The sequence below is a fragment of the Enterobacter sp. Li2LvB3 genome (genome assembly GCF_056156645.1).
This window is the reverse complement of the sequence record NZ_JBSICG010000013.1, coordinates 57,672-142,588: the sequence shown is the minus strand read 5'-3', so window position 1 is coordinate 142,588 and position 84,917 is coordinate 57,672. Positions and strand designations below refer to the sequence as shown.

General features: G+C 53.1%; 80 protein-coding genes, 1 other RNA gene and 1 other annotated feature (1 of these 82 only partly in view). Of the genes, 38 read left to right on the top strand and 43 right to left on the bottom strand.

What is annotated here, in order from left to right:
• The 5 genes from ACS603_RS12815 to ACS603_RS12795 all read left to right on the top strand — a co-directional run.
• On the top strand, nt 1–521 hold a 521-nt coding region (locus ACS603_RS12815), incomplete at its 5' end, for a hypothetical protein (protein ID WP_474944381.1).
• Between the two features lie 75 nt (nt 522–596).
• Nucleotides 597–962: a hypothetical protein gene (locus tag ACS603_RS12810; protein ID WP_315688039.1), complete on the top strand. Its 366-nt coding sequence runs from the start codon at nt 597–599 to the stop codon at nt 960–962.
• A gap of 312 nt (nt 963–1,274) precedes the next feature.
• Entirely contained in the window at nt 1,275–2,129 is an 855-nt protein-coding gene (locus ACS603_RS12805; RefSeq protein WP_315688038.1) for a hypothetical protein, read from the top strand.
• A 152-nt stretch (nt 2,130–2,281) separates the two neighbouring features.
• Nucleotides 2,282–3,196 (top strand): SPFH domain-containing protein, encoded by a 915-nt coding sequence (locus ACS603_RS12800; RefSeq protein ID WP_182059882.1) that lies wholly within the window; start codon nt 2,282–2,284, stop codon nt 3,194–3,196.
• Nucleotides 3,193–3,645: an NfeD family protein gene (locus ACS603_RS12795; RefSeq protein ID WP_315688037.1), complete on the top strand. Its 453-nt coding sequence runs from the start codon at nt 3,193–3,195 to the stop codon at nt 3,643–3,645. The genes ACS603_RS12800 and ACS603_RS12795 overlap by 4 nt, the downstream gene beginning before the upstream one ends.
• Here ACS603_RS12795 and cueR read toward each other — a convergent pair.
• The gene (gene cueR, locus ACS603_RS12790) at nt 3,642–4,052 is read right to left on the bottom strand and encodes a Cu(I)-responsive transcriptional regulator (RefSeq protein ID WP_182059880.1); all 411 of its coding nucleotides are present in this window, start codon (nt 4,050–4,052) and stop codon (nt 3,642–3,644) included. The two genes, ACS603_RS12795 and cueR, sit on opposite strands and share 4 nt — an antisense overlap.
• Before the next feature lie 108 nt (nt 4,053–4,160).
• Here cueR and copA point away from each other — a divergent pair, with 108 nt between their 5' ends.
• From copA to ybaK, 3 genes are all read left to right on the top strand, one after another.
• On the top strand, nt 4,161–6,659 hold the full coding sequence (gene copA, locus ACS603_RS12785) for a copper-exporting P-type ATPase CopA (RefSeq protein ID WP_315688036.1): 2,499 nt from the start codon (nt 4,161–4,163) through the stop codon (nt 6,657–6,659).
• A 50-nt stretch (nt 6,660–6,709) separates the two neighbouring features.
• Nucleotides 6,710–7,504: a TraB/GumN family protein gene (locus ACS603_RS12780; protein WP_182059878.1), complete on the top strand. Its 795-nt coding sequence runs from the start codon at nt 6,710–6,712 to the stop codon at nt 7,502–7,504.
• Between the two features lie 199 nt (nt 7,505–7,703).
• Complete coding sequence (ybaK, locus tag ACS603_RS12775; RefSeq protein WP_014069174.1) at nt 7,704–8,183, top strand: Cys-tRNA(Pro)/Cys-tRNA(Cys) deacylase YbaK; 480 nt, start codon at nt 7,704–7,706, stop codon at nt 8,181–8,183.
• Nucleotides 8,184–8,276: 93 nt separating this feature from the next.
• Here ybaK and ushA read toward each other — a convergent pair whose 3' ends face one another.
• Nucleotides 8,277–9,929, bottom strand: a complete 1,653-nt coding sequence (gene ushA, locus ACS603_RS12770; protein WP_182059876.1) for a bifunctional UDP-sugar hydrolase/5'-nucleotidase UshA — start codon at nt 9,927–9,929, stop codon at nt 8,277–8,279.
• Between the two features lie 169 nt (nt 9,930–10,098).
• Here ushA and ACS603_RS12765 point away from each other — a divergent pair, with 169 nt between their 5' ends.
• Together ACS603_RS12765 and ybaL are read left to right on the top strand one after the other, a co-directional pair.
• A complete protein-coding gene (locus tag ACS603_RS12765; RefSeq protein WP_474944380.1) occupies nt 10,099–11,319 on the top strand; it encodes an MFS transporter in 1,221 nt (406 codons plus the stop codon).
• Between the two features lie 232 nt (nt 11,320–11,551).
• Entirely contained in the window at nt 11,552–13,228 is a 1,677-nt protein-coding gene (ybaL, locus tag ACS603_RS12760) for a YbaL family putative K(+) efflux transporter (RefSeq protein ID WP_474944379.1), read from the top strand.
• A gap of 62 nt (nt 13,229–13,290) precedes the next feature.
• Here the strand turns inward: ybaL and ACS603_RS12755 are convergent, their stop codons facing one another.
• From ACS603_RS12755 to ACS603_RS12715, 9 genes are all read right to left on the bottom strand, one after another.
• Nucleotides 13,291–14,595 (bottom strand): inosine/guanosine kinase, encoded by a 1,305-nt coding sequence (locus tag ACS603_RS12755; protein ID WP_474944378.1) that lies wholly within the window; start codon nt 14,593–14,595, stop codon nt 13,291–13,293.
• A 62-nt stretch (nt 14,596–14,657) separates the two neighbouring features.
• The gene (gene hemH, locus ACS603_RS12750) at nt 14,658–15,620 is read right to left on the bottom strand and encodes a ferrochelatase (protein WP_182059871.1); all 963 of its coding nucleotides are present in this window, start codon (nt 15,618–15,620) and stop codon (nt 14,658–14,660) included.
• 124 nt (nt 15,621–15,744) lie between these two features.
• Nucleotides 15,745–16,389, bottom strand: a complete 645-nt coding sequence (gene adk / locus ACS603_RS12745) for an adenylate kinase (RefSeq protein WP_182059870.1) — start codon at nt 16,387–16,389, stop codon at nt 15,745–15,747.
• Nucleotides 16,390–16,584: 195 nt separating this feature from the next.
• The gene (gene htpG, locus ACS603_RS12740) at nt 16,585–18,459 is read right to left on the bottom strand and encodes a molecular chaperone HtpG (RefSeq protein ID WP_182059869.1); all 1,875 of its coding nucleotides are present in this window, start codon (nt 18,457–18,459) and stop codon (nt 16,585–16,587) included.
• A gap of 110 nt (nt 18,460–18,569) precedes the next feature.
• Nucleotides 18,570–19,175 (bottom strand): recombination mediator RecR, encoded by a 606-nt coding sequence (gene recR, locus ACS603_RS12735; RefSeq protein ID WP_315688033.1) that lies wholly within the window; start codon nt 19,173–19,175, stop codon nt 18,570–18,572.
• A complete protein-coding gene (locus tag ACS603_RS12730) occupies nt 19,175–19,507 on the bottom strand; it encodes a YbaB/EbfC family nucleoid-associated protein (RefSeq protein WP_010428194.1) in 333 nt (110 codons plus the stop codon). Before ACS603_RS12730 ends, recR begins: the two co-directional genes overlap by 1 nt.
• A gap of 54 nt (nt 19,508–19,561) precedes the next feature.
• Nucleotides 19,562–21,490, bottom strand: coding sequence for a DNA polymerase III subunit gamma/tau (gene dnaX / locus ACS603_RS12725; protein WP_474944377.1), 1,929 nt, complete (start codon nt 21,488–21,490; stop codon nt 19,562–19,564).
• Nucleotides 20,168–20,232: a sequence feature (DnaX frameshifting element), on the bottom strand. Its footprint overlaps the gene before it by 65 nt.
• An 88-nt stretch (nt 21,491–21,578) precedes the next feature.
• Entirely contained in the window at nt 21,579–22,130 is a 552-nt protein-coding gene (apt, locus tag ACS603_RS12720) for an adenine phosphoribosyltransferase (RefSeq protein WP_446492314.1), read from the bottom strand.
• A gap of 153 nt (nt 22,131–22,283) precedes the next feature.
• Nucleotides 22,284–22,661, bottom strand: coding sequence for a DUF454 family protein (locus ACS603_RS12715; protein WP_014069164.1), 378 nt, complete (start codon nt 22,659–22,661; stop codon nt 22,284–22,286).
• 50 nt (nt 22,662–22,711) lie between these two features.
• On the opposite strand from ACS603_RS12715, the gene priC reads away from it, so the two are divergent.
• Entirely contained in the window at nt 22,712–23,239 is a 528-nt protein-coding gene (gene priC / locus ACS603_RS12710; protein ID WP_474944376.1) for a primosomal replication protein N'', read from the top strand.
• 12 nt (nt 23,240–23,251) lie between these two features.
• Entirely contained in the window at nt 23,252–23,437 is a 186-nt protein-coding gene (gene rsmS / locus ACS603_RS12705) for a pleiotropic regulatory protein RsmS (RefSeq protein WP_182059864.1), read from the top strand.
• A 1-nt stretch (nt 23,438) separates the two neighbouring features.
• On the opposite strand, the gene mscK is transcribed toward rsmS, so the two are convergent.
• Nucleotides 23,439–26,786, bottom strand: a complete 3,348-nt coding sequence (gene mscK, locus ACS603_RS12700) for a mechanosensitive channel MscK (protein WP_474944382.1) — start codon at nt 26,784–26,786, stop codon at nt 23,439–23,441.
• Between the two features lie 114 nt (nt 26,787–26,900).
• Nucleotides 26,901–27,554: a multidrug efflux transporter transcriptional repressor AcrR gene (gene acrR / locus ACS603_RS12695; RefSeq protein ID WP_474944375.1), complete on the bottom strand. Its 654-nt coding sequence runs from the start codon at nt 27,552–27,554 to the stop codon at nt 26,901–26,903.
• Nucleotides 27,555–27,695: 141 nt separating this feature from the next.
• Between acrR and acrA the strand changes: the two genes are divergently transcribed.
• From acrA to ACS603_RS12665, 6 genes are all read left to right on the top strand, one after another.
• Nucleotides 27,696–28,889, top strand: a complete 1,194-nt coding sequence (gene acrA, locus ACS603_RS12690; RefSeq protein WP_182059862.1) for a multidrug efflux RND transporter periplasmic adaptor subunit AcrA — start codon at nt 27,696–27,698, stop codon at nt 28,887–28,889.
• A gap of 22 nt (nt 28,890–28,911) precedes the next feature.
• Nucleotides 28,912–32,058 carry a multidrug efflux RND transporter permease subunit AcrB gene (gene acrB / locus ACS603_RS12685; protein ID WP_182059861.1) on the top strand — a complete coding sequence of 1,049 codons (3,147 nt, stop codon included), beginning with the start codon at nt 28,912–28,914 and terminating at the stop codon, nt 32,056–32,058.
• Nucleotides 32,059–32,571: 513 nt separating this feature from the next.
• Nucleotides 32,572–32,946, top strand: a complete 375-nt coding sequence (gene tomB / locus ACS603_RS12680; RefSeq protein WP_008499288.1) for an Hha toxicity modulator TomB — start codon at nt 32,572–32,574, stop codon at nt 32,944–32,946.
• Nucleotides 32,947–32,973: 27 nt separating this feature from the next.
• Complete coding sequence (locus tag ACS603_RS12675) at nt 32,974–33,192, top strand: HHA domain-containing protein (RefSeq protein ID WP_182059860.1); 219 nt, start codon at nt 32,974–32,976, stop codon at nt 33,190–33,192.
• 210 nt (nt 33,193–33,402) lie between these two features.
• Nucleotides 33,403–33,954 (top strand): maltose O-acetyltransferase, encoded by a 552-nt coding sequence (gene maa, locus ACS603_RS12670; protein ID WP_182059859.1) that lies wholly within the window; start codon nt 33,403–33,405, stop codon nt 33,952–33,954.
• 116 nt (nt 33,955–34,070) lie between these two features.
• Entirely contained in the window at nt 34,071–34,538 is a 468-nt protein-coding gene (locus ACS603_RS12665; RefSeq protein ID WP_182059858.1) for a YlaC family protein, read from the top strand.
• Here the strand turns inward: ACS603_RS12665 and pdxR are convergent.
• A complete protein-coding gene (pdxR, locus tag ACS603_RS12660) occupies nt 34,510–35,970 on the bottom strand; it encodes a MocR-like pyridoxine biosynthesis transcription factor PdxR (protein WP_182059857.1) in 1,461 nt (486 codons plus the stop codon). The genes ACS603_RS12665 and pdxR overlap by 29 nt on opposite strands.
• A 99-nt stretch (nt 35,971–36,069) precedes the next feature.
• On the opposite strand from pdxR, the gene ACS603_RS12655 reads away from it, so the two are divergent.
• Nucleotides 36,070–36,780 (top strand): GNAT family N-acetyltransferase, encoded by a 711-nt coding sequence (locus ACS603_RS12655; protein ID WP_182059856.1) that lies wholly within the window; start codon nt 36,070–36,072, stop codon nt 36,778–36,780.
• Here the strand turns inward: ACS603_RS12655 and ykgO are convergent.
• Together ykgO and ACS603_RS12645 are read right to left on the bottom strand one after the other, a co-directional pair.
• Entirely contained in the window at nt 36,777–36,917 is a 141-nt protein-coding gene (ykgO, locus tag ACS603_RS12650) for a type B 50S ribosomal protein L36 (protein ID WP_006818844.1), read from the bottom strand. The genes ACS603_RS12655 and ykgO overlap by 4 nt on opposite strands.
• A gap of 2 nt (nt 36,918–36,919) precedes the next feature.
• Nucleotides 36,920–37,180, bottom strand: coding sequence for a type B 50S ribosomal protein L31 (locus ACS603_RS12645; RefSeq protein ID WP_182059855.1), 261 nt, complete (start codon nt 37,178–37,180; stop codon nt 36,920–36,922).
• A 232-nt stretch (nt 37,181–37,412) separates the two neighbouring features.
• Here ACS603_RS12645 and ACS603_RS12640 point away from each other — a divergent pair, with 232 nt between their 5' ends.
• Nucleotides 37,413–38,972: an EAL domain-containing protein gene (locus ACS603_RS12640; RefSeq protein WP_474944374.1), complete on the top strand. Its 1,560-nt coding sequence runs from the start codon at nt 37,413–37,415 to the stop codon at nt 38,970–38,972.
• A gap of 10 nt (nt 38,973–38,982) precedes the next feature.
• Here the strand turns inward: ACS603_RS12640 and ACS603_RS12635 are convergent, their stop codons facing one another.
• Nucleotides 38,983–39,255 carry a metal/formaldehyde-sensitive transcriptional repressor gene (locus tag ACS603_RS12635; protein WP_182059853.1) on the bottom strand — a complete coding sequence of 91 codons (273 nt, stop codon included), beginning with the start codon at nt 39,253–39,255 and terminating at the stop codon, nt 38,983–38,985.
• A gap of 133 nt (nt 39,256–39,388) precedes the next feature.
• Here ACS603_RS12635 and ACS603_RS12630 point away from each other — a divergent pair, with 133 nt between their 5' ends.
• Nucleotides 39,389–40,237 (top strand): nickel/cobalt efflux protein RcnA, encoded by an 849-nt coding sequence (locus ACS603_RS12630; RefSeq protein WP_474944373.1) that lies wholly within the window; start codon nt 39,389–39,391, stop codon nt 40,235–40,237.
• Between the two features lie 36 nt (nt 40,238–40,273).
• On the opposite strand, the gene ACS603_RS12625 is transcribed toward ACS603_RS12630, so the two are convergent.
• The 3 genes from ACS603_RS12625 to yczE all read right to left on the bottom strand — a co-directional run bounded on the left by ACS603_RS12625 (nt 40,274) and on the right by yczE (nt 45,229).
• Entirely contained in the window at nt 40,274–43,366 is a 3,093-nt protein-coding gene (locus tag ACS603_RS12625; RefSeq protein ID WP_474944372.1) for a beta-galactosidase, read from the bottom strand.
• Nucleotides 43,367–43,469: 103 nt separating this feature from the next.
• Complete coding sequence (locus tag ACS603_RS12620; RefSeq protein ID WP_182059850.1) at nt 43,470–44,540, bottom strand: LacI family DNA-binding transcriptional regulator; 1,071 nt, start codon at nt 44,538–44,540, stop codon at nt 43,470–43,472.
• Between the two features lie 77 nt (nt 44,541–44,617).
• Nucleotides 44,618–45,229: a membrane protein YczE gene (yczE, locus tag ACS603_RS12615; protein WP_182059849.1), complete on the bottom strand. Its 612-nt coding sequence runs from the start codon at nt 45,227–45,229 to the stop codon at nt 44,618–44,620.
• Nucleotides 45,230–45,315: 86 nt separating this feature from the next.
• Between yczE and yczR the strand changes: the two genes are divergently transcribed.
• A complete protein-coding gene (gene yczR / locus ACS603_RS12610; protein ID WP_474944371.1) occupies nt 45,316–46,740 on the top strand; it encodes a MocR-like transcription factor YczR in 1,425 nt (474 codons plus the stop codon).
• Nucleotides 46,741–46,885: 145 nt separating this feature from the next.
• Here yczR and ACS603_RS12605 read toward each other — a convergent pair whose 3' ends face one another.
• The 3 genes from ACS603_RS12605 to ffs form a co-directional block, all read right to left on the bottom strand.
• Nucleotides 46,886–47,101, bottom strand: a complete 216-nt coding sequence (locus tag ACS603_RS12605; protein ID WP_014069144.1) for a hypothetical protein — start codon at nt 47,099–47,101, stop codon at nt 46,886–46,888.
• Nucleotides 47,098–47,349 carry a hypothetical protein gene (locus ACS603_RS12600; RefSeq protein WP_014069143.1) on the bottom strand — a complete coding sequence of 84 codons (252 nt, stop codon included), beginning with the start codon at nt 47,347–47,349 and terminating at the stop codon, nt 47,098–47,100. The genes ACS603_RS12605 and ACS603_RS12600 overlap by 4 nt, the downstream gene beginning before the upstream one ends.
• 278 nt (nt 47,350–47,627) lie before the next feature.
• An RNA gene (gene ffs, locus ACS603_RS12595) (signal recognition particle sRNA small type) lies at nt 47,628–47,724 on the bottom strand.
• Between the two features lie 233 nt (nt 47,725–47,957).
• On the opposite strand from ffs, the gene ACS603_RS12590 reads away from it, so the two are divergent.
• Complete coding sequence (locus ACS603_RS12590) at nt 47,958–48,365, top strand: dTDP-glucose pyrophosphorylase (protein WP_182059847.1); 408 nt, start codon at nt 47,958–47,960, stop codon at nt 48,363–48,365.
• Between the two features lie 72 nt (nt 48,366–48,437).
• Nucleotides 48,438–48,773, top strand: coding sequence for an MGMT family protein (locus ACS603_RS12585; protein WP_182059846.1), 336 nt, complete (start codon nt 48,438–48,440; stop codon nt 48,771–48,773).
• A 38-nt stretch (nt 48,774–48,811) separates the two neighbouring features.
• Here ACS603_RS12585 and ACS603_RS12580 read toward each other — a convergent pair whose 3' ends face one another.
• Entirely contained in the window at nt 48,812–49,339 is a 528-nt protein-coding gene (locus tag ACS603_RS12580) for a YbaY family lipoprotein (protein WP_182059845.1), read from the bottom strand.
• Between the two features lie 204 nt (nt 49,340–49,543).
• Here ACS603_RS12580 and tesB point away from each other — a divergent pair, with 204 nt between their 5' ends.
• Nucleotides 49,544–50,404, top strand: coding sequence for an acyl-CoA thioesterase II (tesB, locus tag ACS603_RS12575; RefSeq protein WP_182059844.1), 861 nt, complete (start codon nt 49,544–49,546; stop codon nt 50,402–50,404).
• An 84-nt stretch (nt 50,405–50,488) separates the two neighbouring features.
• Here the strand turns inward: tesB and amtB are convergent, their stop codons facing one another.
• From amtB to ACS603_RS12550, 5 genes are all read right to left on the bottom strand, one after another.
• Complete coding sequence (gene amtB, locus ACS603_RS12570) at nt 50,489–51,775, bottom strand: ammonium transporter AmtB (RefSeq protein WP_182059843.1); 1,287 nt, start codon at nt 51,773–51,775, stop codon at nt 50,489–50,491.
• A gap of 35 nt (nt 51,776–51,810) precedes the next feature.
• A complete protein-coding gene (gene glnK, locus ACS603_RS12565; RefSeq protein WP_008503304.1) occupies nt 51,811–52,149 on the bottom strand; it encodes a P-II family nitrogen regulator in 339 nt (112 codons plus the stop codon).
• 222 nt (nt 52,150–52,371) lie between these two features.
• Nucleotides 52,372–54,153, bottom strand: coding sequence for a SmdB family multidrug efflux ABC transporter permease/ATP-binding protein (locus ACS603_RS12560; RefSeq protein ID WP_182059842.1), 1,782 nt, complete (start codon nt 54,151–54,153; stop codon nt 52,372–52,374).
• Complete coding sequence (locus ACS603_RS12555; protein ID WP_474944370.1) at nt 54,146–55,918, bottom strand: SmdA family multidrug ABC transporter permease/ATP-binding protein; 1,773 nt, start codon at nt 55,916–55,918, stop codon at nt 54,146–54,148. Before ACS603_RS12555 ends, ACS603_RS12560 begins: the two co-directional genes overlap by 8 nt.
• Before the next feature lie 51 nt (nt 55,919–55,969).
• A complete protein-coding gene (locus tag ACS603_RS12550; protein ID WP_182059840.1) occupies nt 55,970–56,428 on the bottom strand; it encodes an Lrp/AsnC family transcriptional regulator in 459 nt (152 codons plus the stop codon).
• A 115-nt stretch (nt 56,429–56,543) separates the two neighbouring features.
• On the opposite strand from ACS603_RS12550, the gene ACS603_RS12545 reads away from it, so the two are divergent.
• Entirely contained in the window at nt 56,544–57,590 is a 1,047-nt protein-coding gene (locus ACS603_RS12545; protein ID WP_182059839.1) for a PLP-dependent cysteine synthase family protein, read from the top strand.
• 41 nt (nt 57,591–57,631) lie between these two features.
• On the opposite strand, the gene cof is transcribed toward ACS603_RS12545, so the two are convergent.
• On the bottom strand, nt 57,632–58,450 hold the full coding sequence (cof, locus tag ACS603_RS12540) for an HMP-PP phosphatase (protein WP_315688020.1): 819 nt from the start codon (nt 58,448–58,450) through the stop codon (nt 57,632–57,634).
• Between the two features lie 102 nt (nt 58,451–58,552).
• On the opposite strand from cof, the gene ACS603_RS12535 reads away from it, so the two are divergent.
• Nucleotides 58,553–60,253, top strand: a complete 1,701-nt coding sequence (locus ACS603_RS12535; protein WP_182059837.1) for an SgrR family transcriptional regulator — start codon at nt 58,553–58,555, stop codon at nt 60,251–60,253.
• 66 nt (nt 60,254–60,319) lie between these two features.
• Entirely contained in the window at nt 60,320–61,015 is a 696-nt protein-coding gene (queC, locus tag ACS603_RS12530; RefSeq protein WP_182059836.1) for a 7-cyano-7-deazaguanine synthase QueC, read from the top strand.
• A gap of 1 nt (nt 61,016) precedes the next feature.
• On the opposite strand, the gene ACS603_RS12525 is transcribed toward queC, so the two are convergent.
• The 11 genes from ACS603_RS12525 to bolA form a co-directional block, all read right to left on the bottom strand.
• Nucleotides 61,017–61,346, bottom strand: a complete 330-nt coding sequence (locus tag ACS603_RS12525; protein WP_182059835.1) for a helix-turn-helix domain-containing transcriptional regulator — start codon at nt 61,344–61,346, stop codon at nt 61,017–61,019.
• Nucleotides 61,333–61,608 carry a type II toxin-antitoxin system RelE/ParE family toxin gene (locus tag ACS603_RS12520; RefSeq protein WP_474944369.1) on the bottom strand — a complete coding sequence of 92 codons (276 nt, stop codon included), beginning with the start codon at nt 61,606–61,608 and terminating at the stop codon, nt 61,333–61,335. The genes ACS603_RS12525 and ACS603_RS12520 overlap by 14 nt, the downstream gene beginning before the upstream one ends.
• 121 nt (nt 61,609–61,729) lie before the next feature.
• Nucleotides 61,730–62,128, bottom strand: a complete 399-nt coding sequence (locus ACS603_RS12515) for a YbgC/FadM family acyl-CoA thioesterase (protein WP_474944368.1) — start codon at nt 62,126–62,128, stop codon at nt 61,730–61,732.
• A gap of 99 nt (nt 62,129–62,227) precedes the next feature.
• Nucleotides 62,228–62,614, bottom strand: coding sequence for a helix-hairpin-helix domain-containing protein (locus ACS603_RS12510; RefSeq protein WP_182059834.1), 387 nt, complete (start codon nt 62,612–62,614; stop codon nt 62,228–62,230).
• Between the two features lie 148 nt (nt 62,615–62,762).
• Nucleotides 62,763–64,634, bottom strand: coding sequence for a peptidylprolyl isomerase (gene ppiD, locus ACS603_RS12505; protein WP_446492289.1), 1,872 nt, complete (start codon nt 64,632–64,634; stop codon nt 62,763–62,765).
• A 212-nt stretch (nt 64,635–64,846) separates the two neighbouring features.
• Nucleotides 64,847–65,119 (bottom strand): nucleoid-associated protein HU-beta, encoded by a 273-nt coding sequence (gene hupB, locus ACS603_RS12500; RefSeq protein WP_002444653.1) that lies wholly within the window; start codon nt 65,117–65,119, stop codon nt 64,847–64,849.
• Between the two features lie 210 nt (nt 65,120–65,329).
• Entirely contained in the window at nt 65,330–67,684 is a 2,355-nt protein-coding gene (gene lon / locus ACS603_RS12495) for an endopeptidase La (RefSeq protein ID WP_014069127.1), read from the bottom strand.
• Between the two features lie 183 nt (nt 67,685–67,867).
• Entirely contained in the window at nt 67,868–69,142 is a 1,275-nt protein-coding gene (gene clpX, locus ACS603_RS12490; protein ID WP_010428107.1) for an ATP-dependent protease ATP-binding subunit ClpX, read from the bottom strand.
• Between the two features lie 127 nt (nt 69,143–69,269).
• Nucleotides 69,270–69,893, bottom strand: a complete 624-nt coding sequence (clpP, locus tag ACS603_RS12485; protein WP_014069126.1) for an ATP-dependent Clp endopeptidase proteolytic subunit ClpP — start codon at nt 69,891–69,893, stop codon at nt 69,270–69,272.
• Between the two features lie 260 nt (nt 69,894–70,153).
• On the bottom strand, nt 70,154–71,452 hold the full coding sequence (gene tig, locus ACS603_RS12480) for a trigger factor (protein ID WP_315688013.1): 1,299 nt from the start codon (nt 71,450–71,452) through the stop codon (nt 70,154–70,156).
• A gap of 332 nt (nt 71,453–71,784) precedes the next feature.
• The gene (gene bolA, locus ACS603_RS12475; RefSeq protein ID WP_041162004.1) at nt 71,785–72,102 is read right to left on the bottom strand and encodes a transcriptional regulator BolA; all 318 of its coding nucleotides are present in this window, start codon (nt 72,100–72,102) and stop codon (nt 71,785–71,787) included.
• 305 nt (nt 72,103–72,407) lie between these two features.
• Here bolA and ACS603_RS12470 point away from each other — a divergent pair, with 305 nt between their 5' ends.
• The 8 genes from ACS603_RS12470 (at nt 72,408) to ACS603_RS12435 (ending at nt 81,283) form a co-directional block, all read left to right on the top strand.
• Nucleotides 72,408–72,986 carry a lipoprotein gene (locus tag ACS603_RS12470; RefSeq protein ID WP_182059830.1) on the top strand — a complete coding sequence of 193 codons (579 nt, stop codon included), beginning with the start codon at nt 72,408–72,410 and terminating at the stop codon, nt 72,984–72,986.
• 46 nt (nt 72,987–73,032) lie between these two features.
• Nucleotides 73,033–74,508: a muropeptide MFS transporter AmpG gene (gene ampG / locus ACS603_RS12465; RefSeq protein ID WP_182059829.1), complete on the top strand. Its 1,476-nt coding sequence runs from the start codon at nt 73,033–73,035 to the stop codon at nt 74,506–74,508.
• Nucleotides 74,509–74,987: 479 nt separating this feature from the next.
• Nucleotides 74,988–75,935, top strand: a complete 948-nt coding sequence (gene cyoA, locus ACS603_RS12460; protein WP_182059828.1) for a cytochrome o ubiquinol oxidase subunit II — start codon at nt 74,988–74,990, stop codon at nt 75,933–75,935.
• A gap of 16 nt (nt 75,936–75,951) precedes the next feature.
• Nucleotides 75,952–77,943 carry a cytochrome o ubiquinol oxidase subunit I gene (gene cyoB / locus ACS603_RS12455; protein ID WP_315688011.1) on the top strand — a complete coding sequence of 664 codons (1,992 nt, stop codon included), beginning with the start codon at nt 75,952–75,954 and terminating at the stop codon, nt 77,941–77,943.
• Nucleotides 77,933–78,547 (top strand): cytochrome o ubiquinol oxidase subunit III, encoded by a 615-nt coding sequence (locus ACS603_RS12450; protein ID WP_014069119.1) that lies wholly within the window; start codon nt 77,933–77,935, stop codon nt 78,545–78,547. Before cyoB ends, ACS603_RS12450 begins: the two co-directional genes overlap by 11 nt.
• Nucleotides 78,547–78,873: a cytochrome o ubiquinol oxidase subunit IV gene (locus ACS603_RS12445; protein WP_182059826.1), complete on the top strand. Its 327-nt coding sequence runs from the start codon at nt 78,547–78,549 to the stop codon at nt 78,871–78,873. The genes ACS603_RS12450 and ACS603_RS12445 overlap by 1 nt, the downstream gene beginning before the upstream one ends.
• Before the next feature lie 11 nt (nt 78,874–78,884).
• Complete coding sequence (cyoE, locus tag ACS603_RS12440; protein WP_182059825.1) at nt 78,885–79,772, top strand: heme o synthase; 888 nt, start codon at nt 78,885–78,887, stop codon at nt 79,770–79,772.
• A 149-nt stretch (nt 79,773–79,921) separates the two neighbouring features.
• Complete coding sequence (locus ACS603_RS12435) at nt 79,922–81,283, top strand: MFS transporter (protein WP_315688010.1); 1,362 nt, start codon at nt 79,922–79,924, stop codon at nt 81,281–81,283.
• 32 nt (nt 81,284–81,315) lie between these two features.
• Here the strand turns inward: ACS603_RS12435 and ACS603_RS12430 are convergent, their stop codons facing one another.
• The gene (locus tag ACS603_RS12430) at nt 81,316–81,807 is read right to left on the bottom strand and encodes a YajQ family cyclic di-GMP-binding protein (protein WP_182059823.1); all 492 of its coding nucleotides are present in this window, start codon (nt 81,805–81,807) and stop codon (nt 81,316–81,318) included.
• 124 nt (nt 81,808–81,931) lie between these two features.
• On the opposite strand from ACS603_RS12430, the gene panE reads away from it, so the two are divergent.
• Both panE and yajL read left to right on the top strand, forming a co-directional pair.
• A complete protein-coding gene (gene panE / locus ACS603_RS12425) occupies nt 81,932–82,843 on the top strand; it encodes a 2-dehydropantoate 2-reductase (protein ID WP_182059822.1) in 912 nt (303 codons plus the stop codon).
• A complete protein-coding gene (gene yajL, locus ACS603_RS12420) occupies nt 82,806–83,399 on the top strand; it encodes a protein deglycase YajL (protein ID WP_182059821.1) in 594 nt (197 codons plus the stop codon). Before panE ends, yajL begins: the two co-directional genes overlap by 38 nt.
• A gap of 120 nt (nt 83,400–83,519) precedes the next feature.
• On the opposite strand, the gene thiI is transcribed toward yajL, so the two are convergent.
• On the bottom strand, nt 83,520–84,917 hold the 3' portion of the coding sequence (gene thiI, locus ACS603_RS12415; RefSeq protein WP_182059820.1) for a tRNA uracil 4-sulfurtransferase ThiI. It continues 51 nt past the right edge of the window; only the last 1,398 of its 1,449 coding nucleotides appear in the window; its start codon lies off the right edge, out of view; its stop codon occupies nt 83,520–83,522.

Sequence of the window (84,917 nt, the reverse complement as noted above, 5' to 3'; positions counted from 1 at the left end):
CCGTGAACCCAACGCTTTACCGCCAGGATATTGCTAAAAAACAGGCTGCCCTGATTGCGCCACCGGTCATTACCCCGACAACAAATGGGACCGTCATTCCGGCAACCAGCCTGAAGCCATCCACCAAAGCCCCGGTTACCCCGACAAGTGGCACAAACACCGTAACAACGGTTCAGCATGTAAACACGTACTACGTTGATCAGGCCACGCGTAGCAAAGTGAGCAGTAACTCGGACGCGATTTCTCAAAACAGTCAGAAAATCGATCGTAACGCGAAAGAAATTGAGGACACCCGTGATGAACTGAAACGCGGTCTGAACAACGCGGCGGCCATGTCCAGCCTGCACTATCACTCCGACAACGCATGGGCACTTTCCACCGGTACCGCTAACGGCGACGGAGCAGCACTGGCCGGCGGTATTCAGAAAGGGCTAACCAGCCATGTCGCTGTAAACATGCAGGCGTCAACGTCATTCGACAGCGGCTGGATGGCAGGTGCCGGTATTTCTGGCGATTTCTGATTTCACTCACCATGTCATGTTCAGGTCGTCATAAAAACGACCTGTTAACTTTCTCTTATTAATTAAGGTGTCAGGATGAAATTGAAGATGCTTACCGCGCTGGCATTTGCCGTAGTGAGCCTGAACGGGTTCGCGCAGCGTAATCAGCCCAAGGGGATGATGGCAGTCCCACCGATGGTGCAAAATACACAGGGGCAGTATTCCGTTCTGCCCGCGCTGCAAAAAGCACAGTCAGCGAAGAAAAGAACGGTGAAAGGTTATGGGATAACCGTAGTAATATCAGGTGATTGGGTAACCGTTGACGGTAAACCCGCCGCACTGGATGAAAACAACGCTTCAGCAAAAAGTTATAGCCAGGGTCTGTATAATATTGTTGTTTATAAGAGCGGCAAGGTTGCGCTGCTAAAGCAAGGCGAAGGATTTATTGGTTACCTGAAATAACACGCGTCCCACTCATAAACGTACTGCAATCAAGCCGCCGCTAAGGCGGCTTTTTTGTATCTGATAACAGTCTTAGTTAAGTGTATTTAATGTATTCATCTACTGAGAAGAGAAAAGGACGCAATTCTTAAAAAAAGTAGTCTTCAACATGTCAATCCTGTTTGACATGTTGACATTAAAAAGTAACGTATATCTTCCATTTGTGATCTCGCCATAGTTCCCGCACGCAGAGCTAATAGCCTCAGGCATCGAGTGGTGTTACACTTTTTCGTGTACAAATTGGCACCCTTATAACTATAGGAAGTATGCAGCATGACACATATCTTTTATGAGTTTTCTTCTTTGAAGCCTGGTGTTCCTACTGTAGAAACATTAATGGAAGTCATCAATTCTTCGGAACTCACAAGTTTTGTCATCGGTGCAGAAGTTGTCGATTTCGTCAAAAAGGCGCTCATCGTTAACACCACGATTGGCAGCTTCAGAAACTGCAAATTCGCCTTTAATGATGGTACGCACTTTATTGAGTTTGACGGCAAGGGAAAATCAAAACGTTACGACGAAGTACCGGACTGGTTTGTCTCCCCTGCTGATTTCGCGCGTTCACAGTGGCTCATTAACCACGATCTTGCGGATGTAAAGGCAACCCAGTTTATCGATGTACTGATGTCTTACCCGCTGAAAGAGCGCCGGGCGCACTGTAATCTGCTGTTTGGTCTGGATCTGCACAAGGTCAACGCGGTCCCGGCGACCACGTCAGAGGCTAGCAAGCCTGGTAACAAAAACGGTAAAACAACTAAGCCTCGCGTGACAGATTTGGGTTCATTTGAGCTTTTCTGCCAGTTCTTTGGTCGTATGAAAACAGCCGTATTTGCCGACGAGTTTCCTACTCTGCAAGTGCTGACCGGTATCGAAAACCTGACCAAGGCTCCGCACAACTTAAAGCAGGGGATCAGAACGTGGTTTAAAGCGATCGCAGACGATCTCCCTCCGAATAACAAACGTGTTGAAGCCGGTAACGCAGTTCTCTTCTGTGCCCCTATTCGCGAGCAAATCCAGCAAATTGAAGCCATTGGGCTGGAAAATTACTATCAGGGCTTATCCAAAGCCATCGCCGACGCGGGCGAGCAGTTTATCGCAGACTTTTCATATACCCATCCGGGTGCCTGATCCCTTTGCCCTGCCCATCTGGCAGGGCTCTTTATTACCTCTGATGCGCTTCCCACCTCTTTACAGGGGCGAATTTCTGGCCGATAGCCGATATACTTACGAACAACAAACACACAATTTTTCTCGTCACAGCATTCAAAACAGGAGGTTTTATGCTCATCGTTGTCCCTGTCCTTATTTTCGTCGCACTGGTTATCGTTGGTGCGGGTGTCAAAATTGTCCCGCAGGGGTATCAGTGGACCGTTGAACGATTTGGCCGCTATACCAATACATTGCAGCCTGGCTTGAGCCTTATTGTGCCTTTCATGGACCGAATCGGTCGCAAGATCAACATGATGGAACAGGTGCTGGATATCCCTTCTCAGGAAATTATCTCCAAAGACAACGCCAACGTCACCATTGATGCCGTCTGTTTTATTCAGGTGATTGATGCGCCTAAAGCGGCGTATGAAGTCAGCAATCTCGAACTGGCGATTGTTAATCTGACAATGACTAACATCCGTACCGTGCTTGGTTCGATGGAGCTGGACGAAATGCTCTCCCAGCGTGACAGCATTAATACGCGCCTGCTGCACATTGTGGATGAGGCGACCAATCCGTGGGGGATTAAAGTCACCCGTATTGAGATCCGTGACGTGCGCCCACCGGCGGAACTTATCGCATCGATGAACGCTCAGATGAAGGCCGAGCGTACCAAGCGTGCCTATATCCTCGAGGCCGAAGGCATACGCCAGGCAGAAATCCTGAAAGCTGAAGGGGAAAAACAGTCGCAGATCCTGAAAGCGGAAGGCGATCGCCAGTCTGCGTTCCTCCAGGCTGAGGCGCGTGAACGTTCCGCAGAGGCGGAAGCCCGCGCAACCCAGATGGTGTCCGAAGCCATTGCTGCCGGCGATATCCAGGCCGTTAACTACTTCGTGGCGCAAAAATATACCGATGCACTGAAAGAGATTGGCTCTGCGAATAACAGCAAAGTAGTGATGATGCCGCTGGATGCCAGCAGCCTGATGGGATCTATTGCCGGGATTACCGAACTCATTAAGGATAGCGGAAACGAGCGTAAGAAATGATCGAGCTCATCGTTGCACATCCTCATGCCTTCTGGCTAAGTCTCGGTGGCTTATTGCTGGCAGCCGAGATGCTTGGCGGCAACGGTTACCTGCTCTGGAGCGGTGTCGCTGCCGTGATCACCGGACTGCTGGTCTGGCTGCTTCCGCTGGACTGGGCGTGGCAGGGCGCGCTGTTTGCCGTGCTGACGCTGATTGCGGCCTGGCTGTGGTGGCGCTGGCTGAGCACGCGGGTGAAAGCGCAGGAACCTGCGGACGCCCATCTTAATCAGCGTGGACAGCAGATTGTCGGCAAGCGATTTACGCTGGACACCACGCTGGTGAATGGCCGCGGACACATGCGCGTGGGTGATAGCTCGTGGCCAGTGGTGGCAGATGATGACCTCAGCGCCGGAACGCGGGTTGAGGTCATTGCGGTGGAAGGTATTACCCTGCGCGTAAAAGCTTGTTAGGCATTGGCCTTGCGATGACAGCAGCCGGTAAGATTATCAATAATCGGACACTCGGCGCTGTCGTCTCCCGGACAAGACGCCGCCAGCCCCAGCAGTTGTTCGCGCATGGCCTGTAGTTCAATGATATGGCGCTCAATTTCAGCGACCTTCTCCAGGGTACGTTTTTTGACATCTGCACTGTGGCGTTTCGGATCGTTGAACAGATTTACCAGTTCGCCGCACTCTTCCAGGTTAAAGCCTACCTGCCTTGCCTGACGCAGTAACGTCAGCTCATCAAGATGCCGTTGCGTATAACTGCGGTAGCCGTTTTCGCTGCGCAGTGGCGGTGTTACCAGCCCTTTCTCTTCATAAAAACGAATTGCTTTGCTGGTCAATCCGGTTTTTTTCGCAACATCACTGATATTCACATTTCCCCCTTGACCTTCCCCTTGATGGAAGGTTTAACCTTCATAACAGTTAGCGAAAAGCATTATGAAGGTCAATAACTGACCAGATAATTATACGGGAGTTTTGTTATGTCTCACACCATTGATCTGACTCTGGACGGCCTCTCCTGCGGCCACTGTGTCAAACGCGTTAAAGAAAGCCTGGAACAGCGTCCTGATGTTGAAAGCGCGGACGTGACTATCGATCATGCTGCCGTCACCGGTAGCGCCAGCGCCGATGCGCTGATCGACACTATCAAACAAGCCGGTTACGGAGCGGAGTTAAGCCACCCAAAGGCTAAACCGCTGGCAGAGTCATCACTCCCGTCGGAAGCACTGACAGCGGCCACTCCTGAGCTTCCGGTAGCTGATGATATTGACGACAGCCAACAGCTGCTGATCAACGGCATGAGCTGCGCCAGCTGCGTTTCCCGGGTACAAAATGCATTGCAGGCCGTACCGGGCGTCGCACAGGCACGGGTTAACCTTGCGGAGCGTACTGCGCTGATTATGGGCAGTGCCTCCGCCGCAGATTTAGTGCAGGCCGTCGAAAAAGCAGGTTACGGCGCAGAGGCCATCGAAGATGATGCCAAACGCCGCGAACGCCAGCAGGAAACGGCGGTAGCCACCATGAAACGCTTCCGCTGGCAGGCGATTGTCGCGCTGCTGGTCGGTATTCCGGTAATGGTGTGGGGCATGATCGGTGACAACATGATGGTCACTGACGACAACCGCACGTTATGGCTGGTAATTGGTGTGATTACACTCGGCGTCATGATTTTCGCCGGGGGTCACTTCTATTCGAGCGCCTGGAAGAGCCTGAAAAATCGCACCGCAACGATGGATACGCTTGTCGCACTCGGCACGGGCGCGGCCTGGCTCTATTCGATGAGCGTCAACGTCTGGCCACAGTGGTTCCCGATGGAAGCGCGCCATCTTTATTACGAAGCGAGTGCGATGATTATCGGCCTGATTAACTTAGGCCATATGCTCGAAGCCCGCGCACGCCAGCGTTCCTCTAAAGCGCTGGAAAGACTCCTTGATTTAACGCCGCCAACCGCTCGCGTCGTCACAGACGACGGCGAGAAAAATGTTCCGCTGGCCGAGGTTCAGCCGGGTATGACGCTGCGCCTGACCACCGGTGACCGTGTTCCTGTTGACGGCGAGATCACTCAGGGTGATGCCTGGCTTGATGAAGCCATGCTGACCGGGGAACCTATCCCACAGCAAAAATCCCAGGGAGATGCCGTGCACGCCGGTACGGTGGTGCAGGACGGTAGCGTACTGTTTCGTGCAAGCCGCACAGGTAGCCACACCACGCTGTCGCGTATTATCCGCATGGTGCGTCAGGCTCAGAGCAGTAAGCCGGAGATTGGCCAGCTTGCTGATAAAATCTCCGCCATTTTTGTGCCCGTGGTGGTCTGTATTGCCCTGCTGAGCGCCGCTATCTGGTATTTCTTCGGCCCGGCGCCGCAAATTGTCTACACCCTGGTGATTGCCACCACGGTATTAATCATCGCCTGTCCTTGCGCGCTTGGCCTGGCGACGCCGATGTCGATTATCTCGGGCGTGGGTCGTGCCGCCGAGTTTGGCGTACTGGTCCGTGACGCCGACGCCCTGCAACGCGCCAGCACGCTCGATACGCTGGTATTTGATAAAACCGGTACGCTTACGGAAGGCAAACCGCAGGTGGTCGCGGTGAACACCGCTGGCATCGCAGAAGCCGATGCACTGCGCCTGGCAGCCGCGCTGGAGCAAGGCTCCAGCCATCCTCTGGCTCGCGCCATTATTGATAAAGCGGCGGACGCATCCCTGCCGCAGGTAAGCAACTTCCGCACTCTACGTGGGCTGGGCGTCAGCGGTGAAGCAGAAGGACACGCACTGCTGCTGGGTAACCAGGCGCTGCTGAATGAAAAAGGTATCGATACGTCGGTGCTGGACAGTGAACTACAGGCGCAGGCATCTCAGGGCGCGACACCGGTACTGCTGGCTGTAGACGGCAAAGTGGCGGCCCTGATTGCCGTTCGCGATCCGCTGCGCCAGGACAGCGTGGATGCCCTGAAACGTCTGCACCGCGCGGGCTACCGCCTGGTGATGCTGACCGGGGATAACCCGACAACGGCAAATGCCATTGCCCGCGAAGCCGGTATTGATGAGGTGATTGCCGGGGTACTGCCAGAGGGTAAAGCCGACGCCATCAAAACGCTGCAAAACCAGGGGCGCCAGGTGGCTATGGTCGGGGACGGGATCAACGATGCACCTGCACTGGCCCAGGCCGAAGTGGGGATCGCGATGGGCGGCGGCAGCGATGTTGCCATTGAAACGGCAGCGATCACCCTGATGCGCCACAGTCTGATGGGCGTTGCGGATGCGCTGGCCATTTCAAAAGCCACGTTGCGCAATATGAAGCAGAACCTGTTAGGGGCATTTATCTACAACAGTTTCGGCATTCCGATTGCCGCCGGGATTTTGTGGCCACTGACCGGCACGCTGCTCAACCCGGTAGTCGCAGGCGCAGCAATGGCGCTGTCGTCCATAACCGTGGTCAGTAACGCAAACCGGCTGTTGCGCTTTAAACCGAAAGATTGAACCTTCGGCTCCTACGCGCTAGCATGAACCTTTCCGTTCATGGAGCGCGTATGAGTCTGTTTAATCGTATAAAAACATCGTTTCGCGCCCTGTTCCCTCGCCGTTATGCCTGGCCGGGCATGGATATCTCACTTTCTGGCGGACAACATCTGCACCTGGTTGGCAGCATCCATATGGGAACCTCCGGGATGTCACCTCTCCCGCCTCCCCTGCTCAAACTGCTGCGTAATGCGGATGCCCTGGTTGTCGAAGCGGATATCTCCGGCAGTGAATCTCCTTTTGCCGATCTGGATATCCCGCCTCCGCTCAGCGAACGCCTGGATGACACCCAGCTTGCCGAACTGACGCGCGTGGCTGATGATCTGGGCATATCAATGTCGATGCTGGAAACTCAGCCCCTGTGGCAGATTGCCATGGTGCTTCAGGCGACACAGGCGCAACGTCTGGGATTACGGGGAGAGTATGGTATTGATTATCAGCTCCTTCACGCCGCCCGGGCACGAAACCTGCCGATCATCGAGCTGGAAGGTGCACAAAGCCAGGTTGAGCTGTTACGCCAGCTTCCTGATGATGGCTTACTATTGCTGGATGATACCCTGACCCACTGGCATACCAACGCGCGGTTGCTCCAGGTGATGGTAAGCTGGTGGCTCGAAACGCCGCCCGCAAACGACAAACCAGAATTACCCGCCACGTTCAGCCAGTCGTTGTATGATGTCCTGATGAACGAGCGTAACCGGGCGTGGAAACATACGCTGAATGCGCTGCCAGCCGGGCATTATGTGGTTGCCGTCGGGGCGTTACATTTGTACGGAGAAGGGAATTTGCCGTCACTGCTTAAATAAAAAAATGGCCAATATTTCTATTGGCCCGTCAAAGAGGAATTTCATCGTTTTTATTATGCCGAAGGAGACCTTCGGTTGAGCCGATTGTCGCTCAAAGTGACCATCACTGCCAATACTATTGCGCAAGATGGTGCTATTTTTTAGACAAACGTCAGGCGTATGCTCTTGGCATGAAATGTCTGTCGTAAGAAGGATAGCTATGACTCCCGCCGTTAAATTACTCGAAAAAAACAAAATCTCTTTCAGGATCCACACTTACGATCACGATCCGAATGAAACAAACTTTGGCGATGAAGTGGTGCGTAAGCTGGGGCTGAATGCCGACCAGGTTTACAAAACGCTGCTGGTTGCGGTGAATGGCGATATGAAACACCTTGCGGTGGCGGTAACGCCTGTGGCGGGGCAATTGGATCTGAAAAAAGTCGCCAAAGCGCTGGGCGCGAAAAAAGTCGACATGGCGGATCCAATGGTTGCGCAACGCACTACCGGTTATCTGGTGGGCGGGATCAGCCCACTGGGGCAGAAAAAACGTCTGCCAACGCTGATCGATGCACCTTCCCAGGAATTCGACACCATTTATATTTCAGGCGGCAAGCGCGGGCTGGATATTGAACTGGCGGCAGGCGATCTGGCAAAAATGCTGGACGCGAAATTTGCGGATATTGCGCGTAGGGATTAAAAGAAAAAGCCGGGTGGCGGCTACGCCTTACCCGGCCTACATGTTGCACCCGTAGGCCCGGTAAGCGCAGCGCCACCGGGCAACACAGCCGCACTACTGCCAGCTCACCTCACCTTTCGGCTCATACGCATTCACGTCTATCGGCGAATTCTGCTGAATAAACTGCTTAAGCACTTCCGCATCAATAAAGCCGGTATTCACATAGCCCGGTTTGTTATCGATATGCGGATAGCCATCCCCGCCCGTAGCGTTAAAGCTCAGTGTTGCCATGCGGTACGTTTTAGCAGGGTCAACCGGCTCGCCTTTGATTTTGAGGTCATTGAGCTTACCGTCTTTCGCCACAAAACTGACGTTGGCAAACTGTGGATACGCCCCCGAATCGGGCTTCATCTGCGCCACGGCGGTCAGGTAGTCGATAACCTCTTTACCGCTCATGTCGGCATACACCACCACGTTGCCAAACGGCTGAACCTTCAGCACATCTTTATAGGTGATATTCCCACCCTCAATGGAGTCACGAATACCGCCGCCGCTCATCACGCCGAAGTCTGCACTGGTACGCGCCATTTGCGCTGCCAGCACCAGATGCCCCATATTGGTCTGCACGAAACGGACTTTGCTGCGGTCACCTTCCAGGCGGCCATTAAGCGTGCCTATCTTCACATCCAGTTGCGCTTTGCCTTTATTCTGGAACGGCGTCAGCACGGAGAGCATCTGCTGGTTTTCAGCAATTTCTGGGGTGTAAAGTACGCGCTCACTTTTCCCGTCCGGGTAAGATACTTTCTTCTTCAGGTTGACCGGGATCAGCTGGTAGTGCACCAGTTTCATCTCGCCATTGCGGAACTCAAAGTCCGCACGACCGACGTATTTACCCCACTCGTGAGCCTGAACAATCCAGATACCGTTCTGACGGTCTGGCGCACACGGCGTGCCTGGCACGTAATCCACCTGCTTTTTATTCTCAGACGCCATGCATACCGGATCTTGTGAGTGACCACCCACAATCATTGCCAGAGAGCCCGCAGGCAGGCTGCGCGCCATCTCGACATCACCCGGCGCATTGGAGCCATGCTCGCCATTATCGTAGTGCCCCATATGCGTGGTGGCGATAATCACGTCCGGCTTTTCATTCTGCTGGAGTTCCTGAATCACCAGCTTTGCTTCGTCTGCTGGTTTACGGAACTCGATATCGGTGAAGTATTCCGGGTTGCCGATTTTCGCCGTGTCGTCGGTGGTTAAACCAATAACGGCAATTTTCAGATCCTGACGCTTAAACAGCGCCCAGGGTTTAAACAGGCGTTCGCCGGTGCTTTTCTGATAAATATTGGCAGAGAGGAACGGGAATTTGGCCCATTTTTCCTGCTGGCGCAGAACGGTCAGCGGATTATCAAACTCATGGTTACCCACGGCCATCGCATCATAACCTATTAAATTCATGCCACGGAAATCGGGCTCTGCATCCTGTAAATCAGATTCCGGTACACCGGTATTAATATCCCCGCCCGAGAGCAGCAACACACTGCCCCCTGCTGCGGCTACCTCTTTGCGAATACCATCCACCAGCGTTTTTTGGGCGGAAAGGCCATATTCACCGTATTCGCTGCGCCAGAAATGGCCGTGGTGATCGTTGGTATGCAGAATGGTGATTTTGTAGGTTTTGTCTTTTTCATACGCCTGTGCAGGCAGGCTTGTCAGCCCCCATGCGGCGATCAGCGCCAGCGCCACGCCCCGTTTCATTAACTTCATATATTCTCTCCCTGACCCTTAGACAAACGCAAAAATTACAATGAGTAACAAGAATAAACAAATAAGTTTTCATAATTGCGACTTTCTTCAAATGTCACAGGCGGGTATGTTAGTTGGATAATAATTACACCCTGCATTTCTAATAACAAACGACGTGGTATTCATCTCTATGGCAATCAGTGAATCAACCCAGCCCATTACGGGCTCACCGGCGTCGCCGCCACAATCGCGCACTTCCTTTAAAGTTTTAGGCGCAATCAGTCTTTCTCATCTGCTCAACGATATGATCCAGTCTCTGATTCTGGCGATCTACCCGTTATTGCAGTCTGAGTTTTCATTAACCTTCGTGCAGATCGGGATGATCACCCTGACCTTCCAGCTGGCCTCGTCGCTGCTGCAGCCGGTGGTGGGCTACTGGACGGATAAATATCCGATGCCGTGGTCATTGCCGGTTGGCATGTGCTTTACCTTAAGCGGGCTGGTATTGCTGGCGATGGCGGGCAGCTTTGAAGCGGTGCTGGTTGCCGCAGCGCTCGTCGGCACGGGCTCTTCCATATTCCATCCGGAATCTTCCCGCGTGGCGCGCATGGCCTCTGGCGGGCGTCACGGGCTGGCGCAGTCTCTGTTCCAGGTTGGCGGTAACTTTGGCAGCTCGCTCGGCCCACTGCTGGCAGCGGTGATCATTGCCCCTTACGGCAAAGGCAACGTTGCATGGTTTGTCCTGGCCGCCCTGCTGGCGATTATCGTACTGGCACAGATCAGCCGCTGGTACGCCGCTCAGCACCGGGTGAACAAAGGCAAACCTAAAGTAAAGGTTACCAATCCTCTCCCTCGTAATAAGGTTATTCTGGCAGTTTGCGTGCTTCTGGTGCTGATTTTCTCGAAATACTTCTATATGGCGAGCATCAGCAGCTATTACACCTTTTATCTGATGCAAAAGTTCGGATTATCGGTACAAAACGCGCAATTCCACCTGTTTGCGTTCCTGTTTGCGGTAGCAGCAGGCACGGTAATTGGCGGGCCTGTTGGCGATAAAATTGGGCGTAAATATGTCATTTGGGGCTCTATCCTCGGTGTAGCTCCCTTTACGCTTATTTTACCTTACGCAAGCCTTGAATGGACGGGCATTTTGACCGTCATCATTGGTTTTATTCTGGCATCGGCGTTTTCCGCCATCCTGGTCTACGCTCAGGAGCTCCTTCCAGGGCGTATCGGTATGGTTTCCGGGCTGTTTTTCGGTTTTGCCTTTGGCATGGGTGGCCTTGGTGCCGCTGTATTGGGTATGGTTGCGGACCACACCAGCATCTTCCTGGTCTACGAAATCTGTGCTTTCCTGCCACTTTTGGGGATGTTGACCATATTCCTGCCTGACAATCGTCACAAAGCGTAATTTACTGGCCGTCAAAGTTTTACTTTGGCGGCCAGATCCCCTGATGCCATAAGGCTTTCCTCTTCTTATTCCTGCCGAATTTGTCAAAATCTGCTTTTTTTCATGCTCATTGCTGTTTTATTCAAACTTCAACAATTATTCATAAACATGTCGGTAAAAATTGTCATAAACTGTAACTCGGTTTTTTGGTTTTTCGCCAAAAATGGAACCCCCCACCACGAAAGGAGACGGAATGCATCACGCCACACCGCTAATCACCACCATTGTTGGTGGCCTTGTGCTCGCTTTTATCCTCGGCATGATTGCCAATAAACTGCGTATTTCTCCTCTTGTGGGCTATTTGTTAGCGGGTGTACTGGCGGGTCCATTTACGCCGGGCTTTGTGGCGGATACCAAACTGGCTCCAGAACTGGCGGAATTGGGCGTGATCTTGCTGATGTTCGGTGTCGGTTTGCATTTCTCACTGAAGGATTTGATGGCGGTAAAGTCTATCGCCATACCAGGAGCGATCGCCCAGATAGGGGTGGCGACACTGCTGGGAATGGCGCTTTCGACCTTACTTGGCTGGTCACTGATGACCGGCATCGTGTTTGGGCTGTGTCTTTCTACCGCCAGTACCGTGGTGTTGCTGCGCGCGCTTGAAGAGAGACAGTTAATAGACAGCCAGCGCGGGCAAATCGCGATAGGCTGGCTGATTGTTGAAGACCTGGTGATGGTGCTGACGCTGGTTCTGCTGCCAGCCGTTGCCGGGATGATGGAAAAAGATAACGTCGGCTTTGCGTCTCTGGCACTGGATATGAGTATCACCATCGGTAAAGTTGTGGCGTTTATCGCCATTATGATGCTGGTGGGCCGCCGCCTGGTGCCGTGGATCATGTCCCGCAGCGCCGCGACCGGTTCCCGCGAGCTGTTTACCCTTTCAGTGCTCGCCCTGGCGCTGGGTATCGCCTTTGGCGCCGTGGAGCTGTTTGATGTCTCCTTTGCACTGGGTGCGTTTTTCGCCGGGATGGTGCTGAACGAATCCGAACTGAGCCACCGTGCCGCGCACGACACCCTGCCGCTGCGCGACGCATTCGCCGTACTGTTCTTCGTCTCCGTCGGGATGTTGTTCGACCCGATGATCCTGCTCCAGCAGCCGCTGGCAGTACTGGGCACGCTGGCGATCATCATCTTTGGTAAGTCGGTTGTCGCTTTCTTCCTGGTGCGCATGTTTGGCCACTCGCCACGTACAGCGCTGACCATCGCCGCCAGCCTGGCGCAGATTGGTGAGTTTGCTTTTATCCTCGCAGGGCTGGGGATGGCGCTGAATCTGCTGCCACAAGCCGGGCAGAACCTGGTGCTGGCAGGGGCTATTCTCTCCATCATGCTGAACCCAGTGTTGTTCGCGCTGCTGGAAAAATACCTCGATAAAACCGAAACGCTCGAAGAGCAGACGCTGGAAGAGGCTATCGAAGAAGAGAAACAGATCCCGGTGGATATCTGCAACCATGCGCTACTGGTCGGCTTTGGCCGCGTGGGCAGCCTGTTGGGTGAGAAGCTGATGGCGCAGGGTGTGCCGCTGGTGGTGATTGAATCCTCGAGAACCCGCGTAGATGAGCTGCGCGAGCGCGGTATTCGTGCAGTGCTGGGCAATGCGGCCAATGAAGAGATTATGAATCTTGCGCATCTGGACTGCGCCCGCTGGCTACTGCTGACCATTCCGAACGGCTACGAAGCCGGTGAGATTGTGGCGTCCGCCCGCGAAAAGTGCCCGCATATTGAGATTATCGCCCGCGCCCATTATGACGATGAAGTGGAATACATTACCGAGCGTGGTGCTAATCAGGTGGTGATGGGTGAGCGTGAGATTGCGAATACGATGCTGACGCTGCTGGAGAAACCGCCGGTTGAAGAGTCTGTGACGGGGTAAGTTTTGTGCGGCCTGATGCCCTCACCCTGGCCCTCTCCCACGGGGAGAGGGAATAAACACTTTTATCTGTCCCAGTACGCCTCTTCGAGGCTATCTTCCCGTTCCGGCAGGCCACGCGTTAAGCGCGGGGAGTGCTGGTTCAGTACCTGATAACTCACGCGGTTCGCGTACTTACACACCTGCGCCAGCGAGGAATAGGTCAGCCAGCTGAACTTGTGCTTGCTGGAGTTCGGGACATTGGTTTTGTGGTACGCGTTGGCAGTAATGTCGTGCAGCAGCGCGGCCAGAGCCCCGTCGCCAGCGCCGTTGGTATTCATTATCTTCTCAGGTCCGCCCATATACGGCGCGATGTGCGAGTAAATACGCTGCGGGTTCTGGCAATCTTTATGACGCATAGCGCGGCTAAATTCGTACTGGTTGAATTCGGCAATGGCACCCGGCAGCAGCGGATGCTGAGTTTTGCGTTTGCTCTCTTCTTCGGTGAAGCCCGCCATATATAACCCAACCGGCCCAGCGGTACAAAGCACCAGATCCACCCAGTCCAGCGCTTTATCCGACGCCAGCAGCGGGTCGCTCTCGCCCGTTAACGCTTCCGCTTCTTCTTCGTTCATCGCCAGAATCGAAACGTGCTCTTTCAGGAACGCCTGCCACCACTCAGGATTGTCGGCAATCACGAATTTGGTGCCAAGTGTCAGAACCACCGGCACATTGTATTTCTTCGCGTACTCGATCGCTTTCATGGTGGCTTCCGGCATTGGCTCACCCGGCTTGCAGCGAACCAGATAGGAGGTCAGCACCAGCGCAGATGCACCTGCAATCACCTCTTCCGGGATGCTGTCGGCGCGCAGTTTGTTCATGTGGCCCGGGCTGATGGCAAAGGTACGCTCACCGGAATCGCTGATAAGCGTAAAGCAGCGACCGATTGGCCCGTCGACACCCTGGAGATAGTTCAGATCGGTACGGCTGGAGGTATTGCACAGATAGCGGTAGGCATAGCCGCCAATCTCGATATTGCTGCACATCACGCCCAGCAATACGGAGCGGTCATCGGCCAGCACAGAATAGTTGTGCATGGTGTTACCGATAGTGCCACCGGCAAACTGATGGGAAATCAGGTTTTCACGTACCAGCTCCTGATACAGCGCTTCGGCCATATCGTCTTCAATCACCAGCGAATGCCCGGCGCTCAGACCGTAACGTGCGACAAACGCGTCATCCACTTTCGCTTCAATATCCACCAGAGTCTGATCGATACCGACCACCCATGCAGCGCTGGCTTCGTTTACCGGCTGAATTTGTTGCAGCAGCGGATCGCGGGCATTGACGGGGAAGTAATGTTTGGATTTACGTTTACCGGGAAATTTCATGGTATGAGCTATGCAAAGAATATGGGCCGGGAATGGTAGCACAAACCCGGCCTTAAGCGCGATCAGCGGCTATTTGCCACCAGCGACACCATCATATCGATATGCTCTGAATCGTCGTTAAGTGCAGGAATGTATTCGTATTTCGCTCCGCCCGCTTCAAGGAAAAACTCCCGGTTTTGCACTGCTATCTCTTCCAGCGTTTCCAGGCAGTCTGCCGAGAAGCCCGGCGACATCACCTGAACGTGCTTCACGCCCTTCTCGCCCAGCATTTTAAGCGTTTCATCGGTATACGGCGTGAGCCACGGCTCGCGGCCAAAGCGCGACTGGAAGGTCATCATCACTTTCTCGGGTGGCAATCCGAGCGCTGAAACCAGCTCTCGCGTGGTATCGCGGCAGCGCTGAGGATAATCATCACCTTCGTCGGCATAGCGCTGAGGAATACCGTGATAGGAAAGCAGCAGCACGTCCGGCTCACCGTGTTTTGCAAACGATGCCCGGGCACTGCTTGCCAGCGCTTTAATATAGAGTGCGTTATCAGCGTAATCGCGAATGAATGTGATACCCGGAATACGGCGGCGAGTGGCCAGAATACGCGCCAGTTCATCCCATACCGCGGCAACCGTCGAGCAAGAATATTGCGGGTAAAGCGCCAGCACCACGATATGATCAACGCCCTGTGAAAGCAGTTCATCAACCGCGCTGGCAAGCGAAGGTTTGCCGTAGCTCATCCCCAGTGCCACCGGCATATCCGGCAAACGGGCCGCAAGGGCTTTCTCCTGGCGACGACTGTAGACCATCAGCGGCGAGCCTTCCTCCATCCAGACGGACTGGTAGAGTTTTGCCACACGCGGGGAACGAATCGGCAGAATGGCTCCGCGCAATAGCGGCCACCACAGCAGTCTCGGGGTATCCACAACGCGAGTGTCGCTCAGAAATTGCCGCAGGTAACGTTTTACCGCTTCTGGAGTGGGTGCTTCTGGAGTGCCCAGATTGGCAAGCAGGATGCCGGTTTTCGCCTGACTCATTCACGCCTCTTAACCATTTGAATGGTTGTCAATTGTAGCGGAAATGCGTTTAAACGAAACCCATTGCTGTGATAGATAAAATGAGAATTTTTCTCACCCGGGGATCCGGGTGAGAGAGGTGCGATTAGCCGAGGATTTTTTCCAGCTCTGCACGAACATCAGCAACGGCCTGGGTGCCGTCTACTTTCGCGTATTTGGTGTTACCCGCCTGCGCTTCTTTAGAGTAATAGCCGATCAGTGGCGCGGTCATCTGATGGTATTCCACCAGGCGCTTACGCACGGTCTCTTCCTGATCGTCTTTACGGGTGGTCAGCTCTTCGCCGGTCACGTCGTCTTTACCTTCAACCTTAGGCGGGTTGAATTTGATGTGGTAAACGCGGCCAGAAGCAGCGTGTACGCGACGGCCAATGATACGGTCAACGATCAGCTCGTCCGGCACGTCGAATTCCAGCACGTAGTCTACGTTGATGCCCGCTTCTTTCATGGCATCAGCTTGCGGGATGGTGCGTGGGAAGCCGTCCAGCAGGAAACCGTTACGGCAGTCTTCCTGAGCAATGCGCTCTTTCACCAGAGCAATAACCAGTTCGTCAGTAACCAGTTTGCCTGCGTCCATGATGTCTTTCGCTTGTTTACCCAGCTCGGAGCCAGATTTAACAGCGGCGCGCAGCATGTCACCGGTGGAGATTTGCGGAATACCGTATTTCTCCATGATGAACTGAGCCTGAGTTCCTTTACCCGCGCCCGGAGCGCCAAGCAGAATAATACGCATTGCGAAAATCCCCTCAAAAGTTGGTTCAATTTTTCAAAAGCGCTAAACAATACCACCAGAACGGACGTGGCTCAAGGAAGGCGGGACGGCTGAAACGGTTAATGGGGGAGAATATTTGGGTTAGTGCGATTGATTCCCCCTCACCCTAACCCTCTCCCCTTTGGGGAGAGGGCAGGGTGAGGGGTAGGTGGTCAGTTACGCCAGCAGCAGCGCATTCACACGTTTAATGAAGAGGTTAGGATCTTCCAGCGTACCGCGTTCGGCCAGCAGAGACTGGTCCAGCAGCAGTTCAACCCACTCGGCAAACAGGCTTTCGTCCTGAGTATCTGCCGCGCGTTTTACCAGCGGGTGATCCGGGTTCAGCTCGAAGATATATTTCACTTCAGGCATCGCCTGGCCCGCTGCAGCGAACAGTTTTGCCATCTGGGTGCCCATTTCGTCGGCATCGGTGGTGACAATCGCCGGAGTGTCGGTCAGACGATGCGTGAAACGCACCTCTTTCACACGGTCGCCCAGCAGAGTTTTCACGCGCTCAACGAACGGCTCCAGCGCTTTTTCAGCTTCTTTCGCGGTTTCATCCACTTCATCTGCCAGCTTGTCGATGGATTCATCGGCTTTGGCAACGGACTGGAAGGTTTTGCCGGCGAACTCGGTGAGGTAGTTCATCATCCATTCGTCGATGCGGTCGGAAAGCAGCAGTACTTCGATGCCTTTCTTACGCAGCAGTTCCAGGTGCGGGCTGCTCTTCGCTGCGGCATAGCTGTCGGCAGTGATGTAGTAAATCTTTTCCTGCCCTTCCTTCATGCGTGATACGTACTCTTCCAGCGACACAGTCTGTGCTGAAGAATCAGTATGCGTGGAGGCAAAGCGCAGCAGTTTAGCAATGGCTTCGATATTACCGGAATCTTCCGCCGGGCCTTCTTTCAGCACCAGGCCGAACTGTTTCCAGAAGGTCTGGTATTTTTCAGCATCGTCTTTCGCCAGTTTTTCCAGCATCTGCAATGTGCGTTTGGTCAGCGCGTTACGCAGGTTACGGGTGACGGTGCTGTCCTGCAAGATTTCACGGGAGACGTTCAGCGGCAGATCGTTAGAGTCGATAAGCCCGCGCGTAAAGCGCAGGTAGTTCGGCATGAACTGCTCGGCTTCATCCATGATAAACACGCGCTGGACGTACAGCTTCAGGCCGTGCTTGTGATCGCGGTTCCACATGTCCCACGGAGCCTGCGCCGGGATATACAGCAGGCTGGTGTACTCCTGCTTACCTTCCACACGGTTGTGGCTCCAGGTCAGCGGGTCAGTGAAGTCGTGGGCAATGTGTTTGTAGAATTCGTTGTACTCTTCGTCTTTGATTTCAGACTTGTTGCGCGTCCACAGTGCCTGCGCCTTGTTGATCTTCTCCCAGGAAACTACGGTTTCGCCGTCGTTCTCTTCCTGTTTTTCGATCTCAACCGGCAGCGCGATATGGTCGGAATACTTGCTGATGATCGAACGTACGCGCCAGTCGTTCAGGAAATCGTCTTCGCCTTCACGCAGGTGCAGGGTGATCTCAGTCCCGCGATCCGCTTTGGTGATATCCGCAACGGTGTATTCGCCTTCACCCTGGGATTCCCAGAACACGCCGTTTTCAGCGCTCTCACCCGCAGCACGGGTGCGAACGGTCACTTTGTCCGCCACGATAAATGCAGAGTAGAAGCCCACACCAAACTGACCAATCAGCTGGCTGTCTTTAGCCTGGTCTGAGCCCATGGATTGCAGGAACGCTTTGGTGCCTGATTTAGCGATGGTGCCGAGATGGTCAATGACTTCATCACGGGTCATACCAATGCCGTTATCGGCGATGGTCAGCGTGCGGTTCTCTTGGTTAAAAGAGACACGCACACGAAGATCGCCGTCGCCTTCATACAGATCCGGGTTAGACAGCGCGCGGAAACGCAGCTTATCCGCCGCATCGGAGGCGTTGGAAATCAGCTCACGCAGGAAGATTTCTTTATTGGAATAAAGGGAATGGATCATCAGATGCAGAAGCTGTTTTACTTCTGACTGGAAACCACGGGTTTCTTGTCCTTTCATCTAAGTCGACCTCAACAATGCCATTTAATGGGGTTTTAAAACGTTGAGTGAGAGATGGGGATAAAGGAGAGAGTTTTCAAGCGGAGGCCACGAACGCAGCCTCCGTTTGTTCAGAAAGTAATCTTGTGACGCCCGGCCAGAGAGTGCGACAGCGTGGTGCCGTCGACCATTTCCAGCTCGCCACCAACCGGTACGCCGTGGGCGATACGGCTGGCGTCAACGCCTGCCTCTGCGCACAGCTCGGCGATGTAGTTGGCCGTTGCCTCCCCTTCCACCGTTGGGTTGGTGGCGAGGATCACCTCGTTGATCGTTTCGGACTTAAGACGCTGTTCAAGGCGGTCAAGACCGATATCATCCGGGCCAATACCATCCAGCGGAGAGAGATGCCCCATCAGCACGAAATAGCGCCCAGAAAACTGCCCGGTTTGTTCGATAGCGTAGATGTCCGCCGGACTCTCCACCACGCAAATCTGACCGTTTTCCTGACGACGCGGGTTCGAACAGATGTTACAGACGTCCTGCTCGGTAAACGTACGGCAATCCGCACAATGACCAATTTCTGACATGGCGCGGGTCAAAGCCTGCGCCAGGCGCATCCCGCCGCTGCGGTCGCGCTGTAAGAGCGTGAACGCCATGCGCTGCGCCGACTTTGGGCCAACGCCCGGCAGGCAGCGCAGTGCTTCCATTAACTGCGTGAGCAGCGGACTGGTTTGCATCAGAATGGCATCTTGAAGCCCGGCGGCAGTTGCATACCGCTGGATACAGAGGCCATTTTCTCTTTCTGAGTTTCGTCGATACGGCGAGCAGCATCGTTGAACGCCGCAGCAACCAGATCTTCCAGCATATCTTTGTCGTCTTCGAGCAGGCTTGGGTCGATTTCAACGCGGCGGCAGTTGTGCGCACCGTTGATGGTCACTTTAACCAGACCCGCGCCAGATTCGCCCGTGACTTCCAGCTGAGCGATCTCTTCCTGCATCTTCTGCATTTTTTCCTGCATCTGCTGAGCCTGCTTCATCAGACCACCCAGACCGCCTTTACCACCAAACATAGGCTTCTCTCTTCTTTCACGTTTAATGATTACAACCGTAAGTCAGACTCACGATCAAATGGGGCGAATACTTTCTTCATCCAGATCGGCGTCGAAGAACCGACGCAGGGTCTGGATGTTGTTATCCGCAATAATCGACTCACGCGCCTGCGCGAGCTTTTCTTCATAAATAGCCTGTCGCCACTCAAGTGGCGTTCGCACCGCCGGATTATCATCTTCAATGATAGTCAATTCAACCGGCGAACCCTGTAATGTGGCGAGCGCCTCAGCCAGCACTTTTTGCGCACCCGAGGAATTCAGATGCCGCTGCCCTGAACGCAGATGCAGGCGAACCTGATTACCGTCCTGCTCTTTCCAGGCATTAAGCGCCACCTGCTCCACTAGCTTCGGCAGCTGTAATTTACTGACTTCTGCCGCCCAGGCATCGCGCTCAATAGATTCTTCGGCCAGTTTCGCCGCCAGCTCCGGCGTTTTTTCATGTTCCAGCGCCTTTTTCAGCGCCTTCGGGGTCGCGACCTCTTCTTTTACCGTTTCGATAATCGTGGTCGCTTTCCAGCGATAAGCCTCTTCCTTCACCGGGGCTTTTTGCTCAAGCGCGGACGGTGCAGGGCGCGACTGCACGCGCTCCGTTACCGAAGCCAGTCGTTCAAGCGCGGCGTTATTTACCGGCCGCGCTCTGCCTGGCGCTGCCGGTTCACTCTTTTTTGGTTTGGTTGCTCCCTGCGCACGTTGCAACTGGCTTCGTGCGGCAAGCACCGAACTGGTGGCATCCGACAGCGGCACATTTTGCTGTGGCGGCGGTGTCGGTTGCGGTGGCACCTGCTGTGGTGACATTACTGCCGTGGGTGCGACCGGGGCAAAGGACTGTTGCGGGACTTCCGGCTCCGGCAGCGGCATCCGCGGGTGGAACGCCAGCGCGCGCAGCAGGGTCATCTCAACGCCCATACGGCGGTCGGGTGCAAAAGGCAACTCTTTGCGGCCGATCAGCAGTGTCTGGTAGTACAACTGCACATCGGTTGGCGGCACGGTGCGAGCAAGTTCACGCATCCGCTGCTCTATCGCCGCCATATCAGCGCCAATGGCCGATGGAGAGAGTTGCAGCATCGCCACGCGGTGCAGCAGGCTGAGCATTTCAACCAGCAGCCCTTCCCACTCAACGCCGCGCGCAGCCGCCGCGTTGACCAGCAACATCACACGCTCGCCATTGGCAGCGATCATCGCTTCAATCAGCGACAGCGCCTGGTCATCGTCCAGCGTACCGAGCATGGTGCTGACTGCATCGGTCGAGAGTTTACCGTCACCGCTGGCGATGGCCTGATCGGTAAGGCTTAGCGCGTCGCGAAGGCTGCCGTCTGCCGCGCGCGCCAGCAGTTGCAGGGCACGAGGCTCATGGACAATCTTCTCTTCATCGAGAATGTGCTCAAGCTGAGCGCGGATCTGTTCAACGTCCAGCGCCTTAAGATGGAATTGCAGGCAGCGTGACAAAATCGTCACCGGCAGCTTTTGCGGATCGGTGGTCGCCAGCAGGAATTTCACATGCGCAGGCGGCTCTTCCAGCGTTTTCAGCAGAGCGTTGAAGCTGTGGCGCGACAACATGTGCACTTCATCGATCAGGTAGACCTTAAAGCGCCCGCGCGCCGGTGCGTACTGGACGTTATCCAGCAGGTCGCGGGTATCTTCGACTTTGGTGCGCGAGGCGGCATCAATCTCAATCAGATCGACAAAACGGCCTTGCTCGATTTCACGGCAGTTATCACACACGCCACAGGGTGTCGCGGTGATCCCGGTTTCGCAGTTCAGACCTTTTGCCAGCAAACGGGCAATAGAGGTTTTACCGACGCCACGGGTGCCGGAGAATAGATAGGCGTGATGGATGCGACCTAGCGACAAGCCATTCGCCAGGGCCGTCAGCACATGTTCCTGACCGACAACGTCAGCAAAGGTTTGTGGTCGCCATTTACGGGCTAACACCTGATAACTCATGGGCAGGCTCTGCAACGCTGGAAGGTGAATTTATGGAGGGGAATGCTATCACAACCTCACCCATTGAGCGAGGTTGTGACTATCGGGATCAGTGACCCGGGAATGGCACCAGGCTGTAGCTGGTAATACCTTGTTTTTCCAGGCGCTGCTCGCCGCCCAGATCGAACAGGTTAATGATGAATGCGGCATCAGTCACTTCACCACCCAGACGGCGGATCAATTTCGCTGTCGCTTCAATCGTGCCGCCAGTCGCCAGCAGATCGTCCACCACCAGCACTTTGTCGCCAGGTTCGATCGCATCAACGTGGATTTCCAGCTGATCGGTGCCGTATTCCAGCTCATAACTTTCTGCAATGGTTTCACGTGGCAGTTTGCGCGGTTTACGCACCGGCACAAAGCCAACACCCATCGCCAGCGCAACCGGTGCGCCAAACAGGAAGCCACGGGCTTCAGTACCTACTACTTTGGTGATCCCGGCGTTCTTATAACGCTCAACCAGCAGTTCAATGCTGAGCGCGTACGCTTTCGGGTCTTCCAGCAAGCTGGTGACATCACGGAAAAGAATGCCAGGCTTTGGATAATCCTGGATGCTTTTGATGCTGTTTTTCAGATATTCAAGCTGCTGTGCAGTTGCGGTCATCGGTTTGTGCCCAAATAAAACAGTGTTACTCACAGTGCGCGTAGGAAGTTGGCAAAGGTAACAATTGTTTAACCTTTAACCAGGCGTACCTGTGCTCGAAAACGCTCGAATTTACTGGCTACGCAAGATAATTGCAACAGACATTATAAGGCATCAGTGCTTTTGTTGCTTTTCATCAACCACCGGGATCCGCCACATAAAGATGAGCAGGCAAGTCAGGATCACCAGCAACAGGATCCGCACCCACATCATTTTCACCAGCCATAATGAGATGGCAAAGGTTAACAGAATAACGGCAATCGCCCGTGGCTTTGCACCAGGCGGCATCGCACGATGTTTCTGCCAGTGGCGCAGATAACCGCCAAACCATGAGCGATACAGCAGCCAGTGGTGAAAGCGTGGTGAAGAGCGGGCGAAGCACCAGGCCGCCAGCAGAATAAAGGGCGTGGTTGGCAGGAGCGGTAAAACGACGCCCAGTGTGCCAAGTACTACCGCGAGCCAGCCAATGATGATTAGAATAGTACGCTTCATAATGCGAATCGTTATCAAACTGAACGGCTACTTTACCACTGGAGAGCGCATTGAAAACAGCCTTGCTTCTGGAGACGCTGCAAAATCAGCTCATTGCCCTGCGCGCGCAAGCCACACCGCTAATGGGACACGCTACGCTAAAACCGCGCTTTGACCAGCAGCTTTTCCGCACCCGCAGTACGTTAATTCAGGATTATCTTGCCGAAGTGCAGACCAATCTTGACGAATTGCGTCATGCGGTACAGAGCGAGCAGCAGGAGCAAGTGGCGTGGCTGGCTGAACATCTCACCGAACAGATAACCGCCCTGCACCGTGAAATTATCGCCTGGCCGTTGCGAGCGTGGGATAGCCCGTCGCCGGGTCTTAGCAAGTGGCAGCGCAAACGGCTGGAGAACCAGGAATTTGAGCGCCGCCTGTTTGAGATGAAGCGCGAGCGTGAAGTACGCCTGAACAGCAGCGAAACGCTGGAAGAGCAGCAATTATTGATGCGAGAAATAACCGCCCTGGAAGGCCGCATTGTCCGCTGCCGACAGGCATTAGAGGAAATTGAACGCGTAATCGAACGCCTGACCCGTTAAAAGGATCCGCGAATGTCACTGGAAAATGCCCCCGATGAGGTCAAACTGGCCGTCGATTTGATTATGCTGCTGGAGAATCACGCGATCCCGGTGGAAACGGTGCTAAAAGCGCTGGAGCTTGTGCGCAGAGATTTTGAGGGAAAGGTGAAGGCCTGTAGCCCTCACCCTGACCCTCTCCCGCCGGGAGAGGGAAAATAGATTAAGCCGGAGTAGGATCGTCACCCTTAATCTCGCGCTTCACTTCCGTATGCTCGTCACCTTTTTCATTACGCAGGTGAACCTCAAGCTGGTTGAAGGCGATATTAATGTCGTTTTCACGGCACAGACGATCGATAGAGCGGTTCAGCTCATCCACGGTGTAGCTGCGATCGCGCAGTTCACGCACGTATAAGCGCAGTTCGTGATCCAGCGTGCTCGGGCCAAAGGTGGTGAAGAATACCGACGGTGCCGGATCGTGCATCACTTTCGGGTGTTCAGATGCCGCCATCAGCAGAACCTCTTTCACTTTATCCAGATCCGATCCATACGCCACGCCCAGACGGATCACCACGCGGGTGACCGTATCGGAAAGCGACCAGTTGATCAGGCGCTCGGTCACGAACGCTTTGTTCGGGATGATCACCTCTTTACGATCGAAGTCTGTTATCGTAGTGGCGCGAATTCGGATCTTACTGACCGTCCCGGAGAAGGTCCCGATAGTCACAGTGTCGCCAATGCGCACCGGGCGTTCGAACAGGATAATCAGGCCAGAAACGAAGTTACCGAAGATCTCCTGCAAGCCAAAGCCCAGACCAACCGAGAGCGCCGCGGCCAGCCATTGCAGTTTGTCCCACGAAACACCAAGCGAGCCAAAGACCGTCATCGCGCCGACAATAATGATCACGTAGTTCAGGATTGTGGTAATGGCATACGATGCCCCCTGACGCAGCTTGAGGCGCGACAGCACCAGCACTTCGAGCAGCCCCGGTAGGTTTCGGATCAGCGCCCAGGCGACCATCGACGATACCAGCGCAAAGAGCAGGCTGCCCATTGTGACGCTTTTCATCACCGTGGCCCCGGCTTCAGTACCGTTGTACTGCCAGAGGGTGATGCTGTCGAGATACGCAAATACAGTGATTAAATCAGACCAGATAGCCCAGAACATCACCCCGAACAGCGACACCATGACCAGCATGGTAATACGCAGCGTCTGCTGGTTGACTTGCTCCAGGGCGATGGTTGGCTCTTCCTGTGGTTCTGCGCCTTCGGCCCCCTCTTTCACCTGATGCTGACGACGCGCGATCGCACGACGATAGGCAATACGGCGAGCCGCCACGCTCAGACCACGCAGTACTGTCTGGTACAGCAGGTTCCAGACGATCACCAGATAGACGGTTTCAATCCAGCGCCCGGAAAGGCGCAGCGTGGTATAGAAATAGCCCGTTGCGGTCAGCACCATCAGCGCCAGCGGAATAATCGCCAGTACCGTCACGGTGACCAGACGAATATTGTGGGACTCTTTATCGCGCCAGCTGTCACGGCACATCGGCCACATCAGAACGGCAATCAGCAGCAGGTTCAGCAGAATCACCAACTGACCCAGTACATCATCCATCAGATGAAGTGGAGAAAGCTCAGAAACCACCGACCAGAAGTGCAGCGGTAAAAGCGCAAGGCTGATACGCACAATCTGACGACGCCAGTGGCTGGTCAGTTTCTCAGGCATATTGAAGTGGCGCACAGCAACGCCGTCTTTTTCCAGCACTTTCCAGCACACACCAAACACCAGCCAGAACAGTGCCAGTTTTTTACTGAAGGCCCACAGCAAATCGCTGATATTGAGCTGCATGGTAAGCAGAATCAGCCCGGCCGCCAGGATCAGCAGGCAGACCGGCAGGGCGCGGATCAGGTCAATCAGGATCGCTTTTGGCGTGTGGAGCTGACTGTCGTTGCGCAGTTGCCCCACTTCCTGAGCAAGCTTCGCCTGGTATTGCTTCAGCCAGCCAAGACGCCAGCGAATCAGCCCCGCAATCAGCAGTAACGGCAAACCGGCCAGGAAAGCAATCATCACCGCAGGCCAGGCTTTCTCCCAGTTCACGGTGATTTTCATGCTCTTAATCTGCGCCTTCAGCGTTTCAGGGAAGGATTTAATCCAGTCCCAGTCCATCGGCTTGTTGCTGTTTACCCAGAAAATTTGCTGAGTCAGGATTTCCTGAAGATTTTTAGAGACACTCACTAACTGCTGCTGATTGATTTGCAGGTTAATTGCCATCATCAGCTGGTTGCCAAGCTGCTTGTTAAGCTGATCGAGCAGCTCGCGGCGCATATCCACCACCTGCAACAGCGCGTCGTGAACCTCAGGGTTCACTTCACTGGAGTGGCCCTCTTCCACTTTGGCAACAAAGGTGTCGCTCTGGAAAAGCGTGTCGCGCTGCTGGTTTACGTCAAATTGCTCCAGACGTAAATCGGCAATGCGGTTGGTCATGTCTTCCAGCTCATCCGCGGACGGTAGTGTCTGCTGTTGCTGGTACAAAATGCGTGATAACAACAGGCTGCCTTTTAGTACGGCAATCTGTTCTTTAATATTACGTTCCGCCTGGAGCGCGCGGTCCAGCCAGTTTTTCACTTTAATGTTCTGCTGAACCAGCGAGTTACCGCTTTCGGTTGCCTGAATCAGGCGCTGGCTGAGCTGATGGTTAACGTCCAGCTCCTGTTTAACCAGTGGGTTGGCCTGAATACGGGCCGTCTCGTCTGGCGAAACAGCCTCCTGCGCTGTTTTTTCCGTGAGCGTCAGGCGCTTACTGTTTACCGCCTCCTGCAACAGCTGGAGCTGGTGCTCAAGACGGTTTATGTTTGCGGTGACGTAATCGCGTTGTTTTTGCAGCGTATCCTGCAAGACGGTATTGCCTTCCAGGCTCTTACGTTGCTGTTCGATTTGCGCGTTTAGAAGCGACTGCTGGCACAGCAGCAGCGTTTGCTGAGTGGGACGTAAAGCCCCTTCCCCAACGGTAGTCCCATTCAGGCGGTTACGGATTTGCTGTAGCTGCTGAGATGCCGAATACATTGCGTTTTGCACGCGCTCTGGCTGGGTTTGCAGCGACACCAGCTGGCTATTGTAGGTTGCCAGGTCGGACTGACCGGTTTGCAGGTCGTCCAGCAGATCCGCTACGCGAGACTCAAGCTGACGCAGCGACAGCGTCGAGAGCGTTTTGCGGGTTTCATCATCGTTGTCGACGTCGCTTAATGCATTCAACGCCTCAGTAGCCTTGCGCATATTGTCCGGCGCCTGGGCAACCTTCTGGCGAAGCTGGGTTGTTTCTGCTTTTACGCGCTCAATTTTATCAAGCGTTTCCAGCGTTTCGGTTAAATCCTGCTGGACGAGTTTGTCTTGCGGCGACAGATCTTTTTGCTTGTTCAGGGTATCGAGCTGCGACTGAACATCTGCGCGCGTGGGAATGTCATTGGTGTTATCTGCGCGAGCATAGGAAGCAGGTGTTGCCGCAAAGAAAAACAGCATGACAAAAATAAATGCAAAAACAGAGTGTTGCGAGCGATTGTAATGCAGCATAGTCATGAGTGTGATGTGTGAGAATGACCGAAAATAGTCCGGCGTGCAGGATATCACGCCCGCGTTTTGCAGAATAGCGCGAACCGTAACCTCTGAGAGAATTCCTGGAATGGCTTAAGCCGGCAGGGACGTTGTTTCACCGCGAAGCGTTGGGCTAAGCTGGCACATCTCCAGGAAAATCACGACGTAATCGCGCGCTTCTTTTTTCAAATCAAATGACTGGGGAGAGAAAAGCCAGTTTTCCATCAGGCCCGAAATGTAGGCGCGCATCAGGATAGCTGCCCGGCGGGTCAGCAAATCGGCAGGTAACATTTTTGCCTGAATACATTGATTTAGCGTATATTCTATACGGTCATAGCTTTCCAGACTCAGACTTCGTTGCGCCTGCTGAACAACCGCCATTTCGCCAACGAATTCGCACTTGTGGAAGATAATTTCCATCATTAACCGGCGGCGTTCTTCAACGACTGTTGCTTCAAGGATATATACTAAAATTTCTCTCAATACTGAGAGTGGATCGTCGGGGAATTTTGCCCGATACTCAGTCTCTAGATCACTAATGCTGGATTCTGAAAGCTCCCAGATTTCGCTGAACAGATCTGACTTGTCTTTAAAATGCCAGTAAATCGCTCCCCGTGTCACCCCAGCGGCCTGAGCAATCTGAGCCAGTGAGGTTGAAGACACACCTTGCTGAGAGAACAAACGCATAGCCACATCAAGTATGTGTTGACGAGTTTCCAGCGCTTGTTGTTTGGTTTTTCGTGCCATGCGTCAGTGAATTTACAGGAGTCAGATTTACATACATTTATGAATGTATGTACCATAGCATGACGATAATATAAACGCAGCAATGGGTTTTTAGACTTAGGACCCTTGATCAATTTGAAATCGGACACTCGAGGTTTACATATGAACAAAAACAGAGGGTTAACGCCTCTGGCGGTCGTTCTGATGCTCTCAGGCAGCTTAGCGCTAACAGGATGTGACGAGAAACAGGCTCAACAAGGCGCTCATCAGACACCAGAAGTGGGTGTGGTGACGCTCAAGTCCGAACCTCTCCAGATAACAACAGAATTGCCCGGTCGTACCAACGCTTACCGCGTTGCCGAAGTTCGTCCTCAGGTGAGCGGTATCATCCTGAAACGCAACTTCACCGAAGGTGGTGACGTTGAAGCAGGTGTTTCTCTGTATCAGATTGATCCGGCTACCTATCAGGCCGCTTACGAAAGCGCGAAAGGCGATCTGGCGAAAGCCGAAGCCGCAGCGAAAATTTCGCAACTGACGCTGAATCGTTACAAAAAACTGCTTGGTACTCAGTACATTAGTCAACAGGATTACGATACTGCCCTGGCCGATGCACAACAGAACAATGCAGCCGTCGTCGCGGCTAAAGCTGCCGTTGAAACTGCACGTATCAACCTGGCTTATACCAAAGTGACCTCCCCTATTAGCGGTCGTATTGGTAAGTCTTCCGTTACGGAAGGTGCGCTGGTCCAGAACGGGCAAACCACTGCGCTGGCCACCGTGCAGCAGCTTGATCCTATCTACGTTGACGTTACCCAATCCAGTAACGATTTCCTGCGTCTTAAACAAGAGCTGGCAAACGGCACCCTGAAGCAGGAAAACGGTAAGGCGAAAGTAGAGCTGGTCACCAGTGACGGCGTTAAATTCCCACAGGCGGGTACACTTGAGTTTTCCGACGTAACCGTTGATCAGACCACCGGTTCCATCACCCTGCGTGCCATTTTCCCGAACCCTGACCACACCCTTTTACCGGGTATGTTCGTTCGCGCACGTCTGGAAGAAGGGACTAACCCAACCGCAATTCTGGTTCCTCAGCAGGGTGTGACCCGTACGCCGCGTGGCGATGCGAGCGCGCTGGTTGTGGGTGCAGATGACAAAGTCGAAACGCGCAATATCACTGCAACGCAGGCGATTGGCGACAAATGGCTGGTGACGGAAGGTCTGAAAGATGGCGATCGCGTGATTGTCACTGGTTTGCAAAAAGTACGTCCTGGCGCACAGGTAAAAGCACAGGAAGTCGCTTCTGACACTCAACAAAAAGCCGCAGCCGACGGTCAGTCAGAACAAACCAAGTCTTAACTTAAACAGGAGCCGTTAAGACATGCCTAATTTCTTTATCGATCGCCCCATATTTGCGTGGGTGATTGCCATAATCATCATGCTTGCAGGGGGTCTGGCGATCCTGAAGCTGCCGGTCGCGCAATATCCAACGATTGCGCCACCAGCCGTTTCGATCACCGCAACCTACCCTGGGGCTGATGCAAAAACGGTGCAGGACACCGTTACTCAGGTTATCGAACAGAATATGAACGGTATCGATAACCTGATGTACATGTCCTCAAACAGTGACTCAACCGGTACGGTTCAAATCACCCTGACCTTCCAGTCAGGTACTGATGCTGATATCGCGCAGGTTCAGGTACAGAACAAATTGCAGCTGGCTATGCCGCTGCTGCCACAGGAAGTACAACAGCAGGGCGTGAGCGTCGAGAAATCGTCCAGTAGCTTCCTGATGGTTGTCGGCGTTATCAACACCAACGGCACCATGACCCAGGAGGATATCTCCGACTACGTGGGCGCCAACATGAAGGATGCTATCAGCCGTACTTCTGGTGTGGGTGACGTTCAGCTGTTCGGTTCTCAGTACGCAATGCGTATCTGGATGGACCCGAATAAACTGAATAACTTCCAGTTAACGCCTGTAGACGTTATCAGCGCCATTAAAGCGCAGAACGCCCAGGTTGCAGCCGGTCAGTTAGGTGGTACGCCACCGGTGAAAGGCCAGCAACTTAACGCATCTATCATCGCGCAAACGCGACTGACCTCTGCGGAAGAATTCAGCAAAATTCTGCTGAAAGTGAATCAGGATGGTTCACAGGTTCGCCTGCGTGACGTAGCGAAAGTCGAACTGGGTGGCGAAAACTACGACATCGTGGCGAAGTTTAACGGTAAACCGGCTTCTGGTCTGGGTATTAAACTGGCTACCGGTGCAAACGCCCTGGACACAGCGACAGCTATCCGTGCAGAACTGAAGAAGATGGAGCCGTACTTCCCGTCAGGTCTGAAGATCGTTTACCCGTATGACACCACGCCGTTCGTAAAAATCTCGATTCACGAAGTGGTTAAAACGCTGGTCGAGGCGATCATCCTGGTCTTCCTGGTGATGTACCTGTTCCTGCAAAACTTCCGCGCAACGCTGATCCCAACCATCGCCGTGCCGGTTGTCTTGCTCGGGACCTTTGCGATCCTGTCGATATTTGGCTACTCGATAAACACCCTAACGATGTTCGGGATGGTGCTAGCCATCGGCTTGCTGGTGGATGATGCCATTGTCGTGGTAGAGAACGTCGAGCGTGTAATGGCAGAGGAAGGTCTGCCGCCGAAGGAAGCAACCCGTAAATCAATGGGCCAAATCCAGGGCGCGTTGGTCGGTATCGCGATGGTGCTGTCTGCGGTATTTATCCCGATGGCCTTCTTCGGTGGCTCCACCGGTGCTATCTACCGTCAGTTCTCCATCACCATCGTTTCTGCGATGGCGCTGTCAGTACTGGTGGCGTTGATTCTGACGCCAGCTCTCTGTGCCACCATGTTGAAGCCCATTCAGAAAGGCGGCCATGGCGAGCATAAAGGGTTCTTCGGCTGGTTTAACCGCATGTTTGATAAAAGCACGCACCACTACACCGACAGCGTAGGTAACATTCTGCGCAGTACCGGTCGTTACCTGGTGCTGTATATCATCATCGTGGTGGGCATGGCTTATCTGTTTGTTCGTCTGCCAAGCTCGTTCCTGCCAGATGAAGACCAGGGTGTGTTCCTGACAATGGCGCAGCTTCCGGCGGGTGCATCGCAAGAGCGTACTCAGAAAGTGCTGGATGAAGTGACCGATTACTACCTCACCAAAGAGAAAGACAACGTTGAGTCTGTGTTTGCGGTTAACGGCTTTGGCTTTGCGGGTCGTGGTCAGAACACCGGTATCGCCTTCGTTTCTCTGAAAGACTGGTCAGAACGTCCGGGCAAGGAGAACAAGGTTGAAGCCATCACTGGTCGTGCAATGGGGACATTCTCGCAGATTAAAGATGCGATGGTCTTCGCCTTTAACCTGCCGGCGATTGTTGAACTGGGTACGGCTACCGGCTTTGACTTCCAGTTGATTGACCAGGGTGGTCTGGGTCATGAAAAACTGACGCAGGCACGTAACCAGCTGTTTGGTGAAATTGCTAAACATCCTGATCTGCTGGTCGGTGTGCGTCCGAACGGTCTGGAAGATACACCGCAGTTCAAGGTCGATATCGATCAGGAGAAAGCGCAGGCGTTGGGTGTTTCCATTAGTGACATCAATACCACGCTGGGTGCTGCCTGGGGCGGAAGCTACGTCAACGACTTCATCGACCGTGGTCGTGTGAAGAAAGTGTACGTCATGTCTGAAGCGCAATACCGTATGTTGCCGAACGATATCAATAACTGGTACGTACGTGGCACTAACGGCCAGATGGTACCCTTCGCCGCCTTCTCTACGTCACACTGGGAATACGGTTCACCACGTCTGGAGCGTTACAACGGTCTGCCATCGATGGAAATCCTCGGTCAGGCAGCTGAAGGCAAGAGTACCGGTGAAGCGATGGCAATGATGGAGCAACTGGCCAGCAAGCTGCCTTCGGGTATTGGTTATGACTGGACGGGGATGTCCTATCAGGAACGTCTGTCCGGTAACCAGGCCCCTGCCCTGTACGCAATTTCACTGATTGTCGTGTTCTTGTGTCTGGCAGCGCTGTATGAGAGCTGGTCGATTCCGTTCTCCGTTATGTTGGTTGTTCCACTGGGGGTTATCGGCGCACTGCTTGCCGCAACGTTCCGTGGTCTGACAAACGACGTTTACTTCCAGGTGGGCCTGCTGACAACCATTGGCTTGTCGGCGAAGAACGCGATTCTTATCGTGGAATTCGCCAAAGATCTGATGGAGAAAGAAGGCAAAGGCCTGATTGAGGCGACGCTTGACGCGGTTCGTATGCGTCTGCGCCCAATCCTGATGACGTCTCTGGCGTTTATCCTCGGCGTTATGCCGCTGGTTATCAGCTCTGGTGCTGGCTCCGGTGCGCAGAACGCAGTAGGTACAGGTGTAATGGGCGGTATGGTCACCGCGACCGTTCTCGCTATCTTCTTCGTACCGGTGTTCTTCGTGGTGGTTCGTCGCCGCTTCAGCCGTAAGAATGAAGATATTGAGCATAGTCACTCAGTAGAACACCACTGATACCGGTTTCAACCGATAAAAAGGCCGCATTAGCGGCCTTTTTCATTTCACACGAAAAATCATAAATTACGCTTATTGTCGGATTATTTATTTTCTGCCATCTTAATAAGACATATCATATTTAACCGTTAACTTAATCGACGAACTTATGGTTTTTTTAATTTCATTTCTCTTCGTAGATTATTAGGAATAATCCTAATACAGCGCACAAAAGTGCAAAAAGTCTGAATCTGGACTTCATTTGAAGGTAAATGCTAACCCAATGAATCATAAGGATGCGGTAAAAAATAAGCGCTGATAAAGTTAAAAACGCCGCACATAAACCTTGCTATTGCGCGCACGCTCGAAAACCTGATTTTTAATTGTAATTTTTCGTAATAGCGCGGTGAAATCTTGAAAGGAGTGGCTTATAGTTAGAGTTATCAGGAACACAGCACGTTGCGGCTAAGTATGTTGTATCCATCCCGACAATGATGTTCGGTGAGTAAGAAATCACTCAGAAGGGGATGCGCTATGGACGAGTACTCGCCAAAAAGGCATGATATCGCGCAGTTGAAATTTCTCTGCGAATCCTTGTACCATGACTGCCTTGCCAATCTTGATGAAAGTAACCACGGCTGGGTGAATGATCCAACGTCTGCCATCAATTTACAGTTAAATGAGTTGATAGAGCATATAGCGACCTTCGCACTTAATTATAAAATTAAGTACAATGAAGATAATAAACTGATTGAGCAAATTGACGAATACCTGGATGACACCTTTATGTTGTTCAGCAGCTACGGCATTAACGCACAGGATTTGCAAAAATGGCGTAAATCGGGAAACCGCTTATTCCGCTGTTTCGTCAACGTGAGCAGAGCTAACCCTGTTAGCCTATCCTGTTAAAATTATTACAATGACTAAGGTGAATTTATGTCTGATAAACCATTAACCAAAATCGATTATTTGCTGCGTTTGCGACGTTGTCAGTCAATAGACACGCTCGAACGTGTTATTGAAAAAAATAAATACGAGCTTCCTGATAATGAACTGGCTGTATTTTATTCAGCGGCTGACCACCGTCTTGCAGAACTCACCATGAATAAGCTGTATGACAAAATTCCTTCTTCTGTATGGAAGTTTGTCCGTTAATCACGAATGTTGACCATTGAGACTGAACACCACTTCCTAAGCTGAATTCACCTTTCGCGTTGCGAACCCTGTGAGCCAGACAGGTCCCCTTAACCAATGTGCTCATTCACAACAATGTTGTGACTGTAATCACACCCCACTTTCGGGAACGTTCCCTTTCCGGTTTATGACCATTACCTTATAGGTGATCAATTTTCCAGTGAGGCTCCCATGAGTGAAGAAAAGCAAAAGATGATTGCAGGCGAACACTACCGTCCGGGTGACGATACATTACGGGCCGACCGCTTGCGTGCCCGCCTACTGGTTCATCGATACAACCACACGTCGCCAGACGACAAACCTGAACGCCAGTCCATCCTTGCTGAATTGCTGGGGCAAAGCGAAGGGGCCTATATTGAGCCAAGTTTCCGCTGTGATTACGGCTACAATATCTACCTCGGCGCGGCGTTTTACGCTAATTTTGATTGCGTTATGCTCGACGTCTGCCCAATCCATATTGGTGATAACTGTATGCTCGCGCCGGGCGTTCATATCTATACGGCAACACATCCGCTGGATGCCAGCGAACGCAACAGCGGTGTTGAATACGGTAAGCCTGTGACAATCGGTAATAACGTCTGGATCGGCGGGCGTGCGGTCATTAACCCAGGCGTGACTATTGGTGATAATGTTGTGGTGGCGTCCGGGGCCGTTGTCACGAAAGATGTCCCCGCCAATGCGGTAGTCGGCGGTAATCCCGCCAAAATCATCAAAATGCTGTAAGCGTATGCCGGGTAACTGTTATGATCTTTCAGCGCATAACTGTTACTTTTTTCACCCCATCCGCTCCACTAAACTAGGCAGATCCCCTGTATTTTCAAAATTCATGAAGGCAAAAAATGACAGAGATACAGCGCCTGCTCACCGCTACCATCGACGACCTGAATATTCGCGAAAAGCGTGATAATCGCCCGCGCTTTAGCATTAGCTTTATTCGTAAACACCCAGGTCTGTTTGTTGCGATGTACGCCGCCTGGCTTGCCACGCTGATTGTGATGCTGCGTTCCGAAACCCTGGTGGATTCCGTCTGGCTTCTGGTTGTGTTGTTTGTGGTGTTTAACGCGTTCTTCTTCTTCGACGTTAATCCTCGTTATCGTTACGAAGATATCGACGTTCTCGATTTTCGCGTCTGCTATAACGGCGAATGGTACAACACCCGCTTTGTGCCCTCTGAGCTCATCGACAGCATTCTCCACTCACCCGACGTAAACGCCGGGGAAAAAGAGAAACTGCAAAAAATGATCTCCACCAAAGGTGAGCTTTCGTTCTACGATGTCTTTACGCTATCCCGCCCTGTTGCAGCGTAATGAGGTTTTGTAAACGCCGGATACCGGATGTGAACTGAGAAGCGGAAGTATTGCCGTACCCTAATACCAGGCCGGTTTGCCCCTGATGAGTATCAAGGTAGTATCCGCTCAATGCAGCAGGTGCCAGCTGAAAAGCTCTTGCCTGCTGCACAATGGCTTTATCATCAATCCCGTCAATGGCCACCGTCAGATGCATTCCGCCCTCACCGGCCAGAACGCGGTGTTCAACATGAAGCTCCGTGCTTAGTACCTCACGTAACTGTCTGTATCGCTTGCGATAAAGTCGACGCATTGCCGCAAGGTGCCGCGCATAATGCCCCTCTTCAATAAACAACGCCAGGGTGCGCTGTTCTGCGCGATGCCCGCCACGCAATAATGCGCCGATTGCCGGCTGCGCCGCCTTCGCCAGCGCAGGTGGTAACACCATAAAACCAATTCGAAGCGAGGGAAAAAGCGTTTTGCTGAAGGTTCCCAGATAGACCACCGGCGCGTGCTTTATCATTCCTGACATAGCCGGAACCGGTTCACCGCTGTAGCGAAATTCGCTGTCATAGTCATCTTCCACAATCCACGCTTTTTGCGCCTGAGCCAGCTCCAGCAGCGCCAGACGCCGACGGGCGCTGAGCACACTACCATAAGGAAACTGGTGTGAGGGTGAGGTAAAAATGAGTGAAGGTGCGTCTGACTGCTGCTGCTCCCAGCACATACCTTCATCATCAACGGGCATCCCGACCACCGTGAGCCCCGTTTTGGCGAACGCACTTTTTGCCCCTGCATAACCGGGATCTTCAATCCAGGCGATATCCCCGGGTTCGCTCAGAAGCAACGTACAAAGATTTACGCCTTCGAGCGCGCCTTCGGTTATAACAATCTGGCTGGCATCACAGGTGATCCCGCGCGATAACGCAAGGTGCCGGGCAATAGCCTCTCGCAAAGACAACTCCCCTTCCGGGGCGCCATAGCCCAACAGGGCACTGCCCTCTTCCCGCAATACCCTGTCGTATAAACGCCGCCATAACGGCAGTGGAAAATAGTTAATCGCGGGTGTGCCCGGGGTAAAGGCCGGAACCGGCGTTCCCCGTGGCGTAGGCGCAGGCAGTAATGCAACGCGTTTTGCGAGCGTGACAGCAGGCTCAGGTGATGGATGGGCAATATTACGCTTTGCAAGCTGTGCAACCCGCGTACCCTGCCGGTTTCGCCGCAAATAGCCTTCAAGCGTGAGCTGCTCCAGTGCGGCATTCACCGTGTTGCGCGAAAGGCCGAGCTGTCGCGCAATGACACGAGAGCCTGGCAATCGCGATTCCGCCTGCAGCCGTCCGTGCAAAATAGCCTCCCGCAAAGCAAGATAGAGGGCACGTTGCAGCGTTTCTGCCCCACGCTTTTTCAGCGTATCCAGAATCAGGGTATAGAATTCATCGCCGGGTATATTCATCTTTCCTCCGTGGTACCAACAAAACATATCCTGGTGGTTCTTTTTAAGGAACCAGTTATTCCCTAACCTGAATGTCTTTACACCGCCACGGAAATTAACATGAATACATTCAATCAGTTTGGGCAACCCATCGGGGAAGAACTTGTCGACTGGCAGCCACGTCAGCATCCGGCCAGGGTGGAACTTAATGGCCGTTACTGCCGCCTTGAGCCGCTACGTGTGGAGCACGCCTCGGCGCTGTTTGCCGCCTATCAGCAGGCTGAAGATACCCGTAGCTGGACCTGGTTATTACGTGAACCCGATGCAACAGTTGCTGAGTATTCTCAGTGGATTGCCAGCGTATGTGTGTTATCTGACCCTATTCATTTCGCCGTTATCGACAATCAAACGCAGTCGCCGGTGGGCTCTCTGGCCCTGATGCGTATTGATCCTAAGAATGGTGTTGTGGAAGTCGGGCATGTGCATTTTTCACCGCTTATGAGCCGCACGCCGTTGTCCACAGAAGCACAATACCTGCTGATGCGTTACGTGTTTGACGGGCTGGGATACCGCCGTTACGAGTGGAAATGCAATAGCCTGAACGAACCTTCACGTCGTGCCGCGCTGCGTCTGGGATTCCAGTATGAAGGTCGTTTTCGTCAGGCGCTGGTGGTGAAAGGCCATAACCGTGATACCGACTGGTTTTCCATCATTGATAAAGAGTGGCAGGCCCTGGACTGCGCCTTTCAGAACTGGCTTGCCACCGACAATTTTACGGCCGATGGCAAGCAGATAAGATCCCTGGAAAGTTGGCGCGAAACACGTTTTTAACGCTTTTTCTTACGTCCCTGCACCGCTTTAAAACGCGGGTTGGACTTACAAATGACGTACAGGCGCCCTTTGCGTTTGACTATCTGACAATCGGGATGGCGCTGTTTTGCACTGCGTAGTGAGTTAAGTACCTGCATGATTAGCCTCGTTTAGCGCTAAGAAAGCCACCAAAGCGCTGGCGGAAACGTGCCGCACTGCCTTCGGTTGAGAATGACTTCTGCTTACCGGTGTAATACGGATGCGATTTTGACGATACCTCGATGGTGATATACGGGAATGTTTCACCATCGAGTTCGATTTCGCGGTCAGTTTTGATAGTCGAACCGACTTTAAAATATTCATTGGCACTGGTGTCGTGGAAAACGACAGTGCGATAGGCTGGGTGGATATCTGGTTTCATCGTAGACTCTTTATGTTTTGTTATAACATAACAAAATACTATCCGAGTCATGCTGCAAAAACAACCCCGCGCAATGCTTCATCCTGGCAATGTTTTTTTCTGATTCACCTTCATTGGACTGAAATCCCATCCCATCACGTGCTATAACTATATCATTTCACGATAAAATATTATCCTCTGGCGAGTAGGCTCTGTGTCCCGGAAGCGGGCATCTGAGAAAGGAAACAGCAGCATGAGAACCCGACATTTGGTCAGCCTGGTGACTGGTATTCTGATCTTTTCCGTGCTCGTTCCCATTTGTCTCAGCGTCTGGCTGGCCCACCGCCAGGCGGAACATGAATTTATCAACGCGCTGGACAGCTATTCATCACGCGTGCTGGTCCGCACGGAAAGGGTTGTTCAGCAAGCCAAGGATGCGCTTAAGCAGTTAGAGAATTTCGAAGGTGTTCCCTGTAGTCCGCTGCAAATGCGCGAAATGCGTCGGGTAGCGTTTTCTGCACGTTACATCCAGGAAGTGATGTATCTCGATAACCTGAAACCACTATGCTCTTCCCTTGAGCAAGCCAGTTACGCTTCTTCGTTACCGCCGCCGATGCGAATCACTGCTGATGGCTATAACGCATGGTTGACCCGGCAAAACGATCTTGGAATTAATCGCTACATGGCCGCGTTGGGACACGGGCATTACCTGGTTATGGTCGATCCCGCCTCGCTGGTCGATGTTATTCCATTTGGCGCACTCCCTGTTGATGCCGCACTCATAGGCCATGCCAGAAACAGTGTTTTCGCCAGCAGCAGCACGCTTGATCCCCATGTCCATGAACTCCTGGAAAACAGAGGCGTGACGCATTTGCAGTACAAAGGCGCGATGTATGTCGCGAAGCCAGTCCCCGATCTGGGCTTTACCATTGTCGCCTGGGCCACGCTAAAACCACTCGATGAAAGCTGGCATCAGCAGCTTCTGTTCTGGCTTCCTTTTGGCATTCTGGTGAGCCTTATCGCAGCGCTTTTTGTGCTGCGTATCTTGCGCCGGATCCAGTCGCCGAGAAATCGCCTGCTTGATGCCATTAACAGCCGTGAGTTTGTCGTTCACTATCAGCCGATAATCGCATTAGGCAGTGGAAAACTGGTTGGCGCCGAGGCGCTGACTCGCTGGCCACAGCCGGACGGAACCCACCTTTCACCCGATATTTTTGTACCACTGGCCGAACAAACCGGGCTTATTTCGCAATTAACCCAGTTGGTTTTCGAGAAAGTTTTCGAGGATATGGGAAGCTGGTTACAGCAGCATCCCGATCTGCATATCTCAGTAAACCTTGCCCCCGCCGATTTAACATCCGGTAAACTGCCGCCACTGTTAAGCCGGCTGCTAAACCACTGGCAGGTTCACCCGCAGCAAATTGCTCTTGAAGTGACCGAGCGCGGCTTTGCCGATCCGAAAATCAGCGCGCCGGCCATTGCGGCATTCCGTCGCGCCGGGCACGCGATCTACATTGACGATTTTGGGACCGGCTATTCCAGCCTCAGCTATCTTCAGGATCTGGATGTCGATACGCTCAAAATTGATAAATCCTTCGTCGATGCGCTGGAATACAAAAACGTGACGCCGCACATCATTGAAATGGCGAAATCTCTTGATCTGGCGATGGTGGCGGAAGGTATTGAAACGCAGGGGCAGCTCACGTGGCTGCACAGCCACGGCGTTCAGTTCGGGCAGGGGTGGTTTTACAGTAAGGCGCTACCGAAACTGGAATTTATACTCTGGGCTGAAAACAACCTCACAAAATCGTGAGGAACACGCACTATTTGAGATAGGATTTCATCACCTGCAAAACTACGCCAAGATCGGCCTCGCGCTGATTTTCTTCGGGCTCTTTCACCACATGATCGGTTAAGTGCCCTTCGATCACCTGCATCATCATGCCGTTCACCGCACCGCGGATCGCCGCCAGTTGCTGAAGCACCTCAGCACACTCATGATCGCTGTTGAGCATTTTTTCCAGCGCGGTACTTTGCCCCTGAATTTTCTTCAGGCGGGTCAATAACATCTTCTTATGGCGAACCGTATGTGACATCTCACTCTCCCTCATTTTTTGCCACTGAAGCATAACATGCTCTACTCCCCCTGAGTATTTTTCTACTGGGGGGTAGTATTACCCTACTGGGGGGGAGTAGTATCAGCACACGTTTTCTTCCCCGGTATTCTTAATGAACGATTTCACTTCACTCCTGCAACAAGGCAACGCGTGGCTTTTTGTGCCGAGCGCAATTTTGCTGGGTGCGCTGCATGGCCTGGAACCAGGGCACTCAAAAACGATGATGGCCGCGTTTATTGTGGCGATCCGCGGTACGCTAAAACAGGCGATCCTGCTGGGACTGGCGGCAACGTTTTCCCATACAGCGGTAGTCTGGATCATTGCGATGGCAGGCTTATGGTTTGGCCGAGGCTGGGATGCAAATACCTCTGAACCCTGGTTCCAGCTGATTTCAGGCGTGATGATTATTCTGATCGCGTTATGGATGGCATGGCGAACCTGGAAAGAGAGCCAGCCACACGATCACCACCACGAACATCATCATCACGATCACCACCATGACCATGACCATGACCATGACCATGACCATGACCACCATCATGATCACCACGATCATACACATCAACTGGTTGATGAGGAGTGGCAAGACGCCCACCAGCGCGCCCATGCCCAGGACATCAACCGCCGTTTTAAGGGGCAGACTGTCACGACAGGGCAAATCGCCATGTTCGGGTTGACTGGCGGACTCATCCCCTGCCCGGCCTCCATTACGGTGCTGCTGATCTGCCTGCAACTGAAGCATTTTGCGCTGGGCGCCACGCTAGTGTTTAGTTTCAGTATTGGTCTGGCGTTAACGCTGGTTGCCTCAGGTGCAATTGCCGCCCTGAGCCTTAAACATGCCACCAAACGCTGGCCGGGATTCAGTGAATTTTCACGCAAAGCGCCGTGGATCTCAGCGGCACTGATAACAGTGGTGGGAATGTATATGAGCATCCACGGGTTAACCGGGATCCTCGCCTGAGCCAGGCGGCCACAAACCGTGGCCGCATCTTTTGTGTTACTGGGTCTTTTGCTGCCAGCTAAAGGAGTAGCGCAGCTGGCGGTTTTGCAGGATAAATTCTGGTGACACGCTCGGACTCCACGAATCATCACCCCCCACGCCCATGTGGAAGGCATCCAGATTTAACCAGCAGCCCGGCTCTTCCCTCAACAGATGCTGATGTGTGGTATCACGCAGCTGGCGCTGGCTGTACCGGCTCAGGGAGAAGTGGAAATCTCCGGTGAACTGATGAGCGCCAAATTCAAGCGCGCGGGTATCGCAACGCAGGCCATTCTCCGTCGGGAAAATGTAAGGAGTTTGCAGGGCATCAAGCGGTAATTCCCAGCGCCCCTGTTGCGCCGCCAGTTTTCGGTCCGGGTAGTTTTCGTGCGGCCCAAGCCCCTGCCAGCTAACGATTTCTGGCGTTTGGGCAAGCTGACAATCCAGCCCGATACGCGCAGGCTCAGGAATATCTGATGCAACCTGCACCAGCACATCACCGTGCAATACCCCGTTGCTATCAACCCGCCAGGTTTTCCGGCTGAGGAACAGCGTTTTCCCCTGGTGTTCCCAGGCATGAAGGGTGCTGACAACAACATCGCCGCTATGCTGTTCACCGTCACACTGCAATAACCGGGCAGACAAATCATACATGCCCGCCGCTTTCCAGCGTTCGACCCAGGCATTAGGATCAATGCGGGTTGCCTCACTCACGCCAATATCATTATCCAGCGGCGCGCGGGTAAAGTTATCCTTTAGCGGGGAGAGCAGGGTTTCAACCCCTTCATTCCACCACTGCGTCAGATCCCCTGAAACACGGTCAAAGTGCCAGCGCTGCTGCTGATGGGTAATGTCCAGCACCGTCTCTTTCACCGTTAATAACGGCGTCACACCCGGCTGCGGGGCTGGTGCCACATACAATGGTGCGGGAAGTGGCCACTGCTCCCAGGCGCAGCAATGATGTGCCGATGACCACGGCGTGCTTTGGGTTTGATACACCTCTACATTTAACCAGACATCGCCCGGCGCAGCCTGTAGCGCTGGTAGGGCGAACTCTACGCGCTGTATTCCCTGCGGAGCCATGTTCAGGGTGATGTCGCCCGCTCCCAGTACATTTTCACCCCGGGTAATCGTCCATTTCAGCTGTTCGTTATCGGTGGTGCGGAACAGGTAGTCACTTTTAATCTCAATCACCAGTGGCGAGGTACTGACCAGGCTAAAGGTGAAGAATTGCTGCGCGCGCTGGGCTTCATACAGTGCAGGGTGTGGCGTGCGGTCAGGGAACACCAGTCCGTTCAGGCAAAACTGTCGGTCATTCGGTTTATCACCAAAATCACCGCCATACGCCCAGAACGTATTGCCGTTTTCGTCTTTCTTCGTCAGCGCCTGGTCAACCCAGTCCCAGACGAACCCGCCCTGCAAACGCGGATGGCTGCGAAACGCCTGCCAGTATTTTGCAAAGCCACCGAAACTGTTGCCCATCGCATGAGCGTATTCACACAAGATCAGCGGACGCGTTTCATCCGGCATCCCGATCCATTTCTTGATTGACCATTTTGGTACGGCCGGGAACGGCTGATCCTGATCAACACGCGCATACATCGGGCACACAATGTCGGTTGCGGCGGTATTTGCACCACCGCCTTCGTATTGCACCGGACGAGTCGGGTCGGTGGTTTTCAGCCAGCGGTAGAGCGCATCGTGGTTAGCACCGTGGCCAGATTCATTCCCGAGTGACCAGATAATAATTGACGGATGATTACGGTCGCGCAGCACCATACGGGTTACGCGTTCGCTCATGGCTGGCAACCAGCGCGGATCGTCAGCCAGACGACTCATCGGCACCATGCCGTGCGTTTCAATGTTGGCTTCATCTACCACGTACAGGCCGTAGCGATCGCAAAGCGTGTACCACAGCGGATGGTTGGGATAATGCGAACAGCGCACCGCGTTAAAGTTGTGCTGCTTCAGCAACTCGATGTCGCGGCGCATGGTGACTTCATCCATCACCTGCCCGTTTTCAGGGTGATGTTCATGGCGGTTAGCGCCGCGGATCAGTAGCGGTTTGCCATTGAGTTTAAGCAGGCCGTTGCGTATCTCTACACGACGGAAGCCCACGTCACAGGCCTCGCACTCGATGACCCGCCCCTGCGCATCCCTCAGTGAAATCGTCAGGCGATACAGCGCCGGAATTTCGGCGCTCCATAATTCAGGTGCCACAACAGGCATAGATACCGTTAAGCGCTCGGCCCAGTTGCCGCGCTCATCCACAATCTCAGAGCCAGGACGCTGGGTTGCCCTGGCGCACGGCTCACCGTTTCGCCACAGGGTAAGCGCCACATCACACTCAGCGTATTGGCTCCCCGCCAATGCAACGTCCACCCTGAGCAGCGCCCGGTCTAATTCGGTATTTAATTCGGTGACAACGTGGTAATCCGCAATCTGCGTTTCCGGTTTATGCAGCAACGACACATCGCGGAAGATGCCGCTCATCCGCCACATATCCTGATCTTCAAGATAGCTCCCGTCGCACCAGCGCAGCACCATTACTGCCACGCGGTTCAGGCCCGGGCGAAGCACTGCCGAGAGATCAAATTCTGCGGGCAGACGGCTGTCCTGTGAATAGCCAATCCAGTGGCCGTTACACCACAGATGAAAAGCCGAATTCACCCCATCAAAAATAATGCGGGTTTGCCCGCTCAGCAGCCATGCATCATCCACCTCAAATGTGAGCGAGTAACAACCGGTCGGGTTTTCTTGCGGAACAAAGGGCGGGTTAACGGCAAAAGGATAAGTAACATTGGTATAGATGGGAGTATCGAAACCCCGCATCTGCCAGTTTGACGGCACAGGCATCGGAACTGAGCCGTCACAGTCTTCTTCTACCCATCCTTGCGGAACGCGCTCTGGGAAGGCATAAAAATTGAAGCGCCACTCCCCGTTAAGAGAACGCTTATTAAGGGGTTGCCAGTCATCTCTGGCGTGTTGTTCATCACGCCAGCTGTGAAACGGCGCATGGGCCGCCAGCCGGTTCCACTGTGTAACACCAGGATTTTCCCAGTCCCGACGAGCCAGAAGTGCGCTGAGTGTCAGCGGCGATGTATTTGACATATTACCCTCAATGCGAAGCGCTCACAATTTATGTCAACATGCCCTGGCAAAACCCTGCGGTAAAGCGTCCGATCGCGGCGAAGCGAGTCAGATCACAAAAGTCTTATCCGCGTGCTAATTGTTCAGCTAAGAGCGCCAGTGTTTTCAGCTGCCGGGCAAGTTCTTCACGATCCGCCTGCTGTGACGTACGGCGGGCGCTGGAGTGACGGGTAATAAGAGTCACCGGAAGTTGTGCTTGCCAGCATTCGTTTTTGGAAGACGCGGTCAGCAGCCACTCAACGCTGCGCTCGCCCGCCTCACGAAATGCCTGGCGAACCGTGGTCAGTGGCGGAGAAAACCAGGCGCTATCGGTTGTGTCATCAAAACCCACAACGGATATCTGCCCAGGCACAGCAATCCCTTTTTCCGCGCAGGCACGCATAACCCCTAACGCCATCTGATCGTTTGCCACCAGAATAGCCTCCGGCAGCTCCGGGCCCGATAAAAGCTGATGACCCTTTTCGTAACCGGAAGCGGCGCTCCAGTCACCGAAAACTACGCCGGCAGGTTCAAGCCCGGCTTGTGCCAGAGAAGCCAGCCACCCGGCCCGGCGGGCTCTGGCAGAGACAGAGCTTTCAGGCCCATTCAGCAGGGCAACCCGCTGATGACCCAACGAGATAAGATGTTCAGCCCCCAGCTGCGCTCCCTGGGCCGCATCAAAGACCAGGCTATTGACCTGCGCTGAGGGTGAAACATCCAAAAACAGCACCGGCACGGGTGATGCCAGTGCCTTTAGCTGTTCGGCTTCAGCATCTTCCAGCGGCACGTTCACCAGCAGCCCTTCAACACGTTGTGCCAGAAGTTCCTGAACTGCTGCCTGGCAGCGTTGTGGGTGTTCCACCATAGAAATCAGCACACTCGCCCCCTTCTCCACCGCGCGGGTTTTTACCGCAGAAGCAATTTGCGAAGGGGCATGAAGTGCCAGATCGGTCGTAATCAGACCCAGCGTCCGGGTGCGTTTACCCGCCAGCTGTTGTGCGCCGCGATTGGGAACATAGTTCAGTTCCGCCATGGCTTGCTGCACCTTTTCCCGCGTGCGGGCGGAGACATGCTCCGCATCATTAATCACGCGGGAAACGGTCTGATAAGAAACCCCTGCGAGGAGGGCTACGTCATAAAGAGTGATAGCTTTCATGCATTTTGACATCGCGACAAGAGATGCCGCTATTCTGTCACAGCCACGCCGTTAATACTTGTGAGCGCTTCGCATAATTAAACAACTTGCTCAGGCTGAGGTATCTTTTGCACTTGCGGCTTCTGGCGAAACCAGGGCAAGCAGATCTGGATCAGCGGGCCAATGGTTAATGCATACAGCACCGTACCGACACCGAACGACCCGCCAAGCATGATGCCAATCAGCAACACCGCTACCTCGATGGACGTACGCACACTGCGGATAGACCAACCCAGTCGGGCATGAATGCCTGTCATCAGGCCATCGCGTGGGCCTGGCCCAAAACCGGCACCAATATACATCCCTGTCGCTATCGCATTAACTATAATGCCCGCCACCAGCAGAGCAATTCGCAGGGGCAGTGAGGTCAGCTCAGGGATCAGCGCCATCGTGGCATCGGCAGCCAGACCAATACAAATGACGTTACTTATCGTGCCAAGCCCAGGCCACTGGCGCAGCGGAACCCATAGCAGCAGCACCGCAGCGCCGATTAAAATAATCACCGTGCCAATGCTCAACCCCAACTGAATTGCCACCCCAAGATGAAATACGTCCCACGGATCGACACCCAGATCGGAACGAATAAACATTGCGGTTGAAAGGCCATACAGCCCTAATCCGACATAAAGTTGTACCAGACGACGTAACATTTTTATCTTCCCCGAAGAACCAGACTTTCATCTTCGGCGAAAATGGTCTTATGATTAATGTCCAGTTTTCAAATAGTGGACTGCATATGTCATCTCGTCGTTTTGGTAGTCAGTCACTGGTACGCTTGTTAGGCCACTGGCAGCAAACCACATCCCGTACACCGCTCTGGCGACAGCTGGCAGATGCCTTACGCCTGCTCATTCTTGATGGTCGACTGGCGCTCAACACCCGTTTACCGGGCGAGCGTGAACTGGCCTCCGCGCTGGACGTCAGCCGTACAACCATCAGCAGCGCATTAGCCCGCCTGCGAGACGAAGGCTATCTGGAGAGCCGTCATGGCAGTGGATCACGGGTGATCCTGCCTGATTCCCGGGCTGTACCCACCCTCTCAGCGGCAAGCGTAGCACTGGATCTTTCCACTGCGGCACTCAACGCCGGGCCGGAAATTCACCAGGCCTATACGTACGCGCTATCTGCCATTACGCAGTATCTCTCGCTAACGGGTTACGATCAGTCCGGATTGCTGGCCCTGCGGGAAGCCATTGCCGCACGCTATACCGCACGCGGGCTGGCAACCCGTGCAGACGAAGTGATGGTCGTCAACGGTGCGGTCAGTGCCTTTGCGCTGGTGTTACGCATGATGACAGGCCCCGGCGACCGCGTCGTGGTTGATCATCCAACCTACCCGCTGGCCATCGCCGCTATCCAGGGGGCACTTTGTCGGCCGGTAGGCGTCTCCCTGCCACAAACGGGCTGGGATACCGACGGTTTTGCCGCAACGCTTGCACAAACCGCGCCACGGCTGGCTTACCTGATGCCGGACTTCCATAACCCGACAGGGCGCTGTATGGACATCCCGACCCGCAAAGCGATAACTGACATTGCCGCACAGACCCGCACCACGCTGGTGGTTGATGAAACCATGGTGGATCTCTGGTTTGATTCTCCACCGCCTCCGCCGCTGGCCTCATTTAACCCAGAGGCAACGGTGATCACCCTGGGCTCGGCAGGAAAAAGTTTTTGGGGGGGCCTGCGTCTGGGCTGGATCCGCGCGTCTTCGCGGACCATTGCCACTCTCGCCCAGACACGCGATACCCTGGATTTAGGTTCACCGGTGCTGGAACAACTGGCAACCCTGTGGCTTATCGAAAACAGCGACACGTTTTTGCCGGCCCGGCGGCAAATGCTGGCCGAACGCCGCAAGCGGTGCAGTGAATTGCTGCGCGAGCATTTCCCGGAATGGACTTTCAACGACGCGGAAGGCGGGCTTTCTTACTGGGTGGAGCTACCAGGAATGCAGGCAACACAGCTTGCCGCGCGGGCAGAAACACTGGGGATCAATCTGGGCACCGGAACACGCTTTGGCCTGTCGGGGGCGTTTGACCGCTATTTACGAATGCCCTTTACGCTTGACCCGGCAGAGCTTGAGAGCGCGCTGATGAGAATCAAGCCGCTGTGGACGGCATTGAATAAAACCGCGGCTCCTGCCATAAAAAGGAGCATTGTTTAATGTGATGAGGATTAAATCTGGAGTTGAAATTTACGCTGGTTACATAATAACCCGTGATTATTATCACAGATAATTTCACAGCAAAATTAAGAATAAAAACTGCTGACTGAAATGATTGCAGTCAGCAGTTTTCACAGAATGGTACTTAGTGCTGAGGAGGAATAGGGAAACCCTTAAGAGAAATAACGAAGTTTTCTCCTTCTTTCTTTATTTTTGCGCCGGTATCACACCAGTCAGACGCAATTCGAAAGAACTCATCACTACCTACATTCCAGCCAAGACGGACATGCTTCACATAGCCTGAACGCAACAAATCACAGGCCTCTTTGTAGTCATTGGCGGTTGACAGTTGTTGTTTCATTTTCTCTTCTTCAGAAGTTTACGTAGAGCCTTGATTTCTTTAGGAGTAAAAGGAGTTACACTCTCTTCTTCCGTATGCTGATTATCAATATCCTCTTCCGATACTCCCACCTCTTCTACCGCTTCAAATGCCAGCTGTAGCAGTTTCTCTGTGGTCACGCTTAAATTTTCATTATTCACTTCTGCGTAGTGGCGAAGTCTTTCTTTTAGCGCTTCATCAATCTTAACGTTTAATACCGCAGTAGCCATGATTGTTTCATCCCTTCGGAATAAGTCCTTTATTTAATACACGAAATTAACAATGTAATCCAGATTTATATTTTTTACTTATGACAGAAAAAATTCACCCAAATATAAAATGACAGTCTATTATTACATGTTTATGACAATAATATTTCAGTTGGATGAATGATATATTACATATTGAATTAAATGTCTTTTATTCCTGTGGAATAAATCAGCAAGCACAAAGATTGGGGAACGAAAGAGGTGCGGTAAAATCTGGGGAGAGCACAAATGGGTGGGGGCCCTGCCAGCTACATCCCGGCACACACGTCGTCTGCCCTGGCTGCTTCCTTCCGGACCTGACCTGGTGAACAGAGTAGCGTTGCGGGAGAACCAACAGAGCCCCCATTGAGAGCGTTGTTAACCAACGCGCTGGCGCATTATCCCTGTGCTGTCCGGCAATTGCAAGCCGCTGGCATTCGGATGACGGTTTATTGCACAACCGAGGCATAACTTAAGACCTGATAACGGCCTGCACAGCCTGATAAGTACAGATTGCGAGCCCCTTCGCAGTAAATTCACTCACCCATGCCACACTGTTCGAATGCGTTTCATTCCTGCAGGGCACATCCATGATTAGCACATTACCCCAGACACTGACGCTCGTTATGCCCGCCATCGATGGCGTAACCCTTCACCACAAAGGGCTGAATTACCTGCGTCCTGAATTGCTGCTGGATTTCGTGACCATCAGTGAACAGCCGATGCTTTTTGTCACGCCTGTTGCCGTGCTCTATTCCACTGTCGGCGTGGTGCGTTGCGTCAATCTGCGCAGAATTCCTGTCGCCGTTTCCGGACGGGTGATTTATCCAATCTGTTCACAGGCCCTGCCCGACCTGCGTGCCAAACTCATCATCAATACCCAGGCAAGAAAACTGAAGTTTCTGGAAAGTCTGGTGGCAATGCGTGAACAGCCCGCTGCCAGCAGTACAAAAGTGATCGGCCTGGCACTGGAATTCACCGTCCAGCAGCCCTCCTGAGCAACAGTCATTGCGCCTTCACAATCCGCCGGGGGTCGCTTATTCTGTGGTTTTTCTTGTCTGGTAAACACAATGGACGCTTTCGATTCGATTCCCGAACCGTTACCTGACTCATTCCCTGTCAGGGTCTGGCAGATTATCGCCTCAATTCCCGAAGGCTATGTAACGACTTATGGCGATGTCGCCCGGCTGGCAGGCTCACCCCGCGCGGCACGTCAGGTAGGCGGCGTATTAAAACGTTTACCGGAAGGCAGCACACTGCCCTGGCATCGGGTGGTTAATCGTCACGGGACAATCTCACTGACGGGCCCGGATTTACAGCGCCAGCGACAGGCATTGCTCGCTGAAGGCGTACAGGTGTCGGGGGGCGGGAAAATCGATTTACAGAAATATCGCTGGGTGTACTAAAACAGCTGCCCTCTTCACCGGGAAGAGGGCATAGGTCATTACTGCTGGATTAAGGCAGGTGGTTCAGCCGCAACAGGTGGTTGTGCTGAAACAGGAACTTCGGTCTGCTGCACCGCAACCAGATTCAGATCGGCTTTTGTCCCACCGTGGTTAATCACTTCCTGAACCGTATCAGTGATAAACATCAGCTTACCGTTAACGGTGACTGCTGCACTCAGCAATATCCGCGCATTAGGCTGGATGTCAGCCGGGTTGTATGGCAACACGAAACTGAACGGAGCCTGTTTACCGATGGTACGCACCGCTCTTTGCGACAGCACTTTGGCAGGTGCATCAGCCAGAGAGGCATCCGAAAGGGTGACCGTTAACACAGCGTCTGGCGGTAAAGCCACTTTCTGACGGATCCATACCGTACCAGAAACGTTAGGCTGCTGAGTAGTCTGCTGCGAAAGCGTGTCAACAGTATTTGGATCCGGCGCTGGCGCCTGGGTACTGGCGTGCTTACCTGCGCAGGCAGTCAGTGCCACCGCTATCGCTAAACCACTTACTATGTGCACGAGTTTCATTGAAGTCTCCTTATCATCAATGCACCAGCGGGATCGATCCCACCCGATGTCGTTAACATTTATATAACGTAACAAGTGTGGCACAAATCACTGATTAATGCCTGATTTCAGGCCGATATTCAGATTATTCTACCCATCGGACCACTTTCAAATCTGCGTTATACTCTGCTTATCTTTCGCCACGGCGTTTTATTGAGGACAACTATGAGTCAAGCACTGAACAATCTGCTGACATTACTGAACCTGGAAAAAATTGAGGAAGGACTCTTTCGTGGACAGAGCGAAGATTTGGGCTTACGCCAGGTCTTCGGCGGGCAAGTCGTTGGACAGGCGTTATATGCCGCTAAAGAGACCGTCCCGGCAGACCGTCTGGTGCACTCTTTTCACAGCTATTTCTTACGCCCTGGCGACAGCGCCAAACCGATTGTTTATGACGTTGAAGTGTTGCGTGACGGCAACAGTTTTAGTGCCCGTCGCGTGGCTGCCATTCAGAATGGCAAACCTATCTTTTACATGACGGCCTCTTTCCAGGCGCCTGAACCGGGTTATGAGCATCAAAAAGTGATGCCGCCATCCCCATCGCCGGAAGAGCTTAAATCTGAAACCGATATCGCGCGTGCGCTGGCGCACCTGCTACCACCGCAGGTGAAAGAGAAATTCCTGTGCGATAAGCCACTGGAGATTCGCCCCGTCGAGTTCCATAACCCGATGAAAGGCCACGTAGCTGCACCAAAACGTCAGGTGTGGATCCGCGCCAACGGCACCGTGCCGGAGGATTTCCGCGTCCATCAGTATCTGCTGGGATACGCTTCCGACTTCAACTTCCTGCCGGTTGCCCTGCAACCACACGGCGTTGGGTTCCTGGAAAAAGGGATGCAGGTTGCGACAATTGACCACTCCATGTGGTTCCACCGCCCGTTCGATATGAATGACTGGTTGCTCTATAGCGTGGAAAGTACGTCGGCGTCCAGCGCTCGCGGGTTTGTACGCGGCGAGTTTTATACTCAGGATGGTGTTCTGGTGGCATCAACGGTGCAGGAAGGGGTAATGCGTAATCGCGGGTAATTTTGTGCGGCCTGATGCCCTCTCCCGGTGGGAGAGGGCATCAACATTAAAAACGGCAACCTGAGGTTGCCGTTTTGCTGTTTATTAAGCGTTATACGCATTCTCGCCGTGGCTGTTGACGTCCAGACCTTCGCGTTCCTGCTCTTCTGGTACACGCAGACCGACGGTCATGTCAGCCAGTTTGTAGCCGATAAAGGCCACAACGGCAGACCAGACAACAGTGATGGCAATACTTTCCAGCTGTACCAGCACCTGGTGAACCATGGTGACGCCTTCTGCGTAACCCACTCCACCCAGAGATTTCGCCGCGAAAATACCGGTCATGATACAACCGATGATACCGCACACGCCGTGCACACCGAACACATCGCAAGGGTCATCAACACGCAGAACACGTTTCAGCGCAGTCACGCCCCACAGGCCAGCCAGACCAGCAACCAGACCAATAAGCAGCGCGCCACCTACACCCACATAACCACACGCAGGGGTGATACCAACCAGACCGGCGATCGCACCAGAACATGCACCCAGCAGAGAAGGTTTACCGCGAACGGCCCACTCACCAAATACCCAGGAGAGGATTGCACCCGCCGTGGCAATAACGGTATTCACGAAGGCCAGCGCAGCGATTTCGTTCGCAGCACTTGCTGAACCGGCGTTGAAACCGAACCAGCCAAAGTAGAGGATAGCCGTACCGGTAAACACCATCGGCAGGTTGTGTGGCTTGAAGGCTTCTTTGCCAAAGCCCACACGTTTGCCAATCAGGTATGCACCGACAAGACCTGCAACAGCGGCGTTAATGTGCACAACAGTACCGCCCGCGAAGTCCAGTGCACCATGAGTCGCCAGCAGACCACCGCCCCATACCATATGCGCAATCGGCACGTAGGAGAGCGTCAGCCAGACAACCACGAAAATCAGTACCGCAGAGAAGCGAATACGCTCAGCCAGCGCACCAACAATCAGGCCTACGGTGATACAGGCGAACGAGCCCTGGAAAGCAACATGGATGTACTGATAGAAACTACCCATCAGCGCGGTCAGTTCGATATTTTTCAGCATCACCCAGTTGAGGTTGCCGAAGAAAGCGTTGCCTTCGCCGAAGGCCAGCGAGTAACCGTAGACCACCCACAGCACACACACCAGTGCGAACGTCACAGCAACCTGCGTCAGCATGGAGAGGACGTTTTTACCGCGGATCAGGCCGCCGTAGAACAGCGCAATGCCTGGGATAGTCATGAACAGCACCAGCGCGGTGCAGATCATCATAAAGGCATTATCGGCTTTGTCTGCCACCGCAGGGGCAGCCAGTGCCAGGCCTGGCAGCAGTGCCAGCGAACCCAGACCCGTTTTGATTGTTGCTATCTTCATTTTCTCGATCCCTATCACTGTGTGCCAGGAGTTACTTACAATGCCGCTTCGTCGGATTCGCCCGTACGGATACGAATCACGCGCTGCAACTCGGCAACGAAAATTTTGCCGTCGCCAATCTTGCCGGTGTAGGCCGCTTTGCTAATGACATCAATCACTTCATCAAGCTGATCGTCAGCAATTGCGACATCAATCTTCACTTTAGGCAGGAAGTTAACGCTGTATTCCGCCCCACGATAAAGCTCGGCATGACCTTTCTGACGACCAAAGCCTTTCACTTCGGTGACAGTCAGTCCCTGAATACCCATGGAAGACAATGCTTCACGAACGTCTTCAAGTTTGAATGGTTTGATTACAACTGTAACCAGCTTCATAAATCCCCTCCAGTCAGAATTCGGTAATGGCCGCTGCTAACACGCAGGAGATATTGCAAGGGATGTGCCAGAATTGAAAAAAGGGGGAAAAAGCGGTGCAATGAGCGCGGCAAGGCATTCGGTGATGAAGTGGCGAAAAAAAACGCACCATAACAGTGCATGATGCGTTTCAGTGTTGCACCAACAGTTGAGAGTGTTAGCGCGTTGCCTGATTTTGGTGCATCAGGCGCTGAGTGATTCCTCTTCGCGCGCACTGGCAGCCAGCTCTTCTCCCGCCAGTTGCAACTGGTACATCTGCCAGTAACGCCCTTTCGCCTCTAACAGCTGACGATGCGTACCGCGCTCGACGGCCTGGCCGCGATGCAGCACCAGAATAGTATCGGCATCAACAATCGTTGACAGGCGGTGAGCGATAACGACAAGCGTTGTATGATCGCGCACGGCCGCCAGCGCCTGCTGGATAGCCTGCTCAGTACCGGAGTCAATACTGGCAGTTGCCTCATCCAGAATAAGCACCTGCGGCGTTTCAATAAGCACCCGCGCCAGCGCCAGCAGCTGTTTTTGCCCAACCGAGAGATTATTTCCCTGCTCGCCCAGCCGGGTGTCGATACCCTCGGGCAGACCGCGTGCCAGCTCTGCCAGCTGCACGGTTTCCAGCACCGCCCACACCTGCTCATGCGTATAAGGCCTGCCCAGCGTGACGTTGGCATAGAAAGTATCCGCCAGCACCACCGGGTCTTGCTGCACCATTGCCACCCCTTTACGCAGGACATTGTGGCTCAGGGAAGACAGTGGACGCCCGTCCAGGCGGATCTCCCCTTTCGTGAGCGGGTAATACCCCATCAGCAAGCTGGCGAGCGTACTCTTACCGCTACCGGTGTGCCCCACCAGCGCCACAAAGCCACGCGACGGGACATCCAGGCTAACGTCCTGGAGGACAAGCCGGTCATCACGATAAGCAAACGAGACATTATCAAAGGTAATAGCACCGCTTTGCAGACTACGGTCATCATCACCGTAGGTCTGACGTGGCCTGTCCATTAGCTCAAAGACGCGCTCTCCCGCAACCACGGCCTGTTGCAGCATGGATTGCTGAGTGGTGAGCTCAATCAGCGGTTCATTCAGACGCCCAAGATAACTAATAAAGGCATACAATACGCCCACTTCAATGGTGCCGCCCGACGTCAGACCAAACAGCATCAGTAAGCCGCAAAGCACCAGCGTAGAGAAAAGACTCAGCAACGGACGCAACAGGAAGCCATCCAGGCGAAGCGTCTGCATTCTCGCCATGTAATGTGAACGACTGGCTTCCCCCATTCGCTCGCCAAAACGTGCCTGCTGGCGGAACTGCTGGATGACGCTCATACCGTTGATCACTTCGTTAAAGCCATCGTTGATATCGGCCAGATAAGCGCGCACGCGGCGAACAATCGGCGTGCTGTAACGTTGATAGATAACCATCACAATCAGGACTGCCGGGAAGATGGTGATCGCCACCAGCGCCATGCGCCAGTCAAGGCTAAACATCGCCACCAACATCGCACCAATCAACGCCGCACTGCGTAATACCGTTGCCACAACGGTGACATACAGATCCCGGATAACCTCCGTATCATTGGTCACACGCGAGATAACTTGCCCGACAGGCTGAGTATCAAATTCACTCAGCGGCTGGCGCAGCGCCGCATCCATCACATCCGTGCGCAGCTGCTGCACGACGCCAACGGCTGCCCGGTTAAACAGCAACGACTGCGCATAGTGCAGCCCGGCGGCCGTCAGCTGTAACCCAACGTAGGCAATACCTAACCCCGCCACCAGCCCCAGCGGCAGATAGCGTTTCGCCACCATATTGTCGATGAAATAGCTAATCAGCAGCGGACCACTCACCTCAGCAATCGCCGCAATCCAGAGCAGAAGCACGGCAATCGACAGCGGTTTTCGCCACACAGAGCCATAGGAAAGCAGACGTTTTAAGGTCGGCCACATCGTTCCCAGCTTACGCATTGGCGGTCTCCTCATCCTGCTCTGGAGCATCATCGAGCGCCGCTTCAAGCTGCTGATAACGGTACATATCGCGATACCAGCCGGGTTGTTCTGTAAGCTGGTCATGTTGCCCACTCTGAGCAATGTGCCCGTGCTGCATCACCAGAATTTCACTGGCTTCGGTCAATGCCGACAAGCGGTGCGCACTGATAATCACCGTGCGCCCTTCGCCCCACTGTCGCAGGTTGTGCAGGATCTGATATTCAGTGCGGCCATCCACCGCAGAAAGTGCGTCATCCAGGATCAGGATTTCGGCGTTCAGCAGCAGCGCGCGGGCAATCGAAATACGCTGTTTTTGCCCACCAGAAAGCATCACACCACGTTCGCCCACCTCGGTGTCATAGCCCTGCGGCAGACGCAAAATATCGTCATGAACGCTGGCAAGACGCGCGACATGTTCAATCTCTTCCTGCGTCGCCGTTGGGTGGCCAAGAGCAATGTTATTCGCGACGGTGTCAGAGAATAAAAACGGCGTCTGGCTGACCACAGCCAGACGGCTGCGCCAGTCGTCCAGCAGAAGGCGTGTCAGCGGGATATTGTGAAAGCGAATATCGCCCTGAGTAACATCAAAGTGACGCTGGATAAGCGAAAGCAGAGTGCTTTTACCGGAACCCGTCGGGCCGCAAATACCCAGCATCTGGCCCGATTGCAGCGTGAAATTGACGTTTTCAAGCACCGGATGTTCCGTTTGCGGGTAAACAAACGAACCGATATCCGCTTTCATTACCCCACGTCCTTCCGGAACCGTTTCACTACCGTCGTTAACCACTGGCGCTTCGGCCAGCATGGCGCGAATACGGCTGTAGGCAGCACTGCCGCGCTCAACAATATTAAACATCCAGGCCAGCGCCAGCATTGGCCAAATCATCAGCCCCAGATACATCGCGAAACTGGTTAACTGGCCAAGCGTCATCATGTCGTGTACCACCATCCAGCTACCGCCGCCGATAGCCAGCAGGTTCGCCATACCGATAGCGATATAAATCGTCGGGTCAAAACGCGCATCAATCCGCGCCACCCGCATGTTTTTCGCCCCGGTATCCGCCGCATCGGCAGCAAACAGCGCAGATTGTCTGTCCTCCAGACCAAAGGCTTTGATCATGCGGATACTGGTCATGCTCTCCTGAGTGCGGTCGTTGAGTGACGAAAATGCCGCCTGCGCCAGTTTGAAACGCTCATGTAGTTTTTCGCCGTAGCGATTGATCGCCAGCGCCATAAGCGGCATTGGCAGCAGGGCCAGCAGCGTCAGTTGCCAGCTGATTTGGGTCGACATCACAATCAGCACCGCGCACCCCATCACCAGCGAGTCCACCAGCGTTAACACCCCTTCCCCGGCGGCAAACACCACGCGGTCAACGTCGTTGGTAGCACGGGCAATTAAATCACCAGTGCGGTGACGCAGGTAAAACTCGGGATGCTGGCGGCTCAGTTGGCGGTAAAAGTCTTCGCGCAGCTCAACGGCAAGCTGATAAGACGCCCCGAATAACAAGACACGCCAGACGTAGCGCAGCAGGTAGACAATCACCGCAGTCAGCACCAGCGTGCCAATCCACATCAACACCCGTGCGGTGGTGTAATGCTGTTCGGTGACGCCATCCACCACATATCCCACCACCTTTGGCGGGATAAGTTGCAGAATGGCAATGATAATAAGCAGGCAGACTGCGCCGAGATAGCGTTGCCACTCCCGACGAAAGTACCAGCTTAGTTGGGCAAATAATCGCACGCGGTATTTTCCTGAAGGTATTTTTCCGGCCTGGCCGGGAAGTTATTCAATTTATTCAATGGGTAATGCTGTGGTGTGTTTTATTTGTTCCATCGCGAAGCTCGATGTGACGTCCGATAAGCCCGGTACACTGTTGACCAGTCGCTTGTAAAAATCATCATATCGCTTCATATCGGCCACCTGGACGCGCATCAGATAATCATATTCCCCTGCCATACGCCAGAATCCAAGAACCTCCGGCATTTCAGAGACCTGGGTGACAAAGCGGCAATACCATTCGCTACTGTGATGCTGCGTTTTTATCAGGACAAATGCGGTCAGTCCAAGCCCCAATTTTTCGGGATCTAAAAGTGCAACACGCCCGAGCAAAATGCCGTCATCTTCCAGCTTTTTGAGGCGCTTCCAGCACGGTGTGGTGGTCAGATTAACGGCATCTGCCAGCGCCTGCAAAGAGAGGGTGCAGTCGGTTTGCAACAATGAAAGAAGCTTGCGGTCAATTTTATCTAGCATACCCACCTCGCAGAGAAAATTTTTCTCCCTTCATTCTATTTTAAAGGTCAGATAGCAACAATTTTTTCTGTGCTTTTCGCTATGCTGGGCACAAAATGACAAACGGATACACACGATGAATAGCACCTGGGTTAAACATGCCATCAGCGAAATCAATGCCGACTATCAGCGCTCGGCAGATACCCATTTAATCCGCCTCTCTCTGCCAGGATTTGCGGGCATTCAGCTCTACCTGAAAGATGAAAGCACCCATCCTACCGGTAGCCTGAAACATCGCCTGGCCCGCTCGCTATTCTTATACGGTTTGTGTAACGGCTGGATTAAAGAAGGCACCACGATCATTGAATCGTCGTCCGGCTCCACCGCGGTATCCGAAGCCTATTTTGCCCGGCTGTTAGGCCTGCCGTTTATCGCCGTGATGCCCTACTGCACGGCCAAACGCAAAATCGAGCAGATTGAGTTTTACGGCGGGCGCTGCCACTTTGTCGAAAGCGCCTGCGAAATTTACGCCGCCTCTGAAATGCTGGCTCGCGAGTTAAATGGTCATTATATGGATCAGTTCACCTTTGCCGAGCGGGCGACGGACTGGCGCGGGAATAACAACATCGCGGACAGCATTTTCCGCCAGATGACGCACGAACCTCATCCCGTTCCCGCATACGTTGTGATGAGCGCAGGCACGGGCGGGACGTCAGCCACCATTGGCCGTTACATTCGTTGCCAGGGTTATGACACACAACTGATGGTGGTTGACCCGCAGAACTCCGTGTTCCTCGACTACTGGCAAACCCGCGATGTCGCCCTGCGTAGCCCGGTGGGGAGCAAAATTGAAGGCATTGGCCGCCCGCGCGTTGAGCCATCGTTTATTCCTGATGTTGTGGATGAAATGCTGCGCGTACCTGATGCAGCAAGCGTTGCGACAGCACACTGGCTGGAAGCTCAGCTTGGCCGCAAGGTGGGTGCTTCTACGGGCACAAACATGTGGGGCGCGTTGCAGTTAGCCGCGCGGATGCGCGAAGAGGGTCGCACCGGCTCTATCGTTACGCTGCTGTGCGACAGCGGCGAGCGTTATCTTGATACCTATTACAACGCAGAGTGGGTGCAGGCGAATATCGGTGATATCGAACCCTGGAAAGCGCAAATCACGCAACTGCTGAAATAAAAAAAAGCCAGACCGAAGTCTGGCTTGCTGGAAGGGTCTCACTATTCGGGGGAATATGGGAGGTTGTTTTTGTCCAGCCAATGAGTCAAAAAGTGGGATACGGCTTCGTTACGGCAGTGTCCAATAACGGGCAGATGAGGTAGCTCCGCTTTAAGCTGCGGCATCGCATTCCCCATAATCAGACCGCGACCGACGCTACCCAGCATCTCGCGGTCGTTCATGGCGTCGCCAAACGCTATACAATCCTGCATCGTGAAACCCAGATGGCCGCTCAGCACCGCCAGCGCCGAGCCTTTATTGCAGCCCACTGGCAGCACTTCCAGGCAATCTACCGCCGAGAACGTCAAATGCGCACGTTCGCCTAGCGCCTCATTAAGCTGAATGCGCAGACGGCACAGATCGTCATGATCGCCGCAGAAACAGATTTTCGTCACCGTGTGAGCGGGAATACGGCGCAGATCGATTAACTGATATTTAAATCCGCTATAGACATGTGCGTGCAGCATTTCCGGTATTTCTCGCCCGGTAAACCATCCTTCGTCGTTAAAGACATGCACGCTGGCCTGAGTATCCCAGGTGCTGTGCAGCACAATATCCGCCACTTCCGGACTGAGATCCTGACGATGCAATACATCCCCTTCAACGGAGTGAATTCGCGTCCCGTTACCGGTTATCAGAAACGCATCGAGCGAAAAGGCTCCTAGCAAATGGCGCATTTCCAGCACGTGGCGACCTGTCGCAAAGGTCAGGGTAATATCATGCTCATGCAGGCGCTTCAGGGTGTTCAGGGTTTTATCGCCTAAACGGTGATCCGGCATTAACAGCGTGCCGTCCATATCAAATGCAGCGAGCCTGGCCATGATTACTCCCGAAAATGTGATGCGGTTAACTTGTGCATCAGTATTACCTGAGATATACGGAAGTAATACTGAATAGATGGAAATTATTGTTCCGGGTTTATCATGCGCCAGCTTAATCGCCTCAACCAATATCAACGCCTGTGGCAACCTTCGGCAGGTGCGCCGCAGAAGGTCACCGTAACAGAGCTTGCCAGCCGCTGTTTTTGCAGTGAGAGGCATGTGCGCACACTCCTGCGCCAGGCACAGGAGGCCGGCTGGTTAAGCTGGCACGCCCAGTCTGGGCGGGGTAAACGCGGCTCTCTCACGTTTCATGTCACGCCGGAATCGCTGCGTAATGAGATGATGGAAGAGGCTCTGAAGAGCGGACATCAGCATAACGCGCTGGAACTGGCGCAGCTTGCACCGGAAGATTTGCGCACTCTGCTTCACCCTTATCTGGGCGGGCTTTGGCAAAATGACACGCCAACGCTACGGATCCCCTATTACCGCTCGCTGGATCCGCTTCTCCCTGGCTTTTTAGCGGGCCGTGCAGAGCAGCATCTGGCGGGGCAAGTGTTCTCCGGGCTGACGCGTTTTAACGGCACCAGCAGTGAACCCACAGGCGATCTTGCTCACCACTGGGAGGTATCGGCCGATGGGCTGCGCTGGCATTTTTACATCCGTTCCACGCTGCACTGGCACAACGGCGATAAAGTCGAAACAGTGCAGCTACAACAAAGTCTGACTGCACTGTTGGCCTTACCGGCCCTGCGTAAACTGTTCCAGAGTGTCTCGCGCATCGACGTGACGCATCCCCAGTGTTTGACCTTTATTTTACATCAGCCGGATTACTGGCTTGCGCACCGGCTGGCGACATATTGCAGCCGCCTGGCGCATCCTGAGCAGGCCATGACGGGCAGCGGGCCTTTCCGTCTGACCCTGTACGATCCCGATCTGGTTCGTCTGGAGAGCCACGAGCAATATCATCTGAGCCATCCCCTGTTAAAAGCGATTGAGTTCTGGATAACGCCGCAACTCTTTGACTATGGGCTGGGTACAAGCTGCCGTCATCCCGTGCAAATTGCCATTGGCGAACCCGACGAACTGGCCAGCCTGCGTCTGGTGAGTAACAGCACCAGCCTGGGCTTTTGTTATCTCACCCTGAAACAGAGCCCACGATTAAGCGAAATGCAGGCAAGACGGCTGATCAATATTATCCACCTCACTGAACTCCTGCATACGCTGCCGCTTAACGAGGGGCTGATTACCCCAACGCAGGAAATGCTTCCCGGATGGAGTATCCCGCAGTGGCCAGAGCTCGGGGATGTTCAACTGCCGAAAACGCTGACCCTGTTTTACCATCTGCCCGTAGAGCTCCACACCATGGCGAGCCAGTTAAAACAGTACCTTGCGCAGCAAGGTTGTGAGCTTACGTTGATATTCCACGACGCGAAAACGTGGGATGGCTGTCTGAGTCTTGCCGATGCGGACATCATGATGGGTGACAGGTTGATCGGCGAAGCGCCGGAATATACGCTTGAGCAGTGGCTACGCTGTGATGCACTCTGGCCGCATCTGCTGAGTGCCCCTCAGTTTACCCATCTACATGCCACACTGGATGCCGTTCAGAGTCAGGCCGATGAGCAAGCCCGGCATGTCGGTCTTAAGACTTTATTCACCGGATTAATGGAGAGTGCAGTGCTGACTCCCCTGTTCAACTACCAGTATCAAATCAGCGCCCCTCCGGGAGTCAACGGCATACAACTGAATGCCCGCGGCTGGTTTGATTTTACGCAGGCCTGGCTACCGGCACCTAAATTGTGAAGAAGCTGGTCGCCGTCGAGGTCAGGCGGTAACATTACGCTTTTACCGTCACTGTCGAGATAATTTATGAAACGTGCCGTCGTCGTGTTCAGCGGAGGACAAGATTCCACTACCTGCCTGGTTCAGGCTCTTCATCAGTATGATGAAGTTCACTGTGTGACTTTCGATTATGGTCAGCGTCATCGCGCTGAAATCGACGTTGCCCGCGAACTGGCGCTGAAACTGGGCGCGCGTGCGCACAAGGTACTGGATGTTACGCTGCTAAATGAACTGGCCGTCAGTAGCCTCACCCGCGACAGTATTCCTGTGCCTGACTATGAACCTGATGCCAGCGGTATTCCGAATACCTTCGTGCCAGGGCGTAATATCCTGTTCCTGACCCTGACGGCGATTTACGCCTGGCAGGTGAAGGCCGAAGCCGTGATCACCGGCGTCTGTGAAACCGACTTCTCCGGCTACCCGGATTGCCGCGATGAATTTGTTAAAGCGCTCAATCACGCGGTAAATCTGGGGATGGCGAAAGATATCCGCTTTGAAACACCGCTGATGTGGCTCGATAAAGCAGAGACCTGGGCGCTGGCCGACTACTGGGGCAAGCTGGATATGGTCCGCAGCGAAACCCTCACCTGCTACAACGGCATTAAGGGCGACGGTTGCGGCCAATGCGCGGCCTGTAATCTGCGCGCGAATGGGCTGAACCACTATCTGGCTGATAAAGCTGGCGTGATGGCCGCATTGCAGAAAAAGACCGGGCTGAAATAAGTTACTTCGCCGTGCTGTCGAACAGTTTTACGCCGGCAGCACGGGTGACTTTCACCAGCGTTGTCAGCGTTGGGTTGCCATTGCCTGACAGGGTTCGGTAAAGCTGTTGACGAGAAAGTCCCGCTTTTGCAGAGATTTCACCGATGCCGCCCTGGGCTTCAATGACACGCCTTAACGCAATTAAATATGCCGGGATCCCCTGGTCTTCATAAATCTCCTCCAAAGCAACCTGAAGGTATAGCTGAGCGTAAGAAGGATTTTCGCGAAGCATCTTAACGACGGCCTCATCATGGCTGACGGAAGCAGGATAGTTTTGTTCACTTTTGCTCATCCGGTTTATCCTTTTGATAATCTTTCCAATAGTCTATTGCCAGTTTTATATCCGATGATTGGCCCTTTTTGTCACCGCCCATCAGCAACAACAGGACCTCCCGATGTTCAACAGCAAAATAGACTCGATAACCGGGACCAAAATCCATTTTCATTTCCAAGACGCCGCTTCTCAGATAACGATAATCCCCGAAATTGCCTTTTTCCGCACGGTCAATTCGCAGAAGGATCCAAAACGCTAACTCCGGATCCTTCTTCTGCATTTTCGCTACCATTCCTCAAACGGAATTGTCCCGTCACGGGTCTGGTAACGTACAACGACGTAGTCCCTGTCCATTATTCTATCCCTGACAAAACCATTTGTCTTTTATAAAAGACAAAAATCTATACGATCATCAACTCCAGCTTTTCACGCAACTCCCCTTCCAGCGGCAACGCTTTCTGATTTTTAAGATCAATACAGACAAAGGTGATCAGCGCATCGGCAACCACCTGCCCTTCAGGATCCAGGGTTACCACCTGGCTTAACACACCACTTTTTCCGTTTAGCTGCTGTACCTGGCTGGTGACGGTAAGGACATCTCCCAGCACGGCCGGACGACGGTAGTTGATATTGATGTTGACGACCACGAATGCGATGTTGTGCGCGGTCAGCCACTGAAAGCTTTCGCTGTTTTCCAGCCCGTCCCAGCGAGCCTCTTCAAGAAATTCGAGATAGCGGGCGTTATTCACATGCTGGTACACATCGAGGTGATACCCGCGTACTTTGATTTTTGTCTGCATAGCGCAATAGCCTTTACTGTTGTTATAGGATTAGAGGTCATAACTGGTATGACCTCTTTATCCTGGCAAATTTTTGCCGCCGTGCAAGTTATTGCGTGATTACAACGTCAGGTGTGAGAGATTGCGCTCAACCAGTGAACTGCCCATGCCCGGAACTTGCTTAAGATCGTCGATGGTTTTAAATGGGCCATACTCTTCACGGTAGCTGACAATGGCCTGCGCTTTTTTCAACCCGACACCATTCATCGCGCGGGCGAGATCTTCAGCAGAAGCCGAATTGATGCTGACTCGCGTACCATCATCATCCGCGCTTTTCGCGCCAGGCATTGCTTTTGATGGCATAGCCCCTTGCCCATTTACCGATGACTCGGCTTTAGCCTGTACCGCCGGTGTTTTATCGACTGCCGTAGCAGCATTCGCCACTTGTACAATCCCGCCGCTGGCAAGCGCCAGAGTAATGATGAGAGCTTTGATTCCACGTTTCATGCTGTTATCTCCTTGTTTGTTGACAGCCACATCACGATAGCCGCGCCGTAAAACAGGTACAAACAGCAGATTGCAGAAATGGAAAAGGCCGCGAAAGCGGCCTTTGGATATTGCAGTACGTTACGAAAATCTGCGAGCAGATACGTAATTATTGCTGCTGAGTAATGATGTCACCCAGCTTGATTTTGGCTTCTTTACGCAGGTTGCTCATCATTGCTTCGAACGCGATCTGTGCATTGTTTTGCGTAATGCCCTGAACCATCGCTTTCTTCTGCGCTTCTGGCATGGTACCTGCCTTCACTTCATCCAGCGCCAGCAGAACAATGTTACCCTGCATGTCGGAGGTTGTGCCAAAGCTTGGCTTATCTTTCGCAGGCAGGCTAAGACCAAACGCAGCCTGGCTGACAGGATCCTGCCCCGTGCGGCTCAGCGTTTTCGCATCACCGAAGCTCAGACCCGCCGCTTTCAGGGCATCATCTTTACCTGCTTTCAGGTCAACCAGGATCTTCTCAGCATCCAGTTTCGCCTGCTGTTCCGCTTTGTTGTGTTTAACCTGTGCGACAACCTGATCTTTCACTTCTGCCAGCGGTTTTACCGCCTCTGCTTTATGCTCGGCCACACGCAGAACGAATGCACGGTCGCCGTCCACGGTAATGATGTCAGAGTTGCTACCCGGTGTGCCGTTCTCGCCCACCAGACCACCGTTGAAGATGGCATCAGAAACCGGTTTAAAGTTCAGCTCTTCCGGCAGGTTGTCGCGGCCAAACCAGCCCGTCTCAACCGCTTTTGCACCTGCGGCCTGCTCTGCACCCGCCAGTGATTCGTTGTCATTGCTGGCAGCGTCACTCACTTTCTGCTGCAACGCATAGAAGGCATCCAGTGCTTTTTCCTGCTTCACTTTCGAGGCGATATCGTCACGAACGTCAGTCAGCGGCTTGGTTTTTGCCGCTTCGATATCGTCCAGACGTGCAACCAGGAAGCCAACGGAAGATTTGATAACGCCAGACAGCTGACCTTTATCTTTCAGGCCTGCATTTTTCAGTTCATCCGGGGTAGTGGCATCTTCCAGCCAGCCCATATCACCGCCATTTTTTGCAGAGATAATGTCAGTGGATTTTGCTTTGGCTACCGTCGCGAAATCAGCGCCTTTGTTCAACTCATCCAGCACGGCTTTAGCATCAGCTTCAGTTTTGGTCTGAATCACGCTGTAGCGGTTACGTTGAGGCTGAGTGAACTGATCCTGATGCTGATCGTAGTAAGACTGAATGTCCGCGTCAGAGGCCGTTTCCTGCAACGCAGCAGCATCCAGTTTGATGTAGCTTACACGGAATTGTTCTGGCGCAACGAAAGTGTTCTTGTTCTGCTCGTAGTAGGCGTTAATTTCGTCATCGCTCACCTGCTGTTTCGCAGCCAGGGCAGCAACATCAATTGTTGCTTCACGGACAACACGCTGCTGAGACACCAGAGCAGCCAGCTCGTCAGTTTCACCTTTGAGCATAAAATCGGTGCCAACCACGGCATTGATCAGTTGCTGGGTCGTCAGCTGATTACGCAGCGCCTGCGCGTACTGGTCGGCAGACATACCCATCTGATTGACGATGCTGTTGTAGCGAGCGTTATCGAATTTACCGTTAGACTGGAATGCCTGAGTAGAGATAATGGCTTTTTTAACCTGCTCGTCGCTGATTCCCAGACCCAGGTTCCTGGCGTACTGGTCAAGCAGCGCTTCGTCAATCAGGCGGTTCAACGTCTGCTGACGCAGGGTTTTCATGTAACCTTCATTTGCTGCCAGCTCTGAGAACTGATCGCCCAGCTGTTGCTGCATACGGTTACGTTCACCCGCGAAAGCGTTCTCGAACTGCCCACGGCTGATTTCCTGGCCATTCACTTTTGCGGCATAGTTGGCGCCAGCGCCGATAAGGTAACTGCTCACGCCGGTCAAAATGAACGACACGATAATGATACCGAAAATAATCTTGAGCACGAGACTGTTAGCAGCCGTGCGTAAGCTGTCCATCATGGTGTAACAACACTCCGCTGTAGGTGACTGGTTACCTGACGCTGACGGAAAATCCTGACCGTCGCGCGTAAAGTCGTATTGTGACAAGAAACCGGGGCAATTGTCAGCCCACAACTCGCATAAACTCGAACAAATCAGGTCTGGACAAACAAAAAAGGCACATCAAATGATGCGCCCTTGTACTTTTCAGCTTCCCTGAAACGAGAAAGCAATCAGTTTACTGCGTCTTTCAGCGCTTTACCGGCACGGAAGCCCGGCACTTTAGCAGCAGCAATGGTGATCTCTTTACCGGTCTGAGGGTTACGGCCAGTACGGGCAGCACGCTCTTTAACCGCGAAAGTACCGAAACCTACCAGTGCAACATCGTCCCCAGCTTGCAGAGATTCAGTAACAGAAGCAATTAAAGCATCTAACGCACGTCCAGCTGCAGCTTTAGAAATATCAGCACCCGCAGCAATTTTGTCAATCAGTTGAGATTTATTCACTGTTCTCTTCCTCTCTTTATAATTTATATCGCACCTGAATCCTTCACAGCGCGACCGCGCAGCAGTTATATCAGGCCTGCCATGACCTTACAACACCCGTTGTTGATGGCTAGCCCAATCAGCAATCTAAATTAGCTATACAAAAAAAGGCTGGCAAGTCCGAAATGACTTACCAGCCTTGTTTTTATTGACGCTCTTTGCGCGAGGTCACTATTTTGCAGTTACAACCTGCATTCCTGAGGGTTCATTCTGCAATGCGAGAGTCAGAACTTCCTCAATACGCTTCACCGGATGGATGTCCAAATCGGCAATAACGTTGTCCGGAATCTCTTCCAGGTCGCGCTTATTTTCATGCGGAATTAATACAGTTTTGATCCCACCACGGTGTGCAGCCAGAAGTTTTTCTTTCAGACCACCAATTGGCAGAACCTGACCACGCAGCGTAATTTCGCCCGTCATCGCCACATCGGCACGAACCGGGTTCCCTGTCAGACAAGAAACCAGTGCCGTACACATGGCAATACCCGCACTTGGACCATCTTTCGGTGTTGCACCTTCAGGTACGTGGACGTGGATATCGCGTTTTTCGTAGAAATCCGGGTTGATACCCAGTTTTTCCGCCCGCGCGCGCACCACAGTCAGCGCAGCCTGAATGGATTCCTGCATCACTTCACCCAGGGAACCGGTGTATGTCAGCTTACCTTTACCCGGAACACAGGCGGTTTCGATGGTCAGCAGATCGCCACCCACTTCCGTCCATGCCAGACCGGTAACCTGGCCTACACGGTTCTCGCTGTCCGCACGACCGTAGTCGAAACGCTGAACGCCCAGATACTCGTGCAGATTGTCGCCGTTAATCTCGATGTGCTTGAGGGTTTTATCCAGCAGCAGCTGTTTAACCGCTTTACGGCACAGTTTAGAGATTTCACGCTCAAGACTACGGACACCCGCTTCACGCGTGTAATAACGAATAATGCTAATAATGGCACTGTCGTCAACCGTGATCTCGCTATCTTTCAGTGCGTTACGCTCAATCTGCTTAGACAGCAGGTGGCGTTTGGCAATGTTCAGTTTTTCGTCTTCGGTGTAACCCGACAGACGGATCACTTCCATACGATCCAGCAATGGAGCCGGAATGTTCATGGAGTTAGAGGTCGCTACGAACATCACATCGCTCAGATCGTAGTCAACTTCCAGATAGTGATCGCTGAACGCCACGTTCTGCTCTGGATCCAACACTTCAAGCAGTGCTGACGCCGGATCGCCACGCATATCAGACGACATTTTGTCGATTTCATCGAGCAGGAACAGCGGGTTTTTAACGCCCACTTTCGCCATCTTCTGAATCAGTTTGCCCGGCATTGAACCGATATAAGTACGACGGTGACCGCGGATTTCAGCTTCATCACGCACACCGCCAAGCGCCATACGGATGTACTTACGTCCGGTCGCTTTGGCAATAGACTGACCCAGAGAGGTTTTACCAACCCCTGGAGGCCCTACCAGACACAGGATTGGGCCCTTAAGCTTATTCACACGGCTCTGTACCGCGAGGTACTCAAGGATACGGTCTTTAACGCGCTCAAGGCCGTAGTGGTCGGTATCAAGGATTTCCTGAGCCTGGCGCAGGTCTTTTTTGACCTTGCTGCGGGCATTCCATGGAACCTGAACCATCCACTCAATGTAACCGCGAACAACGGTCGCTTCAGCCGACATTGGAGACATCATTTTCAGCTTTTGCAGTTCTGCTTCGGCTTTTTCTTTCGCCTCTTTCGGCATTTTTGCCGCGTCGATCTTACGCTTCAGCGCTTCGTTTTCGTCCGGCGCGTCGTCCATTTCGCCGAGTTCTTTCTGAATCGCCTTCATTTGCTCGTTCAGATAGTACTCACGCTGGGATTTCTCCATCTGCTTTTTCACACGGTTGCGAATGCGTTTCTCAACCTGGAGCAGATCGATTTCGGATTCCATCATCGCCATCAGATATTCCAGACGTTCATTCACGTCGGACATCTCCAGCACAGACTGTTTGTCTGCCAGCTTCAGCGGCATGTGAGCAGCGATGGTATCCGCCAGACGTGCAGGATCGTCAATGCTGTTCAGCGACGTCAGCACTTCTGGTGGGATTTTCTTGTTCAGCTTGATATAGCCTTCGAACTGGCTAATGGCCGTGCGCACCAGCACTTCCTGCTCACGTTCATCAAGCTGCGGCGAATCGAGGTACTCTGCTTTTGCAGAGAAGTGTTCGCCATTGTCAGACAGAGTGGTAATACGCGCACGCTGCAAACCTTCGACCAGCACTTTGACGGTGCCGTCTGGCAGTTTCAGCATTTGTAAAATAGAGGCCACGGTCCCGACGGTGAAAAGATCGTTTACACCCGGCTCATCCGTTGAAGCTTCTTTCTGCGCAACCAACATGATTTTTTTATCATGATCCATGGCGGCTTCAAGGCAACGGATAGATTTTTCCCGCCCTACAAATAAGGGTATGACCATGTGCGGATAAACCACCACATCGCGCAACGGCAATACGGGGATTTCAATGCGTTCAGAACGCTCAGGATTCATAGAGCTCTCTCTTAGTTTAGTGTCCGCCAGGTAATCAGGTTGTGTAACTGTGCTTCACACAACCATTAACATGTAAGCAGTATATGGGGATGTTTCCCACACATTCAACGCCATGAATACGGAAAAAGTAAAGGGGGGATAAAATCCCCCCTTTTTTAATAACTGCTTGTATGTTTTGGTGAATTATTCGCCAGATGCCTGCTGTGCTTCAGGCTTACCGTAAATCAGCAGCGGTTTCGTTTGACCACCAATGACTGACTCATCAATAACCACTTTTTCGACATCTTCCATCGATGGCAGATCGTACATGGTATCGAGCAGCGCAGCCTCAACGATGGAACGCAGACCACGAGCACCGGTTTTACGCACCATTGCTTTCTTGGCAATGGCATCCAGCGCTTCGTCACGGAACTCCAGCTCAACGCCTTCCAGATTGAACAACGCCTGATACTGTTTAGTCAGTGCATTTTTCGGTTCTTTCAGGATCTGAATCAGAGCGTCTTCGCTCAGTTCGTTCAGCGTTGCGACAACCGGCAGACGGCCGATGAACTCAGGGATCAGACCAAATTTGATCAGATCTTCCGGTTCTACCTGCGACAGCAGTTCGCCTTCGTTCGGTTTTTCAGACGTCGACTTCACCGTCGCGCCAAAACCAATGCCGGAGCCAGTTTCAACACGGTGTGAGATAACTTTGTCCAGACCCGCAAACGCACCACCACAGATAAACAGGATCTTGGAGGTATCCACTTGCAGGAATTCCTGCTGCGGATGTTTACGACCACCCTGTGGTGGAACAGCAGCAACGGTACCTTCGATAAGCTTCAGCAGCGCCTGCTGCACGCCTTCACCCGACACGTCACGCGTAATGGATGGGTTGTCGGACTTACGGGAGATCTTATCGATCTCATCGATATAAACGATCCCACGCTGCGCTTTCTGCACATCGTAATCGCACTTCTGCAACAATTTCTGGATGATGTTTTCAACATCTTCACCCACGTAACCTGCTTCGGTCAGCGTGGTGGCATCCGCCATCGTGAACGGAACATCCAGCAGGCGTGCCAGCGTTTCAGCCAGCAGCGTTTTACCGGACCCGGTAGGGCCGATCAGCAGAATGTTACTTTTACCCAGTTCTACGCCATTGCTGGTATCGCCGTTACGCAGGCGTTTGTAGTGGTTATAAACCGCCACCGCCAGCACTTTTTTAGCTTGTTCCTGACCGATGACATAGTCGTCAAGGTGATGACGAATCTCATGCGGGGTTGGCAACGCGCTACGCTCACGGTGAGGTGCTACTTCTTTAATCTCTTCGCGAATGATGTCATTACATAAGTCGACACATTCGTCGCAGATATACACGGACGGCCCGGCAATCAGTTTACGCACTTCATGCTGGCTTTTGCCGCAAAAAGAGCAGTACAGCAGTTTGCCCGAACCATCTTTGCGTTTATCTGTCATGAGTCCAAACCTCTTTTTAAGTTCTTTGTGCCGCACATGACGACGCAAATGCCATTCTCAGACGCAAGCTGCATTCAAGCAGCGTGCCGCCCTACCTTAGTATAGCGGCACACTCGCGTCGCGGGCATCAATTACGATGGGTCAATACGGAGTCGACTAAGCCGTACTCAACTGCCTCTGGTGCAGAGAGGAAGCGATCGCGCTCGGTATCGCGCTCGATCTGCTCAAGGGATTGACCCGTATGCTGCGCCATAAGTTCATTCATGCGCGCTTTTACTTTCAGAATTTCGCGTGCGTGGATTTCGATATCCGTCGCCTGGCCCTGATATCCGCCCAGCGGCTGGTGAATCATCACGCGGGAGTTTGGCAGGCAGAAACGCTTACCTTTCGCACCTGCGGTTAACAGGAAGGCGCCCATGGATGCCGCCTGTCCCATACAGATGGTGCTCACATCCGGCTTGATGAATTGCATGGTGTCGTAGATAGACATACCCGCCGTGATCACGCCACCAGGTGAGTTAATATACAGGTAAATGTCTTTTTCCGGGTTTTCCGCTTCCAGAAACAGCATCTGCGCCACGATCAGGTTAGCCATGTGGTCTTCCACCTGGCCGGTCAGAAAGATAACGCGTTCCTTGAGCAGACGGGAATAGATATCAAAAGAACGCTCACCACGTGAGGTCTGTTCAATAACCATTGGCACCAGAGCCATATGGGGTGCAAAGTTATCTCGTTCGCCACTGTATGACATTTCCGTCTCCTGGATCAAAATTGAAAACACCTGCTGTACTGATTGTAACCTTATGGACGGATTATCAGCCAGTCTCATTCATCGTGATTACATACTTATGGGGTTCGCATCGCCCTATTTCAAGCATAACAACCTTTTGTTGTTACGCTAACACTGAAAGGGCGTTTTAGCACTCTTCCTGGGCTATTGGTGCGATAAAAAAAACCCGTCGCCGGAAGGCAACGGGTTTTTTGTTCAAACTTTAAACCGTTGAGACGAAATTACGCCTGCTGGTTCATCAGTTCGTTGAAAGAGGTCGCTTTTTCGGACACTTTAGCTTTCGCCAGTACCGCTTCAACAGCCTGCTCTTCCAGCGCTACATTGCGCATGTTGTCCATCAGTTCTTTGTTGTTACCGTAGAACTCAACAACTTCTGACGGATCTTCGTATGCAGAAGCCATCTCTTCGATCAGGCCTTTCACACGCTCTTCGTCAGCTTTCAGTTCGTGGGTACGAATCACTTCGCCCAACAGCAGGCCAACAACAACACGGCGTTTAGCTTGCTCTTCGAACAGTTCGCGCGGCAGTTCCATCGCTTGTTGCTGGTTGCCACCGAAACGCTGAGCAGCCTGACGGCGCAGAACGTCGATTTCGTTGTCAATCAGTGCAGCTGGAACGTCGATTTCGTTCGCTTTCACCAGGCCTTCGATTGCCTGAGATTTCACACGGTTACGCACAGCGCCGTTCAGCTCGCGTTCCATGTTTTTACGTACTTCAGTACGCAGACCGGCTACAGAACCATCTTCAACGCCGAAACGTTTGATGAATTCTTCAGTCAGTTCTGGCAGTTCGCGCTCTTCAACTTTCTTCAGGTTGATGACGAACTTCGCTGCTTTACCTTTCAGGTTTTCAGCGTGGTATTCTTCCGGGAAGGTCACGTCGATAGTGAACTCTTCGCCAGCTTTGCGACCTTTGATACCGTCTTCGAAGCCTGGGATCATACGACCCTGGCCCATTGCCAGTACGAAGTCAGACGCTTTACCGCCTTCGAACTCTTCGCCGTCTACAGAACCGGTGAAGTCGATGGTTACACGGTCTTCCGCGTCAACAGCGCCTTCTTTATCTTTCCAGTTCGCCTGCTGCTTGCGCAGGGTGTCCAGCATTCCGTCTACGTCTTCGTCAGTCACGGAAACGATCGGTTTTTCAACTTCGATAGATTCCAGACCTTTCAGCTCAACTTCTGGGTACACTTCGAATTCTACAGAGTAGGTGAAGTCTTCGCCCAGTTTGTATTCGCCTGGAACATAGTTCGGCGCGCCAGCTGGATTGATTTTTTCTTTGATGATCGCATCGATAAAGTTGCGGCTCATCAGGTCACCCAGCACATCCTGACGCACAGAGGCGCCATAACGCTGAGCAACAACATTCATCGGTACTTTACCCTTACGGAAGCCGTCAATACGTACTTTTTTTGATACGTTGACCAGCTCGCTTTTCACAGCAGTTTCGATGCTGTCAGCAGCGATAGTAATCGTTACACGGCGGCCAAGGCCTTGAGTGGTTTCAACTGAAACTTGCATCTTGTTACCTCAAAAAAATCACAGTGCTCGGTCAACTCTGAATCTGTCTCGCAATACCGGGATGCTCTCTATTTAGCAGATTCACATTCCCTGTCGCCAGAATCATCCCGAAGACATTCATTAAGACGCGGCATTATAGCGGCATCACTTAGGTGAGTCGAGAACGGTTAGGGTATGTTGCTGCGGCTTTTTTCACACTTTAAGGCTATTTTTAGCCTTAAAAACGCACCATACGCTCAAAACTCAGACAAAACAAAACGGCCCGGAGGCCGTTTTGACGTAATCTGCTAGCAACATACTGGAAAAACTCCAGCGGTTGCAAATACGATTTTTCAGGCGATGGTGCCTGCGCCACGACAAGGCGGCGATGCAAAAACCGTATCCTGCAAGCCTTCCCATTCTTTGATGGTGTATGTATGAAGCGCCAGTGCATGAACCGTTGCCGAAAGTTCTTCGGTTAACGTGCCGTAGATCATACGGTGTCTATTAAGAAAACGCTCTCCAGCGAAGCGGTCACTTACCAACACCACTTTAAAATGACTTTCAGACCCTGCCGGTACGTTGTGACGATAGCTTTCATCGACGACTTCGAGGAAAACGGGGTTGAACGCTGCCCTTAATTTGTCTTCTATTTGCTCACGTATCATCATGAAATCACTCCTCCGACAACGCTAAGATGTCACCCATCCCTTTAAATGTTAGCCGCTTTTACCGTTTCCATTACAACAACACAACAAATATTTAGCTTTCGTCTGATTTTCTCAGCCAAACGGATGAAGTTCACTGTGAGGCTCATACGTTTTGTCATTCACGGGCGGAGAAAAACACTAAGCTGGTCAGTTTTCAGACAAGACGATGAATTTACATGCGTTGACCACTTCCCCTGGCCGTTGGCGATGTTATGATGGCGGCAATTTTTCTCTCTATATGCTTACGATTCGTTGAGAACCCGAAAATGTTAAAAAAACTCTTCTTTCCGTTGGTAGCACTTTTTATGCTGGCAGGCTGCGCTACCCCGCCAACAACGATTGATGTCTCACCAAAAATCACCCTGCCTCAGCAGGATCCTAGCCTGATGGGCGTGACCGTCAGCATTAACGGTGCAGACCAGCGTCAGGATCAGGCACTGGCAAAAGTGACGCGCGACAACCAGCAGGTAACGCTGACCGCCTCCCGCGACCTGCGCTTCCTGTTGCAGGAAGTGCTCGAGAAACAAATGACCGCACGCGGTTATATGATTGGCCCAAGCGGTGCTGTTGATTTGCAGATCATCGTAAACAACCTCTATGCAGACGTTTCCCAGGGTAACGTGCGTTACAACATCGCCACCAAAGCGGATATCGCCATCATCGCTACCGCGAAGAACGGCAATAAGATGAACAAAAACTACCGCGCCAGCTACTCCGTTGAAGGTGCTTTCCAGGCTTCCAACAAAAATATTGCTGACGCTGTTAACAGCGTGCTGACCGACACCATCTCCGACATGGCTCAGGACACCAGCATCCACGACTTTATCAAGCAGAACGCTCGTTAATCCTGCTTCCTGACCCGGCGTTTCGCCGGGTCAGCGCTATATGCTCATGTCCAGTCGCTACTTACGCATTTTCCAGCAACCGAAATCAGCCATTCTGCTGATCCTTGGCTTCGCCTCCGGTTTACCGCTCGCGCTCACCTCAGGCACGCTTCAGGCCTGGATGACCGTAGAAAACATCGATCTTAAAACCATCGGTTTCTTCTCTCTGGTTGGGCAGGCGTACGTCTTCAAATTCTTGTGGTCGCCGGTTATGGATCGCTACACCCCACCGTTCCTGGGGCGTCGTCGCGGTTGGCTGGTGATGACCCAGGTTCTGCTGCTGCTGGCGATCGCCGCCATGGGGTTCCTTGAGCCAGCTACCCAGTTGCGCTGGATGGCAGCACTGGCCGTGGTGATTGCATTCTGTTCGGCCTCTCAGGACATCGTGTTTGATGCCTGGAAAACGGACGTTCTGCCCGCAGAGGAACGCGGTGCTGGCGCGGCTATCAGCGTGCTGGGCTATCGTCTGGGCATGTTGGTTTCCGGCGGGCTGGCGCTGTGGCTTGCCGACCGTTACCTTGGCTGGCAGGGCATGTACTGGCTGATGGCCGCCCTGCTTATCCCGTGCATTATCGCCACCCTTTTCGCACCCGAACCGAGTGATGTGATCCCTGTTCCTCGTTCCCTGGAACAGGCGGTAGCCGAACCCCTGCGTGACTTCTTTGGCCGCAATAATGCCTGGCTAATCCTGCTGCTGATCGTCCTTTATAAGCTTGGCGATGCATTCGCCATGAGCCTGACGACCACCTTCCTGATCCGTGGCGTCGGGTTTGATGCGGGTGAAGTCGGCGTGGTCAACAAAACGCTGGGGCTTTTTGCCACCATCGTCGGCGCACTGTACGGCGGTGTGTTGATGCAGCGACTGACGCTGTTCCGGGCGCTGTTAATCTTCGGTATTTTGCAGGGCATTTCAAACGCCGGTTACTGGATGCTTTCAATTACCGACAAGCACATGATCAGCATGGCCACCGCCGTTTTCTTTGAAAACCTGTGCGGTGGCATGGGGACCGCGGCATTTGTCGCGCTGCTGATGACCTTGTGCAACAAGTCGTTTTCTGCCACCCAGTTTGCCCTGCTCTCGGCGCTTTCTGCCGTAGGGCGTGTATATGTAGGCCCGATAGCTGGCTGGTTTGTTGAAGCGCACGGCTGGCCGACGTTCTATCTTTTCTCGGTTGTCGCTGCGGTTCCGGGGATCTTATTGTTACTGGTTTGTCGTCAGACGCTGGAATATACGCAGAAAACCGAACATTTTATGCCGCGTACCGAATATCAACACGCCTATCGATTTGCTTTACGCCTGCTGATGGTGGGTTGCCTGGCGCTCGCATTATGGCTCGTGGTGTTAATTGTTAATGCAACAACCCCTCTTACGCTTCCCTTCGAAGCCCTTCTGCTCAACGCTGGAGCCCTGCTGGCTATCGCCGGGATCCTGACTGGCTGTGCGCTCGATTTCCTGGCATTACGTAAAATGCCCACAACCTGAAGTAAAAAACGAAAGGTTATTTCTCGTTGTAATCACTAAGCGAAATTATAACGGTGAAATAACCGCCAGTCGGTAAAAAAAATATTTGTTGTTTTGTGCGGGATAGAATTTGGAAATTATTGGAGCCCATTCCAGTGAGCTATTTTTCATTAAACGATTCAGCATTTGAAAGATTGAATTTTCGTTTTTTAGTTGTCTTTTTATTGATAATTAATTGTTAATTTTTTGTATATTTTTGATAATGGTTATACCAATTGCCCCTTTTAGGGTATGCTTGGGGGTCCTTTCGTTATAACGCCCGTACCACGCGGCTTTCACCTTAAAAATCGACATAATTTGCAACACTTGTGACATGTGCGGCAGAACCCGGTAACACCTTCCTGACACAGGTCTAATGATGTTTACAGTAATGTAACCTTCCCGTAAAATGCCCCCACACTTTAAACGCCACCAGACTCCCGTGGAATTGAGGTCGTTAAATGAGACTCAGGAAATACAATAAAAGTTTGGGATGGTTGTCATTATTTGCAGGCACTGTATTACTCAGTGGCTGCGATTCTGCACTACTTGACCCCAAAGGACAGATTGGACTGGAACAACGTTCATTGATTCTGACGGCATTTGGCCTGATGATGATTGTGGTTATTCCTGCCGTTTTGATGGCTGTTGGTTTCGCCTGGAAGTATCGTGCGAGCAATAAAGATGCGAAGTATAGCCCTAACTGGTCACACTCCAATAAAGTGGAAGCTGTGGTCTGGACTGTGCCTATTCTGATCATCCTGTTCCTTGCCGTGCTGACATGGAAAACCACTCACGCGCTTGAGCCAAGCAAACCGCTGGTTCACGATGAAAAACCGATTACCATCGAAGTCGTCTCCATGGACTGGAAATGGTTCTTCATCTATCCGGAACAGGGCATTGCTACCGTGAATGAAATCGCCTTCCCGGCGAACACTCCGGTTCAGTTCAAAGTGACCTCCAACTCCGTGATGAACTCCTTCTTCATCCCGCGTCTGGGTAGCCAGATTTACGCGATGGCTGGGATGCAGACTAACCTGCACCTGATCGCGAATGAAGCAGGCACCTACGATGGTATCTCCGCCAGCTATAGCGGCCCGGGCTTCTCAGGTATGAAGTTCAAAGCTATCGCGACGCCGGACCGTGCCGCATTCGACCAGTGGGTTGAAAAAGCGAAACAGTCCCAGAACACCATGTCTGACATGGCGGCGTTCGACAAAGTGGCTGCACCTAGCGAATACAACAAGGTGGAGTACTTCTCTAACGTGAAACCAGATTTGTTCAAAGATGTTGTTGGCAAATTTATGGACCACGGCAAGAGCATGAATATGTCCCAGCCTGAAGGCGAGCATAGCGCGCACGAAGGTATGGAAGGCATGGACATGAGCCACGCGGAAACCGCTCACTAAGGGGCCGAGGAAGAAAATGTTCGGAAAATTGACACTGGATGCAGTGCCCTACCATGAACCCATTATCGTGGTTACGGTGGCTGCAATTATCATCGGTGGTGCGGCCTTACTGGCCTTAATCACTTACTTCGGTAAGTGGAGCTACCTGTGGAACGAGTGGCTGACTTCGGTTGACCACAAAAAACTCGGTATCATGTACTGCATCGTCGGTATCGTCATGTTAATTCGTGGCTTTGCGGATGCTATCATGATGCGTAGCCAGCAGGTGCTTGCCTCTGCGGGCGAAGCGGGCTTCCTGCCGCCGCACCACTACGATCAGATCTTTACCGCTCACGGCGTTATCATGATCTTCTTCGTGGCGATGCCGCTGGTTATCGGTCTGATGAACGTGGTTGTGCCGCTGCAAATCGGCGCGCGCGACGTTGCGTTCCCGTTCCTGAACAACCTGAGCTTCTGGTTCACGGTTGTCGGTGTAATCCTGGTTAACCTGTCACTGGGTGTGGGCGAATTCGCACAGACCGGCTGGCTGGCGTACCCGCCGCTTTCAGGAATTGAATACAGTCCTGGCGTAGGTGTCGACTACTGGATTTGGGCGCTTCAGCTCTCCGGTATCGGTACAACCCTGACCGGTATTAACTTCTTCGTGACCATTATCAAGATGCGTGCCCCTGGCATGACCATGTTCAAGATGCCAGTGTTTACCTGGGCATCTCTGTGCGCCAACATCCTGATTATTGCTTCATTCCCGATTCTGACTGTCACCATCGCGCTGCTGACCCTGGACCGCTACCTGGGCACCCATTTCTTCACGAATGATATGGGTGGCAACATGATGATGTACATCAACCTGATTTGGGCCTGGGGTCACCCGGAAGTGTACATCCTGGTTCTGCCTGTGTTCGGTGTGTTCTCCGAAATCGCAGCAACCTTCTCGCGTAAGCGCCTGTTTGGTTACACCTCTCTGGTGTGGGCAACTGTGTGTATTACCGTTCTGTCGTTCATCGTTTGGCTGCACCACTTCTTCACCATGGGTGCGGGCGCGAACGTAAACGCCTTCTTCGGTATTACCACCATGATTATCGCAATCCCTACCGGGGTTAAGATCTTCAACTGGCTGTTCACCATGTATCAGGGTCGCATCGTGTTCCACTCAGCAATGCTGTGGACCATCGGCTTCATCGTGACCTTCTCCGTGGGTGGTATGACCGGCGTACTGCTGGCTGTACCGGGTGCTGACTTCGTTCTGCACAACAGTCTGTTCCTGATTGCGCACTTCCATAACGTTATTATCGGTGGTGTGGTCTTCGGATGCTTCGCTGGCGTAACTTACTGGTGGCCAAAAGCGTTCGGCTTCACGCTGAACGAAAAATGGGGTATTCGCGCGTTCTGGTTCTGGATCATCGGCTTCTTCGTTGCGTTTATGCCGCTGTATGTGCTGGGCTTCATGGGTATGACCCGTCGTCTGAGCCAGCAGATTGATCCACAGTTCCACCCAATGCTGGTTGTTGCAGCATGTGGCGCGGTGCTGATTGCCTGCGGTATCGCATGCCAGCTGATTCAGTACTACGTGTCTATTCGCGACCGCGAACAGAACCGTGACCTGACCGGTGACCCATGGGGCGGCCGTACGCTGGAGTGGGCGACCTCTTCTCCACCTCCGTTCTATAACTTCGCCATTGTGCCGCAGATCCATGAACGCGACGCATTCTGGGAAATGAAAGAAAAAGGTGAAGCGTACAAGCAACCTGCTCATTACGAAGAGATCCACATGCCGAAAAACAGCGGCGCGGGCATTGTTATTGCCGCCTTCGCAACGGTATTTGGTTTCGCAATGATCTGGCACATCTGGTGGTTGGCGATTGTTGGCTTTGGCGGCATCGTGATCAGCTGGATTGTGAAGAGCTTTGATGAGGACGTGGACTACTACGTACCAGTCCGTGAAGTCGAAAAACTGGAAAACCAGCATTTCGATGAGATTTCTAAAGCGGGGCTGAAAAATGGCAACTGATACTTTGGCACACTCAACTGCCCACGCGCATGACCATGCGCACCACGATACAGGGCCGACGAAAGTATTCGGTTTCTGGATCTACCTGATGAGCGACTGCATTCTGTTCTGCTGTCTGTTCGCGACGTATGCCGTTCTGGTGAACGGCACTGCTGGCGGCCCGACCGGTAAGGACATTTTTGAACTGCCGTTCGTTCTGGTAGAAACCGCACTGCTGTTATTCAGCTCCATCACCTACGGCATGGCGGCTATCGCCATGTACAAAAACAACAAGAGCCAGGTTGTCTCTTGGCTGGCGTTGACCTGGTTGTTTGGTGCTGGATTTATCGGGATGGAACTCTATGAATTCCATCACCTGATTGCTGAAGGTATGGGCCCGGATCGTAGTGGCTTCCTGTCTGCGTTCTTCGCGCTGGTAGGTACTCACGGTCTGCACGTTACCTCTGGTCTGATCTGGATGGCGGTACTGATGTTCCAGGTATCCCGTCGCGGCCTGACCAGCACTAACCGTACGCGTATCATGTGCCTGAGCCTGTTCTGGCACTTCCTGGACGTTGTGTGGATCTGTGTGTTCTCTGTTGTTTATCTGATGGGGGCGATGTAATGAGTCATTCAACTGATCATGGCGCTTCCCACGGTAGCGTAAAAACCTACATGACAGGGTTTATCCTGTCGATCATCCTGACGGTTATCCCGTTCTGGATGGTGATGAGCGGTACTGCTTCTCACGCGGCGATTCTGGGCACTGTCCTGGTCACTGCAGTGGTGCAGATTCTGGTGCATCTGGTTTGCTTCCTGCACATGAACACCAAGTCCGATGAAGGCTGGAATATGACTGCCTTTGTCTTTACCGTGATTATCATCGCTATCCTGGTAGTCGGTTCCATCTGGATTATGTGGAACCTCAACTACAACATGATGGTTCACTAAGAGCGGCGAGTATGTTTAAGCAATACCTGCAAGTAACGAAACCAGGCATCATCTTTGGCAACCTGATCTCCGTGATCGGAGGGTTCCTGCTGGCCTCTAAAGGCAGCATTGATTACACCCTCTTTATTTCCACGCTGGTCGGTGTGTCACTGGTTGTTGCGTCCGGTTGTGTATTTAACAACTACATCGACATGGATATCGACAAGAAGATGGAAAGGACTAAAAATCGGGTGCTGGTTAAAGGCCTGATAGCCCCTTCCGTCTCGCTGGTGTACGCCACCTTGCTGGGTATTGCTGGCTTTATGCTGCTGTGGTTTGGTGCTAATCCTCTGGCCTGCTGGCTGGGGGTGATGGGGTTCGTGGTTTATGTGGGCGTTTACAGCCTGTATATGAAACGTCACTCCGTCTACGGTACGCTGATTGGTTCTCTCTCCGGCGCTGCGCCGCCGGTGATTGGCTACTGTGCCGTCACGAACGAGTTCGACAGCGGTGCGCTTATCCTGCTGGCTATCTTTAGCCTGTGGCAGATGCCGCACTCCTACGCCATTGCGATTTTCCGCTTCAAGGATTATCAGGCAGCGAACATCCCGGTATTGCCGGTCGTGAAAGGTATCTCGGTTGCTAAAAACCATATCACGTTGTACATCATTGCCTTTGCAGTGGCGACACTGATGCTCTCTCTGGGCGGTTACGCTGGATACAAATATCTGGTGGTGGCAGCCGCAGTAAGCGTCTGGTGGCTCGGTATGGCCCTGCGTGGTTACAAAGTGGAAGATGACAAAGTCTGGGCACGCAAACTGTTTGTGTTCTCAATCGTTGCTATCACCTCGTTGTCCGTAATGATGTCTGTAGACTTTATGGTCCCAGACTCGCACAACCTGCTGACTTACGTCTGGTAAGACATAACAGGTGAATAAAGGGGTGCTTCGGCACCCTTTTTTATTCACTGAATCTATTAATACCGCATGTAATATTTGTTAAATAAGCCTTTATTTACCCCGCCCCTTCCCCGCACTACACTATGGCCTGCTTTTGAACTGAGGTGGTAATGAACGATAATAAAATGACGCCAGGCGAATTGCGCGCGACCTGGGGTTTAGGGACTGTTTTCTCGCTACGGATGCTTGGCATGTTTATGGTCCTGCCTGTTCTGACCACGTACGGTATGGCATTGCAAGGCGCCAGTGAAGCGCTGATTGGTCTGGCGATTGGTATCTATGGTTTAGCGCAGGCGGTATTCCAGATCCCCTTTGGCCTGCTTTCTGACCGCGTAGGCCGTAAGCCGCTGATTGTCGGCGGGCTGCTGGTCTTTGTGCTCGGCAGCGTAATAGCCGCCCTCTCCCACTCTATCTGGGGCATTATTCTTGGCCGCGCGTTGCAAGGTTCCGGGGCGATTGCTGCGGCCGTAATGGCGCTGCTGTCGGATTTAACACGCGAACAAAATCGCACCAAAGCCATGGCGTTTATTGGCGTGAGCTTTGGCGTGACCTTTGCGATTGCGATGGTACTCGGCCCGATCATTACGCATAAACTAGGTCTTCATGCGCTGTTCTGGATGATTGCCATTCTGGCGACCATCGGTATTGCGTTAACGCTGTGGGTCGTGCCGGACAGCAAAAACCACGTGCTGAACCGTGAGTCCGGCATGGTCAAAGGCTGCTTTAGCAAAGTCATTGTCGAGCCGCGCCTGCTGAAGCTGAATTTTGGCATTATGTGCCTGCACATTCTGCTGATGTCGACCTTCGTTGCCCTTCCGGGCCAGCTGGCGGCAGCCGGTTTCCCGGCGTCTGAGCACTGGAAAATTTATCTGGTGACCATGCTGATTTCGTTCGTCTCCGTCGTGCCATTTATCATCTACGCCGAAGTGAAGCGCAAGATGAAACGCGTGTTTCTCGCCTGCGTTGCACTACTGCTGATTGCGGAGATCGTGCTGTGGGGTTCCGGCCCGCACTTCTGGGAACTGGTGGCGGGCGTTCAGCTCTTCTTCCTGGCATTTAACCTGATGGAAGCCCTTCTGCCCTCGCTTATCAGCAAAGAATCACCAGCGGGATATAAAGGCACGGCAATGGGCATTTACTCCACCAGCCAGTTTATCGGCGTCGCTATCGGTGGCTCGCTCGGCGGCTGGGTGGATGGCCTGTTTGATTCGCAAACCGTATTCCTGGCAGGCGCGCTGCTGGCAATGATCTGGCTGCTGGTCGCCAGTACCATGAAAGAGCCGCGCTATGTCAGTAGCCTGCGCGTAGAAATCCCGGCTGACGTTGAAATTAGTGATGCGCTGAAGCAGCGCCTGGAAGCTACAGACGGCGTGAACGAAGTGATGATTGTGCCGGATGAACGCAGTGCGTATGTCAAAATTGACAGCAAAGTGACCAACCGCTTTGAAGTAGAGCAGGCGCTGAAAGCCTGAAAAAATGCCCGGTTCAACCGGGCATTTTTGTCTTAATCGCGGAAGTTTTTAAACTGGAACGGTTGTCCCAGATCGCCGCCGCGAACCAGCGCCATAACGGATTGCAGATCGTCACGGGATTTCCCGGTAACACGGATCTCTTCACCCTGAATTTGCGCCTGCACTTTCAGCTTGCTGTCTTTGATGAGCTTAACGAGCTTTTTCTGCACCGCGCTCTCAATGCCCTGCTTCAGTTTGGCTTCAACAAACCAGGTTTTACCGCTATGTACGAACTCTTCTGGCACATCAAGAGACGCGCCTTCAATGCCGCGTTTCAGCAATTTGGCACGCAGAATATCAAGCAGCTGATTGACCTGGAAATCAGACTCGCTCAGAACCTTGATAGTCTTATTTGCATCGTTCAGCTCAAAAGTCGCCTCTACGCCACGAAAATCAAAACGTGACTCAACTTCACGGCTTGCATTATCTACGCCGTTACGAACTTCCTGGATATCAACTTCGGAAACAATATCGAAAGATGGCATCTTTTCTTCTCCCTTCATTTTTGTTGCGTTGCATAATACCCGCAACGAGGCATAACGAGAAGCTTAGCTGACGGCGCTATACTTAGGCCGTAACACCTGGCGCAGTTGCAGGTGAGGAGGAACAATGAAAATTACAGTGCTTGGATGCGGAGCCCTTGGTCAACTATGGCTGACGGCACTATGCAAACACGGACACGAGGTACAAGGTTGGCTGCGTGTGCCCCAGCCCTACTGTAGTGTAAACCTGATAGATGAAGACGGAAGCATCTTTAACGAATCACTCACTGCAAACGATCCTGATTTCCTGGCGCAAAGCGACCTGTTGCTGGTCACGCTCAAAGCGTGGCAGGTATCGGATGCGGTGAAAACCCTCGCGGCTCAACTGCCCCCGACATCGCCCATCCTGCTGCTGCATAACGGCATGGGAACCATTGATGAGCTGAAAAGCATCCCGCAGCCGCTGCTGATGGCGACAACCACCCATGCCGCACGGCGTGATGGCAATATCATTGTGCATGTCGCCAGCGGCGTCACCCATATTGGCCCGGCTCGCGAACAGGATGGTGACTACAGTTATCTGGCTGACGTTCTGCAAAAGGTGCTGCCAGACGTCGCCTGGCACAACAACATTCGTCCTCAGCTGTGGCGCAAACTGGCGGTTAATTGCGTCATCAACCCGCTCACGGCGCTGTGGGATTGCCCTAACGGCGAGCTAAAAAACCATCTGCAAGAGGTCACAACCCTGTGTGCTGAAGTTGCCTCTGTTATCGAACGTGAAGGCTTACACACCTCGGCAGACGATTTACGCTATTATGTCGAGCAGGTTATTGATAGTACGGCAGAAAATATCTCTTCGATGTTGCAGGACGTTCGGGCGTTGCGCCACACCGAGATAGACTACATCACCGGCTATCTGTTAAAACGCGCCCGTGCGCACGGTATTGCCGTACCGGAAAACGCCCGCCTGTATGACCTGGTTAAACGTAAGGAGAGTGAGTATGAGCGCGTCGGCACTGGTATGCCTCGCCCCTGGTAGCGAAGAAATGGAAGCCGTCACCACCATCGACCTGATGGTGCGGGGCGGTATTAATGTCACCACCGCGAGCGTTGCCAGCGACGGTAACCTGGCTATCACCTGCTCACGTGGGGTGAAAATCCTCGCAGATGCCCCGCTGGTACAGGTGGCTGATGGTGATTATGACATTATCGTTCTGCCCGGCGGCCTGAAGGGAGCGGAGTGTTTTCGCGACAGCCCACTGCTCGTCGAAACGGTCAGGCAGTTTCATCTCTCTGGCCGTATCGTCGCCACAATTTGCGCCGCAGCCGGAACGGTGCTGGTTCCGCACGATATTTTCCCGATAGGCAATATGACCGGTTTCCCGACGCTGAAAGACCGTATCCCGGAAGACCAGTGGGTCGATAAACGCGTGGTCTGGGATCCGCGCGTCAATCTGCTCACCAGCCAGGGGCCGGGAACCGCGATTGATTTTGCGCTGAAGATTATTGACCTGCTGGTCGGGCGTGAAAAGGCATACGAGGTCGCGTCGTCGCTGGTCATGCCGGCGGGAATTTATAATTACTACGAAGCTTAGAGCGTAAAAAAGCCGGGTGGCGGCTACGCCTTACCCGGCCTACACGTGCTCATCTTTTCTCCCTCTCCCTGTGGGAGAGGGCCGGGGTGAGGGCATCAGGCCGCACTCCCCGGCAAAACGCTACGGGCGATACACCTTCACATTAGCAAAGCCCTGCTCGCGCAGATACAGCGCCTGCAAGCGGCTCATCACGCCACGCTCGCACCACAGCAGGTACGTTTTGCCCTTGTCGAGGTCGCCAAATTTCGTGCTCAGCTTGTAGAACGGCAGCGGCATCACCTCAACGCCTTCGACGTTCAACGGTTTAGCATCCTGTTCGTCGATGGAACGGATATCCAGGATCACATCGTTAGCGCCAAAACCGCTGACGGTTTCAACTTCAACCACGTCCTGTTCGGTCTGCTGTGCAATCTCACGGATATCGATGTTGGACGCTTCCGCCACCACCTTCTCCAGAATAGCGAAATCGAAGTTCTCTTCTTCCGCTTCAATCTTCGCTTTCACCGCCTTAACGGTTGGGCTTTTTGAGATAACGCCACAATATTCCGGCATGGTGCGGGCAAAATCTTCGGTGCCGATTTCGCGCGCCAGGTCGATGATGTGTTCTTTATCATGAGAGATAAGCGGGCGCAGGATCAGGGTATCAGACACATTATCGATAAGACGCAGGTTGGTCAGCGTCTGGCTGGACACCTGGCCCAGCGCTTCACCGGTTACCAGCGCCTGCACACCGTAACGCTCCGCCACTTTTGACGCTGCACGCACCATCATACGTTTCAGCACCACGCCCATCTGGCCGTCGTCCACTTTTTCGAGGATTTCGCCAACCACTGGCTCAAAGTTGATCGCCACAAAACGCACGCGGTGCGAGCTGCCGAAGCGGTTCCACAGGTAATGCGCCACCTGACGGACACCGATCTCATGCGCCGCGCCGCCCAGGTTAAAGAAGCAGTAGTGAACGCGACAGCCACGGCGCATCAGCATGTAGCTGGAAACACCGGAGTCAAAACCGCCGGAAATCAGGGACAACACATCTTCCTGCGTCCCGATCGGGAAACCACCGATACCTTCATAACGGCCTTTCACCAACAACAGGCGATCGTTTTCGATCTCCAGGTTAACGGTCACGTCCGGGTTAGTCAGGCGTACGCGCGCAGTCTCAACGTGCTGGTTCAGACCGCCGCCCACGTAACGTTCCACTTCAATGGAGCTAAATTCGTGTTTGCCACGGCGCTTCACGCGGACACAGAAGGTTTTACCTTCGATCTGGTCGCGATACTGCACCAGCGCTTTTTCGAAGATGTCGTGCATGTCGGTAAACGGGACATCTTCCACTTCAAGAATATGGTGGATCCCCGGAATACGGGTCAGCGCGTCGCGGATATCAAGACGCTTGTTTTCGTCTTTGGCGCGAACTTCAACGTGATCCCAGTGACGAACAACGGCCAGCGTTTCGTCATAATGCTTCAGAACGTTACGGATGTTCCCGGTCAAAATTTTAATAAAGCGCAAACGCAC

Bases quoted from the DNA above. Each gene is read 5' to 3' on its own strand.
- ACS603_RS12810 (WP_315688039.1), top strand. From the start codon at position 597: ATGAAATTGAAGATGCTTACCGCGCTGGCATTTGCCGTAGTGAGCCTG.
- ACS603_RS12805 (WP_315688038.1), top strand. From the start codon at position 1,275: ATGACACATATCTTTTATGAGTTTTCTTCTTTGAAGCCTGGTGTTCCT.
- ACS603_RS12800 (WP_182059882.1), top strand. From the start codon at position 2,282: ATGCTCATCGTTGTCCCTGTCCTTATTTTCGTCGCACTGGTTATCGTT.
- ACS603_RS12795 (WP_315688037.1), top strand. From the start codon at position 3,193: ATGATCGAGCTCATCGTTGCACATCCTCATGCCTTCTGGCTAAGTCTC.
- copA (WP_315688036.1), top strand. From the start codon at position 4,161: ATGTCTCACACCATTGATCTGACTCTGGACGGCCTCTCCTGCGGCCAC.
- ACS603_RS12780 (WP_182059878.1), top strand. From the start codon at position 6,710: ATGAGTCTGTTTAATCGTATAAAAACATCGTTTCGCGCCCTGTTCCCT.
- ybaK (WP_014069174.1), top strand. From the start codon at position 7,704: ATGACTCCCGCCGTTAAATTACTCGAAAAAAACAAAATCTCTTTCAGG.
- ushA (WP_182059876.1), bottom strand. From the start codon at position 9,929: ATGAAGTTAATGAAACGGGGCGTGGCGCTGGCGCTGATCGCCGCATGG.
- ACS603_RS12765 (WP_474944380.1), top strand. From the start codon at position 10,099: ATGGCAATCAGTGAATCAACCCAGCCCATTACGGGCTCACCGGCGTCG.
- ybaL (WP_474944379.1), top strand. From the start codon at position 11,552: ATGCATCACGCCACACCGCTAATCACCACCATTGTTGGTGGCCTTGTG.
- ACS603_RS12755 (WP_474944378.1), bottom strand. From the start codon at position 14,595: ATGAAATTTCCCGGTAAACGTAAATCCAAACATTACTTCCCCGTCAAT.
- hemH (WP_182059871.1), bottom strand. From the start codon at position 15,620: ATGAGTCAGGCGAAAACCGGCATCCTGCTTGCCAATCTGGGCACTCCA.
- adk (WP_182059870.1), bottom strand. From the start codon at position 16,389: ATGCGTATTATTCTGCTTGGCGCTCCGGGCGCGGGTAAAGGAACTCAG.
- htpG (WP_182059869.1), bottom strand. From the start codon at position 18,459: ATGAAAGGACAAGAAACCCGTGGTTTCCAGTCAGAAGTAAAACAGCTT.
- recR (WP_315688033.1), bottom strand. From the start codon at position 19,175: ATGCAAACCAGTCCGCTGCTCACGCAGTTAATGGAAGCACTGCGCTGC.
- ACS603_RS12730 (WP_010428194.1), bottom strand. From the start codon at position 19,507: ATGTTTGGTGGTAAAGGCGGTCTGGGTGGTCTGATGAAGCAGGCTCAG.
- dnaX (WP_474944377.1), bottom strand. From the start codon at position 21,490: ATGAGTTATCAGGTGTTAGCCCGTAAATGGCGACCACAAACCTTTGCT.
- apt (WP_446492314.1), bottom strand. From the start codon at position 22,130: ATGACCGCAACTGCACAGCAGCTTGAATATCTGAAAAACAGCATCAAA.
- ACS603_RS12715 (WP_014069164.1), bottom strand. From the start codon at position 22,661: ATGAAGCGTACTATTCTAATCATCATTGGCTGGCTCGCGGTAGTACTT.
- rsmS (WP_182059864.1), top strand. From the start codon at position 23,252: ATGTCACTGGAAAATGCCCCCGATGAGGTCAAACTGGCCGTCGATTTG.
- mscK (WP_474944382.1), bottom strand. From the start codon at position 26,786: ATGCTGCATTACAATCGCTCGCAACACTCTGTTTTTGCATTTATTTTT.
- acrR (WP_474944375.1), bottom strand. From the start codon at position 27,554: ATGGCACGAAAAACCAAACAACAAGCGCTGGAAACTCGTCAACACATA.
- acrA (WP_182059862.1), top strand. From the start codon at position 27,696: ATGAACAAAAACAGAGGGTTAACGCCTCTGGCGGTCGTTCTGATGCTC.
- acrB (WP_182059861.1), top strand. From the start codon at position 28,912: ATGCCTAATTTCTTTATCGATCGCCCCATATTTGCGTGGGTGATTGCC.
- tomB (WP_008499288.1), top strand. From the start codon at position 32,572: ATGGACGAGTACTCGCCAAAAAGGCATGATATCGCGCAGTTGAAATTT.
- ACS603_RS12675 (WP_182059860.1), top strand. From the start codon at position 32,974: ATGTCTGATAAACCATTAACCAAAATCGATTATTTGCTGCGTTTGCGA.
- maa (WP_182059859.1), top strand. From the start codon at position 33,403: ATGAGTGAAGAAAAGCAAAAGATGATTGCAGGCGAACACTACCGTCCG.
- ACS603_RS12665 (WP_182059858.1), top strand. From the start codon at position 34,071: ATGACAGAGATACAGCGCCTGCTCACCGCTACCATCGACGACCTGAAT.
- pdxR (WP_182059857.1), bottom strand. From the start codon at position 35,970: ATGAATATACCCGGCGATGAATTCTATACCCTGATTCTGGATACGCTG.
- ACS603_RS12655 (WP_182059856.1), top strand. From the start codon at position 36,070: ATGAATACATTCAATCAGTTTGGGCAACCCATCGGGGAAGAACTTGTC.
- ykgO (WP_006818844.1), bottom strand. From the start codon at position 36,917: ATGCAGGTACTTAACTCACTACGCAGTGCAAAACAGCGCCATCCCGAT.
- ACS603_RS12645 (WP_182059855.1), bottom strand. From the start codon at position 37,180: ATGAAACCAGATATCCACCCAGCCTATCGCACTGTCGTTTTCCACGAC.
- ACS603_RS12640 (WP_474944374.1), top strand. From the start codon at position 37,413: ATGAGAACCCGACATTTGGTCAGCCTGGTGACTGGTATTCTGATCTTT.
- ACS603_RS12635 (WP_182059853.1), bottom strand. From the start codon at position 39,255: ATGTCACATACGGTTCGCCATAAGAAGATGTTATTGACCCGCCTGAAG.
- ACS603_RS12630 (WP_474944373.1), top strand. From the start codon at position 39,389: ATGAACGATTTCACTTCACTCCTGCAACAAGGCAACGCGTGGCTTTTT.
- ACS603_RS12625 (WP_474944372.1), bottom strand. From the start codon at position 43,366: ATGTCAAATACATCGCCGCTGACACTCAGCGCACTTCTGGCTCGTCGG.
- ACS603_RS12620 (WP_182059850.1), bottom strand. From the start codon at position 44,540: ATGAAAGCTATCACTCTTTATGACGTAGCCCTCCTCGCAGGGGTTTCT.
- yczE (WP_182059849.1), bottom strand. From the start codon at position 45,229: ATGTTACGTCGTCTGGTACAACTTTATGTCGGATTAGGGCTGTATGGC.
- yczR (WP_474944371.1), top strand. From the start codon at position 45,316: ATGTCATCTCGTCGTTTTGGTAGTCAGTCACTGGTACGCTTGTTAGGC.
- ACS603_RS12605 (WP_014069144.1), bottom strand. From the start codon at position 47,101: ATGAAACAACAACTGTCAACCGCCAATGACTACAAAGAGGCCTGTGAT.
- ACS603_RS12600 (WP_014069143.1), bottom strand. From the start codon at position 47,349: ATGGCTACTGCGGTATTAAACGTTAAGATTGATGAAGCGCTAAAAGAA.
- ACS603_RS12590 (WP_182059847.1), top strand. From the start codon at position 47,958: ATGATTAGCACATTACCCCAGACACTGACGCTCGTTATGCCCGCCATC.
- ACS603_RS12585 (WP_182059846.1), top strand. From the start codon at position 48,438: ATGGACGCTTTCGATTCGATTCCCGAACCGTTACCTGACTCATTCCCT.
- ACS603_RS12580 (WP_182059845.1), bottom strand. From the start codon at position 49,339: ATGAAACTCGTGCACATAGTAAGTGGTTTAGCGATAGCGGTGGCACTG.
- tesB (WP_182059844.1), top strand. From the start codon at position 49,544: ATGAGTCAAGCACTGAACAATCTGCTGACATTACTGAACCTGGAAAAA.
- amtB (WP_182059843.1), bottom strand. From the start codon at position 51,775: ATGAAGATAGCAACAATCAAAACGGGTCTGGGTTCGCTGGCACTGCTG.
- glnK (WP_008503304.1), bottom strand. From the start codon at position 52,149: ATGAAGCTGGTTACAGTTGTAATCAAACCATTCAAACTTGAAGACGTT.
- ACS603_RS12560 (WP_182059842.1), bottom strand. From the start codon at position 54,153: ATGCGTAAGCTGGGAACGATGTGGCCGACCTTAAAACGTCTGCTTTCC.
- ACS603_RS12550 (WP_182059840.1), bottom strand. From the start codon at position 56,428: ATGCTAGATAAAATTGACCGCAAGCTTCTTTCATTGTTGCAAACCGAC.
- ACS603_RS12545 (WP_182059839.1), top strand. From the start codon at position 56,544: ATGAATAGCACCTGGGTTAAACATGCCATCAGCGAAATCAATGCCGAC.
- cof (WP_315688020.1), bottom strand. From the start codon at position 58,450: ATGGCCAGGCTCGCTGCATTTGATATGGACGGCACGCTGTTAATGCCG.
- ACS603_RS12535 (WP_182059837.1), top strand. From the start codon at position 58,553: ATGCGCCAGCTTAATCGCCTCAACCAATATCAACGCCTGTGGCAACCT.
- queC (WP_182059836.1), top strand. From the start codon at position 60,320: ATGAAACGTGCCGTCGTCGTGTTCAGCGGAGGACAAGATTCCACTACC.
- ACS603_RS12525 (WP_182059835.1), bottom strand. From the start codon at position 61,346: ATGAGCAAAAGTGAACAAAACTATCCTGCTTCCGTCAGCCATGATGAG.
- ACS603_RS12520 (WP_474944369.1), bottom strand. From the start codon at position 61,608: ATGCAGAAGAAGGATCCGGAGTTAGCGTTTTGGATCCTTCTGCGAATT.
- ACS603_RS12515 (WP_474944368.1), bottom strand. From the start codon at position 62,128: ATGCAGACAAAAATCAAAGTACGCGGGTATCACCTCGATGTGTACCAG.
- ACS603_RS12510 (WP_182059834.1), bottom strand. From the start codon at position 62,614: ATGAAACGTGGAATCAAAGCTCTCATCATTACTCTGGCGCTTGCCAGC.
- ppiD (WP_446492289.1), bottom strand. From the start codon at position 64,634: ATGATGGACAGCTTACGCACGGCTGCTAACAGTCTCGTGCTCAAGATT.
- lon (WP_014069127.1), bottom strand. From the start codon at position 67,684: ATGAATCCTGAGCGTTCTGAACGCATTGAAATCCCCGTATTGCCGTTG.
- clpX (WP_010428107.1), bottom strand. From the start codon at position 69,142: ATGACAGATAAACGCAAAGATGGTTCGGGCAAACTGCTGTACTGCTCT.
- clpP (WP_014069126.1), bottom strand. From the start codon at position 69,893: ATGTCATACAGTGGCGAACGAGATAACTTTGCACCCCATATGGCTCTG.
- tig (WP_315688013.1), bottom strand. From the start codon at position 71,452: ATGCAAGTTTCAGTTGAAACCACTCAAGGCCTTGGCCGCCGTGTAACG.
- bolA (WP_041162004.1), bottom strand. From the start codon at position 72,102: ATGATGATACGTGAGCAAATAGAAGACAAATTAAGGGCAGCGTTCAAC.
- ACS603_RS12470 (WP_182059830.1), top strand. From the start codon at position 72,408: ATGTTAAAAAAACTCTTCTTTCCGTTGGTAGCACTTTTTATGCTGGCA.
- ampG (WP_182059829.1), top strand. From the start codon at position 73,033: ATGTCCAGTCGCTACTTACGCATTTTCCAGCAACCGAAATCAGCCATT.
- cyoA (WP_182059828.1), top strand. From the start codon at position 74,988: ATGAGACTCAGGAAATACAATAAAAGTTTGGGATGGTTGTCATTATTT.
- cyoB (WP_315688011.1), top strand. From the start codon at position 75,952: ATGTTCGGAAAATTGACACTGGATGCAGTGCCCTACCATGAACCCATT.
- ACS603_RS12450 (WP_014069119.1), top strand. From the start codon at position 77,933: ATGGCAACTGATACTTTGGCACACTCAACTGCCCACGCGCATGACCAT.
- ACS603_RS12445 (WP_182059826.1), top strand. From the start codon at position 78,547: ATGAGTCATTCAACTGATCATGGCGCTTCCCACGGTAGCGTAAAAACC.
- cyoE (WP_182059825.1), top strand. From the start codon at position 78,885: ATGTTTAAGCAATACCTGCAAGTAACGAAACCAGGCATCATCTTTGGC.
- ACS603_RS12435 (WP_315688010.1), top strand. From the start codon at position 79,922: ATGAACGATAATAAAATGACGCCAGGCGAATTGCGCGCGACCTGGGGT.
- ACS603_RS12430 (WP_182059823.1), bottom strand. From the start codon at position 81,807: ATGCCATCTTTCGATATTGTTTCCGAAGTTGATATCCAGGAAGTTCGT.
- panE (WP_182059822.1), top strand. From the start codon at position 81,932: ATGAAAATTACAGTGCTTGGATGCGGAGCCCTTGGTCAACTATGGCTG.
- yajL (WP_182059821.1), top strand. From the start codon at position 82,806: ATGAGCGCGTCGGCACTGGTATGCCTCGCCCCTGGTAGCGAAGAAATG.